This window comes from Streptomyces sp. NBC_01216, assembly GCF_035994945.1.
Taxonomy (GTDB): Bacteria; Actinomycetota; Actinomycetes; order Streptomycetales; family Streptomycetaceae; genus Streptomyces.
The window spans coordinates 1,032,437-1,147,779 of sequence record NZ_CP108677.1; the positions used below are offsets into that span (position 1 = coordinate 1,032,437).

Genomic DNA, 115,343 nt, shown 5'->3' on the forward strand with positions numbered 1-115,343 from the left:
GATCCGGTGGACAGCACGGTCACGGGCGCGGCGTCCGCCGGCCCGCCGCGCCATGCCTCGTACGCGCCGTCCACGGCGGCACGCGGCAGGACCTCGTCCAGGCGGCGCTCCACCTCAGACCGGGCGTCCGGCCAGTTCTCCCCGTGCACCGCGGCCGGGTCTGCGGCGAGCGGGCCGTAGACCTCCAGCCAGCTCAGTTCCTCCCCGCCGTCCAGTGTGACGTTCTCCCGCTGTGTCCGGGCGAGACCGGCCTGGATCTCCGCGTAGCCGGGCGTGCCCGGCTCGGTGAGCCAACGCTGCCAGCGCCGTCCGCCGGGCGCCGAGCCCCAGACGAAGAGTTTGCGTCCGCGCAGCAGGTCGGTCGAGGTCTGGACGAGCCCCGTGCCGCTGTCGTCCAAGGCGGCGATCCAGCGCCGCCGGCCGTCGGGGAGGTCGTAGAAGTGGTCGGCGGGCAGGCCGCTGTGCGGCGGGCGGGTGTGGTCGGTGCCGTCCTCGGCACGCGGGACGGGGACACGGCGCAGGCCGAGCTCGGTGTCCTGGCGCCAGGCCGTGTCGGCGGGCGCGAGGACCCTTCGGTCCTCGGGGACGGCGGTGTTGGACCACCAGTAGACGGGCACGGCCCGTTCGTGCGGATTGCGGACGCGTATGCCGACGTGCAGGAAGTCGGAGTCCTCGGGCAACCACAGGTCGACCTGGAACGGCAGGTCGCGCAGGCGTTCCCACTCCCACAGCCGGAGCATCTCGCCGCCGTCGGGGGCCGGGACGATCGCCGCGTGCAGCGGCGCGCAGGCCAGGGTCGTGTGGCCGGGTGCGCCGATGTTCCACTCGATGCCCCCGGCGAACCAGGCGCCGTTGAGCGCGAAGGCGGCGGGCTGGAACACCGGGTTGCGGTGGACCAGTTCGCGACCGGTGGGCTTGTGGAGCAGGGAGTGGACCCGGCCGCCGAGTCCGGGGAGCACGGTGGCCCGCAGTCGGTCGTTCTCGATCACCAGGGTGTCGAGGCCGGTGGGGACGCGCTCGCGTCCGTATCCGTCACGGATCCGTGTCGGCAGCAGGGTGCGCAGGGGTGCGCCGTCCAGCTGCCGGACCATCTCGCGCGACATGTCCGCGGTGGCGCGTGCGTCGACGTCGTGCGGTGTGGCGAGGGTTCGCAGCGCGGGCAGGGGGTTGTCCGGGCCCAGCGGGGCCGCGGGCAGGGTCAGTACGGCACGTCGTACGGTCGTCATGTCGCCCATGGAACACGGCGGTTGCTCGGCTGACCAGGGGCTCCGGGTGTCCGTCTTCGGTGAAGCCCGCCCCGGGCGGCGTGGTGGGGAGCGCGGCGACGCCGGTCCCCGCGGCGGTCGGCCGGAGACCGGGGACGGCGGGCCGGGGAGGTGCCGATGTCGGTGTGGACGAGACGGCCGGGACCGGGCGGAGTCGGCCGGCTCGATATTCCGGGCGCGGTTCCCCCGGCCCGCCGTAGGCTGGATCCTCGATGCCGCGGGCCGGCCCGCGGCGAGCATGTGAGGACGCGAGTCATGGGGACGCAGCACACCTACCGGGTGATCGTGCGGGGTACGTTCGACGGCCTGTCGGAGGACAGCCGGTCACGGCTGCTCGCCGAGGTGGAGGCGCACGGTCTGTCGGCGATGCGGTTCACGCGGGAGGGGTCCCTGGCGTACGACCGGACGCTCAGGCACTTCTCGTACCGGCTCGTGGTCGTCTCGGACGTGGAGGACGGCGAGGAGATGGCGGCGGCGATCGCGGAGGACCGGGCGGAGGCCGCGCTCCGGGACCTGGGGCACGCCCACGGCCCGCTGAAGTCGACGGTGACGGACATGGACACGATGAAGATCAACCGCAAGCGCTGACCGACGTTCCGGCCGGGAGCACGCCGGCTCCGCGCCGGGAGCTCCGTGCCGGCGGCTTCGGGACGAGGCCCTCGGTGTGCGGGCTATCCCGGGGGCGGCGGGGCCGTGATCGCCCAGCGTTCGTGGTCGCGCCAGGCGCCGTCGATGTGGAGCATCGCCGGTGAGAAGCCCTCCGGTCGGAAGCCCGCCCTGCGGACCAGGGCACGGGAAGCCGTGTTGGCGGGCTGGATGTCGGCCTCCAGGCGATGCAGGCCCAACGGCCCGAAGGCGTACGGGAGGAGCAGGGACAGCGCCTGGGTGAGCAGGCCGCGTCCGGCCGCGTGGGCGAAGACGCCGTAGCCGAGAGCGCCGCTGAGGAAGGCGCCGCGGACGATGTCGTTGATGTTCACGAAGCCGGCGATCCGGCCGTGGGCCGCCCGGTCGCAGACGAGGAATCCGGCCCGTGCGGGGTCCTCGGTGAGGACGCGGGCGTACACCGCGTACGTCGCGTGGTGCTCGGGTGGGAAGAGCCACGGATGGTGCAGCGCACGGCTCTCGCGCGCACGGGCGGTGAACTCCGCGGCGTCCTCCGGGAGAAAGGGCCGCAGTCCGACGCGCGGACCGGCGGTGAGGTACAGGTCAGGGACGTCGGACACGGGTTCAGGATAGCGGGCCACGGCTGACGCTCCCGGCTCAGCGGCGGGCCGAGGTCACCTTCGGCGGGCAGGTCTCGCCCTTCTTCACGACTCCGATGACGGCCGTCGCCCGCCGGTCGAGCACGACGCCGGTCGACGGGTACTGGGTACACACCTGCCAGCTCGGCGGCCACAGCACGCGCCGGTCGCGCCCGCTCACGTCGTGGACGTCGAGGCGGGTGCGGTGGTCGAGGGTGGTGAAGACCCGCCAGAGGCTCCGGCCCAGGAAGTCCGGCATGGCCGGGTCCTCGTCCGCGGCCACCGCCTCTCCGGAGGTGGCCGCCACCGCGGCGAACGCCATCGCCACGCCCGCGCCGAAGCACCACGCCCGCCTCATGCGCGCCGCCGTGCCGCGTGGCCCGGAAACCGGGCGCCCCCGGGGCCGTACGGCCGACCGGACCCGTACGAGGCCCGGTCCCTGCCCGCTGTCCCACCGCGCCTCATGCCCGACCCTCTTTCCCTCGTACGTGGCCCGCCGTCATGGGGCCAGGATGGCGGGCCACGTACGAGGGCGGGGCGGTGAACGGGGCCGTACGGGTGAGAGGGCGGCGTGGGGGCCCTACGGGTGAGGACGGGAACGCGGGCGACTCGAACACCCCCATGACCTCACTTGTCAGACAGGGAAACTGCGCCTGAATGGACTCTACGCGCGTCACCGAGCGAGACTGCGTTCCGGTGACACGGAAACGACGTCGCCTGCGGGAACAGGGCGGCCCCGTCCATCGACGGGCCGACAAGGCGGGCGAGAAGGGGAAGTGGCAGTGGCAGTCACCGGACAGCGACGACGGCCGGTCGTGGTGCTCTACGAGCGGATCGCGGACGCCATCCACGACGGCGTCTATCCGCCGGGCTCCACCCTGCCCTCGGAACCGAGGCTGGCGGCGGAACTCGGCGTGAGCCGGCCCGCACTGCGCGAGGCGCTGCTGCTGCTCCAGGAGGACGGCCTGCTGTCGGTGCGGCGCGGAGTGGGCAGGACCGTCAACGACCATCCCCCGCGGCGCGGCTTCGAGCACATCCAGCCGCTGGAGGAACTGATCGGCGCGGGTACGCCGCTGCGGGTGAGCGCCCTGCTGCGGACGGTCGAGGAGCCGACCGACTTCACCACCCAGCACCTGCTCGCCCCCGCCCGCGCGGAGCTGCGCTTCTGGGAGTCCCTGCTGACCGGGGACGGCGCGGCGGCGGCGCTCAGCCACGAGTGGGCCGCCGACGAGGACGTGCTGGAGGCGGCCCATCCGGAGTTCGCCCGCGCACTGCGCGAGGAGTCCGCCCCGGAGCGCGTCTCGATGCTCGCGGTGCTCGCCGCCGCCTCGCGCGGGGTGCCGCTGGAGGCACACAGCGCCGTGACGGCGACCCTGCTCGGCCAGCGGCGCGGCAAGCAGCTCGGACGCCCCGCGGACACCCCGGCGGTGCTGGTCACGCAGGTGGTGCGGGTCGGACCGACTCCGGTCCTGGCGGCCAAGCACATGCTCCCGACGGGTGCCCCGGCCCTTCCGGTCCTCCAGTCGAACTGATCCGCACACGACGCCCGGGACGTCACGAGGGTGCTCTGTCGCCACCGTCACAGCGCCGGAGGCGCTCCGTGGCGTACACTTCCGCGCCATGCACTTGTCTGACAACCTCCCCAGCGCTACCGCGTCTCCCGCCACCTCCCCTGTCGCCGAGTGGATCAGGCGGGCCCCCAAGGCCGTCCTGCACGATCACCTCGACGGTGGTCTGCGGCCCGCCACCATCGTCGAGCTGGCACGCGCCTGCGGCTACACCGCGCTGCCGACGGAGGACCCGGCCGCGCTCGCGGTGTGGTTCCGGAACGCCGCCGACTCCGGTTCGCTGGAGCGGTACCTGGAGACCTTCGCCCACACCTGCGCCGTGATGCAGACCCGTGCGGCGCTCTTCCGGATCGCGACCGAGTGCGCCGAGGACCTGGCGGCCGACGGGGTCGTCTACGCGGAGATCCGCTATGCCCCCGAGCAGCACCTGGAGGGCGGGCTGAGCCTCGACGAGGTGGTCGAGGCCGTGAACGACGGCTTCCGTGAGGGCGAGCGCCGTACCGACGGGCGGATCACCGTCCGGGCGCTGCTGACGGGTATGCGTCACACCGACCGTTCGCTGGAGATCGCGCGTCTCACGGTGGCCCACCGCGAGAACGGTGTGGCCGGCTTCGACATCGCCGGCGGCGAGATCGGCAACCCGCCGGCCCGCCACCTCCCCGCCTTCCAGTACCTGAAGCGGAACAACTGCCACTTCACCATCCACGCGGGCGAGGCCGTCGGCGCGGAGTCGATCCACGAGGCCGTGCAGGTCTGCGGGGCCGAACGGGTCGGTCACGGGGTGCGCATCACGGACGACATCGCGGAGGACGGGACGCTCGGGCACCTCGCGGCGTACGTGCGCGACAACCGCGTCGCCCTGGAGGTCTGCCCGACCTCCAACCTCCAGACGGGCGCGGCCAAGGACTACGCCTCGCACCCGATCGAGGAGCTGCGCCGGCTCGGGTTCCGGGTCACGCTCAACACGGACAACCGGCTGGTCTCCGGCACGACCATGAGCGAGGAGTTCCAGCACATGGCCGACGCCTTCGGCTACGGGCCCGAGGTGTTCGAGGAGTTCACGGTCGCCGCCCTCGACGCGGCGTTCCTGCCGCTGCCCGAGCGGCGACGCCTGATCGACGAGGTCGTCCGCCCGGGGTACGCGGGCCTCGTCACCGCGTAGCGGGCGGCCTCCGAGGGCGACGCCGTGTGCCCGGCCCGGGGCGGGCGCGCGGGCGTCCGCCGAGTCCGGGACCGCCGGGTCCGGGTGTCACTTGCGCAGCTCCAGGAGCGGGACGTCGGGCCGGTCGATGCCGAAGGTCTGCGCGTAGAGGGAAAGTTCGGCTTCCAGGGCACGGGTCATGGTCCCGGCGAGGCGGAAACCGTGGCCCTCGCCCTCGAAGGCGAGGTAGGCGTGGGGGATGCCCCGCCCGGCCATGCGGGCGAGGAAGCGTTCGCTCTGGGCGGGCGGGCAGATCACGTCGTCGAGGCCCTGGAGCAGCAGGAAGGGGGCCGAGATCCGTTCGACGTGGTGGATCGGCGAGCGATCCCGGTAGCGGGCGGGTACCTCGTCGAGCGGTCCGATCAGGGAGTCGAGGTAGCGGGACTCGAAGTCGTGGGTCTCGTCGGTGGCCCAGCCGAGCAGGTCGAGGATGGGGTAGATGATCGTGCCGCAGGCGTAGAGGTCGGCGGCGACGAGGGAGGCCGCCGTGGTCCAGCCGCCCGCGCTGCCACCGCGGATCGCGAGGCGGGCGGGGTCGGCGGTGCCCTCGGAGGCGAGCGCTCCGGCGACGGCGGCGCAGTCCTCGACGTCGACGACCCCCCACTGCTCCCGGAGCCGTTCACGGTACTCCCGGCCGTATCCGGTCGAACCGCCGTAGTTGACCTCGGCGACGCCGATGCCCCGGGAGGTGAAGTAGGCGATCTCCAGGTCGAGGACGAGCGGGGCGTGGCCGGTCGGGCCGCCGTGTGCCCACACCACGTAGGGGGGCAGTTCGTCGTCGGGGGCGATCCGGTCGGGGTTGTGGGGCGGGTAGACGTGGGCGTGGATCTCGCGGTCGTCCGGGCCGGTGAAGGTGCGGATCTGGGGCTCGGGATAGTAGGCGGGGTCGACGGGGTCGTCGTGTTGCGAGCCGACGACGCGGGTCCGGCCGGTACGGGTGTCCAGTTCGACGATCTCGTAGGCACTGCGGGGGCTGGCCGCGATGCCGACGACGCGCGTGCCGTGCGCGCCCAGGGCCGGTGCCCAGTCGGTCCAGGGGCCGGGCGCGTCCACGAGTTCGCCGCTCTCCGGGTCGAGTATGCCGAGGGTGGTGGCGCCCTTGCCGTGGATGACGGCGACCAGGCCGTCGTCGAGGGGGTGGAACCATTCCTGGCCGATCTTCCACAGGGGGCCGCCGAACTCCTCCGGTCGTGGGCAGAGCGCGACGGACTCGCCGTCGGGGGCGGAGCGGTAGAGGTTCCACCAGCCGCTGCGGTCGCTGACGTGGAGCAGTCGGCCGTCGGCGGTCCAGTCGACCTGGGCGACCGACTCCTCAGGGCCGCCGGCGACGGTCCTGGTGTCGGCGAAGGCGCCGTCGGCGGTGACGTCGGCTAGCCGTACCTCGGTGCCGTCCCAGGGCATCCGCGGGTGGTCCCAGGCGATCCAGGCGACCTGTCGCCCGTCCGGGGAGAGGCGGGGGCCGGTGACGAAGCGGTCGCGGTCGTCGGTGAGTTCCCGTACGGCGGACCGCGCGTCGGCCGCCGAACCGTCCAGGGGGACGGCGGCGAGGACCCGGCGTACGTCGGTGGGCGCGGGGCCGGTGAACTCCTCCAGGACACACCAGACCTCGCCGCGGTCGGGGTGGATGACCGGGTCGGCCCAGCGCAGCCCGCCGCCGGTCGCCGAGACGGGGGTGAGCGGGCGGGGTGCCGCGCCGCCGTCGGGTGCGTGGGCGTACAGCCGCTGGTCGGTCAGGTGACTGAAGACGAGGAGGGGGCCGTCGCCGTCGCGTGGCACGCCGGCCCAGGGCCGGCCGCCGTACTCCATGACGCGGCTGCGGATGTTCCACGGTGCGGGGAGCACCGACTCCTCCGTGCCGTCGGCCCGCCGGCGGACGAGGGCGCGGCGGCCTCCCTCGGTGGGGCGCGGCGCGGTCCACCACACCTCGTCGCCGACGGTGCCGACGTATTCGGGACGGCCGTCGCGGGAGGCGGCGAGGGCGGCGCCGATGGGTGACGGCCAGCTGCCGTATCGGCCGGTGGGTACCATGTCGACTCCCCTTACGCGGACTTGAGATAGTGGTCGAGGACCCGGATGCCGAAGTGGAGGGCGTCGACGGGCACCCGTTCGTCGACTCCGTGGAACATCGCACCGTAGTCCAGGCCGGGGGGCAGCTTGAGCGGGGAGAAGCCGTAGCCGGTGATGCCGAGCCGGGAGAACTGCTTGGCGTCGGTGCCGCCGGACATGCTGAACGGGACGACGTGGCCGTCCGGGTCGAAGTGCTCCACGGCGGCGCGGAGCTTCGCGAAGGTCGGTGAGTCGACGGGGGACTGCAGGGCGACCTCGCGGTGGTGGAAGCGCCAGTCGACGTAGGGGCCGGTGAGACGGTCCAGCGTCTCGGCGAACTCCTCGTCGCAGCCGGGCAGCGTCCGTCCGTCGATGTACGCGACGGCACGGCCGGGGATGACGTTGACCTTGGAACCTGCTTCCAGCATGGTCGGGTTGGCGCTGTTGCGGAGGGTGGGTTCGACGAGGGCGGCGGCCGGGCCGAGGCGTTCGAGGAGGGCGTCCGTGTCGAGGGCGGGCGCGTGTCCGTCGGTCTCGACGCCGTAGACGGCGGCGAGTTCGCCCAGGGCGGCGCGGACGGTCGGGGTGAGCCGGACGGGCCAGCGGTGGGTGCCGATGCGGGCGACGGCGGACGCGAGCCGGGTGACGGCGTTGGCCGTGTTGACCTTGGAACCGTGCCCGGCCCTGCCGTGGGCGGTGAGCTTGATCCAGGCGGTGCCGCGCTCGCCGGCGGCGATCGGGTAGAGCGTCGTGTCCGGGTCGGGGTGGAAGCTGAACGCCCCGGATTCGCCGATGCCTTCCGTGCAGCCTTCGAAGAGCTCGGGGTGGTGGTCGGCGAGGAAGCCGGAGCCGTCCTCGGCGCTGGCCTCCTCGTCGGCGGTGTAGGCGAGGACGATGTCGCGGCGGGGGCGGATGCCCTGGCGGGCCCAGCAGCGGGCGACGGCGAGGACCATCGCGTCCATGTTCTTCATGTCGACGGCGCCGCGTCCCCAGACGGCTCCGTCGTGGATCTCGCCCGAGAAGGGGTGCCGGGTCCAGTCGCCGGGCTCGGCCGGGACCACGTCGAGGTGTCCGTGGACGAGCAGGGCGTCGGCGGACGGGTCGGTGCCCGCGATCCGGGCGACGACGTTGGTGCGGCCGGGTGTGCGTTCCAGGAGGACGGGGTCCAGGCCGGCGGCGGCGAGGCGTTCGGCGACGTACTCGGCCGCGGGTCGCTCGCGGCAGTCGCCGTCGCCTCGGTTGGTGGTGTCGATCCGGATCAGTTCGGAGGTGAAGGTCACCACCTCGTCGAGCGCCGTGGCGTCGACCGTCGCCGCCGTCCCCTCGGTGCGTGTGACCGATTCAGCCATACTGTTCCTCCACCGCGGCCGAGACGATGGTCGTGACCGCTTTGAACGTGCGGATGCTCTCGTACATGGTGGGGGCGGAGTAGGCGACCCGGCGCTCCGCGACGCGCGCCACGCCGGGCACGATCGTGGCGGCGCCCGCCAGGTGCTCGGCGTCGAACTCGAGCTCCATGGTGAACGGGCCGCCCCGGACCGGCTCGTGGCGTACGGCGAGGGCGGTCGCGGCCTTGGCCGCCGCGCGGATCTCGGACGCGGTACGGCTGGGGGTGCGGCAGACGGCCGCGTACCGCGACACATGGTCCTTCACGGCGACCTTGTGGGCCTCGGGTGCGTAGCCGAGCGCGTCCTCGCAGGTCAGGTCGTCGCCGGTGACGAGGATGACGGGCACTCCGTACTCGGCGACGACGTGGGCGTTGAGGTGGCCCTCTCCGGCGCGCTCGCCGTCGAGCCATACGCCGGTGAGGGAGTTGGCGAGATAGGTGTGGGCGAGCACCCCCTCGGCGCCCGCCCCCGTGTGGTAGCCGACGAAGGCGATGCCGTCGACGTCGCCGTGCTGTACGCCCTCGACCATGGAGAGCGCCTTGTGCCGTCCGGTGAGCATCTCGGCCCGCTCGTCGAGCCGTTCCAGGAGGAGGTTGCGCATGGTCCAGTGCGCCTCGTTGACGAGTACCTCGGTGGCGCCGCCGTCGAAGAAGCCGAGCACCGCCGCGTTGACGTCGGAGGTGAACAGGGCGCGGCACCGCTCCCACTGGGGGGTGCCGGGGAGCACGTCGGCGGGCCAGGTGACTCCGGTGGCGCCTTCCATGTCGGCGCTGATGAGGATCTTCACGGCTCTCCCGGTTCTTCGCGCGGCGGGGACACGAAGCACCGGGCGGGGTGGCCGAGCGGGCGCGGCTCCCCCGGGCCGCGGGCGGGGCGCACGGTGACGTGCATGCTCATACACCGTCACGTTACGCGCTGGGGAACGGCCGGGCCAGGACCCTTGGCGGGCCGAAGCCCGGAGGACCGTCGGACCGGAGGAGGTGCGGTGCGGGCACCCGTCGCGGCACGGTCCGCGAGGGGCCGTGCCGCGAGACGTCCGGTGGAGAGGGCCGGTGCAGGGGCCGGTGCAGGGGCCGCCGGTCGCCCGGGGGTGCCTCCGGGGGAGGTCCGGAGCGCCGCCGGGGCGCGGGCGCCCCGGCGTCCGTCAGTCTCCGGCGCCCGGCAGCAGGGAGTTCGCCCAGCGTTCGACCGCCTGGGCCGTCGTGGCGGAGTGTTCCTCGAGCATGGTGAAGTGGTCGCCGGTCACCTCCGCGGCCTCGTGCTGCAGGTGCCAGGAGGCGATCCGTTCCTCGGTCTTCCCGTACGGTGCGGCGGCGTGCACGAGCAGGGTGGGCGCGCTGATCGGCTGCGGTTTCCATTCCCTGAAGAGGCGGGCGTAGGCCCCCATGCCGGTCAGCCGGTGGTCGTCGAGCGACACGAGCCGGCTCTCCCGCTCCAGCATGCCGCGGACCATCACGTCCCGGCCACGCGGGTCGTCCGCGCAGGCCGGGGTGTCGAGGAGGGCGACCCCGGCGGGGACCGTGCCGTGGCGTTCCAGCGCGTCGGCGACCGCGTGGGCGACCCAGCCTCCGGCGGAACGGCCGACGAGGAGCAGCGGAGCTCCCTGCGCCAGGTCGAGTGCCGTCCGTGCGTGCAGTTCGGCCAGGGCGTCGACGGACGCGGGCAGGGGTTCGCCCGGCAGGAATCCGGGGTGCGGGAGGGCCGCCACCCGCCAGGCGTCGCCGAAGCCGGCGGCGAACCGGGCGTAGACGTGAGCACCGGAGATCGCGCTGAAGGCGGGCAGGCAGACGACCGTGGGCCGGGAGCCTCGGGGGCCGAACCGGACCGGGGCGGTGCGGGTCACCGCCTGCGAGGGGTCGGAGAAGGTGCGTCGCATCAGGGCGGCGGACTCGATCATCGCACCTGCCTGGGCGAGTCGTCCGTCCCGGGCCGCCTGCGTGAAGAGCGCGGTGAGCAGTCCGGCGCCCTCCTCGGCGTCCTGCCGGTCCGGGTCGAGCGCGCCGCGCGGGACGGGCCCGGCGGCGGCCTCCTCCAGCCGGGCCCCGACGAAGGCCGTGAGCGCGTCCAGGTCGGGATGGTCGAAGACGAGTGTGCGGGGAAGTCGCAGGCCGAGGGTTCCGCCGAGGCGGTTGCGCAGCTCGATCGCGGTGAGCGAGTCGAAGCCGAGTTCCTGGAAGGAGCGGTCCGCGGTGACCGTCGCGGGTGAGGAGTGGCCGAGGGTCTCCGATGCCTCCGCGCGCAGGAGTTCGCGCAGGGCGTCCGCGCGTGCCGTGCCGGCGAGGCCGGCGAGGCGGCGGAGGGCCGGCGTCCGCGCGGGGTCGTCGGCCGGGGCCGTGGGAGCGGGCGGGGCGGGCGTCGCCGTGTCCGTCAGGGGCGCGGGGCCGGTGGTGGGGGTGTGCGCGGCGGCGGGAGCGCGGTCGGCGGGCAGGCCACGCGTGGCGGGCGGGATGGGCGTGCTCGGCAGGATCGTGGGGCCGGGCGGGTCCTCCAGCCAGTAGTGCTGCCGCTGGAAGGGGTAGGTGGGCAGGTCCGCGAGGGTGGCGCGCCCCTCGGTCAGACGGGTCCAGTCGACCGTCGCGCCGTCGACGTGGAGCCGGGCCAACGCCGTGAGGAAGGAGTCGCCTTCGGGGCGGTCGGAGCGCAGGGCGGCGGCGAAGACCTGCTCGTCGGCCTCGGGGACGATCTTCTGTGTGAGAGCGGTCAGGACCCCGCCGGGCCCCACCTCCAGCCAGCGCACCGCGCCGTGGGCGCGGGCGCGTTCCACCGCCTCCGCGAAGCGCACCGGGCGCCGGACGTGCCGTACCCAGTAGTCGGTGTCCACGACCTCGGGGGGAAGGCCGGCCAGCGCTGGCTCCCGTAGTTCCAGCCCTGCCACGACGTCATGGAAGTCCTCCAGCATGGGGTCCATCAGCGGGGAGTGGAAGGCGTGACTGACCTTCAGCCGGGTGGTCCGCAGCCCCCGTCGGCGCCAGTCGTCCAGGAGGGTCAGTACGGCGTCCCGCTCGCCCGACACCACGACCGACGCCGGGCCGTTCACCGCCGCCAGCGCGACCCGGCCGGCCAGGCCGGACAGCTCGGCGCGGACCTCGGCCTCGGTGAGCTCGACCGCCACCATGGCTCCCCCGGGCGGCAGTTGCTGCATCAGCCGGCCCCGGGCCTCTACCAGGCGGCAGGCGTCCGGGAGGGACAGGACACCGGCGACGTGGGCCGCGGCCACCTCGCCGACGGAGTGCCCCACCACGGCCTGGACGTCGACGCCCAGCGACCGGACGAGGCGGAAGAGCGAGACCTCCACGGCGAACAGCGCCACCTGGGCGTTGCCCGTCCGGTCGAGCCGGCCGTCGTCGGGCCCGGCCGCGAAGACGAGTTCCCGCAACGGTGTGCCGGTCAGTTCGGCGATCTCGTCGAAGGACCGCGCGAAGACGGGATAGGTCGCGTACAGCTCCTTGCCCATCCCGGGCCGTTGGCTGCCCTGCCCGGAGAAGAGCGCCGCGGTGGCACCCGAGGCGGCGACCCCGGTGACCGGGGGCCGGTCCTCGGCGCCGCCGAAGAGCACGGCCCGGTGCCGGAAGACGGCGCGCCGGGCGAGCGAGGCTCCCACGTCGGCGGGGTCGGCCGGGTTCTCCCCCACGTAGGCCCGCAGCGCGCCGACCCGTTCGTCCAGAGCCCGGGGGTCGCGGGCGGACAGCGGCCAGGGGACGAGGGGTGCGGGAGCGGTGGCCGGGCGGGGTGCGGTGTCCTCGTCCGTGGCCTCCTCCAGGATCACATGGGCGTTCGTGCCGCTGATACCGAAGGAGGAGACGGCGGCGCGGCGCGGCCGGTCCGTACGCGGCCAGTCGCGTCGTCGCGTCAGCAGTTCGACGTCCCCGGCGGACCAGTCCACGTGGGGTGACGGCTCCTCGGCGTGGAGCGTCCGGGGCATGACCCCGTGCCGCATCGCCTCCACCATCTTGATCACTCCGCCCACGCCGGCGGCGGCCTGCGTGTGGCCCACGTTCGACTTCATCGAGCCGAGGTAGAGGGGCTGTCCGGGCGTCCGTTCGCGGCCGTAGGTGGCGAGCAGGGCCTGCGCCTCGATGGGGTCGCCGAGTGCGGTCCCGGTCCCGTGCCCCTCCACCACGTCCACGTCCCGGGCGGACAGGCCGGCGTGGGCCAGGGCCTTGCGGATGACCCGCTGCTGCGAGGGGCCGTTGGGCGCCGACAGGCCGTTGGAGGCACCGTCCTGGTTGACCGCGACGCCGCGCAGCAGTGCGAGGACGGGGTGGCCGTGGCGCCGGGCGTCGGAGAGCCGCTCCACGAGGAGCATCCCGGCTCCCTCGGCCCAGCCCGTGCCGTCGGCTCCCGCTCCGAAGGCCCGGCACCGTCCGTCGGGAGAGAGCCCCCGTTGTCGGCTGAAGGAGAGGAAGGCCCGCGGCGTGGCCATGATCGTCACACCGCCGGCCAGTGCGAGCCCGCATTCGCCGGCCCGCAGGGCCTGTGCCGCCGCGTGCAGGGCCACCAGTGACGACGAGCAGGCGGTGTCGACGGTCACCGCCGGCCCCTCGAATCCGAGGGTGTACGAGATGCGTCCGGAGGCCACGCCGCCGGAGAGGCCGGTGACGAGGTAGGGCTCGACGGCTTCGGGGACCTGCTGGGTGGCGTAGTCGTGGTGCACCACGCCCGTGAAGACGCCGGTGTCACTGCCGCGCAGCGCCTCGGGGTCGATCCCGGCCCGTTCGAAGACCTCCCAGGAGGTCTCCAGCAGGAGCCGCTGCTGCGGGTCCATGGCCAGGGCCTCGCGGGGCGACACCCCGAAGAACTCGGGGTCGAAGAGCGCCGCGTCGTGCAGGAACCCGCCCTCGCGGGCGTAACAGGTCCCCGGCCGGTCGGGGTCGGGGTCGTAGATCTCCTCCAGGTCCCAGCCGCGGTTCGTCGGGAAGCCGGACACCGCGTCGCGCTCCTCCCGTACGAGCCGCCACAGGTCCTCGGGGGAGCGCACCCCGCCCGGGTAGCGGCACGCCATGCCGATGATGGCGATCGGTTCGCGGCTCGCCGTCTCGGCCCGCTGCAGCCGCAGACGGGTGTCGTGCAGTTCGGCGGTGACCTTCTTCAGATAGCCGACCAGCTTCTCCTCGGTGCCCGTCACGTCACGGTCCCTTCAGTTCGTTGTCGATGAGGTCGAAGAGCTGGTCGGTGGTGGCCGCCCCGATCAGTTCTCCGAGATCCGCGCCGTCCGTGCTCGCCGGTCGGTCCGCCGGGCCGTCGGCGAGGCGCGCGGTCAGCGCGCGCAGGCGGGCGACGATCCGGTCTCGCGCCGTGCCGTCGAGGGGCTCCGCTTCGAGGCGGTTCTCGAGCCGGTCCAGTTCGCCGAAGACCGTGCGCGGGCCGCCGCCCGCGCCGTCGTCCCCGGCCTGCGGGCCGTCGAGGCCGGGCCGGAGTTCGCCGAGCAGGTGCCGGGCCATGGCGGCGGCCGTCGGATGGTCGAACGCGAGGGAGGCGGGCAGGTCCACGGCGGTCCGCGCGACGAGGCGGTTGCGCAGGTCCACGGCGGACACGGAGTCGAGTCCCAGGTCCTTCATGCTGCGCCGCGGGTCCACGTCCGTGGGGTCCTCGAAGCCGGCGACCTCGGCGATCTCCGTGCGGACGACGTCGAGGAGGGTGTGCGCGCGCCGGTCGTCCGGGAGGGCGGCCAGCTCGGTCCGCAGCCGCCGCCCCGGCGGTGTGTCCGTGCCGGGGCGGGTGCCGTCGCCGGGACCGGCAGCCTCGGTCGTGGCCCGGTCGGCGGCCGGGAGGGCGGGGGTCCCGGTGCCGTCGGGCCGGGGCGCGGGCAGTGAGGCGAGCCAGTAACGCCGGTGTTCGAAGGGGTAGACGGGCAGGTCCACCGGTCGTGCGGGCCGGTCGGCGAAGAACGCCACCCAGTCGACCGGTACGCCGTGGGCATGGGCCCGGGTCACCGCGTCGAGCAGAGTGCGGGCCTCGGGGCGTCCGCGGCGCAACCCGCCGCACAGAAACGGTTCGCCGTCCGCGAGGCAGTCGCGCGCCATGGCGGTCAGCACGGCGTCGGGACCGAGCTCGAGAAGCGAGGCGGTTCCCGTGCCCGGGAGCGCGCGTACGGCGTCGGCGAAGCGCACGGCCTCGCGTGCGTGCCGCACCCAGTAGTCGGGCGAGCACAGCTGGGCCGACTCGGCGACCCGGCCTGTCACATCGGAGACCACCGGGATCAGCGGCGGCCGGAAGGTCACCGTCCGTGCCACGGCACGGAAGTCGTCCAGCATCGGGTCCATGTGACGGGAGTGGAAGGCGTGGCTGACCCGCAGCGGGGTCACCCGGCGCTCCCGGGCCCGGAAGCCGTCGCCGACGGTGTCGACCGCGTCCGCGTCGCCGGAGACCACGACGGCGCGCGGGCCGTTGACGGCGGCGATCTCGACGGTGCCCGGCATGCCTGCCAGGGCCGTGCGGACCTCCTCCTCCGTCGCCTCCAGGGCGGCCATCGCTCCGCCGGCGGGCAACGCCGCCATGAGTCGGCCCCGGGCCGCGACGAGCGACGCCGCGTCCGGAAGGGACAGCACTCCGGCCGCGTGGGCGGCGGTCAGGCCGCCGACGGAATGCCCGAGGACCAGATCGGGCACGACGCCCCAGGACTCGACGAGACGGAACAGCGCCGTCTCCAGGGCGAAGAGCGCGGGCTGGGTGAAGTCGGTACGGTCCAGCAGCGCGGCCTCCGGCGTGTCCTCGGCGGCCCACATCACCGCGCGCAGGGGCCGTGCGAGGTGCGGGTCGAGCGCGGCGCGGGCCGCGTCGAGCGCCTCGGCGAAGACGGGATACGCGGCGTACAGCTCCCTCCCCATGCCGGGCCGCTGGCTCCCCTGGCCGGTGAACGCGAGGGCCAGTCCGCCCTCGACGGCCAGTCCGCCGGGGACGGCTCCGGCCTTCGCGTCGCTGTCGGCGACGACCGTGAGGCGGCGCTCGAGCTCGGCGCGCCCCGCCGCGACGAAGGCGGCGCGGCGGGGGAAGTCGCTCCGCGTGGTGGCCAGCGCGGCGGCGAGGTCGGGGAGCGGGAGGTCCGGGTCCTCGCGCAGGCGGGCGAGGAGGTGCGCGGCCCGGGTCCGCAGCGCGGCCGGTGTCCGGGCCGACAGCACGAAGGGCACCTCGGGCGGTTCGGCCCGGGGCTCCGGGGCGGCGGCTCGCGACGGCGTGGCGCCGGGGGCCGGGTCGGGGGCCTGGAGGGAGGAGGCCGGGAGGGGGACCGGGTCGGGGGCCTGTTCGAGGATGAGGTGGGCGTTGGTACCGCTGACGCCGAACGAGGACACCGCGGCCCGGCGGGGGCTCCCGCTCCGCGGCCAGGGGGTGTGCTCCCGGAGCAGGCGTACGGCGCCCGCGTCCCAGTCCACCGCCGTGGTGGGCCGGTCGGCGTGCAGGGTGCGGGGCAGTTCGCCGCGCCGGATCGCCTCGACCATCTTGATGACCGCGCCGACCCCCGCCGCCGACTGGGCGTGGCCGATGTTGGACTTGAGCGATCCGAGCAGCAGCGGCCGTGCCGGATCGCGTTCCCGGCCGTAGGTGGCCAGGAGCGCGTTGGCCTCGATCGGGTCGCCGAGCACGGTGCCGGTGCCGTGCGCCTCGACGGCGTCCACGTCGGCGGGTGACAGGCCGGCGTCGGCGAGGGCCCGGCGGATGACCTGCTGCTGGGCGGGGCCGCTCGGCGCGGTCAGGCCGTTGCTCGCGCCGTCCTGGTTGACCGCGCCGCCCCGGAGCACGGCGAGCACGGGGTGCCCGTGGCGGCGGGCGTCGGAGAGGCGTTCCAGGACGACCACGCCGACGCCCTCGGACCAGCCGGTGCCGTCGGCGTCCGAGCTGAACGCCTTGCAGCGGCCGTCGGCGGCGAGGCCGTGCTGGCGGCTGAACTCCACGAAGGTGCCCGGGGTCGCCATCACGGCGACCCCGGCGGCCAGCGCCAGCGAGCACTCGCCGCGGCGCAGCGCCTGGGCGGCCAGGTGGAGGGCGACGAGCGAGGAGGAGCAGGCGGTGTCGACGGTGAGCGCCGGTCCGCTGAGGCCGAGGGTGTAGGCGAGGCGTCCGGAGGCGACGCTGCCGGCGGTGCCGGTGCCGAGGAGGCGTTCCAGGTCTTCGGGGAGGGCGCCCGGGTTCTTGGCGTAGTCGTGGAACATCAGCCCGACGTAGACGCCGGTGTCGGTGTGCCGGAGCGTGTGCGGGTCGATGCCGGCGCGTTCGATCGCCTCCCAGCCCACTTCGAGGAGCAGGCGCTGCTGGGGGTCCATGGCGAGCGCTTCGCGGGGGCTGATGCCGAAGAATCCGGCGTCGAAGTCGCCCGGAGCGTCGAGGAAGCCTCCGGAGCCGGTGGCGCTGGTGCCCGGTTCGGTCCCGTCACCGCTGAGCAGCCGGTCCAGGTCCCAGCCGCGGTCGGTGGGGAACGGGCCGATGGCGTCGCGGCCGTCGGCGACGAGTCGCCACAGGTCCTCGGGGGAGGCGACGCCTCCGGGGTAGCGGCAGGCCGTGCCGACCAGGACGACGGGGTCGTCGGCGGCGGGCGCGGCGCAGGTGGCGGCGGTCGCGGGGGCGTCCGCGCGGCCGAACAGGTCCCGGGCGAGCACCTCCGCGACGGCGGCGGGCGTCGGATGGTCGAAGGCGAGGGTGACGGGCAGCCGCAGTCCGGTGCGGGCGGCGAGCCGGTCGCGCAGGGCGACCGCGGTGAGGGAGGTGAGTCCCAGGTGGACGAAGGCGAGCGTGGTGTCGACGAGGGACGGTCCGGCGAGTCCGAGGGTGCGGGCCGCTTCCTCGCGTACCAGGTCGACGAGGGCGCGGGAGCGGGCCCGGCCGGGCAGTCGACCGAGCCCGGACCGCAGTGCCTCCGCCTCGGCGGTGCCGGCGGCGGGTGTGCCGGTGCCGCCGGAGGCGGGCGGGCGCAGCAGGGTGCGCAGCCGGGTGGCGGCCGGGTCGGAGCGCAGGCGCCAGGGGTCGACGCGCAGCGCCAGGACGGGTCCGGGCAGCGTCCGGCCGATGTCGAAGGCGTCGGCGGTCTCTCGGTCGGTGAGCGCCAGCGCGCCGGGCACGACCGGGGTGGCGGTGGCGGACTCGACCGGGGTGGCCGGTCCGGGGACGAGGCCGATGAGGGTCGTGTGCGGCGCGTCGTGCGCGAGCGCGGCGAGGCGGGCTTCGGCGGCGGCCTGTGCCGGAGAGCCGGCGTGCGCGAGCCCCTCGCCGAGCGGGCCGCAGAGGGTGAGGGGTGTCGGGGCCGGGGAGCCGCGGCCGGTCAGGGCCATGAGGTGGGCCGCGGCGCGCGTGGCGTCCGGTCCGGTGAGAGGATGCACGATCGCGGCGAGTGGCGCTCCCGCGGCGGCGGCGGTGAGCAGCGCGGCGGCGCCCGCCTCGGTGTCCGCCCGCGCGGTGTGGACCGTGACCTCGGCGCCCATCCCGGCCAGTTCGCGGGCCAGTTCGCGGGAGGCCGTGGGTCCGGTGCCGGCGAGGGCGATCGAGCGGACACCGTGGCCGGCGACGAGGTGGCCGGCCAGGACGCGGGCCAGCGGGGTGCCCGCACCCGTCACGAGGACCGTCCCCTCCGGGCCGGCCCCGCCCTCGGTTTCCGCACCGGCGGGTCCGGCCTGCGCTCCGGCGGGTCCGGTCCGCACGCCGCCCGCTTCGGCCTCCGCGTCGCCGTCCGTGACTCCCGGCCGGGCGGCTTCCGGCTGATCGCCGGCCGGTCCGGGGGGCTCGACGGCCGTGGTCGTCGCCCGCGTCCGGGAGAGGCGCGGCAGGTGGACGGTGCCCGCGCGGACTGCGCACTCCGTCTCCTCGCCGAGCCCGGTCAGCAGGGTGTCCCAGGCCGCGGCGGGCAGAGCCCCGGACTCCCCTTCCGGGGCCGGTGGTTCGAGGTCGACGAGGAGCGTGCGGCCGGGGCGGCCGGAGGCGTGGGCGCGGAACCAGGCGCGCCGGGCCGCGCCGGACGGGTCGACCGGCTCGCCGGGACGCACCGCCACCGCGCCCCGGGTCAGGACGATGGTCCGGCGGGGCGGCCCGGCCGCGGCGAGGGCCGCGAACCCGGGGAGGCCGTCGGGGTCTTCGGAGCCGTCCCGGTCCTCCGGCGCACCGGGGCCTTCGTGCGCGTCCTTCGCGGGCGCGGGTCCGGCCAGGAGGTATCCGTCGAACGGTCCCGCGGCGCGTGCCGCCGCCGGGTCGGCGCAGTGCTCGGTCTGGCCGCCCGCGCGCCGGACCGCCTCCTCGAAGGCGGGTTCCCGGCCGCCGATCACGGCCCAGCGCCCCGGTTCCCCGCCCGGACCGGGGCGGATGTCCGACGGCTGTCCGTCCGGGTGCGCCGTGGGACGGGTCCCCGAGGTGTCCGCCCCGTCCTCCCACGGCACCCAGTCCGTCTCCCACAGGTGGTCGTGGTGGGTCGTCCCGACGCCGCGCAGGCGGGCCGGGAGCCGCCCCAGCCGTCCTCGGCTGACCTTGCCCGAGCCGGTGAGCGGCAGGGCGGTGGTCTCGTACAGCGCCACGGGGACCTTGAAGTAGCTGAGCCGGTCCCGGCAGGCGGCGAGCGCCGCGGCCGGCGACCAGCCCTCGGGCTCGGCGACGATGTAGGCGACCGGTACCTCGCCCAGGGCCTCGTCCGGACGGCCCGTCACGGCGACGTCCCGGACGCCGGGCACGGTCCGCAGGACCGCCTCGATCTCGCCGGGCTGGATGTTCTCTCCGGCCCGGATGATCAGTTCCTTCACGCGCCCGGTGACGGCGAGCCGCCCCTCGTCGTCGCGGCGGGCCAGGTCGCCGGTGCGGTACCAGCCGTCCCGCAACGCGGCGGCGGTCTCCTCCGGCCTGCCGTGGTAGCCGGCCATGAGGCCGGGGCTGTCGACCAGGACCTCGCCCTCCTCGCCGGGCGGCACGTCCCGGCCGGTGCGCGGATCGACCAGCCGCAGCCGGGCGCCGGGCACCACGGTCCCGACGGTGCCGGGGACCCGTACCTCGTCGGGGCGGCTCATGGTGATGGCGCCGCAGGTCTCGGTGCTGCCGTAGCTGTTCACCAAGGGCGCTCCGAGGACCCTCTCGACGGCCTCGGCGAGCGCCGCGCCGGTGGCCGCACCGGTCACCAGGCAGACTCGGGGACCGGTGACGGGGCGGCCGGACTCCTCGACCGCTTCGAGGAGCCGGAAGTACATCGAGGGGACGCCGAGCAGCATGGTGTACGGCTCGGAGCGCAGCGCCTCCAGGACGTCGCGGGCGCCGAAGCCCGGCAGGATGCGCGCGGTGGCGCCGGTGAGGGTCACGCCGAGGACGCAGAGGATGTGCGCCAGGCTGTGGAAGAGCGGCAGCGGCCACAACAGCCTGTCTTCCGCAGCGAGTCCGAGGACGCCCTGGTAGGAGGAGCGGACCGACCACAGGCAGCCGCGCTGGGTGGAGACGACGCCCTTGGCGCGGCCCGTGGTGCCGGAGGTGTAGAGGATCCAGGCCGGTTCGTCGAGTCCGAGGTCGTCTCGCGGCGCCTGGGCGGGCTCCGTCCCGGCGAGCGCGTCGAAGGCGAGGGTGTCGGGGTCCTCGCCGTGCGCGAGGACGATCGTGAGGTGCGTGCGTCCGGGCCGCAGGCGGGTGACCTGTTCGAGGTGCGCGCCGTCGGTGATGACGAAGCGGGCTCCGCTGTCGTCGAGTTGATGGGCCAGCTCGGCGTCCGAGGACTGCGGGTTGACGGGGACGCCGACGGCGGCGGCCCGGGTGACGCCGAGATAGCTCTCGACGGTCGTCACGGAGTTGCCGAGGAGGATCGCGACCCGGTCGCCGCGCCCGAGTCCGTGGCCGGCGAGGTGGCCGGCGAGCCGCCCCGTACGTGTCTCCAGCCCGCCGTAGGTGACCTGTCGTTCCTCGTCGGCGAACGCGACCTTGTCGGGCCGGTCGAGTGCGTGCTCGCGCAGCACTGCGGAAAGTGGCCGGATGCCTTCGACCTGCGTCACTCGCACGCTCCTGCCTGCTTTGAGTTTCCACCGTCGGCACAGCACCTGGGGGCCGGGCGGCGCCGTTTCCTCCGGCTCGCGCACCCTTCCGGCCGTTCCCGGCGAGCACACCTGGTGTAACGCTAGAAAGGGCGGTACGGCGAATACAACCCCTAGTTCGTTCCCCTGATCCACTGTTTCCGCCCCTAATCCAGCGGGGGTCCGGATTTCCCAAGAACGCGTCCAGAAGCTGTGCAGAAGGCGTTCAGCGCCTGTCCCCGAACCTGGCGGAGTCCAGCCAACGCAGTGCTGCGATGCCCGCTCGGGGCGGGATGTGGCACGTTTCAGATCGGGAAGGTCGCACATGCCGTCCACTCTCACCGGCATACCCACTGAATTCGATGTCATCGTTATCGGCGGTGGGCCGGCCGGTGCCACCACCGCCGGACTTCTCGCCAAGCGGGGACACAAGGTCCTGATTCTCGACCGCGAGCGTTTTCCTCGCTACCACGTCGGCGAGTCGCTCATTCCGGTCGTGATGGCCCCCATGGAGGAAATGGGCCTGACCGAGCGGATGGAGCAGCGCGGTTTCGAGCGCAAGTACGGCGGAACGTTCGTGTGGGGCAGCGAGCAGGCGGCCTGGGACTTCTCCTTCGTGGACGGCGGCGACTATCCGTTCGCCTACCACACCCGGCGCGCCGACCTGGACGCGCTGATCCTGGACCGGGCCCGCGAGCTGGGGGCGTTCGTCGTCGAGGACGCCACCGTGAAGGAGCCGGTGGAGGACGAGGACGGCCGGGTGACCGGTGTCCGCTTCACGGTGCGGGGCGGCAAGGGGAGCTACGAGGCGTCGTCCTCGATGGTGGTGGACGCGTCGGGTCAGGCGCGTGTCCTCACCCGCAAGTACTCGGAGATCCACTGGCACGACAAGCTCCGCAACGTCGCCGTGTGGACGTACTTCGACAACTGCGAACGGCTGCCGGGCGACCAGTTCACCAACATCCTGATCGAGGGCATCGAGAACGGCTGGTTCTGGGGAATCCCGCTCGACAAGGGGACGGTCAGCGTCGGTTTCGTGACGCCGAGCTCGGTCGCCGGCGACAGCGACCAGAACCTGGAGCAGCTCTTCCGTGACGAGGTCGAGAAGACCACGAAGCTGAAGCACATGCTGCGGGACGCACGTCAGTCGGCCGGTTTCCGCAGCGCCCGGGACTGGTCGTACACGAACCAGACCGTCTACGGGAAGGGCTGGGCCGCCGTCGGCGACGCGGCGGCGTTCGTCGACCCGCTCATCTCGACCGGTGTCGCGCTGGCGACGACCGCGGGCAGCATCCTGTCCCGGGTCATCGACAAGGTGCTGCAGCACCCGGAGATCGAGGAGGTGGCGCTCAAGCGCTACGCCACCGCCTATCTGAGCTTCTTCAACGAGGTCCGTTCCTTCGTGGAGCGCTTCTACGACCGCTCACTGAAGAAGGAGGACTACCACAAGCTGGCCCAGTCCATCATCGACCCGGAGGAGAAGAACACCCCGGCGGCCGACTTCGTCACCCTGCTGGGTGGTCTGCGCGGCAAGCACCTCGCGCTGAACATCTCGGTCGACGACCTCGTACCGGAGCCCCCGCTCTCCGCGACCACCAAGGCCTGACCCGTCCGACCGACCGTCCAGTGAAGGAGAATCCGGTGCCAGGCAAGAACTCCGCCTCCGCGGTGGAAGACCGGTACGACGTGGTGATCCTCGGCAGCGGCATGGCCGGGGGAATGCTGGGCGCGGTGCTCGCCCGCAACGGGGTCAGGACCCTCATCCTCGACGCGGGCACCCACCCGCGTTTCGCGGTGGGCGAGTCGACCATCCCGTACACCTCGGGCATGGCCCGTCTCATCGCCAAGCGCTACGACGTGCCCGAGCTCAAGGCGCTGTCGAACTACAAGGGGACCATCGACGAGATCTCCCCCAACTGCGGCCAGAAGCAGAACTTCGGCTTCGTCTACCACCGCGAGGGACTGCCACAGAACCCGCAGGAGATCAACCAGCTGGTCGTCCCGCTCGAACTGCGCACCGAGACGCACCTGTTCCGGCAGGACGTCGACGCGCACCTGTTCCACGTCGCGCTCTCCTACGGCGCGGACGCGCGGCTGGCCACCCGGGTCACCGACATCGACATCGACCCGGACGAGGGCGCGGTGCTGCGCACCGAGCACGGCGAGGAGTTCCGCGCCTCCTACGTGGTCGACGGCAGCGGTTTCCGCTCGCCGCTCGCGGAGAAGTTCGGCCTCCGGGAGACGCCGACGCGGGCCCGGACCCACTCGCGCTGCCTCTTCACGCACATGATCGGGGTGAAGCGCTTCGACGACTCGCCCACGGCGCAGCCGCACGACCAGCCCAGCCCGTGGCACCACGGGACGCTGCACCACGTCTTCGACGGCGGCTGGCTCTGGGTCATCCCGTTCGACAACCACGACGCGGCACGCAACCCGCTGTGCAGCGTGGGGCTCACCCTGGACCCGCGGAAGTACCCGAAGGGCTCGACCCCTCCGGAGCAGGAGTTCGAGGACTTCCTGAAGCGGTTCCCCGAGATCGCCTGGCAGTTCGAGGACGCGAAGGCCGTCCGTCCTTGGGTGTCGACGGGCCGGCTGCAGTACTCGGCCGGGCAGGTCGTCGGTGAGCGCTTCTGTCTGACCTCGCACGCCGCCGGGTTCATCGACGCGTTGTACTCGCGCGGCCTGGCCAACACCCTGGAGCTGGTCAACGCGCTGGGCTGGCGGCTGATCGCCGCCTCCCGCGACGGTGACTGGTCCAGGGAGCGCTTCGCCCATGTGGAGGCCCTGCAGCAGGGGCTGTTCGACTTCCACGACGACCTCGTCTACAGCTCGTTCGTCGGCTTCGGCCACTACGACCTGTGGAACGCGGTCAACCGGACCTGGATGCTGGGCACGATGAGCGGCAACATGATGGTCGAGGACGCCTACTACCGGTACAGCGAGACCGGCGACCCCGACGTCTTCCTGGAGACCGAGCGGTCCGGTCACCCGGGCTCCCCCCTCCCGATCAGCGAGACCTTCGTCCGCATGGGCACGCTGACCCGTGAGCTGTGCGAGTCCGTCGAGCAGGGCACGCTGGCGCCGGAGGTCGCCGCCGAGCGCATCCACGAGTACATCCGCAAGGAAGTGGACTTCATCGCGCACGCGGACAAGTTCGGGCTGCGGGAGAACCGCTGCTTCAACATGACCCGCGAGCGGATGGACGCGGCCGAGGAGTGGTCGCGCACCCAGGCCCCGCCGGAGATCGGCCGGCGCATGCTCAACGCCAGCCGGGGCATGGCGCGCGCCAAGGAGGCCGAGAGCGGCGGTGGCACCGGGGCCGAGGACTACTGAGACCGGACTCCGGCCGTCCGGGACCGGCGACCTCTCTCCCGGCCCTCCCGGCACCGCGTCCGGGAGGGCCGTCGTCCGCCCCCGGCCGTCCGGCCCCGCCCGTACGTGTCACGCCCGACCGACGCAAGTGAGGACCCATGTCGCACCAGCGGTACGAAGCCGATCTGCGCCGCCTGATGGCCGGATTCCCCACCGGTGTCTCGGTCGTGACGGCCACGGCCCCGGACGGCGTCCCCTGGGGGATGACGTGCACGTCCCTGTGCAGCGTCGCCCTGGACCCGCCGACCCTCCTGGTCTGTCTGCGCCGCGACAGCCCCACCCTGGAGGCGGTCCTGGCCGGCGGGACACTCTCCGTGAACCTGCTGCACCAGCACGCCCGTTCCACCGCCGAGCTGTTCGGCTCCGGGGCGGCGGACCGCTTCGATCGGATTCCCTGGGTGGCCGCGACGGACGGCGGCCCGCACCTGGTGGAGGCCGCGCACACGATCGCCGACTGCGTGGTCACCGAAGACCAGGCGGTGGGCGACCACACGATCGTGATGGCCCGCGTGACCCTGGTGACCTCGCTGCGCTCCCCCCTGCCACTGCTGTACGGCATGCGGCGCTACGGGTCATGGGCGGAGGACGCGGAGAACGGGTTCCTCTCCTACGACTTCATCTCGTGACCACCGCGGCCGCCCGCGCCGGAGGGTGAGGACAGCCATGGACGTCTCCGTGATCGCCCCGTACCCGATGCCCGGGGCGGGACACTCCGCCGCGAACCGGGTCGACTGGGTTCCCGACCCCGCCCGCGCGGTGCTGCTCCTGCTGAACATGCAGGGGTACTTCCTGCGGCCGTACACCCGGGGAGAAGCCCCCCTGACCGGCCTGCTCGCCAACACCACGGCGCTGGTCGGGGCGTTCCGCCGGCTGCGGATGCCCGTCATCCACACCGTGCAGCCCGGGACCCAGGCACCCGGGGAGCGCGGCCTGCTCACGGACTTCTGGGGCAAGGGACCCGACGACGTGCTGGAGGACGCGGCGATCGTCCCGGAGGTCGCGCCGGACGCCTCCGGAGTCGTGGTGTCCGCCTGGCGGTACAGCGCCTTCTCGGGGTCCGGTCTGGACCGGGAGCTGCGCGCCACCGGGCGTGACCAGGTGGTCATCTGCGGTGTGTACGCGCATCTGAGCTGCGTCACGACCGCTCTGGACGCCTTCGACCGCAACCTGGAGGTCTTCCTCGCCTCCGACGCGGTCGCCGACTTCGACGCCCGCCGGCACCGGGCGGCACTGGAATGGGCCGCGGGCTGCTGCGCGGCGGTGCGGACCACCACGGAACTGACCGGCGCGCTCGACGCGGCGGCCCGTCCCGGCACCGCCTCAGAGCCTGTCGGCCGAAGGCCACCCGGCAGGCCCTGAGATCAGCCCCCGGGGGCTGATCCCGCTCGACAGCGGCACCCCGCGTGGCTACTATTTATACATGTACAAAAATACTGCACGAGAGGAACGTCCCGTGAGCCCCGGCGGGGTGCTGTGGACGGTCGCGATCGCCCAACTCATGGTCTCGCTGGACGTCTCGGTGGTGAACGTCGCCCTGCCCTCCATGCGGACCGCGCTCGGCTTCGACGAGTCGGGGCTCTCCTGGGTGGTCAACGCGTACACACTCACCTTCGGCGGCCTCCTGCTCCTCGGCGGCCGGGCGGCCGACCGGTTCGGGCGCAGACCACTCCTGTTCGTCGGCCTGGCCCTGTTCGGGGTGACCTCGCTGCTCGGCGGCCTCGCCCAGGGCCCGGGCCAGCTCATCGCCGCCCGCGCCGCCCAGGGTGTGGGCGCCGCGCTGATCGCCCCGGCGGCGCTCGCCGTGCTCACCACGAGCTTCCCGGCCGGCCCCCGGCGCGGGAAGGCGCTCGGTGTGTACAGCGCCGTCACCGCGGGCGGCGCGGCCGTCGGCGTGGTGGTGGGCGGCCTGCTCACGGAGTACATCAACTGGCGCTGGGTCATGCTCGTCAACGTCCCGCTGGCGCTCGTCGGGCTGTGGCTGGCGGGGCGTCACGTCCCGGCCGCAGGGGCGGGCGACACCGCGCGCCGCCTCGACGTCGTCGGCGCCGTGCTGGCCACCCTCGGCACCTCACTGCTGGTCTTCGCCCTGGTCAGGACGGACATCGAGGGCTGGGGATCGACGACGACCATCGGCTCGCTGGCCGTCGCCGCGATCCTGCTCGCCGGCTTCTTCGCCTACGAGGGCACCCGGGCCAAGGAACCCCTGCTGCGGCTCGGTGTCCTGACCAACCGGTCCGTGTCCGGGGCGAACATCTACATGATGATGGTCTCCATCAACATCTTCACCTCGTTCTACTTCGTCTCCCTCTACCTCCAGGAAGTCCTCGGGATGGGCGCGCTGACCGCCGGTCTCGCGTTCCTGCCGTTCTGCCTGGGCCTGGTCGTCGGCTCGTTGTACGCGGTCAGGCTGCTGGCCCGCTTCGAGGCACGCGCCCTGCTGATCGTGGGCGGGGTCGTCGGCGCCCTCGGCATGTTCTGGTTCAGTCAGATCCGGCCCACCGGCAACTTCCTCGTCGACGTCCTGGGGCCGTCGCTGGTGACCAGCTTCGGCATCGGGCCGCTCCTCGTGCCGATCGCCAACGCCGCCACCGCGGGCGTCGCCCCGAACGAGGCCGGCATGGCCTCGGGCCTGCTGAACAGCGCCCGCCAGATCGGCGGAAGCATCGGTCTCGCGGCGATGAGCACGATCGCCCTGGCCGTGACCGACCGCGCGCCCGCCACGGACCCGCCCGGCGCCCGGCTCACCGAGGGATACGGCATGGTCTTCACGGTCAACAGCGGCCTGCTGGTGGTCGCCGTACTGGTGGCGCTGTTCGTACTGCCCCGCCGCGGCCCGAGCTTCGGACCCGCACCGGTCGCCCCGCAGAGCGGCGCACCGGGCCGGCGTCCCGAGGCGGTCGGCGGGGAGGGCTCGCGCCCCTGACGCACGGCACCGCCTCCCTCGCCACCCGGTTCGACCCGACCGGCCGCGCACCTCCCCGGCGCGGCCGGTCGGTCGTGTGCACGCGGCCATGCGCCCGCCGTCCCGCCCGCCGTCCCCGGGGGCCGGGAGAGAACGTCCAGCAGTCCTTCAGACGATCTCCCGCACACTGACACGGTCACGGCGCCCGGCACGCCGAACGCCGCAGCCCGTCGCTGAGGGGCGAACGGGCGCCTGGAGGAGGTGCACACGGATGGTGCTGGTCGAACGTGATCCCCAACTCACTCTGCTTTCCGGCCTGCTGGACCAATGTCTGGGCGGAGCCGGCAGCGTCGTGATCGTCCGCGGCCCGGTGGCCGTCGGCAAGACGGAACTGCTGCACGCCTTCTCCGAGCGGGTCGCGGGCGACCGGGTGCGCTTCCTGGCCGCCGCCGCCTCGCCGGCCGAACGGCACCTGCCGTTCGGGCTGCTCAGCCAACTCCTGCACGGAGCCGACGCCGAGTACGCGCAGCGGGCCGGCCTCGCCCTCTCCGGCACCGGACGGACCGACGGACGGATCAGCCCGCGCACCCTGGAGGAGGTCTCGCGCGTCTTCCTCGACATGAGCGACGCCGAGCCGCTGCTGATCGGTGTCGACGACGTCCACCACGCGGACGCCGAATCCCTCCAGTGCCTGCTCTTCCTCGCCCGCCGGCTGCGTCGCTCCCGCATCATGCTGGTCCTCGGCGACCAGGACAGGACCGGCTCGGACTCCCCCGCCCCACGGACGGAACTGACCCGCCATCCGTACTGCCACCAGATCCGGCTCGAACCGCTCGGCTGCGACGGGGTCGCGGCACTCCTCGCACACGAGTTGGACCCGCACGTCGCGCACAGCCTGGCCGCCCCCGCGTTCGCCGTGACCGGAGGCAACCCGCTGCTGGTGCAGGCGCTGGCCGAGGACTGGCAGGCCGCGGCCCGCACGGCGGGGCCCGCGGCGCCCTCCGGCCTCGTCGTCGGGGACCGCTTCGCCGAACGCGTCGTGAGCTGCCTGCACCGCATCGAACCCGACGCCCTGGCCGTCGCGCGGGCGACGGCCGTACTCGGCGGCACTCCCCCGGCCGGACACGTCGCCGGACTGTCCGGACTCGGCGGAATCGAGGCCCGCGCGCTGGTCGGTCTGCTCGAGGACTCCGGCATCCTCCGGCAGGGCCACTACCGCCACCACACCGCGCGGGCGGCCGTACTCCGGGACCTCGGCGCCCGGGAGCGGGTCGCCCGGCACCGGCGGGCCGCCCACATGCTGCACGCGGAGGGCGGTCGACCCACCGACATCGCCCACCACCTCGTGGCCGCCGGGGAACCCGCCCAACCCTGGGCGGCGGCGGTACTCCGCGAATCCGCCGCCGGCGCCACTGCCGACGGCCGGATCGACTTCGCCCTCGACTGCCTCAAGCTCGCCCACACGATCGCCGACGACGAGCACCAGCGGGCCGTCAGCCGCGCGGTGCTCGCCGACGCCGAATGGCGGATCGAGCCCGCCCGGGTGGTCCGTCACCTCGGCCGGCTCACCGAGGCCGTCGACCGGCGGCTCCTCGCCCACCGCGACGCCCTCGCCACCCTGGAGTACCTGCTCTGGCACGGCCGGCCCGACGAGGCGGCATCGGCGCTCGGCCAACTCTCCGCGACGACCGAGGGACCGGACGCGGCGGACCTGCGCGAGGTACGCGCCTGCCTGGAACTCTGCTACCCGGGCAGGCGGAAGGGAGCCGGGGCCACGCCGCCCGCCACACCGGCGGACGGGCCGCCGTCGCTCGTCGGCACCGTGCTGCGGGCCGTGCGGGGCGACGAAGCCGTGGCCGGCGAGCACCTCTGGCAGGGCCTGCGCCCCGAGGAACCGCTCTCCCGGATCTCCCTGGGACTGCTGGCGCTCTCCCGGCCGGAGCGGCTCACCACGGCGGCGCCGTGGTGCCTGCCGATGCTCGACGACGCCGCCCTCCAGGACGGCCCGGAATGGCCGGGGCTGCCGCGGGCGGCCCGTGCCGAGGCGGCGCTGCTGCGCGGCGACCTGCCGGCCGCGGCCCGGTTCGCCGCCGGCGCACTGGACGAGACCTCACGGCCGAGCTGGGGCGTCCTGGTCGGCGCACCGCTCGCCTGCCTGCTGACCACCGCCGTCCGCACGGGGCGGTACGAGGACGCCGCCGCCCACCTGGCGATGCCGGTGCCGGGCGCACTGCTGGAGACACCGTTCGGGCTGCGGTACCTCCAGGCCCGCGGCCAGTACCAGTTGGCGGTGAACCGGCCCTACGCGGCGCTCAGCGACTTCCAGACCTGCGGTCAGCTCCTGCGGGACTGGGACGACGACGGGCCCCGCGCCCTGCCGTGGCGGATCGACGCCGCGCAGGCCCTGCTGCGCCTGCGCCGCCGGGACGAGGCGCGCGCCTTGCTGGAGGAGCAGCTCGACGCCCTGCCCGCGGACGACGCGCGGGCCCTCGGCCGGACCCTGCGGCATCTGGCCGCCTCGCTGGAGCCGCACGAGCGTCCCGCGCTGCTCACGGACGCAGTGGAGTCGCTGCGGCAGGCCGGCGACCGGGTCGAACTGGCCCACGCGCTGGCCGATCTCGGCAGTGCCTACCACGCGACCGGAGACGCGCGACGCGCCCGGCCCGCGCTCCGGCGCGCCTGGCGGGCGGCGCGCGAGTGCCAGGCCGAGGGCCTGACCCGTTCGCTGCTGCCCGGACTCGCCGGGACGACGGCGGCACAGCCCCCGGGCGCGCTCCTCGGCGGAGACCGCGCGGCCGAGCTCAGCGCGGCGGAGCACCGGGTGGGCAGTCTCGCCGCGCAGGGCAACAGCAACCGGCAGATAGCGCAACGGCTGTGTATCACCGTCAGCACGGTGGAGCAGCATCTGACCCAGGTCTACCGGAAACTCCGGGTGCGGAACCGCACCGATCTGCCGGTCTTCCTGGAGGGCGACGACTTGGCGGACCCCGGGATTCCGCGGGAGGGCCCCTCCCTGTGCCGCTGACCGGCCAGGAGCGGCGGCGGAGCTCCCTTTCCCGCTGTGTCGACGTCGTGGTGCGCCGGACGACTGACAGACGGCGACGTGACGACGAAGTGACGACGACGACCTGATATCCGGGAAATACCGGACGCCCGGACGATTCACGTAGGGGGCGGGAATTCCCTCCCCCTCAGCGGTGAAGGACCACCGTTTCCGCTTCCCGTACGTCCATCCCCTGCGTCGAACCCACTGATTCATCGGCCTTTCCGCAATTCACACCCCTACTCCCCCTAGTGAGGGCGGTGACGGCGTTCACACGGAACAGGGATGACATCGTGTCCCCTCTCCGGACTAGGCTGGCGACACGGCTTCCACGGAACGTCTCGCAAGCCGATTCTCCCGAACTCCCGATGCACCGGCGTGATTCGCCGCCGGCTGTCAGCAATGGGCGGTCAGAATGCTCCTGAGTGAAAATCCGGTCCGGAAGGACGACATACGACACGCCGAGGCACCCTGGGCCAGGACCCGTACCGGTCCGTCGATCCTGGGCGTCGGCACCTCGAACCCGGATTCCTCCTACACGCAGGAGGAGCTCCTCGACCTCTACGACATCCAGGACCGGCGCATCCGTTCGGTGTTCCTCAACTGCGCCATCGACAAACGCTTCCTCAACGTGCCGCCGTACGGCGACGACGGCCGGCCCCGCGGGGAGACCCAGGGCGAACTGCTCGCCAAACACAAGGCGCGGGGCACCGAGATGGGGGCCCGCGCGCTCCAGTCCTGTCTCAAACAGATCGGCGCCGCGGTCAGCGACGTCGGGTACCTCGTCTGTGTGTCGTCGACCGGTCTCCTCACCCCCGGCTTCAGCGCGCTGCTCCTCCGCGAGGTGGGCATCCCCACGGACTGCAGCCGGCTCGACGTCGTCGGGATGGGCTGCAACGCCGGGCTCAACGCCCTGAACGCCACCACCGGCTGGGCCTCGGCCAACCCGGGCCGGATCGCGCTGATGGTGTGCATCGAGGTCTGCTCCGCCGCCTACGTGTTCGACGGCACCATGCGGACGTCGGTCGTCAACAGCCTCTTCGGTGACGGCGCCGCCGCGATCGCCGTCTCGCACGGCACGCAGAGCGTCGAGCGGCCCGGCCCGCAGGTACTGAAGTACGCCAGCTGCATCGTCCCCGACGCGGTCGACGCGATGCGGTACGACTGGGACGACGACCAGGGCAAGTTCAGCTTCTTCCTCGACCGGGACGTGCCCTACGTGGTGGGTGCCCACGCCGAGACGGTGGTCGGGAACCTGCTGAACGGAACAGGTCTGCGGCGCAGTCAGATCGCCCACTGGCTGATCCACTCCGGTGGCAAGAAGGTCATCGACTCGGTGGCGGTCAACCTCGGGCTGACCGGACACGACGTCCGGCACACCACGAGCGTGCTGCGCGACTACGGCAACCTCTCCAGCGGCTCCTTCCTGTTCTCCTACGAGCAGCTGATGCGGGAGGGCGCCACGCGTCCGGGCGACTACGGCGTCCTCATGACGATGGGCCCCGGCTCGACCCTCGAGACCGCGCTCGTCCGCTACTGATCACCCTCCCGACCCAGACGAGTAGGACCAGACATGTCTTCCGCAGAACTCGCGCAGGCTCCCGCCCCGGTCGCCACGCTCGACATCGACAGTTCCCGTCCGCTGTCCGCGCCACTGGTCGCGGAGATCAACACGCTCTGCGACCGGCTGGAGGACTCGGAGGGCGGGACGACCGCCGTGATCCGGCTGCACGGGACGGACACGGCGACGCAATGGCCGGGCGCCGTCGGCATCGACCTGGTGAGCCGCTGGGAGAAGGCCCTGCGGCGGCTGGAGCAGACCCGGTCCGCGAGGATCGTGATCGTCGAGGGCGTGTGCAGCGGTCCGGCGTTCGAAGTCCTGCTCACCGGCGACCTCCGCATCGGCGCCCCGGGAGTACGCATCGACATACCCGCCAACGACGGCGGTGTCTGGGCCGGGATGGCCGTGCACCGGCTCACCAACCAGCTCGGCGGCATGCGCGCCCGGCGGCTCGTGCTGTTCGGCGCCCAGGTGTCGGCACAGCGGGCGCTGGAGCTCGAACTGATCGACGAGACGGCCAAGGACCCGGCGGCCGTGGCGGCCCGTCTGGCGGAGCGGTTCGGCCGGCTCGTCCCGGCGGAGCTGGCGATCCGGCGGCAGCTGGTCCTCGACGCCGGCGTGACCGCCTTCGAGGAGGCCCTGGGCAAGCACCTCGCCGCCTGCGACCGGACGCTGCGCCGGGCCAGGGGCGAGTTCACCCCGTCGCCGCGGTGACCCGTCGTCCCGCACGTCCCGTCCCCCGCGAGCAGAAGGAGTACAGATCGTGACAGTCAGCGCCGTGGGCAGCACGGAGCAGCGGTGGCGTACCCCCGCACCGGTCTTCGGCGGCTCGCTGCTCGCCGATGCCAACATCCTGATGACCTACACCTCCGCAGCGGAGGAACTGCTCGCGGAGTTACCGGTCAAGCCCGACCGCGGTCCTGACGAGCAGCGGCTCGCCGGGGAGCTGCTGCGCGACCAGCGACGGGCGCGTGGTGTCTTCCTGCGCCTGCACGCGGAACGCGTCTACCAGGTGCTGACCGGTGAGCTGCGGGAGCAACGCGGTCTGTCGGAGCTGGTGTTCGCGGCTGCCGAGGCGTTCCCCGGGCTCACCCCGACCGAGGCGCAGATGGCGGCGGAACGCGCGTACGCCCAGGCCGACAAGGACGGGCGCGAGATCGACCAGGGAATCTTCTTCCGGGAGATCCTCCGTTCGCCGGTGGCGGGCCCGCATCTGCTCCAGGCCATGCTGCGGCCGACCCAGCGGGCCCGTTCGCTGCTCGGCGAGTTCGGGCGGACGGGCCTGCTGGAACTGGGCACGGTCCGGCTCGAACGGATCGACGGAGCGGCGCATCTGACGCTGTGCAACGGGCGCTTCCTCAACGCCGAGGACAACCAGCTCGTCGACGACGTGGAGACCGCCGTCGACCTGGCCCTGCTCGACGAGCGGACCAGGGTCGGGGTGCTGCGCGGCGGCCGGATGACCCATCCTCGCTACCAGGGCCGCCGGGTGTTCTGCGCCGGGATCAACCTGGTCGATCTGCACCAGGGCCGGATCTCGTTCGTGGACTTCCTGCTCCGCCGCGAACTCGGCTACATCCACAAGCTGATCCGGGGCGTCCAGGTCGACGACGGCTGGCCCCGCCCGCTGGTGGAGAAGCCGTGGGTGGCCGCGGTGGACACCTTCGCCATCGGCGGTGGCATGCAGCTGCTGTTCGCCGCGGACCATGTCGTGGCCGCCGCCGACGCCTACCTCAGCCTGCCGGCCGCGCAGGAGGGCATCGTGCCGGGGATGGCCAATCTGCGGCTGACCAGCCTCGCCGGCGGGCGGCTGTCCCGCCAGGTCATCCTGTCCGGCCGCAAACTGTGGGCGCACGAGCCGGAGGCACGGCTGGTCTGTGACGAGGTGGTCGACCCCAAGTCGATGGACGCCGCGGTCCGTTCCGCGGCCGAGCGGCTGGCGACCCCGGCGGTGGTGGCGAACCGGCACATGATCAACCTCGCCGAGGAGCCGGAGGACCGGCTCCGTGCCTACGCGGCCGAGTTCGCCTTCGAGCAGGCGATGCGGCTGTACAGCGACGACGTCATCGACAAGGTGGGCCGGTTCAGCGCCGCGACGTCCGGCGACCGACGGACGGAGCCGGGGTCGTGAGACCGATCGAGGCGATGCTGGAGGTGCTGCGCGACGAGGGCGTGACCCGTGTCTTCGGCAACCCCGGCACCACCGAACTCCCCTTCGTGGAGGCCGTCGCCGCGGCCCCCGACCTGCGGTACGTCCTCGGGGTGCAGGAGGCGTCCGTGGTGGCGATGGCCGACGGCTACGCGCGCGCCACGGGCCGCCCCGCCTTCGTCAGCCTGCACGTGGCCGCCGGACTGGCCAACGGCATGGTGGGGCTGCTCAACGCGACGCGCTCGCGCGTCCCCCTGGTGGTGACGGCCGGCCAGCAGGACCGTCGGCACCTGGCGCAGGACCCGATGCTCTCCGGTGACCTGGTGGGGATCGCCCGGGCGGCGGTGAAGCACACCTTCGACGTCCAGCACGCCCACGACCTCCCGGGCATGCTGCGCCGCGCGTTCGCGCTCGCCGCGCAGCCGCCCGCGGGGCCGGTCTTCCTCTCGATCCCGATGGACCTGCTGGAGGAGGAGACGCCGGTCGAGCCGCCCGCGCCGCGCTCCACGCTGCGCGGCCTGGGTCCGGCCGCGGGCTGGCCGGAGGCCGCCGACCGGCTGGCCGCCGCCCGCAGGCCGGCGATCGTCGCCGGTGACGGGGTGGGCCGCGACGGCGCGCTGGCCGAGATGGTGGCGGTCGCGGAGGCGATCGGAGCCACCGTCTACCACCAGCCGATGCACGACCGTGTGGACTTCCCCACGGTGCATCCGCTCTACGCGGGCATGCTCGACGCCCGCTACTCCGCGATCCGCGGCTCGCTCGAGGGCCACGACGTCGTCCTCATCGTCGGCACCCGGGCGTTCATGGCGCACCACTACGAGCCGGGGCTGCCCATCCCGGCGGGTACCGAGGTCGTCCAGCTCGACGACGATCCGGGCGAGCCGGGGCGCAACTTCCCGGTGTCGCTGGGGCTGGTCGGCGGCATCAGGGAGACGCTCGCGGTGCTCGCGGGGCAGCTGGCCGGGAAGGTACCCGAGGCACCGTCGCGCACCGAGCGCGCCGGGCGCGTGCACGCCGCCGGCCGTGCCCTGGTGCGCGAACGGGCGCTGTCCGCCTACGGCGAGGCCCCGCTGGACCCGCTCGCCGCCGTGCACGCCGTCGCCGCGGGACTCCCGGAGGACGCCGTCGTGGTGGAGGAGGCGATCACCAGCGGGGTCCTGCTGCGTACCGTGCTGCCGCTGGAGGCGCCGCGGTCGTACGTGCACACCGTCGGCGGCGGCCTGGGGTCGGGCATCGGCGCCGCCGTCGGCTCCCGGATGGGCGACCCGAGCCGCCCGGTGGTGGCCGTGCTCGGCGACGGATGCACGCTGTTCGGGCTCCAGGGGCTGTGGAGCGCGGCGCACTACCGGGTGCCCGTCACCTTCGTGGTGATGAACAACGGCGAGTACCGCACGCTCAAGGAGACGGTCGTCCGGCGGGAACGGCAGCGCACCGCCGGGGGCCGGCGCGGCTCCGGCGGCCTGGAACTCACACCGCCGCGGCTCGACCTGACGCCCGCCGCGGAGTACCTCGGTCTCACCACCGGCTCGGAGCGCCGCCCGGACGGGCTGGACCTGGCGCCGCCCCAGCTCGATTTCACCCGTGTCGCGGGGTTCTTCGGCATCTCCTCGGTACGGGCGGGTTCGACCGCTCATCTGACCGAGGCCGTGTCCTGGGCCGCCGCTGGTACCGAGCCCGTCCTCATCGACGTGCGAGTCACGGGCCATCGCGACCGTGCCTGATCCGCGCCCGGCGCGGCCGGGAGTCCGACAGGAGGAAACCATGTCCAGCCTTCTCGGGGCTGATCCGCTCGCCGGTCCGCTGTCCGGCGAGGGCCGCCGCGCGGGTGCCGGGGGCACCGGTACGGGCGGCACCGTGGACGTCGTCGAACCGGCGACGGGCAAGACGCTCGCCACCGTCCACCTCGCGGACGCGGCGGACGTCGACCGCGCGGCGGCCGAGGCCGTCCGGGCGCAGCCGGGCTGGGCCGCCACGCCGCCCGCCGACCGCGCGGCGGTACTGCGGCGGGCGGCGGCGTTGCTGGAGGAGCACCGGGCCGAGGTCGCCCGCTGGCTGATCCGCGAGGGAGGCGCCGTACGGGCCAAGGCGGAGTTCGAGATCGCGGACGCGCGGGAGGAACTCCTGCAGGCCGCGGCGCTCCCCACGCGACCGCACGGGCAGGTCCTGCCGTCGGAGCCGGGACGGTCCAGTGTGGCCCGCCGGGTGCCGTTGGGCCTGGTCGGGGTGATCAGTCCGTGGAACGTGCCGCTGCTGCTCGCGCTGCGGTCGGTCGCCCCCGCGCTGGCGCTGGGCAACGCGGTGCTCCTCAAGCCCGATGCGCGCACCGCCGTCTCGGGAGGACTGCTGGTGGCCCGCCTCTTCGAGGAGGCGGGCCTGCCGGAGGGTGTCCTGGGGGTGTCGGCGGGAGATGCCGTCGCCGGCCGGGCGCTGGCCGGGCACCCGGCGGTGGCGATGGTGTCCTTCACCGGTTCGACGGCCGTGGGCCGGGAGGTGGGGGCCGCCGCCGGCCGCACTCTGAAGCGCGTCTCGCTCGAGCTCGGCGGCAACAACGCACTGATCGTCCTCGACGACGCCGATCTGGAATCGGCCGCGCGGGCCGGGGCGTTCTCGTCGTTCTTCCACCAGGGGCAGATCTGTATGGCGGCCGGGCGGCACATCGTCCACGAGGCCGTCGCCGACGCGTACACGCGGCTGCTGACCGAGCGGGCCGAACGGCTGGCGGTGGGTGATCCGTGGACCGACCGGGTCGATCTGGGCCCGATGATCGACGCCGTCCAGCTGGGCCGTACCCACCGGATCGTCACGGACAGCGTCGCGGCCGGCGCCGTGCTGCGCTGCGGCGGCGTTCCCGACGGCCCGTTCTATCCGGCGACGGTCGTCACCGGAGTCACCCGCGAGATGCGGGTGTTCGGCGAGGAGGTCTTCGGCCCGGTGGCGCCGGTGACGGTCGTCCGGGACGAGGAGGAGGCGGTCGCCGTCGCCAACGACACCCCCTACGGCCTGGTGGCCGCGGTGCGGACCGGATCGGTGGAGCGCGGGCTGCGGCTGGCCGACCGTCTGCGGACGGGAATGATCCACGTCAACGACGGCACGATCAACCATCAGGCGGTGGTGCCGTTCGGCGGATTCGGCGCCTCCGGCAACGGCGCCCGGCATGGCGCCCCGTATGCCTGGGACACGTACACCCAATGGCAGTGGGTCACGGCGCGGAGCGGCGTGGCGGAGCGGCCGAGCCCCTGAGAGCCTGTCGGGTGACCTTCGATCAACAGGCGTGCACGGTCTAGCACATGCGATTCCAAGGCTCCGGGATGCTGCTGCAGCGGAGCTACCGGGGCATCCCGGCAACGCCGCCGGCGGCGCGTGCCAGGGCGTGACCACCCGGTCAGAGGCCACCCGTGGGCCGGGCCGGGCGGGACGCACCCGCGGGCCCGGCCCACGCCTCGTACGGTGCGCTTGGCCCTTCGGTCGGGTCGCTCCACGCCCCGTGCCGGCCGGAGTCCCGGTTCACGCCTTCCGGCCGGCCGCCGCCGGCGGCGGAGCCGGACACGGCAGGGCCGGACACGGCCCGCCGGTGATCTCCAGCCCGCCGTCGGGCCGCCGGTACCCGCCGAATCCGGAGCCGAGCGGCGTGCCCGCCCGGCTCCCGGCGGCACGGTCCCCGATGACGTCGAACGGCAGCGTCCGGCCGCTCGCGCACACCTCACCGACCTCTCCGGCACGCAGCGTCCCGCCCAGGACGTCCCGCACGCTCAGCCGCACCCCCGGGGCCGGTGCCAGGACGGTGGCCCCGGCGCCGCCCGCCTCCTCGTCCGACGGGAACACGCTCACACCCCAGGGCAGCACACTGCCGCCCGGAGCGAACTCGGCGCGCAGCCCCGTGCCCGGCAGCACCTCCCGGTGCCGCGCCGCGAGCGCGGGCGGGCACGGAGCCCCCACCAGCAGCACCGCCCGGGGCGGGGAGCCGGGCGGCTCGCCGGCCAGCGCGTCGAGCACGCGTGGGTACCTGCCCGTCTCGCACACGGCCACGCTCCCGGCGAGGCTCGCACGGGTGAGGCCGTCGGGCCGGACGTTCAGTGTGCTGCCGGAGCCGAAGGCCCACCACATCGCGGACAGCGTGGCCGGACCGGAGGGCTGCTCGGTGACGGTGACGGTCTGTCCGGCCGGTCCGGTCCGCGCGGACCTGGCGGCCATCGCCAGATGCCAGGCCCGGTGGTCGACGAGATGTCCCGAACGCCACAGCCCGCTCTCGCCCGAGGTCAGCAGGTAGGCGGGCTCCGTGGGGCCCGACCGGGGCAGTGCCCGGTCCAGGGGCCAGGGGCCGATGCGCTTCCACAGCTCCGGGTCGTCCAGGGCCAGTCGCTGCAGCCGCCCTCCGTGCTCCCAGCGGTCGTGGGTCGTCAGGCTGCACAGCACCGTGTCGGCACCGCTGATCGCGGCGATCGCGGCGGTCTGCCCGGCCGGTACTTCCCCCGGGACGGGCACGCACACCCCGCCGGACTTCAGCACCGCGAGATGGGCCACGAGCGACTGGCGGTGGTCGGCGCAGTGCACGACGACGGGGTCACCGAGCTGGACCCCGGTGCGCAGCAGGGCGGTGGCCAGTCGGGCGGAGAGGAGGTCGGCCTTGCCGTACGAGAGCTGGTGGAGCCCCTCACGCACCACGACGGCCCGCGGGTGGCGTCGGGCGGCACGGCTGAAGAGCCCGTCGAGCGTCCGGCCCGGCTCGGCCGGACGGTCCGTGCGGCGGGGCGCGGGATGGGGGAGGACGGGATGGCGGAGTTCGGCCGAGAGCATCGCTGCGGCTCCTTCTGCTCCTGCTAGGCGGACGGTGTGGCGGACGACCGCCGGGAGGCGCGCCGCTTCGGCGTGTCCGGCACGACCACGGGCTTGGAGAACGTCCGGGTCAGTACGGGGCCGGTCATCGCGGTGGTGACCAGGGCCATGACGACGAGCAGCGCGTACAGGTCGGCGTCGAGGAGTCCGGCCTGGAGGCCGACGCCGAGGATGACCAGCTCGGTCAGGCCGCGGGTGTTCATCAGGGCGGCGAGAGCGGTGGCGGGCCGGGCGGGCAGCCCGGTGGTGCGGGCCGCGAGGTAGGTGCCGCCGAACTTTCCCGCCACCGCGACCAGCAGGACCGCCGCCAGTTCGACAGCCTCGGCCCAGCCGAAGCGGCGGAGGTCGACCTCGAGCCCGGCCACCACGAAGTAGACGGGGAGCAGGACCGAGGTCACGTTCCGGGTGTGCTGCGTCAGGTCGGCGCGTATCCGGTCGCCGCACTCACCGGGCACGATCAGGCCGAAGAGGAAGGCACCGAAGATGTAGTGCATGCCCATGAACTCGGTGGCGGCGCCGGACAGCAGCGCGCCGATGAGGACCTGGGCCGAGAGCCAGGGCGCCGCGGGGCCGTGGCCGTCGCCCCGCGTCATCAGTCGGCGCAGCCAGGGGCGGACGAGCAGGACCAGCAGCAGCACGAGCGGGATCATGAGGGCGACCCGCCACATCCGCCCGTGTCCGCCGCCGACCGCCGCCTGTACGCCGGCGAGCGCGGTCCAGGCGACGATGTCCACCAGGGCGGCCGTGGCCAGGGCGATACCGCCGATCGCGGTCTTCGCCAGTCCCCGGTCGGAGAGGATGCGTGCCAGCACGGGAAAGGCCGTCGCGGAGACGGCCAGGCCGATGAAGACGAGGAACGCGGCCTTCTGGTCGGTGTCATGGTTCCGGAGCAGGAAGTAGCCGAGTCCGGTGCCCAGGACGAAGGGCACGGCCGTGGATCCGAGGCTGACCGCCGCGGCCATCCGGCCCCTGCCGCGCAGGGCCTGGCGTTCGATCTCGAGCCCCACGCCGAACATGAAGAGGGTGACGCCGACGTCGGCCATCGCGCGCAGCAGCGGCCGGACGTCGTGCGGGAAGAGGGTGCCGGAGACCGCGCCGTTCAGCAGGGTCGGCCCGAGGAGGACACCCGCCAGGATCTCGCCCACCACGGGCGGCTGGCCGACCCGGCTCGCGAGGTGACCGAGCCCCTGGGCGAGCAGCAGGATGAGGGCGAGATCGAAGAGAAGTAGGGCCACCTGATGGCTGTTCATACCAGTGCTGCTCCGCTCCCTTGTCGTGGACGGGCGGAACCGGCGGAGGGGCGGCCGGTGGTCACGACCAGTCTTCCGGCGGCGCCTGCAGATGCTCTGAAGGGTGTCTGACGGCCCGGACTCCGCCCGTCCACGACAAGGGAGCGGAGCCGTCCGGTCCGGGCGGATGCCCCCGTACCCCGTGGCGCGTCGACACGGCACGGGGTACGGGGTCGGGGCGGGGGCCGGGCTCCGCCCCCGCCGGACGGCCCGCGCCGGATCGGGAGGACCAGGCGGGACGACGGGGCGCGCGAGCACTCGGAAGGCTCGCGGAGCCTGTCGGGCGGCCTTCGGCCGACAGGCTCTCAGGCGACCGAGGCGGCTCCGGCTCCCTGGAGCAGACGGGCGACGGCGGCGCTGCGGTGGGTCAGCGGCTCGCGCTCGGCGCACTCGGCCGCGTAGAGCCGTATCAGCTCGTGGAAGCGGTAGACCCCACCGCCGGCCTCGACCAGCAGGTGACCGGCGGCCAGCAAGGCCAGGGTGCGGGCCGCTTCGGCCTCGGTGGTGCCGGACAGGTCGGCGGCGGCGGACACCGTGATCGGTCCGTCGCTGAACAGCCCGAGCAGGCGGAACATCCGTGCCGCCTCGGCGGACAGGGCCTGGTAAGACGTCTCGAAGAGGGTGTGGGGACTGGTCGGGTTGTCCCCTCCCCCGGCGAGCCGGTCCAGCCTGCCGTGTTCCACGGCGAAGTGTTCGACCAGGGAGGCGAGCGGCACGTCCGGGTTGGCGGCCACCGTCTCGGCCATGATGCGCAACACCAGCGGCAGTCCGCCGGACAGGCCCACCAGGCGCCGGGCGACGGACTCGTGATGGCGGAGCCGGTCACCGCTCAGGCAGCCGAGCAGCCGCAGGGCGTCCTGGGTGCCGAGCGGGCCGAGCCGCAGCAGGTGGGCGCCGTCGCGGACCGCGAGTCCGCCGAGCCGCTGGCGGCTGGTGCTGAGCACGCAGGAGGACCCGCGGGGGATCAGCGGACGCAACTGGTCGGCGCTGAGCACGTCGTCGAGCATCACGAGCATCCGCTTGCCGTGCAGCAGGCTGCGGTAGAGGGTCGCGCGACTGGCGAGGTCGGCGGGGATGCGGGAGCTCTCCACCCCGAGGCTCCGCAGGACCTGCAGCAGGGCGTCGGAGGCACTCAGGGACCGGCCCTGCATGCTCGTTCCGTGCAGGTCGACGTAGATCTGGCCGTCGGGGAAGTGCTCCGAGAGGCGATGCGCCAGCTCGAGGGCGAAGGCGCTCTTGCCGACGCCGGCCGGGCCGTCGATGACGGCGACCGGGGTGGAGGCGCCGCGCCGTCCCTCGTTGTCGGTGAGCAGCCTTTCCAGGTGGGCGAGTTCACGGGACCGCCCGACGAACCCCCGCGCCAGACTGGGAAGTTGTGCCGGGCGCGGGGTCTCGGGAAGGACCATGCCGGCGGCCGATGTCCCGCCGCCGGGAGGCCAGGACGCGGGGGCGCCGCCGCTGGTGCCGGGGCCGGCCGGTGTCACGGGGCGGCCGGCCAGGATCTGCTGGTGCAGGACCCGGAGTTCGGCGCCCGGATCGATGCCGAGCTCGTGGCGCAGCAGCCGCCGGGTCTCCGCGTACACCTCCAGGGCCTGGGCCTGGCGCCCGCAGCGGTAGAGCGCGTTCATCAGCAGCCAGCGGAGTTTCTCGCGCAGCGGCTCCGCGGCCACCGCGCCGAGCAGTACGGTGACGGCCTCCACGGGCCGGTCCGCCTCCAGCATGTCGGCCGCCCATTCCTCCACCGCCGTCAGGCGCAGGTCCTGGAGCCTGGTGCGCTCCATGGCGGCGAACGGCCCGGGAACGCCGGAGTGTGCCTCACCGTGCCACAGGGACAGCGCGGACTCCGCGAGTTCGAGGGCCTCGGGCAGTCTCCCCTCCGCCCGCGCGCGCCGTGCCTGCGTGTGCCGCAGGGCGAAGAGCGTGGCGTCGACGGCCGCCGGATCGGTCTGGAGCGCGTAGCCGCCGGCCGTCGACACCAGCAGGTCTCCGCTCTCCCTTCTGCTGCGTTCCGGTTCCAGCACCCTGCGCAGTCCGGCCACGTAGGTGTGGACGCCGTTGGAAGCGGTCTGGGGAATGTCACCGCCCCAGACGGCGTCGATGATCTGCTCCACGCTCACGACGTCGTTCGCGCGGCCGGCGAGCAGCGCGAACACGGCTCTCTGCTTGGGTGGTCCGAGGACGACCTCCCGTCCGTGGCGCCAGGCGCGCACCGGGCCCAGCAGTTGTACACACAAGGACTCCCCCGTTGTCGGCATGACCCTGCCGCCTCCTGAGATCGTTGTCGCGGTCACGGGACCGCTCTCCTGCCAGTGGGTTGGGGATCACGGACGGTTTGTCAGGCGACTCGCACGGCGTCGTCACCCCCGGGGCCGCTCTCACGCGCCACCAGCCGGTCCGCGACACATCTCAGCTTCTCCCTGGTCTCCTCCAGCTCGCGCTCGGGTACGGAGTGCTCGACGATGCCGGCGCCCGCTCTCAGCCAGGTCTCGCCGTCGCGGTGGAACACGCTGCGCAGGGCGAGCGCGGCGTCCATCGACCCGTCCCGCGCCACGGTCATCACGGTGCCGGCGTAAAGGCCGCGCTCCGTGGGCTCATGGGCGCAGATACTCTCGTACGCGGCGTGCTTGGGTACGCCGGAGGCGGTGACGGCGGGGAACACGGCGGCGAACGCGTCCCAGGGACCGGCGCCTTCGGGCATCCGGCCGACCACCCTGGAGGCCAGGTGCTGCACCGAGCCCCGCTCCTTGACGACCATGTACTCCTCCACGACGACCGTCTCCGGCTTGCAGGGCCCGGCGAGTTCGTCGACGGCGACCTTCACGGAGATCGCGTGCTCGTGGAGTTCCTTGGGGTCGGCGAGCAGACGTTCCTTCAGGCGCCGGTCCTCCTCGGCGTCGCCGGTCAGCGCGCGGGTGCCGGCCAGGGGCTGGCTGGAGACCCTTCCGTCGGTCCCGACCTCCACCACCGTCTCCGGGCTGAAGCCGAGGGCCCGCAGGCCGCCCATGCGTAACAGATAGGAGCGGGCCGGGGTGTTGGCGCGGCGTCCGACGAGGTAGCTGGCGGGGAAGTCGATGCCCTCGGGGACCGGGACCGCCCGTGAGACGACGGCCTTCTGGAGGTGCCCGGCACGGATCCGGTCGACGACCTGGCCGACGGCCGCGCGGTACTCCTCGGCGCCCACCTCCAGATCGACCGGAACAGGACGAACGAATATGTCAGGTTCAGACTCCAGTTCGACCACGAACTTGCGCACGGCGGAGAGTTCCTCGCCGTCCAGACTCCGCACGTGCGCGGCCGTGCCGGTGAGCCGTATCTCGGTCCGGGGGACGACGAGATGCAGGAGCACGTCGTTGTCGACCGGCCGGCCGGCGACGGCGTAGGCGAGCTCGAAGGCGCTCCAGCCGTATGCCCGCCAGTCGTCCAGGTCGAGACCGTCGAGGAAGGCCCGGACCTGGGCCAGCGGATCACCCTGCCAGGGCCGTTCGGTGGTGACGCCGTGCCGCGTCCAGCGCACCGAGTGCGGTCCCAGGACCACCTCTGCGGCGACCCCGCCGGCCACCGACCAGCCGTCCGGGCCCTCGTACACCACATAGGTGTCGAACAGGCCCGAGGCGGCCAGGCCCGTGGCGACGGTGAGCGGTTCGGCCGCCGTGTTCACGACGTCGGACTGATAGGACTCCATGGCTCTTCCTCCTGCAGCATGACGACCGGCATGGACCACGATGCGCGAGACGACTCGGCCCGGGACGGCGTGCGTCCACGCAGAGAGCGAACGGACACACGACGACGCAGGGCCGGGGAAAACACTGGTCAAGGGCGAAGTGAATCCGAGACGCCCCCGACCCACAGGAAAGGAAACGCCGAGAAGACACTCGACCGCGAATTCTCACCGAAGAATCAGAAGAATGACGACGCCGCACCCGAGGAACGGGCGCAGCGGGAGAAGGCACCTCCCGGAATCCGGGAAACGCGGAAGGCTCCGGGACGGATGGTGCGCGGGACGGCGGTGCGCGGGCAGGCGCCGACCCCGTCAAGACCACCCGTCAGAGGGTGGGACACGGCGTCACCTTGGGATGAAATCCCTGGTGAAGCCCAGCTCGCCGCTACCCGGCGGCCCAAGAGGAAACGATGCGGCCAAGGTGCCACTCCGGGCGGCATCGTCGCCGCACGCGTGATCCGGCATGGCGACGGACATGCGGGATCCCGATCTCGTCGAAACGGCTTGCCATGCGCACTGAAAATGCATCATTACCCCGGTGGGCCGAATCCCCCTTGCCGCTCCAGGCTATTTCCAGAAGCGGCCGAACCGAGGTCGACTGTACCGAACCAGACCAGACCGAATCAACAACTATCCGTTTCACGCTCGTCACTTGACTGCTTTTTGTCAGGTCGCGCTATCGATCTCCACGCACCCCGGACGGGAAAATGAATTACCGTCCGGGGTGTCCGTGTGGGAGGCGGCCCGGCGCCTTTTGCACGGGGGAGATACCGGGCCGCCGTGGCCCTCGTTGCCCGCCCCTGGTACCGGAGCGGGAGAGAACCAGCTCTTCATCGGGTCACGGACCCCGAGGCCCGGTCGCGGGCACCGGGCTCCTGGGAGCCGGACTCCCGCCGGCCGGCGCGCCCGCCGCGCGGGGAGGCCGCGTCCGGGCTCCGGCACCGGAAGGCGCGGGCCACGGACGGACCCGGGACCGCGGCCCGGACCGGCGGGCGGCGTGTGCTGACGGGTGCGGCGGCAACCGCTCCGGTCGCGAGCGCGAAGACCCGAGCGGGAGCCCCGCGGGGCGTGACCGCGCCGGGTCCGGCGGCGCCGGGCGAACGCCCGGTCCGGCACCACTCCGGCCCGGGGCGCGGCGCACCCACCCGCCGGGACGCGCCCCGGGAGCCGGGGAGACGACCACGCGCACGCTCCGCCGATCCGTCACGGGGCGGGCCACCGCCGCCCGCACCATCCACAGGACCGACCCGACCGCGGACCGACACCCCGCCCTCGACGCGCCGCGGCCGGCCGACCGCGCGATCACGACCGCGAGAAGCAGCCCGACCGCACCGGCCGGCGCCGCGAACCGCGCCCACCTCCGGCGCCGGGCCGCCTCTCGCATGGATCCTCCCGATTGTTTTTATACTCGTAAGACGTACGCGTACAATAACTGTAGCCCGAGCACCTGTCGTTGTCACCCCCGGCCCCCAAGTCCCCAGCCCAGCAGGGCGGTACGGCAGCAGCCGGAGCGACGGACCGGACCGTTCCACGACCTCCGACGGGAGAAGCACGATGAAGCCCCGAAACGGCCGCAGAGGCGCGGCGCGGCGACCGACGCCGCTGTCACAGGAGTCCATCGTCACGGCCGCGCTGCGCGTCCTCGACGAGGAGGGTCCCCGGCAGCTGTCCATGCGGCGGCTCGCGAAGGAGCTCTCCATCACGCCGATGGCCCTGTACCACCACGTCCGCGACAAGCACGAGTTGCTGCTCCTGCTGCTCGCCTCCATGTCGCGGGACCAGCCCCGGCCGGTGTTGCCCGACGACCCGCGCGAGCGACTGCTGGCCGCCGCCCGGCTGCTCCACGACGTCCTGGCCCAGTACCCCTTCCTGCGCGAGATCCTCGCCTCGCCCGACCTGCTGGCGGTCTCCGCCCTGTGGGTGATGGAGGCACTGCTCGACGCCGCGGTGGAGTGCGGACTCACCCTGGAACAGGCGGCCCAGGCGCACCAGGCCATCTGGCACTACACGGTCGGTGTCCTGCTGATCCGGACGACCAGGCTCCAGCACCACGCCGAACTGAACCGCCCCACGCAGCGCGAGCGGGCCTTCGCCACCCTGCCGCCCGAGGAGTTCCCCCGCGTGACCTCGCTCGCGGGCCGCTGGGGAGCCCTGACCACCCGGGACACCCATCGCGAGGGCCTGGAGGACATCGTCGAAGGACTGCTCGGTCCCCGTCCGGACCGGTCGGGCGGCCTCGCGTGAGCGCCGCCGGCGCTCCTCTGGTCGGGATCCTCGGAGGGTACGGACGGGTCGGCGGGGTCGCGGCCCGGGTCCTGTCCGCCGAGTGCGGGTACCGCCTGCGCGTGGGCGGACGGTCGGCCGACGCCGCCTGGTCGCTGGCACGGAGGCTCGGCACCGGCGCGGAGGCCGCGGTGGTGGACGCCGCCGACCGCCAGAGTCTGCGGCACTTCACCCGGGGGTGTACCGCCGTCCTCGACTGCTCGGGCACCGCGTTCGCCCTGCGCGGCCGGGTCCGCCGGTCCGTTCTCGCGGCGGGCGTGCACTACGTCGGCATGACGGACGACGGCGGCCCCCACGCCGGGGCCGGTCCCGCCGCGGCCGTCCTGTTCACCGGGCTCGGGGGCACGCTGGCCGGCTGGCTGCCCCGGCTGCTCGCCGACGGTCTCGACACGGCGACCCGCTTCGACGGCTGGTACGCGGGACGCGGCGCCGTCGCCCCGCACGCGGCGGTCTCCGGACTGCTCTCCCGGCGGCGCGCGCTGGACGTCCCCGCGGACACCGGGCCCTCCCGTCTCCCCGGTGGGGACCTCCCCGCGGGCTCCCCCTCCCGTCGCCCGGACGGTCCGCCCGGGACGGCCCGGGAAGAGGAAGCGGACCAGGCGGGACCTCCCGGCGGCGAAGCGCCCCCGGCCGCCCGGGAGTCGCGGCCGCCGTGGCCCCTGCCGGCCCGTCCCGCCGCGGTCCACCGGTTCCTCCCCGAGGAACTGGGCCGCCAGGCATACCTGTTGCGCCTGGAGGAGGCCCGGTGGCACGAGGTGTTCCCGGGGGACGCGACGCCCACCGTGCTCGACCGCCTCGACCGGCGGCCCCCGGGGACGCTCGACACCAGGGCCCTCATGGCCTTCGCCAGGGAACTGTCCCGGGCACGTCGGCTGGATGCGGAGAAGAACTCCCCCTATGAGATGACATATGGCACGCTGGACGGACTCACATCCGACGGTATCGCGGTGCGGCGGAGCGCACTGATGCACTGTACGAACGTGTCCGGCCTGGTCGGGGTCCTCGCCTCGGTCGCCGTACACGAGGCCGCCGGGGGCCGGTTGCCGTCCGGGACCCACCCGGCGGCGGCTACGCTGCCGCCCAGGGGCACCGCGGACTGGATCGTCCGTCACCTCGCACGGGCAACCGTACGGACGACGGAGATCCCCACCGGTGCGACGGGCACGCCGACGTGCTCGCCGATGGCCGCCCGACGTCCCGGGTGAGGGCGCCCGTGCGCGCCCGGAACGCGAGGGCGCCCACCGGCGGACCGCCCTACCGCACCCGGCGGCCCGCCCGGTGCCGGAACCCCGCCCACCCCACCAGCCCGGACCGACAGGAAGACACACGGATGACGCCTCGCACCCGACGCACCGGCAGGATCGGCCGCCCCCCTCGGCTGTCCCAGGAGGCCATCCTCACGGCGGCCCAGCGCATCCTGGACGAGGAAGGCCCGGAACAGCTGTCGATGCGTCGGCTGGCGCAGGAACTGTCCAGCACGGCCATGGCGCTCTACCACCACGTGCGCGACAAGGACGAACTGCTGCTCCTGCTGCTGGAGCGTCACGCCCAGGCGTTCGAGCGGCCCGAGCTGCCCACCGATCCCCGGGACCGCCTGATCGCCGCGAGCCAGGTGCTGCACGACATCCTCGCCGAATGCCCCTGGATCGTGGAGGTCCTGGCTTCCGACGACCTGATGGCCGTCTCCGCCCTGTGGATCGTCGAGAACATGATCGACGCGGCGATCGAGTGCGGGCTCGACCCCGAGGAGGCCGTCTACGCCTACCGGGTCATCTGGTACTACACCGCCGGCGAGCTCACCATCCGGGTCAACCGCGAGCGGCACCACGCCGGCCTGGAACGGCCGCCGCACCGCGACAAGGCGTTCGCCTCGCTGACGCCCGAGGAGTTCCCGCGGCTCGCCTCGCTGGCCGCCCGGTGGGACGAGATCACCACCCGGGACACCCACCGCCAGGGTCTGGTGGCCATCGTCGACGGCCTGCTGTCCCGGACCGGGACCCCGCACCAGGCGGGATGACCGGGGCCGCGCCCGGACCGTGAGGCCCGGACACGGTCGCGGCCCGGACCGCCGCGCACCGCCGGGGCAGAGCGGCGGTCCGGGCCCCCGGGACCGAGGCGGTCAGGCGTCCAGCCGCGCCCGCAGCGCCCGCTTGTCGACCTTGCCGACGCCGGTCAGCGGCAGGCGTTCCAGCACCACCAGCCGGTCCGGCACCTTGTACGCCGCGACGCCCCGTCCGCGGAGCGCCGCCTGCACGTCGCGCAGGGTCGGCGGCCGGCCGGGGTCCCGTGGGACCACGCAGGCGCAGGTCCGCTCCCCCATGTCGGAGTCCGGCAGTCCGATCACGGCGGCGGCGACCACCGGGACGGCCGCGAGCAGGTGTTCCTCCACCTCCTGCGCCGGCACCTTCTCCCCGCCCCGGTTGACCACGTCGTTGATCCTGCCGACGACCTCGAAGTTGCCCTCCGCGGTGCGGCGGACCAGGTCGCCGGTGCGGTAGTAGCCGTCCTCGGTGAACCGGGTGGCGTTGCGTTCCGCCGCGCGGTAGTAGCCGCGCAGGGTGTACGGCCCGCGGGTGAACAGCTCGCCGGTCTCGCCCGGCGCCGCCTCGGCGCCGTCCTCCCGGACCACCCGGACGTCGTCGCCGGGCGACAGCGGTCTGCCCTGGGTGTGGACGACGACGTCCTCGGGGTCGTCCAGACGGGTGTAGTTCAGCAGGCCCTCGGCCATCCCGTACACCTGTTGGAGCGTGCATCCGAGAGACGTGACCGCCTGCCGGGCCGTCTCGGGGTCGAGCCGGGCGCCGCCCACCTGGAGCACCCGCAGCGAGGACAGGTCGTGCTCCGTCCACTCGGCGGCGTCGAGCCAGAGCGGGACCAGCGGCGGCACCAGCGAGGTCAGCGTGACCCGCGTCCGCTCGATCAGCGGGAAGCACACGTCGGCGGTGGGCGCCGGAGCGAGGACCGCGGTGCCGCCGGCGCGCAGGGTGCCGAGGACGCCGGGGCAGCCCAGGGCGAAGTTGTGCTCGGCAGGCAGGGCGGCGAGGTAGACGTCGTCCTCCCCCACCGCGCACAGCCGCGCGCTCTCCCGTAGTTGGTACGCGTAGTCCGCGTGGGTCCGCGGGATCAGCTTCGGCGGTCCCGAGGTGCCGCCGGAGAGGAGGAAGAGCGCCACGTCCTCCGGGTCCGGCGCGAAGGATTCGACCGGGTCGGCGTCGAGGGAGGACAGGGCGGTGTACGGGCCGGGCTCACCGGACACCAGCACGTGCCGGAGGCTGTCCGTCCGGTCGAGCACCTCGCGCGCGACCACCCGGAAGTCGCAGCCGAGCACCTGATCCGGGCAGACGTAGGCGACGGCCTCCGCGGTGGCCACCAGGTGGGTGATCTCCGCCGAACGGTGGGCGGGCAGGGCGTAGACGGGCAGCACTCCGGTCCGGAAACACGCCAGGCTGAGCACCACGAGCGGGCTGTCGTTCGGCAGTTGGACGACGACCCGGTCGCCGGCCGCGAGCCCGGCCCGGAGCAGCCCGGCGGCCATCCGGTCGGCCGCCCGGTCGAGCTCGCCGTGGGTCATCGTCCCGGAGGCCGTCACCAGGGCGGTCGCGGTGTCCCGCCCGGTCGTCGACGCGGTCCAGGTGCCCAGGACGTCCGCGGTCCAGTACCCGCGTTCGCGGTAGGCGCGGACCGCCGGTTCGGGCCATGGAACACAGCCTTCCTGCATGAGGGTTCCCCCTTGGTCTTCCGGTACGGCGTGGTGGGTCGGGCGGCGCGCGGTCGTTCTCACGGGGTGGACGGCCAGGCGGAGGCCGTGTCGGGCAGGGCCGCCCTGACGGCCTTGAGCACCCGGGCGAGCACCTGTTCGCGGTGGGTCTCCAGATAGAAGTGGCCGCCGGTGAAGGCCACCACCTCACAGGCGGCGTCGGTGACCTCGCTCCAGGCGAGGGCCTCCTCCGTGGTGACCTCCGGGTCGTCGCCCGCGTACAGCACGGTCACCGGGACGGTGAGCCGGCCGCCGGGCAGCGGCCGGTACGTCTCGATCAGCCGGTAGTCGCCGCGCAGCGCGGGCAGCAGGGCCTCCAGCAGGGCGGCGTTGTCCAGGACGTCCCGAGCGGTCCCGCCGAGCCGGCGCAGGTCCGCGAGGAGTTCGGCGTCGCCCGCGAGGTGCAGGGCTCCCCCGCGGGTCCGCCGGGGAGCCGGCTGTCCGGAGACGACGAGCGCGGCGGGCGGGCGGCCGGTGACGGCGAGCCGGCGGGCCGTCTCGTAGGCCACCGCGGCGCCCATGCTGTGGCCGAAGAGGACGGTGGTCGCGAGAGCGTCGGCGGTGTGTTCCCGCAGCAGCCCCGCGACGACGTCGTCCACCAGGCTCGTCATGTCCGCGGCCGGGTGTTCTCCGAACCGGTCGCCCCGGCCCGGGTACTGGACGGCGGAGACCTCGACGTCCCAGGGGGCGTCCAGGGCCCAGCCGCGATAGCCGCCGGCGGCCCCTCCGGCGTGCGGGAAGCAGATCAGCCGTGCGCGGGCGTGGGTGCGCCGGGAGAAGGTCCGCGGCGCGGCGGGGGCGGGGTTGCCGGCCGGCGTCACAGCACACCCTCCTCGAAGTCCCCGGGCGCGGACGTGTCCGTGCCGTGGACCCGCGCGGTCCCCGCCTCCGCGACGAGTGCGCTCATCCCGGCGACCGTCGGGGCCCGCAGGACGTCCCGCATGGGCAGTTCGACGCCGAGCCGGCCGCGCAGGGCGCTCACCAGTCGGGTCGCCGTGAGGCTGTCGCCGCCGAGGGCGAAGAACGTGGTGCCGCGCGCGGTCACGGGTGAGCCCAGCACTCGGCCCCACAGTTCCGCGACCGCCTCCTCCACCGGGCCCCGCGGCGGGTCGTCCGCGTTCGCGCCCTGGACCCGGCCGTCGCCGAGGGCTTCTTCGACGCGTCGCCGGTCGACCTTGCCGTTGGCGCTCAGGGGCAGGGCCGCGAGTCCGAGGAGCGAGCCGGGGATCATGTGGGCGGGCAGCCGGTCGGCGAGCCAGGCCCGGATCGCAGCGGGGTCGTGGCCGGGGACGTCGTCCGGACGGCGGGCGGTGATCAGTACGACGCCGTCCGGTTCGTGGCGGGTCCGGGTGACGGAGACGAATCCGGCGGACGCCAGCGCCGCAGTCCAGCCGGCCGCGTCGGCCCGGGAGGGTGTCGCGGCCGGTCCGGGCGGCGCGGTGGGCAGGGCCAGGGCGGAGACCGTCGTCCGCGCGACGAGGAACAGCCGGCCGCCGGGCCGGGCGAGCAGGGCGAGCGTGCGTGCGGCCGCGTCCGGATCGGGCTCCCGACCGAGCGGGTCGGTCGCGACGAGGACGTCGAAGGCGGCGAGCCGGGTCTCGGGGACCGCGAAGGCGTCCTGACGGACGGTCCGTATCCGGTGTCCCGACCCGGCGAGCCGGGTCTCGGCGGCGGCGAGCCGCGCGGGCCGGGCGTCGAGCAGGGTGTAGCCGACCGTGCCGGGCTTGAGCCGTTCGAGGAGTGCGGCGGCGCTCCGGCCGCCGCCGCCCGCCCACTCGGCGAGTTCGGGCGGCCGGCCGGAGTCGGCGTGGACGGTCTCCAGCGCGGCGGCGACGGCGTCCAGGCAGGAGCCGACGCCGTCGAACCGGTGGGCGAGGCCCTCGGGGGACAGGACGGGGTCGTCGGCCAGTGCGTCGATGTCGGCGGCTCCGGAGAGCAGCGGCATGAGGACGGGCATCGCGCCGGCCCAGGCGTCGACGACCGCCTGGAGCGGGGTGCCCGCCACCCGGGCGCGCAGGCCGGCCGCGCGCCCGGGGTCGCGGACGGCTGCCCAGCGGGGGCCGGGGGCGACGGTGCCCGCGGAGCGGACCAGGACGCCGCGCGCGCCGAGGAATCCGAGCCAGGCGTCGAGCAGGGGCCGGCGCGCCTCGGGCACCGGAAGGACGTCGAGTCCGGCCGGCCCGCCGTCCGGGCCGAGCAGGTGCTCCAGGAGCGCGGCGAGCATTGTCTCGGTCAGCTCCGCCTCCTGTTCGCCCGCCTCCCGTCCGTCGTCCCCCGCGGTCCCGGGGCCCCGGTCGCCGACCGGTTCCGGGCCGGGCCGGCCGGTTACGGACACGGTGGCGGGGGCCGGCAGGAAGGCGGCCGCGACCTCCGGGCCACGGTCTCCGACCACGGTGGCGAGGGCCTGGGTCACGGCCGGGTGGGTCTGGAGTACGGCCTCGATCTCGCCGAGCTCGACCCGGAATCCGTTGATCTTGACCTGCTGGTCCATCCGGCCGAGGAACTCCAGGGTGCCGTCCGGCCAGTAGCGGCCCGTGTCTCCGGTGCGGTACCAGCGTCCGTCCGTCCGCCGGGGGAAGCGTTCCCGCGTGAGGTCCGGGTCCCCGCGGTAGCCCTGGGCCACGCCGTCGCCGCCGATCCACAGCTCGCCCGGCACCCAGTCCGGGCAGTCCCGGCCCTGCGCGTCGACGACGCGGAAGCGCTGGTTGGACAGCGGGGTGCCGTACGGGATGGAGCGCCACCGCGCGGGCACGGAGCGGACCTCGTGGACGTTGGACCAGATCGCGGCCTCGGTGGCCCCGCCGAGTGCGATCAGCCGGCACCGGCCGTCCGTCGCGGCGGCCAGGCGCTCGGGAAGGTCGAGGCCGATCCAGTCGCCCGACAGCAGGGCCAGGCGCAGGGTGTCCGGCAGGGGCTCCCGGTCGGTGGCGGTGAGCAGCATGTCCATCAGCGCGGGTACGGAGTTCCACACCGTCACCCGGTGCCGCGCGCACAGGGCGAGCCAGCGGTGGGCGTCGCGCCGGTCGGCCTCGTCGACCAGGACCAGGGCGCCGCCTTCGGCCAGAGGGCCGAACACGTCCCATACCGAGAGGTCGAAGTCCAGGGCTGACACGGCCAGGACGCGGTCGGCGGGGCCCACCGCGAACCGCTCGTCGATGTCCTCCACCGTGTTCACGGCCGCACGGTGGGCGACCTCGACGCCCTTGGGCGTGCCGGTGGAGCCGGAGGTGAAGATGACGTAGGCCGTCTCGTCGGCGGAGAGGTCCACCGGGGCGGCGAGGGGTGCCGCGCGCAGGGCGCGGGCGAGCGGGAGGACGGGCAGGTCCGTGGCGTCGGACCGCGCCGGGTCGGCGCCGTCCAGGACGAGCACGGCGCCGCTGAGCGTGTGGATGCGCCGGCGGCGTTCGACCGGCTGGTCGACCCCGACGGGGACGTACGTGCCGCCCGCCGCGAGCACGCCGAGCACCGCCGCGATCTGGTCGGGCCCCTTGGGGGCGGTGACGACGACCGGTGTGCCGGGCCGCACGCCGTGCGCGACGAGGGCGCCGGCGACCCGCAGGGCGCGGGCGGCGAGTTCGCCGTGGGTGAGGCGGCCGTCCTCCCCCCACAGCAGGGCGGGCGTGTCGGTCCGCCGGGCGGCCCGCTCGAAGAACGCCTGGTGCAGGAGGCGCCCGCTGTGCCGCCGGGTCGTGGAGTTCACCTCGTCGCGGCGCCGGGCCTGCGACGCGGGCAGGGGTATGTGCGGCGGGTCGGTCCAGTCGGCGGTCGCGAGCCCGCGCAGCAGGGCCGTGTACGCGGCGAACATGGTGTCGACGACGCCTTCCGGGAACAGCGCCTCGACGGCGTCCCAGGCGAGCAGCAGTCCGCCCTCGCGGGTGCCGTACACCTGGTGGTCGAGCCAGACCTGCGGCGTCTGCGAGACCATCCAGGTCAGTTCGCCGAAGACGGCGGCGCAGGCGTCCGGCACCAGCGGGGCGTCGAGGTTGCAGGCGAAGACCACCGGGGCGGTGCGCGGGGTGCCGTGGTCGGCGCGGACGAAGTCGCGCAGCACGTCGACCCCGGTGTACGCGGCGTGGCCGACGTCGTCGTGCAGGCGCTGCTGGAGGGTCCGGGCCCGGGTGGCGAAGCCGTCGCCGGGGGCCGGGGCGACCTCCAGGAGAAGCAGGCTGGTGAAGTCGGCGACCAGCCGCTCGATGTCCGGATGGATGTCCTGGTCGCGGTCGAACAGCGGGATGTTCAGCAGGAAGCGCTGCTGTCCGCTCCAGCGGGCGAGGATCTCGGAGAAGGCGGTGGCGAGCAACACGGCCGGGGTGATGCCGTGTTCGGCCGCGCGGCCCCGCAGGTCGTCCCATTCCCGGGGGCTCAGCGTGTGGTTCCGCCGGACGAAGCGCGGCACGCCGATGTCGTCGGGGTCCGCGGCGAGCGGCAGGTCTGGGCCGCCGGGCAGTTCGGGCAGGCGGCGCTGCCAGTACTCCCGTGCCCGTTCACGGCCGGCGGCCCGCCGGGTGGCGGTGTCGGCGAGGTACCGGGGGAAGGTGTAGCGCAGCCCGGCCGTGCTCGTGGGGTCCTCGTAGAGCGCGGCCAGGTCGTCGAGCAGGAGCCGGATGCTGTGGACGTCGGCGACGAGCAGGTCGGCGTTGACGTGGAGGCGGGGGCCGGCGCCGGGGCGGCGGCTGAGCTGGACGTCGAGGACCTCGCCCCGGGAGACGTCGAGGACCCGGTGGGAGAGGCGTTCCCGCAGGCGCAGCAGGGCCTCCTCCGCCGCCGCGGGCGGGAGTCCGGTGTGGTCGTGGACGCTCAGGCCGGGCCAGGCCGGGGTGTCGTGGACGCGCTGGGTGCCGTCGTCGCCGAAGGAGGCGCGCAGCATCGGGTGCCTGCGTAAGAGGGCGCGTACCGCTTCCTCCAGCCGGTCCGCCGACACCTCCCGGGTGTCGATCTCCAGGTAGGCGTGGCAGCCGACGCCGCCGAGCGGGCGGTCGGTGCCCCGGCCGATCCAGTATGCCTGTTGGACGGCCGTCAGCGGGAACGGCGCGCGTGGGTCGGTGGGGTCCGTGCCGGCCGGGGGGTTCCCGGCGGCCGGCACGGCCCGTTCCCGCGGGGTGCCGAGCAGCCCGTACCAGGCGGCCAGCCGGGGGTCCTGGGCCATCTCGGTGAAGTCGACGCCGATGCCGGCGCGGTTCAGCCGGTTGATCAGGCGCATCAACTGGATCGACTGGAGACCCAGTTCGAAGAGGTTCACCTCGTCGTCCGCCGGGCTCAGCTCGGTGCCGAGGAGCGCGGCGACCTCCTCGCGGAGGTCCGCCGGCCGCCATGCGGTGTTCCCCCCGGCACGGACGTCGGACCCGGTCGCCGTGTTCTTGCGTGACATCCCTACCCCTGTGTCGGATGGTGTGTGACGGGAGCGCATCCTCATGCTGCCTTCACACCGCGGCGGGCGCCGCGATGCGCCGGAACTCGGCGTAGCGGCCTCCGTGCCGCAGGAGTTCCTCGTGGGTGCCCTGTTCGACGATCCTGCCGTCCTCCAGGAAGACGATCAGATCGGCTTGTTCGACGGTGCGCAGACGATGGGCGACCATGAGGGTGGTCCTGCCCACCATGAGCCGGTCCAGTCCCTCCTGGACCGCTGCCTCGCTCACCGGGTCGAGGGCCGAGGTCGCCTCGTCGAGGAGCAGGACGGGGGCGTCCTTGAGCAGGGCCCGTGCGATGGAGACCCGCTGGCGTTCACCGCCGGACAGCGCGGTGCCGCCTTCGCCGACCTGGGTGTCCCAGCCGTCGGGCAGCCGGTCCACCACCTCGTCCAGGCAGGCCGCGGCGGCGGCTCCGCGGACTTCCTCCGCGGTGGCGTCGGGGCGGCCGACGCGGACGTTGTCCTCGATGGTGCCCTCGAAGAGGTAGACGTCCTGGAAGACGACGGAGAGGCCGGCCATCAGCCGTTCGGTCTCGATCTGCCGGACGTCCACGCCGCCGAGGCGCACGGAGCCCGCGTCGACGTCGTGGAAGCGCGCCACGATCTGCAGCAGGGTGCTCTTCCCCGCCCCGGAGGAACCGACGACGGCGACCCGCTGCCCCTCCCGAACGTCCAGGGAGAGGTCGTCGAGGACCAGGCGGTCGCCGCGCCGGAAGGACACGGAGTCGAGCGTGACGCCGTGGTGGGTGGGCAGCCGGGGCTTCTCGGCCTGCGGCAGCGGGGGTTCGGTGAGCACGGCGTGGATGCGCTCCAGTTCGCCGCGGGAGGCGCGCATGATGCCGCCGAGGTCGGCGAGGGACAGCAGCGGGTCGACACAGCGGGCCGCCAGGACCATGATCGCGAGCAGTTCGACGGCGCCGAGGTCGCCGCCCAGCGCGAGATGGACGCCGAGGGCGAGCACGGCGGTGAAGACGACCTGGACGGAGAAGGTGAGGCCGAGCATGCCCGGTACCCCGCTGAGTGCGGCCCGCCTGCTGGTGCGCCACTGTGCGTTCAGGGCGTCGTCGAGCAGGGCGAAGCGCTCGCCCGTGCGGCCTCCGGCGCGCAGCACGGGCTGGGCGCGGACGTACTCGACGACACGGCCGGCGGCGGCGTCGCTGCTCTGGGCGCGCTCCGCGTCCTGGCGGGCGGTCGCCCGCGAGGTCCAGCGCTGCACGCCGACGATGAGCGGCGCGGCGACGAGTCCGGCCAGCGCGAGGCGCCAGTCGAAGAAGAACAGCGCCACGACCATGGACAGCGGGATCAGCGTGGCGTTGATCAGCGGGCGCAGCCGGTGCGCCGGTACCGACATGACACCCATGACGCTGCGGCTGGTGAGGCCGGAGACGTCGCCTACCCGGCCGGGGGTGAACCAGCCGAGCGGCAGGGCGGCCAGGTGGTCGCCGAGGCGGTGGTGCAGTCCGCGGGAGAGCTCGCCGCCGGTGCGGAAGCCCGAGGTGTCGCTGAGGTAGCCGAGCACCGAGGTGACGGCCACGGCCACGGCGAAGGCGGCGAGCCAGGGCCAGGCGGCGCCGGTGTCACCGTCGAGGAGGGCGCTCAGCAGGGGGATGAGCAGCGCGTACGACAGTCCTTCGAAGACCGCGCACACCGACATGAGGGCGAGGGTGCGGCGCAGGGGACCGGAGTGCCGCTCTCCCAGGACGCGCAGCAGCAGCCTGATCATCAGTGGTTCTCCTTCTCCTGGCCCGCGCGGGCGTGCTGGGCACGCCACATGGCGGCGAACGTGCCGTTCATCCGCATCAGTTCGTGGTGGTCGCCGCTCTCGACGACGCGTCCGCCCTCCATGACCACGATCCGGTCGGCGCGTACGACGGTCTCCAGCCGGTGGGCGATCACGAGCTGGGTGCGGCCGCGCGCCAGCGTCTCCAGGGCCGCCCGGATCTCGGCCTCCGTCTTGGCGTCGGCGAAGGACATCGCCTCGTCGAGGACGAGCACGGGCGCGTCGATGAGCAGGGCCCGGGCGATGGACAGTCGCTGCGCCTCGCCGCCGGAGAGGCCGATGTCCTCGCCGATCACCGAGTCGTAGCCGCGGGGCATGGACCGGACGCGTTCGTGGATGCCGGCGGCGCGCGCGGCCCGTTCGACGTCGGAGCGGTCGGCGTCCGGGACGGCCAGGGCGATGTTGTCGGCGATGCTCGCGCGCAGCAGCCGGACGTCCTGGAGGACGAAGGAGACGGTGCGGTACAGCCGCGCGCTCGCGATGTCGCGTGCGTCGACGCCGCCGATCAGCACGGCCCCACTGGTCGGGTCGGCGAAGCGGGGGACCAGTTGCGCGAGGGTGGACTTGCCGGCGCCGGACGGTCCGACGAGCGCGGTGACCGTGCCGGGTTCGAGCGTCAGATCGACGCCGTCGAGGACGGGGCGGCCCGCGTCGTAGCGGAATCCGACGCCGCGGAACTCCACGCGGTGACCGGCCGGTTCGGACGGGCGTGTCGGCTCGGGCAGGGGTGGCACATGGAGCATCGCCCGGATCCGTTCGGCGGACGCCTCGGCGGCGCGGACGTTGTCGAGGCCGTGGCCGAGGGCGGCGATGGGAGCGGTGAGTGCGACGGCCAGCAGGGGGAACGGCAGCAGGTCGGCGGGCGGCATGGCGTCCGCCGCGATCAGGACCGTACCGCCGGCGCAGACCAGCAGGAGGACGAACGGCGGGGAGAGCACCAGCGCGGCCAGGGAGGCGAGGCCGGCGGCGCCCGCCACGTAGCGCAGGAAGAAGTCGGCGAAGTCGTCGGCGGCCTTGCGGTAGCGCTGGTGGGCTCGTCCGCCGCCACCGAAGGTCTTGACGACGGAGATACCTTCGACGAACTCCACGGAGGCGGCGCCGATGCGCCCCATGGCCTCGCCCATCCTGCGCCCCTCGTTCTGGCGTTCCTCGGTCATCAGCGCGCGGTGCAGCAGGAGGCCGAGCAGGACCGGGATCAGGGCGACGAGCGTGAGTCGCCAGTCCACCCAGGCCAGGTAGCCGAGCGAGGCGAGCGGCACGACGACGGCGGAGGTGGCTTCCACCGGCGCGTGGGCGATCAGGTGGTGGAGCTGGTCGACGTCGCCCTGCACGACGCCGTTGATCTCGCCGGAGCTGTGGCGCGAGTACCAGCCGAGCGGCACCTTGCCCAGGCGTTGTGCGAGCAGCCGTCGCAGGGTGAGCTGGAGCCTGCCGTCGACCAGGTGCGCGATACCGCCCGAGGCGGCGGCGAGGACGACCCGGACGAGCAGGCCGGCGACGCCGATCCAGACGGCGGTCCAGGCGGCGGCGGGGTCGGCGGGGCCCGGGGCCAGCAGCACCCGGCCGAGTTCCACCACCGCGATCAGCGGCGCGAGTCCGGCGAGCGAGCTGACGATCTGGAGGGCGAGGACGGCGACGATGCCTGCGCGGTAGGGGCGGAGCAACCGCAGGAGCACCTGCCTGGGTGTCGCGTCCGTACCGGGCGGATCGCTCTCGGCACCTCCGTCACCGACCGCCTCCCGGCTTTCGGCACGGCTGTGCAGACCCTCTGCCGTGGCCATGGGGTTCCCCACCTCTCAGGCGCGACCGTCCGGCCCGCGGACGTGGTCGCGCGACCACGGGCGGACGGCAAGATCCGTGAATAACGAGACATAACTTTACACGTATAAGAACCGGTGTCGCAACCGCCTCGGCACACGCCCGCGCGCCCGCTCCGACACCCCTCCCACCACTCCTACCAGGCTTTTCCCCTATGGAGATTCCACCCAGACGATGCCCAGGAGAAGGCTGGAAGGATCGTCGACAACCCCTGCCAGGGGCAGTACACGACAATCCCAACGGGAGCGGGTACGCGTGCGCTTTCTACTTCTGAGCGGGCTCGGGCCCGCCAACATGAATTCGCCCTATCTCGAGGGCTCGCTCTTCGCGGCCGAGCCCCCCGAGCGCGCCAGGGAGATGCTGCGGCGGGCCGGGAGCCCGGACCTCGCGCTCGGCCGGCTCGCCTTCACCCAGTCCGGCACGGAGTACGCGCTGCTGCGGCCCCGCGCGGACACGGCCCCCCACCTGACCACCGTCACCCTGCTGTCCATCCTGGAGAACAGCGGCCACGACTTCGAGCGCGTCGACCTGGAGGACGTCTGGGAGGGCCGCGCGAAGGCCCCGACCGGCGACGTGGACTACGTCCTGCTGTCGACCACGTACATCTGGAACGGCCCGATCCTCGGCGCCGCCGTGGCCTGGGTCCGGCAGAACCTGCCCGGCACCGCGATCGTGACGGGCGGGCAGTTCACCAACCTGAAGTTCATGTCCGCGCTGCGCGACCACTCCGAGATCGTCGCCGTGGTGCGCGGCGACGGCGAGGTCGCGCTGCCCCGGACCCTGGACGCGCTGTCCGGCCGCGGCGACCTGAGCACGGTGCCCAATCTGGTGTGGCGCGACGGAGACGACATCCGCATCAATCCGACGGAATACGTCGACATCGACGAATTCCCCTCGCCACTCGTCATCGGCAAACAGGCGATCGTCCCGTACGAGTCCATGCGGGGCTGTCCCTTCGACTGCAAATTCTGTTCCTTTCCGGCCGCCTCCCCGAAATGGCGTTACAAGTCGGCCGAGAAGATCCGCGACGACTGGATCGCCTACGCGGAACGGAACGCCGCGGACTCCATCTCGGCCATGGACTCGACCTTCACCATTCCGCCGACCCGCCTGCGCCGGCTCCTGGAGATCCTTCCGGGCTCGGGAGTACCCAGGTGGGAGGGGTTCAGCCGGGCCAACACCATCAACTCGGCCGAGCTGGTCGCGGGACTCGAGGCCGCGCACTGCTTCCAGTTGCACATCGGGTTCGAGTCGATGAACGACGCCACGCTCAAACGGATGAGCAAGCGGGTCTCGGTCAAGCAGAACCGCCGCGCGATCGAACTCCTCAGCGAGGGCGGGCTCTCGTACTACGGCCTCTTCATCTGCGGATACCCCGGGGAGAACCCGGAGATGTTCCAGGACACCCAGGACTACCTGCTGCACGAGTACTCCGGGCACTTCTCGCTCTCCAAGTTCTCCATCACCGACGAGACGATGCCGCTGTGGCAGGACCGGGAGGAGCTCCGCATCGTCGCGGACGACCCGACCGACCCCGCCTCCCCCTGGTCGCACATCGGCATGGACAGCGCCGAGGCCGCACGGCTCCAGAAGGAGACCCTGGACAAGGTCCGGCTCACCAACGACAAGGCGGTCCTCAGCCTCTGGCAGCACGACTACCAGCACTGGCTGATGCCCAGGAACGACCACACGACCAACATCGCGGTGGAGAAGTGCCTGGAGCGGATGGCCATGGCACCCGTCGACCACACCGACCTCGACGAGGGAGCCGCCGTCGTCCGGGACAACCTGCGCCGGCTGAACGACCTCGGCGTCGGACTCGCCCCGCCCGGACGTCCCCTGGCGTGCGATCCGGCCTGATGCCCACCGGTTCGACCGGCGCACGGCGACGCGGGCGGACCTCCATCCGCCCGCGTCGCCGTGCGCGGCGTTCCCGCGGCGCTCAGAGCCTGTCGGCCGGGTGTCCTCCGGCCCGGTCAGAGACCACCTGACGGGCTCTCAGAGCACGCCCTCCTCCATCCCTCCGGACGCCGGGCGCCCTCCGACGGCCTCCTTCGCCGGCGCGTCCTCGCAGACGGTGACGACGGTGCCGGGCAGGTACCGCCGCAGCGCGTCCGTGACCGGCCCGGCCCGCAGCACGGACGCCGCCCGGTGGACACCGGCCCCGATCCGGCCGAACGCCACCTCCCGGGCCGCGACCGCGCCGACCACGCCCGTCATCGCCGACCCGTCATCGCCGCGGATCAGCACGGTGCGCCGGACCGGCGCCCGCGCGGACCCCGCCGGTTCCAGGGACTCCAGCACGCCCCACAGCACGTGGTAGGGAGTCCGCCCCAGCGCGTCGAGGGTGCTGGCCCGCACCACCGCTTCGGCCTGGGCGTCCAGGCTCCCCGCCCGGTCGCCGCAGGCCCGGGAGCGGTTCAGCGCGTCGAGCAGGTGACGGCCGTCGAAGGCGTTGTACCAGCGCGCCTCGGCCAGCCCCAGCGCCCGCGCCTGGGCCACCAGCTCGCGGGTCAGATACGGGTGCGCGGTGACCGGGTGCGGGACTCCCGCCACCGTGTGCTCCTCGGCGCCCCGCAGGGCGCCCGGCACCACCCGGCCGTCCCGCCACTGGGCCCGCGGCGTTCCGTAGCCGCGGTCCATGCTCAGCAGGTAGTCCGTCGCGCCGGTCCGGGTGAAGGCACCGAGCGAGACGTACAGGCCGGTGAACCGGGCCGCGCCCGGGACGATCCGGGTGGCACGGCCCGCGGTCCCCGGCCGCCACTCCGTCAGGAGGCGGGGCAGCAGACCCGACAGCCCGGGGGCGATCCCGGCCGACAGCACCGCCGTACGTTCTCCGGCCGGCGCCGCGCCGTCTTCCGAACCGTCCATCACGTCCACATAGCGGGCCCCGGCGCCGGCCGCCGCCCGCCGGGGGCGGCCGGCCAGCAGATAGGCGGGTCCCGCGCAGTTGAGGAGGACGTCGCAGCCGTGGGCGAACCGCGCGAGGGCGCCGTCGTCCAGGGCGTCGACCGCCCGCCCTTCCGCCGAGCCCGGGAGGGCGGCGGCACACCGGGCCGCCGCTCCGGGGTCACGGCCACCGATCCGCAGGCGGAACCCGCTGTCGGCCAGGACGCGGGCGGCGGCCCCGCCGACCGCTCCGTAGCCGCCGAGGACACCGATCAGGGGCGGGGCGCCGGTCACTCTTCCTCCCGCGCGAGCAGCGCCCGCGCCACGGAGCGGGCGTGCGGCGGCTGCATGCAGCTGAAGTGGTCGCCGGGCACGTCCACGATGCGCAGCCGCTCACCGCAGACCCGCTGCCAGTACTCCGTCATGTCGTCGTGCATGCCGGGGAATATCTCCGCCTCGCCGGTCTGGCGCACGAAGGTCGCCGGGACGGCGCAGGGGGTCGGCTCGTGAGAGGCGACGGACACCAGACTGTGCCGGACGATACGGAAGAGCCGTGAGATGCGTTCCTCGGACCGCAGTGCGGCGTCCTCCGCGGGCATGGCGGCGCCGATGGCGCGCAGGCGTTCCTCCTGGGGACGCGCGGCGAGGGCGCGGAACGCCAGCAGGGCCTCGCGCCCCGCCTCGGACAGGGTGTCGGGCGAGCGGCCGGCCAGGCTGCCCGGGGGCACCGTGTTCCCGTGTTCGGCGGTGGCCGCCTCGACGAGTTCGCGTGTCGCCGCCTCGTCCTCGGGATAGCCGAGGGCGACCGGGTCGGCCCGCATGAGCCGCGCGAAGATGTACTCGGCGAGCAGATCGTCCTCCACCAGGTAGGGCACCCGGTAACTGCTGATGACGGTCAGTCCGGTCACCTCCACGCCCGCGGCCGACAGCCGACGCGCGAGTTCGGGGACCAGCAGTCCGCCCATGCAGTACCCCACGAGATGCACCCGCCGGAGCCCCTCGGCGAGGAGTGCCTCGGCATGCCGGTCGGCGAGCTCGTCCACCTGGGTGCGCGGGTCGGCCTTCAGGAACGCGTCGATGTCGTCGACGACGAGCGCGGCCAGCGGCACCTGCTGGGCGAGTTCGCGGATCACGCCCCGGTACGGGATCACGGTGCCGGTGCCGTCGTGCACGAGGATCCGGGGCACCGTGTCCGGCGCGTCGGCCGGCGCGCCGCTGATCGGGACGAACGGGGAGGCGGGGCCGGCGCCGGCCGGGCCGGCCAGGTTCTCCCCCGGTACGGCCAGGTGCGCCGCGAGCGCGGCCACCGTCGGCCGGTTCATCACCAGACGCAGCAGGTCGTCCCAGGCGAGGACGGCGGCCTCGGCGAGCTGCTCGCGCATGGTGGTCACCAGCCGGGCCACCAGCAGCGAGTCGCCTCCGAGGTCGAAGAAGTTGGCGTCGCGGCCGACAGTGGTCACCGGCAGCACGTCCGTCCACAGGGCGGCGAGCCGCTGTTCCATGCCCTCGTGCGGCGCGTCGCCGCCTTCGTCGACCCGGCCGCGCGCGGCGGAGGCCGTCCAGGCGTCCAGCCGGGCACGGTCGATCTTGCCGTTGCCGGTGAGCGGAACCCGGTCCACGATCTGGAGTTCACCCGGGATCATGTAGCCGGGCAGCCGGTCCGCGAGGTGGTCGAGCAGTGCCTCGGGGCTCAGCCGTGCCCGGTCGGACTTGAACCGGGACGCGAAGACGTGCTGGCCGACCCGGTCGAGCGCGGTTCCCTCCTCGGGGAGGCAGACGGCCACCTCGGCGCCGGCGGACTCCAGCATCCTCAGCCACTGCTCGCGGCCGAAGAAGGTCTGGCCGGTGTGCCTGCGCTCGTCCTCGAAGCCGTGCAGCCCGGCGTTGAACTCCATCGACGTCATGACGTGGTAGGCGTCGCGAGTGGCCTCGATGAAGACCAGCCAGCCGCCGGGGGCGAGGAGTTCGCGCAGCCCGGCCAGCACCCGCTCGGCGTGCACGGCGTTGTGGAGCACGTTCGCCAGCAGGATCACGTCGAAGGAGTTCGGGGCGAGGCCCTGGGTCCGGTAGTCCCGGTTGAGGTCGAACAGGCCGTAGCGGACCCAGGGATGGGCGCGGAAGCGTTCCTCGGCCGCGGTGAGGAAGAAGTGGGAGAGATCGGTGAAGAGGTAGTCGACGCCGAGCCCTTCGAGCGCCGGGACCAGCTCGGTACTGGTGCCGCCGACACCCGCGCCGATCTCGAGGAGCCGGAGCGGTCCGGGTCCGGGGTGTTCCCGGGCGATCCGCTGGAGCGAGGCCACCACGGCCGCGTTGTTGTGCCGGCTGATCAGGTTGTCGCGGTAGGCGGCCTCGGCGGTGTCCAGGCGCCCTTCGGGGAAGAGCAGGGTCTTGAGGTCGATCTCGTTGCGCAGCAGCGGTGCGAGGTGCTGTTCGGACACCCGGTGGTAGCGCACGAGTTCGGCACCCCAGCGGATGCGCGGTTCGAGGGCGTCGATCCGGCGCAGCACCTCGTCGTGCCGTTCCCGGGTGTCCTCGCGCAGATCGCGGTAGCGGCCGGTGTCGGGGTCCTGGGTCACCCGCCCCTCGTGCTCCAGCGCGGTGAGCCAGCGCTGTGCCAGGTAGTGGTTCTCGGGGGCCGCCCCGGTGGCCTGGAGGACCTCGTCCAGGGTGTGTTCGGCGGTGGGGGACGGGAAGAGGCCGCAGGACCGGAAGAGGGCGGCCATCGACTGGAGGGCGGACACGTCGAGCAGGTCGACCATCTCGGTGACCTCGGCGTCCTCGATGCCGCGCGCGGTGGCGGCGCCGCCGGCAGCCGCGGTGTCCCGGAGCAGTGCGGGCGGGGCGGGGGGCTCGGCCCGGCCGGACTCGGCGAAGGCGACCAGACGGCGGGCGCCGCCCTCGCCCTGGACCGTGGCCGCGGCCAGCTCCACGGCGGGGTGGCTCTGCAGCGCGGCCTCCACCTCGGCGAGCTCGACCCGGTGCCCGTTGAGCTTGACCTGCCGGTCCAGCCGGCCCAGGAACTCGATGGTGCCGTCGTCGAGACGGCGCCCCATGTCGCCCGTGCGGTAGAGCCGTTCGCCGGTGACGGGGTGGATGACGAAGCGTTCGGCGGTGCGTTCGGCGTCGCCGAGGTAGCCGAGGGCGAGGCCGGCTCCCGCGATGTGGAGCTCGCCGGTGACGTGGGCGGGGCATTCGCGCATCCGTCCGTCCAGGACGTGGAAGCGCTGGTTGGCCAGCGGCTTGCCGTACGGGATGCTGCGCAGGGCCGGGTCGACCTCGGTGACGGGGTGGCAGATCGACCAGATCGCCGCCTCCGTGGCCCCGCCGAGGCTGATGACCTCGAGGCCGGGTATCCGGCGCCGGACGGCGTCGGGCAGCGTGACGGGGAGCCAGTCGCCGGACAGCAGGGCCAGCCGCGGGCGGGGGACGTCGGCCGCGGGCAGGCCGCGGAGGTACTCCTCCAGCATCTGCATCTGCGCGGGTACGGAGTTCCACACCGTGACGGCGTGGTCGGACAGCAGGGCCGCCCAGTGGGCGGGGTCGCCCCGGTGCGCCGGGTCGGGCAGGACGAGGGCGCCGCCGACCGCGAGGGGGCCGAAGACATCGTAGACGGAGAGGTCGAATCCGAGCTGGGCGAGTCCGAGTACCCGGTCGTCGGCGGTCACCCCGAAGCGGGCGTTGACGTCGTCCACGGTGTTGCGGGCGGCGGCGTGGCTGATCATCACGCCCTTGGGCGTGCCGGTGGAGCCCGAGGTGTAGATGACGTACGCCAGGTCCTCGGGTGCCGCGCGGGGGGCGGGTTCCCGGCCGTTGGCGTCCGGGGCCGCGGGGTCCAGGGTGTCGACGGCGACGGCGGGCGGGCCGCCGGGCCGGCCGAGGGCGGGCGCGAGCCACGACTGGGTGAGGACGAGGCGGGCCTCGGCGTCCGCGAGGACGGCGTCCCGGCGCAGGGCGGGCTGGGTGGTGTCCACCGGCAGGTAGGCGCAGCCGGCGAGCAGGACGCCCAGCGCGGCGGCGACCTGCTCCCAGCCCTTGTCCATCACGATGCCCACGCGTTCGCCGGGCCGGCAGCCGGCGTCCGTGACGGCGGCTGCCACCGCGCGCGCGTGGGCGAGGAGTTCGCCGTATCCGAGCGTACGGGTGGGGGTCACGACCGCGGTGCGGTCCGGGGTGCGCGCGGCCTGGGCGACGACCGCGTCGTGCAGGAGTCCCGCCGGGTGGGGGGCCGCCGTGTCGTTGGCGCGCGTCACACGGGCCGTCTGCCCGGCGGGGAGGGCGACGGGGTCGGTGTGCCGCCACGTGGTGGCGCCGTCGACGAGGCGTTCCACGAGGTCCGCGAAGGCGGCGAACATGTCGTCGGCGACGCCGTCGGGGAGGACGCCGTCCCGGACGTCCCAGTGGGCGAGGAGTCCGCCTCCGTCCTCCATGATCTGGCAGTCGATCCACACCTGGGGTGTCTGGGTGATGCCGTGGACCAGTTCGCCGTCCGGCATCAGCGGGGGCGCGGGCTCCGCTCCGACGCCGCTGACGGTGCTGGTGAAGGTGACGGGGAGCAGTGCCTCGGCGCGGCCCCGGCGGCGGGCGATCTCCCGCAGGACCTCCACGCCCGAGCAGAGCCGGTGGTCCATGTCCTCCCAGAGTCTGGCCTGCGTGCCGCGGGTGCGGTCGAGGAGTGTCGCGCCCTCGTCGAGGTCGACGGCGAGCAGGCTGGTGGAGCTGAAGTCGCCGATGACACGGTCGGTGTCGGGGTGCAGGGGGAGGCGGTTCTGCACGGTGAGGCTGAGGGTGAAGCGGGGGCTGCGACTCCAGCGGCCGATGGTCTCGGCGAAGGACTGGAGCAGGACTCCCGAGGCGGTCACGCCGGCCTCGGCGGCACGGCGGCCGAGGGTCCGCCACTGTTCGGGGGTCAGGCGCAGTCCGTGCCGGGTGAAGTGCGGTGGGGCGGCGAGCGAGTCGGTCCGCAGCGGCAGGTCGGGGGCGGGCGGCAGGTCGTCGACGCGGTCCCACCAGTAGGCGCGGTCGCGCTGGTGGCGGGTGCCCTCGCGGGCGCGGGCGGCGGCCAGGACGTAGTCGCGGAAGGTGATCTCCGGCGGCTCGGGCCGCCGGGTGCCGGCGCAGATCTCGTTGAGTTCGGTGAGCAGCAGGCGGATGCTGACGTAGTCGCAGACGAGGAGGTCGACGGCGACGTGCAGGAGTGTGGCACGGTCGGTGCGGGTGACCCGGAGGTCGAACAGCGGCCACTGGTCCGTGGGCCGTACCTGGTGCGACATCTCGGCGCGGGTGGCTTCCAGGGCGCCGGTGCGGGTGTCGGTGTCCGCGTCCCTCAGGTCCTCGCGCCGGACGTGGTAGTGCGGGACCTCGGGGAGTACCCGCTGGTGGCCTTCGGCGGAGACGACGGCCCGCAGCATCGGGTGCCTGCGTATCAGTTCGTTCCATGCCTCCTCGATCCGGTCGGCGCCCCAGTGCGGGAGGGCCAGTTCCAGGTAGCCGTGGCAGGCCACGCCGCCGTAGTCGAACGCCTCGCTTCGGCCCAGCAGGTAGGCGGCCTGGACGTCGGTGAGCGGGAACGGCTCGTGGGCCGCGTCCGGGTCCGCGACGGCGGCGGGGCCGTGCTCGCGGTCGCGCAGCAGGGCGAGTACCGCGTCCCGGTGGGTCTTCAGGGTGTCCAGCCGTTCCGGCGTCATCACCCCCTGGGGAGCGCGGTAGCGCAGCCGGCCGTCCTCCTCGTACATCGTCACACCGAGCGCGCTCAGCTCGGCCACGAACTCCCCAGCATTCACGATCCGTTGCCCTTTCTCGGCGTCCTGTACCCCACAGCGGCCATGAGACGCCTGACAGCCTCACCCATCGCCCCTGGCGAAGTTCTGGATGGCCGCCCGCTGTCCCGGGGACGTCCGTGGCGGGCGGCCGGGGACAGGGGCGGCGCGGGATGCGAGCCTGTGGGGCCGTGGGGGCGGGGCCGGTGAAGGGCCGGCCGGGCGCGGGAAGTGGCTGCCACGACCCGCGCGCCACGCGTCGCCGTCGGTCTCGTCCGCGTCTTGCCGCCCGTCGGACCGACGGGCGGCGGTGACGGTGGAGGGGTCCGACGCCCCTGCCGTCGCGACCTCGGGGGCGCCCGTCAGCGCCCGCGCGGCAGCCTCCGCTGCCCACGCGCGCGCGGGCCGCGGTCACAGGGGAGGCGCGGCAGTCCACCCGAAACGGTGAGCGGTGTGTCCTGGGGGCCTCCGTGCGGGGCGCCCTGGGGGAACGCTCCTTCGGGGGACGCTACTTCTCGACCTCGGCGGCCAGCTTGTCCAGGACGGCGTCGTAGATGCGGCCGAGCCCCTTGGGGGCGAAGGTCCTCTCGAAGAAGCCGCCGATGCCCGAGGCGCCGTCCCAGACGGTGCTCACGACCGCCGTGCAGCGGCCCTCGCCCGCGGGGGTGACGGTCCAGGTGGTGACCATGCTGGAGTTGCGGTCCTTCTCGACCAGTCGCCCGTCGGTGGGCTCGGTGACGTCCAGGAGACAGTCACGGACGCGCTTGCTGGTGGCCTGGAGCTTCCAGTGGACGAGGGTCCCCTCGCCGTCGCCGCCCTCGCGCACCTCGTACTCGCTGAAGTGCTCGGGGAGCAACTTCGCGCGCGTGCCGTCGTAGTCGGCCAGCGCGTCGAACACCTGCTCCGCGTCCGCCGCGATGATCCGCTCCGTCGTGGCCTCGACCTGCGCCATGGCACTTCCTCCAGCACTTGTTGTCTCAGGGGTGTGGCACCAGCCAACCACCTGGGGCCGGACCCCCAAAATCCGAGCCGCGGCGATCAAGGGAACATGCGTTCCATTCTGGATGGGCGGCCGTACGGACGGTCCGCCCGACGGCCTCCGAGCCGGAGGCCGGAAAGCCACCAGGAAGCCACCAGGAGGCGGTCACGCGCCGGGACAATCTGGGTGACGACGCCGTCGGCCCGGCCGGAACGGCCCTGTTCGGCACGGACGCGGTCACCGTCCGCGCCTTCGACACGCCCGAGTTCCGCGGCGTCACCTCCCACGAGGTGCGGGCCCGTTCGATCGTGAGCCGGGTACCGGGGCCTCACACATACCGTTCGAATGGACGGTCAACCCGTACCGGAGCTGTACGCACGCCTGTGTCCACTGTTTCGCCCGCAAGACCCACGGCTATCCGGATCTCGACACCGGTGTCGGCTTCGACTCCCCGAACGTGGTCGAGATCAACACTCCGGAGTCGCTGCGTCGCCGGCTCGCCTCCCGGAGCCGGTACGGCGCGCACATGCGATGGGTAGCGACGTCGACCGCCGCCAGAGGGCCGAGGGGCGCTACCGGCTCATGCCGGGGATCCTGTCGGCGCGGCCCGGCGCGCGCGAATGGTTCATGACCTGGCCGCACCGCCACCACCCGGGGCTGGTGGGCCGCTACGAGCGGATGTACGCCGACGGGGCCTACGCGCCGAGCTGGTACCAGCGCCGGATCACCCGTCAGGTGCACGAGCCGGCGGCCGAGTTCGGGATCGGCCCGGCCCGCCGGGGCGCGTCGCGCGGAATCTCCGCCGCCGGGGAGTCGGCACCGCCGGGCGCGACCCAGCTCACCCTCCTCTGATCGGGTCAACTCTCCCCGGAACCTGTCCCCTCGCGCCGTGGGCGGGGCACGCACGCCCTATGAACCCACGTGCAGGCGTGCTGCTCGCCACTGGGGCACTGGTCGCCGGGACGGTCACCGTCCTGCCCGCGTCCGCGGAGCCACGCCCCGAACCGACCCCCCGCCCCCTCGCCCGCCTCGTCTGGTCCGACTGCCCCACCACGCGGTATCCGAGGCTGGAGTGCGGCTCTCTGGAGGTCCCGCTCGACCACGACGACCCGGCCGGCCGGACCGTCACGCTGGCGCTGAGCCGGGTCGCGCACACCGCGGAGGAATCCCAGGGGCCGCTGCTCGTCAACCCGGGCGGGCCCGGCGGCAGCGGACGCGCGATGGCGGGGTTCGTGGCCGCTTCGCTGCCTCCCGCCGTGGCGGCGCAGTACGACGTGATCGGCTTCGACCCGCGCGGTGTCGGCCGCAGCGAGCCCGCGCTGGACTGCCGGCCGGGCCACTTCACAGCCGTACGGCCCGACTCGGTACCCGTCGGGGCGGAGGGCGAACGCACCGGTGTCGAACGGGCGCGGGCGTTCGCGGAGGCGTGCGGCGCGAAGTACGCCGACCTGCTGCCGTACATCGACACGGTGAGCACCGCCCGCGACATGGACGCGATCCGCGAGGCGGTGGGCGCGAGCCGGCTCAACTACCTCGGGTACTCCTACGGCACCTACCTCGGGGCCGTGTACGCCCGGCTGTACCCGGAGCGGGTGCGCAGGATGGCCCTGGACTCCGTGGTCGATCCGCGCGGCGTCTGGTACAGGGACAATCTGGCGCAGGACCACGCCTTCGACGCCCGGCACAAGGACTTCCTCGCCTGGGTCGCGCGCCACGACGCCGCCTACCGGCTGGGCACCGACCCGGCGGCCGTGGAGGCCGCCTGGTACCGGATGCGCGCCGCGCTGCGGGAGACTCCGGCGGGCGGCGAGGTCGGACCCTCGGAACTCGAGGACACCTTCCTGCCCGGCGGCTACTACGACGGGTACTGGCCCGCCCTCGCCGCGGCCTTCTCCGCCTACGTCCACGACGGGGACGACGCTCCGCTCAGAGCGGCCTACGAGGCCCTCGCCGCGCCCGACGACGCGTCCGACAACGGCTACTCGGTGTACACCAGTGTCCAGTGCAGGGACGCGGCCTGGCCGCGCGACTGGGGTGTCTGGCGCGAGGACAACTGGGCGGCCCACGCGAAGGCGCCCTTCGCCACCTGGAACAACGCCTGGTACAACGCGCCCTGCGCGTTCTGGCCGGTGGACTCGCTGAAGCCGCCGGAGCTCACGAACGACGAGGTGCCGCCGATCCTCATCCTCCAGGCGACGAACGACGCGGCCACGCCCTACCAGGGCGCCGCCGAGCTGCACCGGAGGGTGCGGGGCTCCAGCCTGGTGGTCGAGCAGGGCGGCGGGAACCACGGGGTGACGCTCAGCGGGAACGCCTGTCCGGACGAGCATCTGGCGACGTATCTGGCCACGGGGCGGGTGCCGCGCGGCGACGGGCTGTCGGAGGCGGACGCCGTGTGCGCGAGGCTGCCCGCCCCCGAGCCCGTGCGGCCGACGGCCCGCCACGGCGGCGCGACGGGCGGCGCCGTCCTCCACGACCTGCTGGGTCACCGGCGCTGAGGGTCTCCTCGGCGGCGCCGACGAGGAGGGGTGCCGGCCCCGCCGGGCCGTCCGGCGGGGCCGGCGCGTCGCCGGAGGGCCGTGCCGCGCGGGAGGACGCCCGGTCCGCGCGCCCGGGGCCGCTCAGTGGTCCAGCCGGGCGAGTGCGGTGCGTGCCGCCTCCCCCAGGCGGGGATGGGACAGGGCCGCCTCGAGCGAGAGGCGGGCACGCGGGTCGCCGAGCGCCCCCAGGCCCTCGACGCAGGCGAGGGCGACCCGCCAGTGCGGATCACCGGGCCGCAGCCGGCGTTCCAGGACGGTGATCAGCGCCGGTACCGACTCGGGCGCGCGCAGTTCGGTGAGCAGCCGGACCGGCAGCAGGGCGTAGGCCACCCGGAGTTCGTTGGTGGCCAGAGCGGCGGCGGCCCGTGCGGTGCGCGGGTCGCCGAGCCGTACCAGGGCGTGCGCGGCGCTGACGCACCGCTCGGGGTCGCGGTGGTTGACGAGCAGGACCAGGGTCTCGAAGGCGCGCGGGTCTCGGGCGACACCGAGACGGTAGGCGGCGATCTCCCGGGCCCAGAGCGGCCGGTGCGGCGCGGCGAGCACCTCGGCGAGCCGGTCGTGGTCCTCGGTGAGGAGCAATGCGCGGCATCTCGCGGGGCCCTCGGGTGCGTTCCGGATCTCGTCCCGCAATCGATCGATCATCGAGCGGAATTCTTCGTCGCGGGCGTTCTCGCGGGCGATATCCATGACGGTCAGCGTATCCGCGACCCAGATCACATTTTCCCCACTTCCCGGGACTGGCGCGCTCGTTACTCGCCGGTTAATCTCAGGTGAGCGGGTCAACCCCGCTCACTCACAGCGGCCTGGTGACGCAGCCGCCGTGAGAGTTCGTCGGTTCGGTTCGGCAGTTTTTCGGCGTGACTCCGGGACAGAGTCCGTCGCCCTTTCTCCACGCGGCTCCTTTATCGCGTGCTGCCTCGACCTCGCGCGGTCCGCCCTTTCGGCCTTTCCGCCCGGAATTCCGCATCTTCGCCTTCAGACGTCACTCTTCCCTCCTGGAGTCCCCTGATGGACACCCCTCTCTCCACCATCGCCGTCATCGGCCTCGGCACCATGGGCACCGGTATCGCCGACGTCCTCGCCCGCGCCGGCCGTGAGGTCATCGGCATCGACGTCAGCGACGTCGCCGCCTCCCACGCGGTCGCCGCCCTGGATGCCTCCACCACCCGTGCCGTGGACCGTGGACGGATCACCGAGAAGGAGCGGCAGGACGTCCTCGCGCGCTTCCGCACCTTCTCCGACCTCCAGGCCGCCGCCGACGCCGACCTCGTCATCGAGGTCGTGCCCGAGTCGTACGAGGCCAAGCAGGAGGTCTTCCGGGCCCTGGACTCGATCGTCCGGCCGGACACGATCATCGCCACCGGTACCAACGCGCTCTCGGTCACCCGGCTCGCCGCCGATTCGGCCCACCCCGAACGCGTCCTCGGCCTGCACTTCTTCACCCCGGTCCAGGCCATGAAGCTGGTCGAGGTGGTCTCCTCGGTGCTGACCGCCCCGGGGGCCGTCGACGCCGTCACCGCCCTCGCCCACGACCTCGGCAAGGAGCCGGTCGCGGTCGGCGACCGCCCCGGGTTCGTCGCCGACGGGCTGCTCTTCGGCTACCTCAACCAGGCCGCGGCGATGTACGAGGCCAAGTACGCCTCCCGCGAGGACATCGACGCCGCCATGCGGCTGGGCTGCGGTCTGCCGATGGGGCCGCTGGCGCTGCTCGACCTGATCGGGGTGGACACCGCCCGTACGGTCCTGGAGGCGATGTACAGCGAGTCCCAGGACCGGCTGCACGCCCCCGCCCCGATCCTCAAGCAGCTCAGCGAGGCCGGGCTGACCGGCCGGAAGTCGGGGCGCGGCTTCTACACGTACGACGCGCCGGGCTCCGCCTCCACGGTCCGTGACGCGCTGACGCCGCCGGAGGACTCGGCGGCCGGTGACCGGCCGGCCCGCGAGGTCCGCTCGGTGGGTGTCGCGGGCTCCGGCACGATGGCCTCGGGCATCGCCGAGGTGTTCGCCAAGGCCGGCTACGACGTCGTGCTCGCCGCCCGCTCCCAGGAGAAGGCCGACACGGCGAAGGCGCGGATCGCCACGTCACTGGCACGCTCGGTCGACAAGGGCAGGATGACCGCCGGGGCACGGGACGAGACGCTGGCCCGGATCTCCGCGGCCGGCTCGCTCGACTCCTTCGCCGAGGTGGACCTGGCCGTCGAGGCCGTCGCCGAGGACCTGGAGATCAAGCGGCAGCTGTTCGCGACGCTCGACAAGATCTGCAAGCCGGGCGCGGTGCTCGCCACCACGACGTCCTCACTGCCCGTCGTCGCCTGCGCCCGCGCCACCTCGCGCCCGCAGGACGTCATCGGCATGCACTTCTTCAACCCGGCCCCGGCGATGAAGCTGGTCGAGATCGTCCGTACGGTGCTGACCGCCGACGACGTCCACGCCACGGTCCGCGAGGTCACCACGAAGATCCGCAAGCACCCGGTGGACTGCGGCGACCGGGCCGGGTTCATCGTCAACGCCCTGCTCTTCCCTTACCTGAACAACGCGGTCAAGATGGTCCAGGACCACTACGCGACGCTGGACGACATCGACGCCGCGATGAAGCTGGGCGGCGGCTACCCGATGGGGCCGTTCGAGCTGCTGGACGTCGTCGGCCTCGATGTCTCGCTCGCGATCGAGAAGGTGCTGCACCGCGAGTTCCGCGACCCGGGTCTGGCCCCGGCGCCGCTTCTGGAGCACCTGGTGGCGGCCGGCTGCCTGGGGCGCAAGACGGGGCGCGGCTTCCGCGAATATGCCCGACGCTGAGCCCTCGGCGGGCTGGGGAGGGTTGCTGCGGCCCTCGGGGACGCCGGTGCCGGGTCCCCCGGGCTTCCGTGACGGGTCCGGCACCCCTCCCCCACCTGGGCACACACCCGCGCTGATGCAGTACGTTCAGGACATGTCCAAGGCCGCGAAGTCACCCCGTGCCACGTCCACGCCCGACGCCCAGGAAAGCGCGGCGGGCACCCGCGCGGCGGCCCAGCGCCTCAAGATGCGCCGCGAGCTGGCGACGGCGGCGATGGAACTCTTCGCGACGAAGGGGTACGAGGCGACGACGGTCGACGAGATCGCCGCCGCGGCCGGGGTGGCCCGCCGGACGTTCTTCCGGCACTTCCGCTCCAAGGAAGAGGCGATCTTCCCCGACCACGACGACACCCTGGTGCGGGCGGAGGCTGTGCTGAACGCCGCACCGCCCCACGAGCACCCGCTGGACACGGTCTGCCGGGGCATCAAGGAAGTCATGAAGATGTACGCCGGGTCTCCCTCGGTCTCCGTGGAGCGGTACCGGCTGACGCGTGAGGTTCCGACGCTGCGGGAGCGCGAGATCGCCTCGGTGGCCCGCTACGAACGGCTCTTCACCCGCTATCTGCTGGGCCACTTCGACGAACGCGACCACCACGACGGCAACGACGATCCGCTGCTCGCCGAGGTGGCCGCCTCGGCGGTCGTCACCGCCCACAACCACGTGCTGCGCCGCTGGCTGCGGGCCGGCGGTCAGGGCGACGTGGAGGCGCAGCTGGACCACGCCTTCGCGATCGTCCGCGAGACCTTCGGCACCGGCATAGGCGCCCGGCCGGCCACGGCCGCCGGGCAGGCCGCGCAGAGCGTCGCGCAGACCCCCGCCGACCCGCCCGCCACGGCCTCCGCGGAGGGCGGCGTGATGGTGGCCGTGGCCCGGACGGACGCTCCGCTGGACGAGGTCATGCGCACCATCCGGCAGGCGTTGCGGCAGGGCTGACGGGCCGGTCCGCGAGCCGGCGCCCGGGAGGGACCGGGCAGGCCCCGGCCCTCCCGACGGACGAAGGCCGCCCCCAGGACGGGGGCGGCCTTCGTCCGTTCCTGCGTGCCTCCGGAAAGTCCGCGACGATCGATCATCGCTCATATGTGACGGGCGGATTGCATCTGAGTGAAATTATTGGCACCCAGTGCCTTGTCAGGTGACACGCGGTGCCATACGTTGATGTTGTCCGGGCGGTCGGCGCGCAGAGTTCTCCTCGTGCGCCGGCTGTCCCCACAAGCGATCGTGAATGTGTGCCCGGACGCCTGCGTCACAGGCAACCTCCGCGCCCACCAGGCGCAGCCACCGCACCACCCCGCCGAACCGACGGCACACCTCCACAGCTCCACCCCCACCCTCGACCCCGAGGGGGAACTTCCCACCGGTCCCCCTCAGACGCGCACCGCCGGAGGCACCCCGTGAAGCACATCCTGGACGCGATCCAGTCGCCGGACACCACGTCCGCGGACTTCGCCCACATCAAGCTCCCCGAGTCGTACCGCGCGGTGACCGTGCACAAGGACGAGACCGAGATGTTCCGCGGTCTCGAGAGCCGCGACAAGGACCCCCGCAAGTCCCTCCACCTCGACGAGGTCCCGCTCCCCGAGCTCGGCCCGGGTGAGGCCCTGGTCGCCGTGATGGCCAGCTCGGTCAACTACAACTCGGTCTGGACCTCGATCTTCGAGCCGGTGTCGACCTTCGGCTTCCTGGAGCGCTACGGCCGGCTCTCCGACCTCAGCAAGCGCCACGACCTGCCGTACCACATCATCGGCTCCGACCTCGCGGGCGTCGTACTCCGCACCGGCCCCGGCGTGAACGCGTGGCAGCCCGGCGACGAGGTCGTCGCGCACTGCCTCTCGGTCGAGCTGGAGTCCTCGGACGGCCACAACGACACGATGCTCGACCCCGAGCAGCGCATCTGGGGCTTCGAGACCAACTTCGGCGGCCTGGCGGAGATCGCCCTCGTCAAGTCGAACCAGCTGATGCCGAAGCCCGACCACCTGAGCTGGGAGGAGGCGGCGTCCCCGGGCCTCGTCAACTCCACCGCGTACCGCCAGCTGGTCTCCCGCAACGGCGCCGGCATGAAGCAGGGCGACAACGTCCTGATCTGGGGCGCGAGCGGTGGCCTCGGCTCGTATGCCACCCAGTTCGCCCTGGCCGGCGGCGCCAACCCGATCTGTGTCGTCTCCTCCCCGGAGAAGGCCGACATCTGCCGGGCCATGGGCGCCGAGGCGGTCATCGACCGCAACGCCGACGGCTACAAGTTCTGGAAGGACGAGCACACCCAGGACCCGAAGGAGTGGAAGCGCTTCGGCAAGCGCATCCGCGAGCTCACCGGCGGCGAGGACGTCGACATCGTCTTCGAGCACCCGGGCCGCGAGACCTTCGGCGCCTCCGTGTACGTCACGCGCAAGGGCGGCACGATCGTCACCTGCGCCTCGACCTCCGGCTACAACCACGAGTACGACAACCGCTACCTGTGGATGTCGCTGAAGCGGATCATCGGCTCGCACTTCGCCAACTACCGCGAGGCGTGGGAGGCCAACCGCCTGATCGCCAAGGGCAAGATCCACCCGACCCTCTCCAAGGTGTACTCCCTGGAGGAGACCGGGCAGGCCGCCTACGACGTGCACCGCAACCTGCACCAGGGCAAGGTCGGCGTCCTCGCGCTCGCCCCGTCCGAGGGTCTGGGCGTGCGGAACCCGGAGATGCGCGAGAAGCACATCGACGCCATCAACCGCTTCCGGAACATCTGAGAGGCGGCACCCCCGTCATGACAGAGCGCCAGCCCACCCAGAAGGACCGGCCGTGGCTCATGCGGACGTACGCCGGTCATTCGACCGCCGAGGCGTCCAACGAGCTGTACCGGCGCAATCTCGCCAAGGGGCAGACCGGCCTCTCGGTCGCGTTCGACCTGCCGACCCAGACCGGCTACGACCCCGACCACATCCTCGCCCGCGGCGAGGTCGGCCGGGTCGGCGTTCCGGTCTCGCACCTCGGTGACATGCGCCGGCTGTTCCAGGACATCCCCCTGGAGCAGATGAACACCTCGATGACCATCAACGCCACCGCGATGTGGCTGCTGGCGCTCTACCAGGTGGTCGCCGAGGAGCAGGGTGCGGACGTCACCAGGCTCCAGGGCACCACCCAGAACGACATCGTGAAGGAGTACCTGTCGCGCGGGACGCACGTCTTCCCGCCCGGCCCGTCGCTCCGGCTGACGACGGACATGATCACCTACACGGTGAACAGCATCCCGAAGTGGAACCCGATCAACATCTGCAGCTACCACCTGCAGGAGGCGGGGGCCACTCCGGTCCAGGAGATCTCCTACGCGATGTCCACGGCCATCGCGGTGCTCGACGCGGTCCGCGAATCCGGACAGGTGCCCGCGGACCGCTTCGGCGACGTCGTCGCCCGCATCTCCTTCTTCGTCAACGCGGGCGTCCGCTTCGTCGAGGAGATGTGCAAGATGCGGGCGTTCGGCCGCATCTGGGACACGATCACCCGGGAGCGGTACGGCATCGAGAACGCCAAGCAGCGCCGCTTCCGCTACGGCGTCCAGGTCAACTCGCTCGGTCTCACCGAGGCCCAGCCGGAGAACAACGTCCAGCGCATCGTCCTGGAGATGCTGGCCGTCACCCTCTCCAAGGACGCCCGCGCGCGCGCCGTCCAGCTGCCCGCGTGGAACGAGGCCCTGGGCCTTCCCCGTCCCTGGGACCAGCAGTGGTCCCTGCGCATCCAGCAGGTCCTGGCGCACGAGTCGGACCTGCTGGAGTACGAGGACATCTTCGCCGGTTCGCACGTCATCGAGGCCAAGGTCGACTCGCTCGTCAAGGAGTGCCTGGCCGAGATCGAGCGGATCCAGGAGATGGGCGGGGCCATGGCGGCCGTCGAGTCCGGCTACCTCAAGTCGCAGCTCGTCTCCTCGCACGCCGAGCGGCGCGCCAGGATCGAGGCCGGCGAGGAGAAGATCGTCGGCGTGAACGTCTTCCAGTCGACCGAGGAGAACCCGCTCACCGCGGACCTCGACACGGCGATCATGACGGTCGACCCGGCCAACGAGGCCCGTGTCGTCGCGGCGCTCCACGAGTGGCGCGACAACCGCGACGAGAGCCGCGCCCAGGACTCCCTGGCCGCGCTGAAGGCCACCGCCGCCGGGGAGGGCAACCTGTTCGCCGCCACCCTGGAGTGCGCGCGGGCCGGGGTGACGACCGGCGAGTGGTCCTGGGCCCTGCGGGACGTCTTCGGCGAGTTCCGCGCGCCGACGGGTGTCTCCTCGGCCCCGGTCGCGGTGACGGCCGAGGAGGGCACTCCGCTGGCCCTCGTCCGGGAGAAGGTGGCGCGCACGGCGGACGAGCTCGGCACCGGCCGGCTGCGCCTGCTGGTCGGCAAGCCGGGCCTGGACGGACACTCCAACGGCGCCGAGCAGATCGCGGTGCGCGCGCGTGACGCCGGCTTCGAGGTGGTGTACCAGGGAATCCGGCTGACCCCGGAGCAGATCGTGAACGCCGCCCTCGCCGAGGACGTGCACTGCGTGGGCCTGTCGATCCTCTCGGGCTCGCACGCCGAGCTGGTCCCGGACGTCCTGGAGCGTCTGCGCGAGGCGGGCGCCGCCACCTCCGCCGCCGGGCCCGGCGGTCCGGGCGACACGCCCATCCCGGTCATCGTCGGCGGCATCATCCCCAGCGCCGACGCAGTAGACCTGAAGCGCGCGGGTGTGGCCGCCGTCTTCACACCGAAGGACTTCGGTATCACGGAGATCATCGGCCGTATCGTCGACGAGATCCGGAAAGCGAACAAGCTCGACCCCCTGGAGGTCCCCGCATGACCAGCCCCGTGAACCGTCTGCGTCCGCGCCGCTCCTGCCTCGCGGTGCCCGGCTCCAACCCGCGTTTCCTGGAGAAGGCCCAGGGGCTCGCCGCGGACCAGGTCTTCCTGGACCTGGAGGACGCCTGCGCCCCGCTGGCGAAGCCCGACGCGCGCCACACCATCGTGAAGTTCCTCAACGAGGGCGACTGGACCGGCAAGACCAGGGTGGTTCGCGTCAACGACTGGACGACCCACTGGACGTACCGCGACGTCGTCACCGTCGTCGAGGGGGCGGGCCAGAACCTGGACTGCATCATGCTGCCGAAGGTCCAGGACGCCCAGCAGATCGTGGCGCTCGACCTGCTGCTGACGCAGATCGAGAAGACCATGGGCTTCGAGGTCGGCAAGATCGGCATCGAGGCACAGATCGAGAACGCCCAGGGCCTCACCCAGGTGAACGCGATCGCGACCGCCTCGCAGCGGGTCGAGACGATCATCTTCGGCCCGGCCGACTTCATGGCCTCCATCAACATGAAGTCGCTCGTCGTCGGCGAGCAGCCGCCCGGCTACGACGCGGACGCGTACCACTACATCCTGATGAGCATCCTGATGGCCGCCCGGGCCAACAACCTCCAGGCGATCGACGGACCCTACCTGCAGATCCGCAACCCCGAGGGCTACCGGGCCGTCGCCCAGCGCGCCGCCGCCCTCGGCTTCGACGGCAAGTGGGTCCTCCACCCGGACCAGGTCGCCGCGGCGAACGAGATCTTCTCGCCCTCGCAGGAGGACTTCGACCACGCCGAGCTGATCCTGGACGCGTACGACTACTACACCTCCGAGGCCGGCGGGAAGAAGGGCTCGGCCATGCTCGGCGACGAGATGATCGACGAGGCATCCCGCAAGATGGCCCTGGTCATCTCCGGAAAGGGTCGCGCCGCCGGTATGCAGCGCACCACCACGTTCGAGATCCCCTCCAGCTGACAAGGACTGAGCGCGCATGCAGTTCGGCCGTACCTACGAAGAGTTCGAAGTCGGTGCCGTCTACAAGCACTGGCCCGGAAAGACGGTCACCGAGTACGACGACCATCTCTTCTGTCTGCTGACGATGAACCACCACCCGCTTCACATGGACGTGAACTACGCGGAGAACACGACGGACTTCGGGAAGAACGTCGTCGTCGGCAACTACATCTACTCGCTGCTGCTCGGCATGTCCGTACCGGACGTCTCGGGCAAGGCGATCGCCAACCTGGAGATCGAGTCGCTGCGCCATGTGGCGCCGACCTTCCACGGCGACACCCTCTACGGCGAGACCACGGTCCTCGACAAGACACCCTCGAAGTCGAAGAACGACCGCGGCATCGTCTACGTCGAGACCAAGGGCTACAAGCAGGACGGCACCCTCGTCTGCGTCTTCCGCCGCAAGGTGATGGTGCCCACCGAGACGTACATCAAGGAGCGCGGCGGCGAGCAGCCCGGCCGCCCCGAGCTGATCGAGCCCTCCAAGAAGCCGGAGAAGTAGTCATGGCGCGACTCGCCCAGACCCACGGTCTGACCGATGTGCAGCAGGAGATCCTCTCCACCGTCCGGGATTTCGTCGACAAGGAGATCATCCCGGTCGCGACGGAACTGGAGCACCGCGACGAGTACCCCCAGGAGATCGTCGACGGGCTGAAGGAGCTCGGCGTCTTCGGTCTGATGATCCCCGAGGAGTACGGGGGCCTGGGTGAGTCGCTGCTCACCTACGCGCTGTGCGTGGAGGAGATCGCCCGCGGCTGGATGTCGGTCTCCGGCATCATCAACACCCACTTCATCGTCGCGTACATGCTCAAGCAGCACGGCACCCAGGAGCAGAAGGACTACTTCCTGCCCCGGATGGCGGCCGGCGAGACGCGGGGCGCGTTCTCGATGTCGGAGCCGGCCCTGGGCTCCGACGTGTCCGCGATCACGTCGAAGGCGGTCCGGGACGGCGACGAGTACGTCCTCAACGGCCAGAAGATGTGGCTGACGAACGGCGGCACGTCGACGCTGGTCGCGGTTCTCGTCAGAAGTGACGAAGGACACCCGGAGGGCACGGCCCCCCACAAGTCGATGACGACCTTCCTGGTCGAGAAGGAGCCCGGCTTCGGTGAGGTCCGGCCCGGTCTCACCATTCCCGGGAAGATCGACAAGATGGGCTACAAGGGGGTCGACACCACCGAGCTCATCATGGACGGACTGCGCATTCCGGCCAATCGGATCCTCGGTGGCACCACCGGCCGAGGGTTTTACCAAATGATGGACGGCGTGGAGGTCGGCCGCGTCAACGTGGCCGCGCGTGGCTGCGGCGTCGCGCAGCGTGCCTTCGAACTGGGTGTCTCATATGCCCAGCAACGTCACACTTTCGGCAAGCCGATCGCCCAGCACCAGGCGATTCAGTTCAAGCTCGCCGAGATGGCTACCAAGGTCGAGGCCGCTCATGCGATGATGGTCAACGCAGCACGCAAAAAGGACTCCGGAGAACGAAACGACCTCGAAGCAGGGATGGCGAAGTACCTCGCCTCCGAATACTGCAAGGAAGTCGTGGAGGACGCCTTCCGCATCCACGGCGGGTACGGGTTCTCGAAGGAGTACGAGATCGAGCGTCTCTACCGAGAGGCTCCGATGCTGCTCATCGGTGAAGGTACCGCCGAGATCCAGAAAATGATCATTGGGCGCCGACTGCTCGAGGAGTACCGATTCCAGGGTTGATTGTCGGTTCTGGGGCGGTTTGGCCGCGAAGAAGATCACACCCTGTCATCTTCTTCCGGCCTCCGACTCGGCTTCTGGCTTGCCCAGTTGCGGCCCGCAACCGATAGCATCGCCCGAAAGCCGCCGTCCCCCGTTGCCCGCGCGGCATCATCCGCTACGAAGGTCATCCATGCCCCACAGCCAAACCTCTGCACCTCGCGACAGCCTCTCCGGCGTACGCCTCGCGCGCGGAGCATCGCCGTGGCTTCTGCCGACCGTCGCCACCGCGGCGCTCAGCCTCGCCCGGGCCCGCAGGTCCGGACGCTGGGCGGCCGTCGCCGTGCCCACCACCGCGCTCGCGGCGGGCATGCTGTGGTTCTTCCGCGACCCCGAGCGCGAGATCGCGCAGGGCCGGGTCATCTCACCCGCCGACGGCGTGGTGCAGAGCATCATGCCGTGGAAGGACGGACGCACCCGCGTCGCCATCTTCATGAGCCCGCTGAACGTGCACGTCAACCGCGCGCCGCTGGCCGGAACGGTGACGTCCGTGGAGCACGTGCCCGGCGGGTTCGTCCCGGCGTTCAACAAGGAGAGCGAGAACAACGAACGCGTTGTCTGGCACTTCGACACCGAGCTCGGTGACATCGAGATGGTGCAGATCGCGGGTGCCGTCGCACGCCGCATCGTGCCGTACATCCCCCAGGGGACGAAGGTCGAGCAGGGCGAGCGCATCGGTCTGATCCGTTTCGGGTCGCGCGTTGACATCTACCTTCCGGAAGGTGTCGACGTCGCTGTCGAGGTCGGTCAGACCACGACTGCGGGGGTGACTCGAATTGACCGTGATTGATCCCGACACCCGGGCCGGCGACTGGGTCGCCGACGCGGAGACGGACGGTGCCGACGAGGCCGAGGAGATGCCGCTGTCGCTGAGGCTGTCCATAGCGGACGCCCTCACGCTCGGTAACGCCACATGTGGCTTCATGGCGGTGTACTTCACCACCACCGGCATCCTCATCCCGCACCTCACCGGCAGCAACGAGACCGGCATGGCGCGCAACAGCGCCGCCACCGCCGTGATCCTCATGCTCTGCGCGGCGATCTTCGACCTGTTCGACGGACTCGTGGCCCGCAAGCTGCGCAGCTCGCCGATGGGCGCGGAGCTCGACAACCTCTCGGACCTGATCAGCTTCGGTCTGGCCCCGGCCTACTTCGTGCTCGTGTACGGCATGGTCGCGGACGACGCCCAGCAGAAGGTCTCGGCGGTGGCCGCGATCGTGGTGCTCCTCGCCGTGGTGCTGCGCCTCGCCAGATTCTCCTGCGTGACGATGAAGGACGGCATGTTCCAGGGCATGCCGAGCCCCTTCGGCGCGCTGACGGTCGTCTCGATCGTGCTTCTGGAACTGCCGTTCATCCCCACGCTCCTCGCGATCATCGGAGTGGCCTGGCTGATGGTGAGCCGGGTCGAGTACCCCAAGCCGCGGGGCGTCCTCGCGGTGGCGATGCTCGCCTGGATCGTCGGCGCCATGGGCATGCTGGCGGCGTGGGCCTTCGACGCGCCGGGCGGCGCGTTCCTGCTCCAGACCGGCTGCGCGCTCCAGGTGGTGATGGGCGCCGTGATCCCCCTCTTCGCGACGGCCCGTCGGGTCAACACCTTCCGCGGCAACCGCCGCGAGGCGCGGGCGGCCCAGCTGCCCTAGGGCGTGTCGCGGAAGTAGCTCCGTCCGCCCGGAGGGCGGGGCGGCGGGCGAGACCTCGAGGGGTCCGGGTGCGGCAACGCACCCGGGCCCCTCGTCTTTCGCCCGCGCCCGCCCTCGCCGGCCGGCGGTCCTCACGCCGGCGGCGGCTCCTGCGTCCCGGACCGCCCCAGCCGCTTGTAGTACAGCGTGGTGGGGCGCAGGGTGCCCGACGGATCGGCGGCGAAGTCGGGGATGACGCCGGCGGCCGTCCAGCCCGCACTCCGGTACAGGTGCTCGGCGGGGCTGTCGCTCTGGGTGTCGAGCACCAGCAGGGTCATGCCCTGGACCGCCGCGTGTCGCTCCGCCGCCGCGAGCAGCCGTCCACCCAGACCCTGCCCACGCGCGGAGCGGTGGACGATCAGCCGGGCGACCTCGCCCCGGTGGCGTCCGTTCGGTTTGTCCCCGTGGATCAGCGTGACAGCGCCGAGGACCGCCTCGTCGGGGCCCTGCGCCGTCCAGACCGTCCGCGCGCCCCGCTCCGCCTCCTCGGCCGCCTCCCGCCACCAGTCGGCCGCCTCGTCCCGGCGCAGCGGCGCGAGGAACCCCAGGGAGGCTCCCCCCTCTACGGCGTCGACGAGCAGTCCGGCGAGTCCCTCGGAGGCGTGCGCGCGGATGCGCGCGGCGTCGATCCGCTCGATGCGCGTCGGCCCGTCCAGCGGGGTCGCCCCCGGTCCGCGCAACGTCTTCTCCAGACAGAGCAGGCCGGGGCGGTCGTCCCAGGACGGCACCGTCTCGAAACCGAGGCCGCGGTACAGCGCGATGGCCCGCCCCCGCCAGAGCCAGACCGAGAGCCGGACCGTGAGCGTCCCGTCCTCGGCGGCACGGCGCAGGGCCCCGTCCATCAGCGCCGCCGCCACGCCCGTGCGACGGGCCGCCGTCTTAACCCAGAGCCGCTTGACCTCCCGGGCTCCGTCCGAGCCCGGCGCGGTCAGCACGACCATGCCGACGGCGCTGTCGGTACCGTCGACGGCCAGCAGCACGGTGGCGGAGGCGAAGGAGGCCGCCGGGTCGAGCACCTCGGCCCGGTAGGCCGCCGGCAGTGCGGCGGGGGAGCCGACGGGGACCCCTTTCTCCGCTTCCGTGCGCAGGTGGTAGGCGGTGAGCAGGGCGGGAATCCTGGGATCGTCGAGCGGGACGGGCCGGACGGCGAAGAGCGCGTTCATGCCCTGATCCTCACATCGGAGTGTTGCGTCCGGATGTCGCGGCGGTCCGCGACCAGGCCCCCACGCGTGTCCCGGCGGCCCCGCCGCTCCGGTCGGCGGCCCCCTCCCCCCTCCCTCTCCCCCGGGCGCACGGCGGGACCCCGGGCCCGCCTCCCGGCGCACGGGTCACGCGCACCGGGAGGCGGGCCCGGGGTCCACCAGGACGGCGGCGGTCACCCCACCGGGTAGCTCCGCGCCGCGTCCGAGACGAAGGGCTCCCGGACCGTGCGCATGCCGCCGGGGAGGCTCTTGTCGGGCTGGATGATCACGGACTCGCGGGAGGACGGCGCCTTGGGGTCACCGAAGTCGTGCGTCATGCCGAAGCCCGCGTCGTAGGCGTCCAGGGTGAGCAGGGCCTTGTCGATTCCCGCGCGCGTGAGGTCCTTCGCGTCGCACGCCTTCCGCAGCGCTTCGCCGAACACACTCGCCGCGGTCCAGCCGGCGACGATGCCGTTGTCGAGGCTGTCGCTCGGATAGGCGGCGCGGTAGTCGGTGACGAGCCGCTTCGCAACCGGTGTGTCCGCTCCGATCGGAAGGCTCGGGGAGGCGAACCAGTACATCTGCTCCAGGGCCGGTCCGGCCTGGGTGCCGAGCAGCTGCGGGGCGAAGGCCGAGTTGTTCCCGATGACCGGCACCCGCAGGCCGGTCGCGGCGGCGACACCGACGAGGGAGGCGGCCTGCCGCGGCCCCGCGCTGAGCACGATCCCCTTGACGCCCGCCTGCTTCAGCGCCGCGACCTGTGCGGACATGTCGTTGTCGGTCGGTTTGATCTTCTGCTCCACGACCGTGAGGCCCGCCTTCTCGGCGGCGTACCGGGAACCCTTGAGCGCGTTCTCGCCGTAGTCGCCCTCGAAGTAGACGTGGCCGAGCTTGTCGCCGGACGTGAGGCCCTTCTCCCCGACCAGGAAGTCGACGGCGTTGATCGTCTCCACGTCGTAGGTGGACCCCAGGACGCGGATGTACGGCGAGCCGAGCAGCGAGGCCGACCACGCCTGCGGCAGGACGAGCCCCTGGTCCTGGCCGTCGACGCGCGGCTTGACGGCGGCGACGAACGGGGAGCCGATGAACTGGGGGTATCCGGCCACCTTCGGTTCGAGCTCGGTGTAGGCGGCCAGGGCCTTCTGCGGGTCGTAGCCGTGGTCCCGGACGGTCAGCTCCAGCTGCCGCCCGCAGATGCCGCCGGCCGCGTTGACCTGCTTCACGTAGAGCTGCTGCGCCTGGGTGACGCTCTTGCCGAGGGTGGCGTACACCCCGGTCATGTCGGTCAGGGCGCCGAGCGTGATGGTGGTGTCGGTGACGCCCTTGCCGGCCTTCACCCCGCCCGCTCCGGGACCCGAGTCGTCGTTGTTCCCGGCCTTGGCGCTGCAGCCGGCGGCCGTCAGCGCGACCAGGGCGGCGAGTGCGGCGGCCAGGCCCCGCACGGCCGGTCGTCGTTGGTTCATCTTTCCTCCGCTGAGGGTTCCTTGGGGTGGGTGGGCTGTCCGGGACGGGTGGGCGGCCCGGAACGGCCGGGGGGCGCGGGTCGTCGGAAGGCGAGCCGGGCCAGACCGCCGGGCAGGAAGAGCACCACCGCGACGACGGCGGCGCCGTAGAGATAGCGCGCGGCCTCCCCTGGGGCGATGCCGCCCGTTCCGGGGGCGGAGACCAGGGGAAGCGACTCGCTGTACCGGTTGAGGAACTGCGGCAGCAGGGAGACGAAGACGCCGCCCGCCACCGCTCCGGCGACCGAGCCGAGACCGCCGATGACGATCATGGCCAGGTATTCGAGGGAGAGCATCATGCCGAAGTACTCCGGCACGGTGCGCTGGAAGACCAGCGCGAGGAGGACGCCGGCCAGCCCCGCGTACATGGACGACAGGACGAAGACGGCGGCGCGGTAGCGGGCCACGGGGATACCCATGACGCCCGCGGCGATCCGGTGGTCCCGGATGGCGTTCATGGCCCGGCCCGGACGGCCGCGCAGGACACCGCGGGCGAAGAGCGCGCCCGCGAGGAGGAGCAGCAGGCCGAGGTACCAGAGCTTCTCCGCGCTGCCGAACGGCACCTGGGCGAGGAGTAGTTCGCTGTCGTCGAAGGTGACCCCGAAGAGGGACAGAGGCGGCACGGCCCGGCCGTTGTAGCCGCCGGTGAGGTCGTGGGCGTTGAACAGCACGTGCTGGCCGATGAAGATCAGCGCGAGGGTGGCGATGCCCAGGTACGCGCCCTGCAGCCTGCCCGCGATGGGGCTGAAGACACCGCCCGCCAGACCCGCGAGCGCGACGGCCAGGAGGGCGGCGAGCCAGCCCGGCAGGCCGGACCCGGCGAGCCCGTCGGCGCCGTCGCCGGCGAACGCGCAGTAGCCGTAGGCGCCGACGGCGAGGAAGAAGGCATGGCCCATGGAGAGCTGGCCGGTGGCGCCCGTCAGCAGGTTGATTCCGAGGGCTCCGATGGCGGCGGCCATCGCGAAGAGCCCGGCCTGGAGCCAGAAGCGCTCCAGATAGAAGGGCAGGGCGGCGAGGACGAGCCCGGCGGCGGCCCAGGCGTACACCCGGGGCCGGGCCATGGCGGCGACCGTGCGGCGGGGCAGGGCGTCAGACACGGGCCGGCTCCTTCGTGCCGAAGAGGCCGGCCGGGCGGATCAGCAGCACCGCGACCATCAGCAGGTAGGGTGCGACATCCCCGATACCGCGGCCGAGGAAGGTCAGGTCGCCCTGGTAGCCGGTGGCGAGGGATTCGGTGACGCCGACGAGGAGTCCACCGACGAGGGCGCCGGTGGTGGAGTCGAGACCGCCGAGGATCGCGGCGGGGAACGCCTTCAGCGCGGCGAGCGAGGTGGTGCGCTCCAGGCCGGGGGTCGGGAAGACGGTGAGGAAGAGAGCGGCGACGGCGGCGAGCCCGCCGGCGACCGCCCAGGCGCCGAGCGAGACGCGGCCCAGCCGGATGCCCATGAGGGCGGCGGTCTCCTGGTTCTCGGCGGCGGCGCGCATCGCGACGCCCCAGGAGGTGTGCCGGAAGGCCAGCAGGAAGGCGGTGATGAGCAGTCCCGCGGCGAGGAGGGCGGCGATCCGGGTCTGTGCGACGGTGACCGGCCCGATGCGGACGACGGCGTCTCCCCAGGGGTCGCCGAGGGCGAGGATGTCCGTGCCGATGCGACGGGTCAGCTCCGTGGCGAGCAGGATGTCGACGCCGATGGTGACGATGGCGAGCACACTGTGGTCCGAGCCCCGGTAGCGGCGCATGACGAGGAACTCGACGGCGGCACCGACCAGGGCGGCCCCGGCGATGCCGACGAGCAGCGCGGGCCAGAAGCCGATCGTGTCGTGGAGGACCGCGGTGAGGTAGCCGCCCGCGAGGAGCAGGGAGGCGTGGGCGAAGTTGACGACCTCGGTGGCGCGGAAGATCACCACGAAGCCGAGGGCGATGAGGGCGTAGACGGATCCCAGCGAGACGCCGCCCAGGAGGAGTTCGGCAAAGGTGGTCACTCGGCGTTCTCCTCTCCGAGGTAGGCGCGGACGACCGCCGGGTCGTTCTGGACGTCGGCGGGGGCGCCGTCGGCGATGCGACGGCCGAAGTCGAGGACGGTGACGGTGTCGGCGAGGCGCATCACCATGCCCATGTCGTGCTCGACGAGGACGATGGAGATCCCGAGGCTGTCGCGGACCCCGGCGATCACGGCGGCGGTGCGGCGGCGCTCGTCGGCGGTCATGCCGGCGACGGGTTCGTCCAGGAGGAGCAGGCGGGGCTCCATACACAGGGCACGGGCGAGTTCGGCCAGCTTCCGCTGTCCGTACGGGAGGGAGCCGGCGGGGCGTCCGAGCTGCCCCTCCAGTCCGACGAACGCGGCGATCTCGCGGACCCGGGCGCGATGGCGGGCCTCCTCGCGGGCGGCGGAGGGCAGGCGGAGCCCGGCGGCGAGGAACCCGGTGCGGGTGAGCCGGTGCCGGCCGAGCATCAGGCTGTCCTCGACGGTGGCGCGGGGCGGCAGGGCGAGGTTCTGGAAGATCCGGGCCACGCCGAGCGAGGCGATCCGGTGCGGTGGCAGGGTGGTGAGTTCGTGCGTGCCGAAGCGGACGGAGCCGGAGGTGGCGCGGTAGACGCCGGACAGGACGTTGAAGCAGGTGGACTTGCCGGCGCCGTTGGGGCCGATGACGGCGTGGACGGTGCCCGGCCGGACGGTGAACCCTACGGTGTCCAGGGCGGTCAGTCCGGCGAAGCGCACGGTCAGGTCCTCCACGTGCAGGGCGGGCACGGAGCCGGGCGCGCCGGGATCCGGGGGCTCGGGCCGCGTCGCGCGCCGGGGGGTGGGGAGCGGGTTCATCGGGCGTCCTCCCAGCGGGCGAGCACGGGGTGCGCCGTCGGCACGTCGGCCGCGTCGGCGGCGTCCTCGTCGACCACGCCGAGGTAGCGGCGGCGCACCTCGTCGGAGGCGGCGAGTTCCCTGGCCGGGCCCGACAGGGTGACCTCGCCGACCTCCAGGACGTAGGCGCGGGAGGCGAGGCGCAGCGCGAGCGCCGCGTTCTGTTCGACCAACAGCACGGCGGTGCCCTGGGCGTTGATCTCGCGGATGGTGTCGGCGATCCGGGCCGCCATGAGCGGCGCGAGGCCGAGCGACGGCTCGTCGAGGAGCAGCAGTCTCGGCGAGGCCATCAAGGCGCGGCCGACGGCGAGCATCTGCTGTTCGCCGCCGGAGAGCAGTCCGGCCTTCTGCCCGGCCCGGTCGGCGAGGACGGGGAAGAGTTCGTGGACCCGTCGCAGCGCGGACGCCTTGGCGGCGCGGTCGCCGCGCGCTCCGAAGGTTCCCGCGCGCAGGTTGTCCTCGACCGTCAGCCGGGAGAAGACCTGGCGGCCTTCGGGGACCTGGCAGACCCCGGCGGCGACGACCCGGTCGGGGGCCAGTGTGCCGAGGGGCCGCCCGCCGAAGGTGACGGTGCCGGCGGTGACGGCGCCGCCGTGGAACGACAGTGTGCGCGAGATCGCCCGCAGCAGGGTCGACTTGCCGGCTCCGTTTCCGCCGAGGACGGTGACGACGCCGCCCTCCGGTACGTCGAGCGTCACCGCGCGCAGTGCGCGGACCGGTCCGTACCCCGCCGACAGGTCCGTCACCTCGAGTGCGCGTGCGGTACCTCCCATGGCTCCCCTTCCGTGGCCCGAGCGGAACGGGGCATGCCGGGTCCCCGGGCCTGCCCCGGGTCCGCTCCGGATTCCGTGACCTGTTCAGTGGCGCTCACCCCAGCACCGCCGCCGCTCCCCGTCCACGCCCGGCGTCCGACACGCTGCCGGTGACCAGCGGGCACGGCGGTGCGTTGTGCACGCGCACAACAGTGCGTGTCAGGGGCCTGCGGTGAGGGGCGCCGAGGTGGCATCCTCCGGGCATGGGACGGCGCAGACCACGGACCGGTGAGGACTGGGAGCTGCTCGCGCGGGCGTGCACGACGCTGCTGGAGCGACTGCCCGAGCTGGTGGACGAGCATCTGAGGGAACTGCACGAGTTCGAGCCCGCCTACGGCCGGATCGTGCCGTACGACCAGCACTGGCAGGAGGCGCACGCGGCGATGCGGATCGGGATCGAGATGATCTCGGCGCCCCGGAACTCGCCGCGCCGGGACCTGGAGCACGCGGAGGAGACGGGTAGGCGGCGGGCCGAGCAGGGTCTGCCGGTGGAGCTGATGGTGCACGCCTACCGGCATGCCGGGCATCTGGTGTGGGAGGCCCTGATCGAGGGTGCGACGGCGGCTCCGGCGCAGCTGGCGACGCTGATGCAGTCGGCGACGATCGTGTGGTCGGCGGTGGACGCGCAGGCGGACACGGCGTCGGAGGCGTACCGGGCGACGGAACGGGAGCTGCGACGGCGTACCGACGAGCAGCTCCAGGCGCTCCTCGACGCCCTGCTGCAGGGGCAGCGCTCGCCGGAGGTGGTCGCCCGTGCGTCGGCGGGTCTGGACCTGCCGGAACAGGGACGGTACGCGGTGGTGGTGCTCCGGTGCGACCGGCGGGAGGCGTCGGAGGCGTTCCACCGGCGGGTCCAGGGTTCGGGGGCCCGTTTCCTGTGGCGGATGGGGGCGGACTGCGAGGTCGGGGTGGTGTCGCTGGCGGAGGGCACGGGGCTGGACGCGCTGGCGGAGCTGCTGGAGGGCCGCTGCCCGGGGCCGGGCGGGATCAGTCCGGTGGTCGTCGGTCTGGCGGAGCTGGGGCGTGCGCGGCGGCTGGCCGAGCTGGCGCTGCGGACCTGCCCGCCGGATTCCCGGCAGATCGTCCGGCTGGACCGCAGGATGGCGGGCGCGCTGGTGGTCGGCCAGCCGGAGCTGGCGGGGCTGCTGGTCACGGACGTGCTCGGGGGTCTGCTGGAGCTTGATCCGCCGGACCGGGCGATCCTGCTGGAGACGCTGGACGTCTGGCTCGACTGTGAGGGTTCGGCGGGGCGGGCGGCGGGACGGCTGTACTGCCACCGCAACACGGTCTTCAACCGGCTGCGGCGGCTGGAGCAGTTGACCTCGCGCTCGCTGTCACGCCCGCGTGACCTGACGGAGATGACGCTGGCCCTGGACGCCTTCCGGCTGACGCTCGCGGGGTGAGGGTGCCGGGCTCGCCCGGCGCTGTGTCGGGAGGCCGCGTCGACGCGGCCTCCCGACACAGCGGAACGGCCGTCAGACCAGGAAGTCCCGCGCGATGTTCTCCGCGACCCGCTCCAGGAGTGGGCCGGCCTCGGCGATGCAGGTGGCGGTGTCCGGCTCCAGCTCGGTGAGCGGGTAGGCGCGGCGGATACCCGCCGCGCCGAGGGCCTGGGGGGCGAGTGCCAGCCGTCCGCAGACCGCGACGACCTCCTTGCCCGCCGCGCGGGCCGCCGCCGCGACGCCCGCCGGCGCCTTGCCGTGGAGGGTCTGCTCGTCGAGGGACCCCTCACCGGTGATGACCAGGGTGGCGCGGTCCAGTGCCGGGGCGAATCCGAGGACGTCGAGCATCAGCTCGATGCCGGGCCGGAAGCTCGCGTCGAGGCCGACGAGCGCGCCGTAGCCGATGCCGCCGGCGCCGCCCGCGCCGGGGGCGACCGCGCACGAGGCCGCCCTGGGCCCGATGGACTTCTCCAGGACCGTGACGAAGTGCGAGAGCGCCGCGTCCAGGGTCTCGACGTCCTGGGGGGACGCGCCCTTCTGCGGGCCGTAGACCGCCGGCGCGCCCTTGGGGCCGGTGAGCGGATTGTCGACGTCACTGGCCAGGACCAGGTCGACCGAGGCGAAGCGGGGGTCGAGCCCCGACAGGTCGGCCGTGGCCAGGTCCCTCAGCGGGCCGCCGCCGGGGGCGACCGGCACGCCGTCCGCGTCCAGGAACTCGGCGCCGAGTGCGGCCAGCATGCCGGCGCCGCCATCGGTGGTCGCGCTGCCGCCGACGCCGAAGACGAGGGTGGTGGCCCCGGCGTCCAGCGCGGCCCGCAGCAGTTCGCCGGAGCCGTAGGTGCTCGCCGTCAGCGGCGCGAAGACACCGGCGGGCAGCAGTTGGAGGCCGGACGCCTCAGCCATCTCCACGACGGCGGTCGTGCCGCGCAGCGCGTACGCCGCCGTCACCGGTTCGCCGAGCGGGCCGGTGACCCGTACCTCACGGCGTTCGAAACCGGCCGCGACCGCGGCGGCGACCGTACCGTCGCCGCCGTCCGCGACGGGCAGTGTCTCCACGTCGAGCTCCGGGAGGACCCGCCGCAGCCCCGCGGTGACCCGTTCCGCGACCTGTACGGCCGTGAGCGAGCCTTTGAACTTGTCAGCCGCGACGAGTACCCGTGCGACCTCGGTTACTGCTCCGTCCGTCACCCTGCATCCCTTGCTTTCGAACAGGCAGTCGCGCCACGGCCGACCCTATCCGGACAGGAAGACGGCGTGCCACCCCCCGATAAAGCCATATTCCGCAGCATAGTGGGGCCACATGAGCACGGAACCGATCGATCAAACCCCACGAGAGCAGCCTTCCCCCGATCTCCAGATCATCGGGATCGGGGTGGCCGCCGTGGTCGCCGTCGTCGCCTGGGCGGCACTGGGCGAGGACTCCTTCGACCGAGCCTCGTCCACGGCACTGGACTGGGTCCTGAACAACTTCGCCTGGCTGTTCGTGGTCGCGGCGGATCTCTTCCTGGTGCTGTGCCTGGTCATCGCGACCAGCCGCTTCGGGCGTGTCCGTCTCGGCCCCGACGACTCGGAGCCCGAGTTCACCAACCTGGCGTGGATCGCGATGATGTTCAGCGGCGGCATGGGGATCGGCCTGATGTTCTACGGAGTGGGCGAGCCGCTCCAGCACTACATCGACCCGCCCCCGGCGAGCGGTGCGCCGCCGCAGTCCGGCGCGGCGGCGCGGGCGGCCATGGAGTACTCCTTCTTCCACTGGACGCTGACACCCTGGGCCATCTACGGCGTCGCGGGCCTCGCGCTGGCGTACGCGGGCTTCCGCAAGGGGCGGGGCAACCGCCTCAGCTCCGCCTTCGTCCCTCTGATCGGTGAGCGCCGGGCCGCCTCCTGGCCGGGCCGGGTGATCGACCTGCTCGCCGTGTTCGCCACCGTCTTCGGCACGGCGACCAGCCTGGGCCTGGGGGCGCTCCAGGTCGCCGAGGGGCTCAGCCTGACGGCCGGAATCGAGGACTCGACCGGCACCGAGCTGGTCATCATCGCGTCGCTGTCGGCGGCCTTCGTGCTCTCGGCGTTCTCCGGGCTGCACAAGGGCGTGAAGTGGCTGTCCACGGTGAACATCCTGCTGGCGGCCTGTCTGATGGTCTTCGTGTTCCTGCTGGGCCCGACCGTGTACATCCTGGACACCATCCCCGCCTCGATCGGCGGGTACCTGCACCAGCTGCTGCCGATGGCGAGCCGGACCGGCGCGTTCACGGACCGGGAGTGGCTGGGCGCGTGGACGATCTTCTACTGGGCGTGGTGGCTGTCCTGGGCGCCCTTCGTCGGAACGTTCATCGCCCGGATCTCGCGCGGCCGCACGATCCGGGAGTTCCTGATCGGGGTGCTGCTGGTGCCGTCCGGCGCGACGGTCGTCTGGTTCTGTGTGATGGGCGGCACGGCGATCCGGCTGGACTCGACCGGCGAGGCCGACCTGGCGACGGCCGTGCAGGACGGGCCGGAGGCGTCCCTGTTCGCCATGCTGGACGCGCTGCCGCTGGGCACCGTCACCTCGTACGTCGCGATGCTGCTGGTGATGACGTACTTCGTGACGAGCGCGGACTCGGCGTCGCTGGTGATGGGCTCGCTGACCAGCCGTGGGGCGCTGCATCCGCCGACCTGGCTGGTGGTGACCTGGGGCGTGCTGATGGCGTCCGTCGCGGCCGTGCTGCTGGTGGTGGGCGGGCTGAGCTCGCTGCAGACGGCGACGATCCTGGTGGCGCTGCCGTTCGTGGTGGTGATGCTTCTGCTGTGCTGGGCGCTCCTCAAGGAGCTGCGCGAGGACCCGGGCGCGGGGCCGGCCCGTCACCACGCGCTGCACGGCCTGGGGGACGCGGTACGGGCCGCCGTCGGCGAGGCGGTGACCGACCAGGGCGCCACCCGTCATCACCGGCTGCACCGCGCGGCGAAGGCGCGGACGCTGCCGGACACGACGGGCGGGAAGGACCGGCCGGAGGACGAGGAGTGAGAACGCGCCGACCGGCTCCGGTGCCGCGGGCACGGCGCCAGGCCGGGGACCACCCGGCTACGCTGACGCCATGACGACGACCGACTACGCCACGTACATCGCGAGTCTGCCCCGTGTCCTGGCCGCGGCCGCCACGCTGTTCCGGGACACCTCGGGCCGGGTCCTCGTCGTCGAACCGAACTACCGGGAGGGCTGGACTCTGCCCGGCGGCACGATCGAGTCCGACACGGGCGAGACACCCCGGCAGGGAGCCCGCCGGGAGACCGTGGAGGAGATCGGACTTGACCTCGCGCCCGGCCGTCTCCTCGCGGTCGACTGGGTGGAGGGCACCTCCCGTCCTCCGATGGTGGCCTACGTCTACGACGGCGGGGTGCTGTCCGAGGAGCGGCTCGGCACGATCCGGCTCCAGGAGGAGGAGCTGCTGTCCTGGAAGCTGATCGGGCACGACGAGGTCACCGCCCACCTCCCGGGAAGCCTGGGCCTGCGGGTCCTCGCCGCCCTGGACGCCCTGGCCGACGGCGGGGGCCCGGTCGAGCTGGAGAACGGCCGGGCGGCACACTGAGCCTTTTCCATCTTCAGTCTGAGTCGTTCCGGGTTCGGTAGGGACTCGATCATTTGAGAGGATCGAGTCATGGCACGTTCTTCCCAGTACCCGCTTGAGCTGCGCCGTCGTGCGGTGCGGAGGGTCGCCGAGGTGCGGCCGGATTACGACACCGAGTGGGCCGCGATGAAAGCGGTCGCCCAGAAGCTGGGCATCGGCACGACCGAGACGCTCCGCAAGTGGGTGAGGCAGGACCAGGTCGACTCCGGAGTGCGTCCTGGCGTGACCACCGAGGAATCGGCCGAGCTGAAGCGACTGAAAAAGGAGAACGCCGAGCTCAAGCGGGCGAACGAGATCCTGAAGGCGGCGGCGTCTTTCTTCGCGGCCGAGCTCGACCGGCCACACACACGCTCGTAGCGTTCATCGACGAGCACAAGGGCCGCTTCGGCGGCGTCGAGCCGATCTGCCGCGTGCTGACGATGCACGACTGCAAGATCGCCCCCTCCACCTACTACGCCCACCACCAACGCCAGGCCGCACAGTCCGCCAGGACCGTGCGGGACAGCGAGCTGAAAGAGCTGATCCAACACGTCTACGACACCAACTACCGCGTCTACGGGGCGAGGAAGATCTGGCGGGAGCTGAACCGTCAGGGCGTCACGGTGGCCCGCTGCACCGTCGAGCGCCTGATGCGGGCACTCGGCATCGCAGGAGCGGTCCGCGGCAGACGTGTGATCACCACGCTTCCCGGTGGCCAGGCCGACCGGGCCCCCGACCTTGCGGACCGGGACTTCGTCGCCGGCACCCCGAACCGCTGCTGGGTCGCGGACTTCACCCACGTGAAGACCTGGGCCGGCGTCGTCTACGTCGCCTTCGTCGTGGACACCTTCTCCCGCCGCATCGTCGGCTGGTCCGCAGCCACCGTGAAGGAGACGGTCTTCGTGCTGGACGCCCTGGAGATGGCGATCTGGCAGCGCGACCGCGACCAACACCCCGTTCAGCCCGGCGAGTTGATCCATCACTCGGACGCCGGGTCGCAGTACACGAGTTTCCGGCTCGCCGAGCACCTGGACGCGGCCGGCATCGCGGTCTCGATCGGCTCGGTCGGCGACGCGTATGACTGTCAGTCTTTTCGCACCGGATCCCGCAAGGATCGGGTAGTCCCGGCTGAGGCGGTCTGACTCTTGTGAAGCTTCCCCTTGATCGTGGACACCTGGAGACTGGGACCCGAGGTTCCAGAGGAAGTAGCACCAGGTGGGAAGTAAGTCCACGAAGCGGTACTCGGAGGAGTTCAAGCGGGACGCGATCGCGCTCGTGCGGTCGTCGGGCCGGACGGTGACCGAGGTCGCCCGGGAGCTCGGGATCAGCTCGGAGTCCCTGCGGGGCTGAGCGAAGAAGGCCCGCGCCGCCCAGGAGGCCGGATCGGGGCCGGCCGGGCGGGCCGGGCAGAGTGCCGCCGACCGGGACGCCAGGGCGTGCGCAAGTTCCCGGAATCCCCCAACTGACGTGAGGCTGCTGCGGGTTGGGGTGGATGACAGAGCGGACACGGGATCCGTGATCATTCAGGTGTCTAAGCCAAGTGATCAAGAAGGTTCCCGTGTCCGCTGTCTCATCTTCCCCGATCCCCTCCGTGTTGGCCAAGCTGGGTCCCCTCAACCCGGATGATGCAGCTGACCTGCGTGTCTTCCTGGAAACGGTGCCCGATCCGCGCTCGCGGCGGGGCCGCTGGTACTCGCTGACCTCGATCCTGCTGATCTGCGCGGCAGCCGCGCTCTCGGGAGCGAAGACCATCGACGAACTCGCCGAGTGGGGAGCCCGCGCCGACGCCGGGCTGCTCACCGGACTCGGGGTGCGCCGTCATCTCCTGAACTGGCGGCACGCGCCGTCCCGCTCAGCGATCGGGAGGGTCCTCGATCGCCTCGACGCCGACGCGCTCGACGCGGCCGTCAGTGCCTGGCTCGCACGCCGCCACGCGGACACGGCGGCTCCGGCCGGGCGGCGGGTGATCGCTGTGGACGGCAAGGCACTGCGCGGCTCCGCCCGCCTGGACCAGCCCCGCCGGCACCTGCTGTCCGCCGTCACCCACGGCCTCGCGGTCACCCTGGCCCAGGCCGAGGTCGGGTCCAAGACCAACGAGACCCGGCACTTCCAGTCCTTGCTCGCGCCCCTCGACCTGGACGGGGACGTGCTCACCTTCGACGCGCTGCACTCGGTGAAGGCCAACGTCACTTGGCTGGTGGAGACGAAGAACGCGCACTACGTTGCCGTGATCAAACCCAACCAGCCCACCGCCTGGACGCAGTTGGACGGCCTCGCCTGGAACGCCGTGAAGGTCCAGCACACCGCCTCGAACAAGGGGCACGGCCGCCGTGAGTCCCGCTCGATCAAGACCCTGGCCATCGCCGACAACCTCGGCGGAATCGCCTTCCCCTACGCGAAGCTCGCCATCCGCGTCCACCGCCGCCGCAAAGCCACCGGCATGAAGGAGACCCGCGAGACCGTCTACGCGGTCACCAGCCTCGACGCCCACGAGACGAAACCCGCAGACCTCTCCTCCCACCTGCGCGGACACTGGACCGTGGAGGCCCAGCACCACATCCGCGACCGAACCTTCGCCGAAGACGCCTCCACCGTCCACTCCGGCAACGCACCCCGCGCCATGGCCACCTTCCGCAACCTCGCTGTCGGCGCCCTCAAAACCCTCGGAGCGACCAATATCGCCAAGACCACCCGCGCCATCCGCGACCAACCAGAACGAGCCCTCCTCATCCTGGGCATCACCCCCAAGCACGACCTCAACGGAACTTGATCAAGCCCTGCTCCGCACCACCTGCCAGTGCTGCACCCAAGGGCTGGACATCGAACGGAAGCAGTGCTGTGCGGTCGGCGAGTGCTGCCAGAAGCAGCTGTCCGCTTCGACCGTGGCCTACGTGCACTCGGTGCTCAAGTCGGCACTGGAACACGCCGTCCGCGAAGACGAGCTGCCGCGCAACGTCGCCCGCAACGTCAAGACCACCACGCACCAGCCCAGGCGCTTCCGTCCGCTCACAGCGGCAGAGGCCCGTCAGTTCCTCGACGCGGCCCGCGCCGATCGGCTCCACGCGCTGTACGAACTCGCCCTCCGCACCGGACTCCGCAAAGGCGAACTCCTGGGCCTCCACTGGGACGACCTCGACCTCAGCACCGGAACGGCCAGCATCCGCCGCTCACTCCAGCGCACCCGCACCGGCGGCATCACCCATCTCCCCACCAAGACCCGGGCGTCCGAACGCCGCATCGCACTCCCGACCGAATGCCTCCACTCCCTCAAGGAGCACAAACAGCAGCAGGACAAGGAGCGCGGGACAGCAGGGCCAGCCTGGCAGGACAGCGGCCTCGTCTTCACCACCCCTACCGGCCGGCCTCTCGACCCGGCCAACCTCACCCGCCACTTCCGCAGCTTCCTCAACCGAGCCGGACTCCGCCGCATCCGCTTCCACGACCTCCGCCACTCGACCGCCACCCTGCTCCTGGAACAAGGCGTCGACCTCGCCGTCATCAAGGAACTCCTCGGCCACGCCCACATCGGCGTCACCGCCGGCGTCTACGCCCACGTCCGACTCCGCCTCCAACGCCAAGCCATCGACACCCTCAGCAACGCGCTCAGCCCCGCCGGCAACGACCCCGACAACCCACCCGCCACAGCCGTCGTCCGCTGACGTTGCCGTCACCGTTGCCGTCAAACGACCCGAGGGTCCCCTCCACGCAGAAGCGCGGAGGGGACCCTCGCATTTGCCGGGCTATCGAATTCTCCATGATCAGATGACGTGAAGACGTCACGACTCACGCCTTCATGACCCTTCATTCAGTCGATTCAGATAGCCACCTTGAAGGTATCACCAAAGGCCTTCCTGGATGGATTCATCCTCATGCGCAGCTCGTCTAGCCCTCTGTGGCCCTTGCTTTTGACCTTCGGCGCCTGGAGCGGAGAGGGGAGCCTTTGCCGCACTTTCTCTGTCAAGCACTGCTTTCAGCCTTCGGAGCATTGCAAGCCATTCAGTGCCTTCCTCCTCCACGCTCCAGTCGTCCCGCAAGTCATTGCTTGTGACGAGTAGGCGAGAAATCGCTTCGAGCGCCAGGGGTACCAGCTCTTTCGGAATCTGCGGAATCTCACCATTCGGCCCCCACGTCGCAGATTGAAATTCATCGCCACCCTCAACCCCTCGGACTGTCAACGCAGCGGCAGCGATTGCCAGCTCCGCTCTTCCGCCATCGATATGCGGGCTGCCGTCGCCCGCCACCGAGGCAAGGGCAGCTCGGATCGCCTGAATCCGCCTAGACAGCGGAGTGGCATCCAAATCGCCAGCAAAGTCCGCGGCGCCATCGTTATCGAATGGCCCGTATCCCCATTTCCCCATATCGCCCTACTCGAACGGGAGCTCAGGCTGAGTCGCCTGGCGCTTGTTGTAGAGGTTTCGACCAAACCCCTCAATGCCACTACTGAGCTTAAAGCCCATTTTTTCGAACTGAACCTTCATGATGTGCTCTCGGATTCTGAGAGCGTTGTCATCTCCGCACACATGGATGCAAATGACAGGCCCATCCTTGTCTCGCCTGCCCAAGTCTGCGTGCCTGTTCAGTCGAACGTTAAAGTTGTTGGTCTTGCCGATATAAACGTGACCAGGCTTCGACTTGTCGTCGAATATGTAGACGCCTTGATTCTTGTTGCAATTGTGGACCAGGACCGGCGTGGCCCCCGCCAGCACATAGTACGTGTGCTCGCCGGGCGGGCGTCACCTGCATTTTCGCTGGTCAGCGAATTCCGGCCTGTCCGTGGGTATGCATGGAAGTGCCGTGCTGTGCGCCTCTGTTGCCGTCGGCGTTGCCGTCAGACGGCTACGCACATGAGGGCGGTGGAGTGGGCTTTGGCCGGTGTCCTGCCCGGGTTGGGGTCGGGCATGGTCAGGGGGCCGTACGCTGGCCCGGCAACTCGGGCAGGCTTTGGACCTGCCCGGAATTTGAACGAGTGGCCCCCTGGCCATGCCCGACGCGGGCCCCGGCCCGGGGAGGTGGGTAAAGCCCACGGAGCCGACCGGCCCCACCCCCGGGCCTACGCCCCGGCCAACCCCCCGCCGTCGCTTCACCGTCGGCCTGGCGCTCGCCGTGCTGGCGCGTCCGGCTTTCTCCGCGCTTCCGTTCGTCCGCTGTGCTGTCTTTGCGCGGCCTGGTCGCTGGCCGGCCCGCGGTGGCGGAGCCGAGAGCGGGCCGGGTGGGCGGCCGTGCCGCGCGCGACCCGCGTCAGCGGGTCGCCTTGAAGACGTAGAGAAAGTTTGGACGCATCCCGCTTCGGGGTACGCCGTGGTCGGTTGCCGAGCGTCCGGCTGGCTGCTGACCTGGGGCGATGGTCTGCGGGTTGTGGGTCCTGTTCAGGCTGGCGGTGGTGGTTCTACTCGGCTCGGGTGACCTTGGCGTGGTCGGTGAAGACGCGTCTGAAGAGGTCGTGGCCGGTGCGTCCGGTGTGGCGGAGTGCCCAGTCCTGTGCGGCTTCTTGCCCGTCGTGGGGGCCGGATTCGGCTCCGCATCCAGCGGTGACGCAGAACGCCTCGTAGGTGATGCCGCCTTCGGGTGCGTGACGAATGGTGTGGGGGATGTGCCGGTAGACGGTGCGGGGGCTCACTGGTGGCCCTCCGGGTGGCGTCGCATGTGGACGTTGCAGTCGCTGACGGTGGTCATGTCTCCGACCACGCGGGCCCGGTCGCGTACGTTGGCCAGCTCCGCGCACCCCGCACAGCCCTCGACGGGTACCGGCTCCAGCTTTAGGCGCAAGGGGAGTTCGACCGGCTGGGTGGAGTACCTGGTCGGCTCCGTCACTGCACATCGCCACCTCTCGAACGTCACATGGCCGACCTCTTGACAGGTCGGTGCTCTAGTTCAGTATTCGAGTGGCCGAAGCACTCCCGCTACGGTTCGCAGTGCACTAGTGTGCCCTCACTGACATCACGTCAACTCAACGGAGGGGCACGCCTTATGCCCAGTCCCAAGACGTTCACGAAGATCGCGGATCACTTCCGGGAGCGAATCCTGTCGGGAGAGCTTGAGCCGGGCGCCAAGCTGCCGACGAACCGGGAGATCGCCGGCCAGTGGCAGGCTGCGGCCGCCACGGTCTCCCGCGCCTTGCAGGCTCTCCAGGTGGAGAACTTCATCCGCACCACCCCCAGGGGTACCTACGTCGCCGATGACCCGCGTTGGACGCTGTCGGCGCGGGACCGGCTGGCCCGGGTCCAGCGGGTGAAGTCGTTCCTGGCCGAGGGCGAGACGAGCCGGGTGACGGCCGCCGAGCTGATCATCCCACCGCTGTACGTGGCGGAGATCTTCGACCTGGAGGCCGGGGACCAAGTGGTGCGGCGCGAGTGGCTGGCCGGGCGGGGCAAGACCCGGACCGTGTTCGCCGTGACCTGGTACCCGGCCCCGTTCGCCGCCCTCGTGCCGGACCTGCTGAACACCGCCCCGGGCCGCAATCACGGACTGTCCGCCCGAGTACTGGAAGCCACCGGGCGCACGATCACCCACGCCCGCGACGACATGCACGCCCGCTCCGCCGACGCCCGCGAGGCGAGCGCCTTGGGCCTGCCGGTCGGCTCCCCGATCCTGGCCGGTGCCCACCGCTGGTCGGACGCGGAAGGGATCATCGAGTACGGGGAGTGGTGTCTGCCGCCCCGGTTCACCATCGGCTACGAGTACCAGCCCTGACCGATCCACGCGAAGCGTCCCCGAATGCCAGCCTGCGGCCTTCGGGGACGCCGTCGTTCACGTATCTGCCTCAGTTAGCGCCGCGGCCTTCGAGGCGTTCGACACGCTCCTCAAGCTCCTCGATCCGCTCCAGGGCTCGTTCCAGCTTGTAGGCCAGATCAGCCACTCCGGCCACCGCCGGGAACTCCTTCTGCTGGGCAGTCGGCCCTTCGTCCGGCTCGTCCACCGGCTGCACCGCTACCGGTACCTCCGTACCGAACTCGCCTCCCACGACGACATACGCCATCGACCCGTTGCGCTGGTGGGCCTTCTTCATCCTGCCCTCCAGGGTGAGGAAGGTGAGGGCCTGGTCGGCGGATTCCGGGTCGCCGCCGATCGTGTCGACCACGTCGTCCACGGTGACCGTGGCGCCCCTGGCGAGTGAGCCATCTCTGATCTTGTGGACCAGGCGGCCATGAGTGAGCTGGGTGGCGAAGCCGTGGTCGTCCCAGTCGCGTACGTAGACCTCGTCGCCGGGCAGTTCGCCGGGGTAGCGCAGGAGGAAATTGCCGGCCAGCAGGGCGATGGCGTTGGTGACCACGTTGAGCGGCACCGCGTAGTGCTCCGCCAGGACCTCGCGCGCGGGCAGCCTGGCCCCGGGTGCCAGGCCGCCGGAGTAGATCTGCTGGGTGAGATCGCCTGCGACCTTCTCGAAGGCGTCCTCGAAGTCGGCCGAGCGCGTGACGAATGTGCCGCGCCCCTGGCGGGCGATGACCCAGCCCTCGTTCCTGAGCAGCCGGATCGCCTTCTGCACGGTCAGGCTCGATGCCTTGTAGGTCTGCATGAGCTGGCTCTGGGTCGGCAGGAGCTGGCCGGGCCGTAGTTCGCCGTCCCGGATCTGCTGCCGCAGGTCGTCCGCGATGCGTTCGAACGTCAAGCGCGCTTCGTCAGCAGCAGCCATGCCCATCCCCGGTCCGAGTCCGATTCCATCCGCCGCGGGCCGCCCCGCTGCCTGTCGTGTTTCACCAGCTCAGCGGCCTCACGGGGTCAGCGTAGCCGCCGTATGGATGGACCACCGCACGAACGGATGGAACTCAATGGGAATGGACTTTGGATGGAATGAAGATAGGGTTGCGGCACGCGATCACCCACACGGGTGACTCGCACCCCTCTACCTGGAGGTTTGCCGTGAAGACCATGCCCATCGACCAGACCCCGGCCCTGGTGATCCTGGCCTCCGAGTCCCGCCAGCGGTTCAAGGACCGCGACGGCCAGCAGCCCGCGATCGACCGGGCCACCGGCGCCCACCTGCACCTGGTGGACGTGATGTTCGCCTTCAACGGCCGCGCCGAAGTGATCACCGTGAACGTCCCCGAGCCGGGTCTCGGCAAGGGCCTGAAGGTCGGCATGCCCGTCGTCTTCACCGGCCTGGTCGCCACGGCCTGGGAGAACGAGATCAACGGCAAGGACCGGCACGGCATCTCCCTGCGCGCCGACGCCGTCACCGCCAAGGCAGGCGCCTGATGATCGGCAACCCCCTCGGGCTCGCGTTCCTCGCCGTGGTCGGCCTCGGCCTGCTCGGACTGCTGGGCTGGGCCTCGTTCTGCTTCGCCCGCTGGTACCGGGCCGACGCCGAGACCCGGATCAGCCTGCGGCAGGCGCGGCGGCTGCGGTGGGGCTGGAAGCGGCTCGCCCCGATGCTCGGCCTGGCAGTCAAGGACGCCACTCCCACCGTGCTCCAGCAGTTCGGGCCGCAGGAGCAACAGCCGCAGGTGCTGGTGCCGCGTTTGCGCACCCGTGCCGACGCCTTCGGCGTCACCGTCACCGCCGATGCCCTGCCGCAGGTCGGGCTGAGCGCCTGGCAGGACGCCAGCGAGGGCCTGTGCGACGCCTGGGGAATGCGCCGCATCCGGATCAGCCAGCCCAAGCCCGGAGTGATCGTCGCGCGTGGGTTCCGGCGTGAGCCGCTGGAGGCGGTGATCCGCTCACCGCTGCTCGGTCCTGATGGCTCCCCGGTGTGCCGACCGGGTCAGTTCGTCTCCACCGATGACGTGCTGCTCGGCTGGGACGAGGACGGCACCCCTATCGTGCTCAACCTCGCATACTCCGCGCACGCCCTGGTCGCCGGCCTCACCCGCTCCGGCAAGTCGATCACCGTCAACACCCTGCTCGCCTACGCCTCGCTCATGCGGGATGTGCGTCTGATCGTGATCGACCCCAACCTCGGAGCTGTCGCGCCCTGGTGGCGTACCGCCTACAAGGTCTCCGACGCCATCCACCCCGAGGAGCCGACCGAGATCCTGCGCTGGGTACGCGAGGAGATGCAGCGCCGTGAGCGGCTGTTCTGGTCCGGTCGCACTGACCGCATCACCGACTTCAGCCCCGAGCTGCCGCTGCTGCTCGTGGTGATCGACGAGGTCGCGAACTACACCCGGCACCCGGACCGCAAGGCCCGCGAACGCTTCGAGGCCGAGCTGCTCGCCATCGCCAGCCAGGGCGCCAAGTTCGGCATCCGGCTGTGGCTGCTCACCCAGAAACCCTCCGCCGACGTGCTCACCACCGCCGTGCGCACCAACCTGTCCGCCCGGATCTGCCACCGCGTCGACACCGTCGAGGACTTCCTGCACCTCTTCCCCGACGGCCGGGAACTGGACATCACCGCCGCCGACCGCACCATGCCCCAGGGCGTGTCCATCGCCTCCGTCGGCGACATGCGCACCCCCGTCCGGCTGCGCTCGGTCTACCTGCCCACCGAAGCCTGCTGGCAGATCAACGACCTCATGTGCGCCGAAGGGTTCAAGGTCCGCGACCTGCCCGACCACATCGACCTGGACAAGGCCGCGTGACCGCCGCCTCCTGGTCCTGCTTCGCAGTGATCCCCGGCAAGGGCGTGTAGTCGCCAAACCCTCGCCCCTGCCGGGGCCTCCCTCCCATCCCTCCACGGCACACGCGTGTGCCGCAGCGCAGAGAGGTCCCGCCAGCATGCCACCGCACGACCCCACCACCACAATCCCCCGCCCCGAACCCGCCACGGCCGCGCTGCCCACATTCACCGGGTACCGGAACCTGCTCGGCCTGGTACGGCAACTGTCCTCCCTTGGTGGCTGCGCCCAGCCGATCCGGCTCGAAGGCCACCGCACCGAGATCGACGCCCTCACCGGCGAGATCCTGCGCGAAGTGAAGTCCGAGGAACTGCCCGCCGGGCATCTCCTGGTCCGCTGCGGCAACCGCCGCACCACCCGCTGCCCCTCCTGCGCAGAGCTCTACCGCCAGGACACGTACCACCTCATCGCCGCCGGCCTGCGCGGCGGCAAGAACATCCCCGAACAGGTCGCCACCCATCCCCGTGTCTTCGCCACCCTCACCGCACCGTCATACGGACCCGTGCACGGGCGACGCGTGGGCGGCTCCGCCCGCTGCCGTTGCGGACGCACCCACACCAAGGGCGACCCGCTCCTCGGCACCGCGCTCGACCCCGAACGCTACGACTACACCGGCGCCGTGCTGTGGAACGCCCATGCCCCGTCCCTGTGGGCCCGCTTCATGCTCCACCTGCGTCGCACCATCGCCGCCGCAGCTGGTGTCCCTCAGCGGCTGCTCTCCAAGGTCGTCCGGGTCTCGTACGCCAAGGTCGCCGAGTACCAGCAGCGCGGACTGATTCACTTCCACGCCGTGATCCGCCTCGACGGCCCCGCAGGCCCGTACACCCCGCCGCCCGCCTGGGCCACACCCGACCTGCTGGCCGATGCCATTCGGATCTCGGCCACCCGCGCCCACATCGACGGGCCGAAGATCAACGGCCGCTCCCGCGCCTTCGTCTTCGGCGAGCAGATCGACACCAGGATCATCCGGTCCACCGCCTTCCAGGGCGGGACCACGATCACCGAGGGCAAGGTCGCCGGATACGTCGCCAAGTACGCCACCAAGGGCACCGAAGCCGCGACCGGCACCCTCGACCACCGGCTGAAGAGGATCACCGACCTCTGGTTCGAGTCCGTGCCCGAGCACGCCGCCCGCATGATCCGCACCGCCTGGACCCTCGGCGCCCGCGACGACCTCAAGCACCTGAACCTGCGCAAGTGGGCCCACATGCTCGGCTTCCGCGGCCACTTCTCCACCAAGACCCGCGCCTACTCCACCACCCTCGGCACCCTCCGCGACGCCCGAGCCGCCTGGCACCGCCGCCACACCCCTCCGCCCTCCCCGACCACCCTCGTCCTCGCCCACTGGGCCTACGACGGCACCGGCCTCACCCCCGACCTCGAACGCCTCGCCACCCTCATCAACGGCGGCCCGACACGAGCAGAGGCGGTGACAGCCGATGCGTGACGACGAACTCCTCACCGTCCCCGAGGCCATGGCCCGCCTCAAGATCGGCCGCTCCGCCCTCTACGACCTCCTGCGCACCCGCCGCCTGGCCTCGCTGACCATCGGCCGTGCCCGCCGCATCCCCGCCCACGCCCTCGCTGACTACGTCCAGCGCCACCTGGAAGAGGCCGCCCGATGACCGCCCCCAAGCGCAAGAAGGCCCGCGCCAATGGCGAAGGCACGATCTACCAGCGCCAGGACGGCCGCTGGGAAGCCGCCGGCTACGTCCTCGCCGCCGACGGCACCCGCAAACGCGTCCGCGTCTACGGCACCACCCGCAAGCACGCGGCCGACAAGCTCGCCGAGAAGATCGCCGACAGCAACCGCGGGCTGCCGGTCGCCACTGCCGACAGCACGCTCGGCGACTACCTGACGTACTGGCTCAGCAGTGTCGCCGTTCACCGGCTCCGCGAGAACACTCACACCCGCTATGCCGCCTGCGTCCGCCTCCACCTCATCCCCGGCCTTGGCACCAAGAAAGTCGCGCGGCTCACCGCCAAGGACGTCCGCACCTTCCTCGACCGGCTCCGCACCACCTGCCAGTGCTGCACCCAGGGGCTGGACACCGAACGGCAGAAGTGCTGTGCGGTCGGCGAGTGCTGCCAGAAACGGCTGTCCACTCTGACCGTGACCTACGTGCACTCGGTGCTCAAGTCGGCACTGGAACACGCCGTTCGCGAGGACGAGCTGCCCCGCAACATCGCCCGCAACGTCAAGACCACCACGCACCAGCCCAGGCGCTTCCGGCCCCTCACAGCGGTCGAGGCCCGCCAGTTCCTCGACGCGGCCCGCGCCGACCGGCTCCACGCGCTGTACGAACTCGCCCTCCGCACCGGCCTCCGCAAAGGCGAACTCCTCGGCCTCCACTGGGAAGACCTCGACCTCACCACCGGAACGGCCAGCATCCGGCGCTCACTACAGCGCACCCGCACCGGCGGCCTCACCCACCTGCCCACCAAGACCCGGGCGTCCGAGCGCCGCATCGCCCTCCCCACGGAATGCCTCCACTCCCTCAAGGAGCACCAGGAACGACAGGACGAGGAACACGAAGCGGCAGGACCAGCCTGGCAAGACAGCGGCCTCGTCTTCACTACGCCCACCGGACGGCCTCTCGACCCGGCCAACCTCACCCGCCGCTTCCGCAGCTTCCTCGACCGGGCCGGACTCCGCCGCATCCGCTTCCACGACCTCCGCCACTCGACCGCCACCCTGCTCCTGGAGCAGGGAGTCGACCTCGTCGTGATCAAGGAACTCCTCGGCCACGCCCTCGGCCCCACCGACGACGACCCCGACGATCCGCCCGCCGCAGCCGTCGTCCGCTGACGTTGCCGTCGGCGTTGCCGTCAAGACGCCAAGAGGCCGCCATCGGGATTAGCCAATGGCGGCCTCTTGGCTTGCCGCATGCTTCCTACCCAAGGAATCTCTATTAATCCAGATCCAAGGGCCGTCACCCGGAGAGGGCTAGCGCATCAGGAACGAAATTCGCGAGACCACGAATTCTCCGTAGGAAAATTCGTGACCCAGCTCTACGAATCTCGCATACAAATCATGGTCGATCTCACAAGAATACTCCATGAGGAATCTCAGGAGGACTCTAAAGGCGAGTTCTGGGCAGATATCCGAGGTGCACACCCTCAGCGCCGATACGGCGCCCGGGATACTCACCATTGGATTGTTTGCGATCGCCTCATCCAGAGCAGGCTCAAGCTCGTCGATTTCCGCGACAACCCTGCCCGCGAAGGCGCCGTACGCACTTTCACTGACTTCGAGGTTTGCGTGTACGCCGGCTTGAGTGAGGCCCCTTTCGCAGATATCTGCAACTTCCCGGAACCAACCCAATCCACTGACCGAATCGCCGTTGAGGCGATGATAGGAGCCAGTTGCACATTCCCAGAGGGTGGCAACAGTGTCAGCGTCACCGCTGGCTGCCAGCCTGAGTGCATCCTCGGCGAGCGCTAGCACGAACGGATCTGACGTTTGGGCGACGTAGCTCATGACCACATCGCGCGCGCTCCCCGATAGCCTCCAGTCTTGATGGAACATAGAGGCTAGATGCGTGATACCGAAGTCATCCTCGGTAAATCTGATCCCCACAGAGAACACCTATCTCGGGTATGCGGTCGACACGTAATATCCCCCCGGGTGCCCAGCCGCACGCTGAAGGATTATCGTGTACGCGTTACTTGTGGGGGTAATACTTCCGCTCGCGTCAGCCCTCACCCCAATTGGGTTATTGGCGCCGAATCTCCCCTTGATTTCAAGCGGCCCTACGCCACCACCTCGAAGCCAGTTACCGATGCGCTTCTGATTTGACGCGATACCGTAGTCGACGACTTGCTGGGCAGTCTGGAGATCAGTAAAGCGAGACTTCACTCCCGAGGTTTGCGCCATCTGAATGAGTCGCTGATCACTTACATTCACATGCTCGTCGAGAACGTGCGCAGCAGGGAATCGAGCGTCATCAGCAGTCAGATTGTTGCAGTTGTGCACCAGGACCGGAGTGGCCCCCGCCAGCACATAGTACGTGTGGATGTTGTTGATCGTGAGGTCGTGGGTGCGTTGACGTTTGTTGTAGTGGTTGACCTGCTCGATGGTGGCGGTGTCGCCGGTCGGGGTGTGCAGGGTCATGCCGGGTTTGAGGTTGCCGGCGTCGGTCCATGTGTGTGTCGACGGCACCCAGAAGGGGTGGGTTGTCGTGGAGTTGAGTGTGGAGGTATTGCCAGTGTTGTTCTCGATGGTGAGGTTGACGAAGTGTTTGTCGCCTTCGGTGACGATGGTGCCGACGACTTCACGCGTCGTGGTCTGACCGGTTTCTGGGTCGGTGACCGCTACCTTGTCGCCGAGTTCGACTTCCTCGATGTTTTTTGTGGTTCCGTCGTCCAGGAGGACTTTGGTTCCTGGCAGGAAGCTGTGCGGGGTCGGGCAGGTCCCCTTACCTGCTAGGGATTTTACCTTCGCTCGGGCGGCGGCAAGTGCATCCTTGGCCTTGCCCAGCTTTTCTGAGTATTTGAAGAAGTCCTTGATTCCGTCGATCAGTTTTTCGACATGACCGGCGACTGTTTTGATGAGGTTGGCAGCTTTGGCCCATCTCAGGCCGTATTTGGCGAGGAGTTTTCCTGCCAGGCCGCCTGCGAAGCTTCCTGCAACGTTGAGTGCGGTTTCGCCGCATGCGCCGATGTCGCCACTGGAGAAGCAGTCCAGGGCCGCGTCGATCCCCAGTTCCTGCTTGATGATGTTGACGAGGGCCTGGACGGCCTTCTTGATCTTTTTCTTCGAGTTATTGAGGTTGGTGGTCGCTTTCTTTTCGTCGTCTTTGGCCTTGTCGACCGCGACTGATTCTACGGGGGCACAGAACATGCCACAGGAGGGGGAGCCGCAGTAGCTTCCGCCGTCCGCGACTCCGAGTGCGCAGGGTGCCAGGCCAGTGGGGTCTGACAGTGTGACGGGGCTGTTGTTGGCGTACGCGTAGCCGTTGATCTGCTGGGGTTGGGTGTAGTCGATCAGCGAGTCGACGGATATGAATTTTCCGAGCCCGGGGTCGTATTCGCGTGCCCCGATGTGGGTGAGTCCGGTCTGCAGGTCGAGTGCGCCTCCGACGAAGCCCTTCTCGCCCGGGAACGTGCCCGTGGTCTGGCCGCGGGAGACGCCGTAGGGGTCGAAGCGGCGCTGGGAGACCGCGCCCGTTGCCGGGTTGATCGCAAGGCTGCTGGTGCCTTGGTGGTCGGACCCGAGGAAGGAGAGGGTGCTGTTGTTTTCGCGGACCGCGATCGTCTGTCCGGCGAAGGTGTAATAACGGGTCGCCTCGACCGTGGCGCCCTGAGCCTTGGGGAGCTTCAGCTCCATGCCGGGCAGGTAGATGGTGGTGGCGGTGGCGTCACGGCGTACGACGCGTTCGCCGGAGGCGTCGTACAGGTACGTCGTCTCCTTGCCGTCGGATTCTGTGGTCTTCGCCAGATGGCCTTCGGCGTTCCAGTCGAGTGTCTGGGTGCTACCGCTGATGGTGCGGGTGCGGGTGTTTCCGTTGTTGTCGTAGGTGTAAAGGGACTGGCGATCGCCGGTGGGGGTGTTCTCGACCAGCTTGGTGACGGCGTGCGGGCCGGCGTTCTGGCCGTAGGTGTACGTCCGCGTGGTGTTCTTGGCCACGTCGAGACCGGTGTCGTGGACGATGTCCTGGGTGCGGTTGCCGATCGCGTCTGTGGTGTAGGACTTCCAGTACGCGGCGGGGCCACCCAGGGGGCCGGTGCCTGGGGCCGGGCCGCAGGCTGCGGGAGAGGTGCCGTTCTCGACGCCACCGACTGTTCCGAAGCCGGTGGCATCGGCCGGTGTGGCCGCGGGAGTCCATGCCTCGGACAGTCGCTGCATGGAGTTGTAGGCGAAGCACTGGACGTCTGGTGAGGATCCCGCGAGGTCGGAGATCGACAGGACGTTGCCGGCCTGGTCGTAGGAGTACTGAGCCTCCTTTGCCGGGGCGTTCACCCCTTCGATGTCGATCCGCGAGCTCGTCAGCCGATCGGTCCCCTTCTCGTACTGGAAAGCCTGCTGGACCTTCTGTCCGCCACCGGCGGACAACTTGAGCCCCTTGAGCAAGCTCGTCTCGGTGTAGAGCGTTTCTGTGACGTTGATGGATGAGGTGCCCGTCATGGCAACGGGGCGTTGCAGTTCGTCGTAGGTGTAGGCGAACGTCTCGGTGGGGAGACCGCCTGCTGCCGGCATGCCGCTGCTGGCGACGGTTCCGTCCGAGCTGTAGCCGGTCGTGAAGGAGTAGGTGCCCTTCAGCAGTCCTTCGGACGCCGGCACGATGTAGTCGACCCGCATCGGCCGGTACAGAGCGTCACGTGACTGGACGACGCTGCCGAAGTACGAGGTGGGGCCGGTCCAGCGGATCGAGGCGTATGCCTCGCCCAGGGCGCCCGCGCGGTCGTATCGCGTCTCGGTCAGCTTCGTACCGGTGCCTGCGTCGCCGGCCCAGGTGATGGTGGGGCGACCCAGTGCGTCATAGCTGGTGGAGGTCTTTTCCTCGCTGGCGTTCAGACTCCAGGTGGGACGGTCCATGCCGTCGTAGTGGGATTCCGTCACACCCGCGTCAGGGTCGTTGCTCTTGGTCTTGCGACCGAGTTGGTCGTACTCGTAGCTCCAGACGTTGTCCTTGGCGTCGGTGACCGTCTTGAGCTGGCCGCGGGGCGTGTAGGTGTACTTCGTGGAGTCGTACTGAACGCCCGGACCCTCCGGGGCGGACGTGGCGGTGCGGTGGTGCCGAATCTCACTCACGCGCCCTTGGGCGTCGGTGATCGTCGTAGTCGGGACACCACCGACCGGTGGGTCGACCCTCTTGCGCTCGCCCTCGTAGGTGATGGCGGTGCGCCACTGCTCCCTGCCGCCGGTGAGGGCGATCTCGGCGGTGGTGCGGCCCAGGCCGTCGTACTCGAATCTGGTCTGGGCGCCGACCTGACCGCCGGCCACGATCAGCAGCTCATCCGAAGCGACGCCCGCTGCGTTGTAAGTGGCGTTGGTCCTTCTCGGCTTGCCCGTGCCGTCGTAGAAGACGTCACCGACCATCCGGGTGCCTGCTGGGCCTTGCGTCTGGAGCTGCCGCGGGCGCAGGAGGCTGTCGTAGTGCTGATACTCCGCGCCGTAGGCGCCGTCCTTTTGAATCTTCTCGGTCTTGACGACGGTGGTCTTGTCGCGACGGACGTTGTACGAGTATTTGATACTCGGCGTCATCGTCTTCGTCCGGTCCGCCAGCCACACTGAGGTGAGCCTGCCGAGGCCGTCGTAGGCGAGGTCGGTGCGCTTGCCGTTCGGGTCGGTCTGCCCCGAAGAGACTCCCCAGGCCGGCGCGTAGTCGGTCGTCGTAATGTGGCCCAGAAGGTTGGTGTGCTTGGTCTGGGAGATCAGGCCGTTGACATCCGTGTAGGCGATGATCGTGGCGACCTGTTCGGCCAACGGCTTCTGCAGCTGTTCTGCGTTCTTCTGCAGGGTGGGACGACCGTAGGCGTCGTACTCGGTGGTGCCGGTCACCTGGTAAGTGGCCGTCGTCCCGTCATGGCCCGCCAGCCGCTCGGTCTTGACTGCGTTGCCATACCCGTCATAGGTGGTGCGCTCGTCCGCGAGAACCTGGGTCTTGCGATCGGGGGACGCGGCACACCTCACCGTCACGGCCTCGCTGCGCGCGGGCAGTTCGTAGAGGTTCTTCGCGGGAGTGTCCGCGTACCACAGTTGAGTGCAGGTGTCGTCGTCAGCCCGCGACACGTCACCCTGATCGTCGGTCTTGACCAGTCGGCCGCCCGGCACGGTGGTGTCGTATGTCGAGGTCGACTTGGTCTCCTGCCATGTGCCGTCATGCAGAAGGCTATAGCCCCGTGAGGCACCGGGCTTGACCAGGGTGGCGTGCGAGGTACCCCAGGTCCTGGTCTGCGTGGCCGTTTCATGCTTCCACGGCTCACTGATCGACTTGGAGACTACCTTCCCGCTCGTGGCGTGGTCGTAGGTCTTCGACTCGATCTGGAAGCCGGTGAACTCCTTGGACCCGGTGTACTCGACGCCAGTGGAGTCCTTGACCTTCTCACTACGCGTGCCGCCGCCCGGAACCGTGTCACCGTCCAGGCCCTGCAGGTACGTGTACTCGATGCGTGTGGCAGTCGTCTGGCCGCTTCCGCCGGTTACGACGACCTTGCCGTAACCCTGCCACTGGCCCCAGGTCAGATACTTCGGGTCGGTGATGCCGTCGGGCTCGGCATGCCGCCAGCCGGCAGCACCCTGGTAGTCGTAGTGCGTGACCAGATCCTCGCCGCCACCGGTGCGGTCAGTCTCGACGATGTCCTGGACGACATACTTGTGGAACCAGTCCGTCTTCGGGGTGATGCTGCCCGGAGGAGACCAGACGACGGGGAAGCAGCGCTTCGTGGAGGTGCCCGGTGCCGGCAGGACCGTGGCCGTGCATTCCTGCGGAGCATAGGTGATGTTGAGTTGCGCCCCGGTCTCGCTGACCACGGTGTCCAGACGCAGCCGCTTGAACGGGTCGGTGTTGTCGACATCGCTGTCGACGCGGTTCATCAGGTGGCTGCCGGCCAGCTCGAGCGAGGGCATCTTGTCGCTGCCGCCGGCCTTGCCCTCGTGATCGATCTTTGCCAGCCAGAGGGTCTTCGTGTCGTCGCCGTTGTCGGTGAACAGGTGGGTGAACGTCCAGGCGTCGACGTCGGCGTATTCTCCCGCGACAGAGCTCTTGCTCATCTGGGTCGTGATGCCGACCAGTCTCTTGGTCGTCCAGAACGTCTGCGTGCTCTGGCTTGCCGTGCACTTGGTGTTCGCCGCGCAGTTGCGGTCGACCGGAGTGTCGGGCCAGTACGCGGCATTGCCCGTCGTGAACTTCGACGCAGCGCAGTCGAAGGCAGTCACCGGCAGGCAACGCTCAGCAGTGGTGAAGGTGACGCGCGCCGGAGCCTTGGTGCTGTAGACGGTGTTGTCGCGCTGACCGTAGTCGATTCGCTTGAGGTAGCCGCCGCGGTGGTACGCCGTGCCGTTGACGTCCGTCTTGCCGTTGAGCGCGTAGTAGTTGGTTTCCGCGCCGTAGAAGTACGACATGGCGTTGCCGCGGATGTCCTTGACATAGTCAAGATTCCACCGCCATGCCTGCTTGCAGTGTGCGCTGGCGAAGGTGGCGTTGTAGCAAGGCTCGCCGGAGTCGTCGCCGAAGACCGGCGCCGTCCACGCCGAGGACGTCTCTTCCTTGCCCGTGGTCCATCCGGGAAGACGGTTCAGGCCGAAGTAGTACTCGGTACCGTCGGTCGTCGTGATCTTCCAATGCTCACCGTCGTTGTCACCGTTTCCGGTCACGTAGTTGGCGTTGGTGAGCTGCTCGATCTTCGCCCCGGACTCCGACTCGAAGTGCCACTTCCCACTCGTGTCGTCCTTGATGAGCGAGCTGGCTGCGCCATTGAGCATCACTGTCGCGTTGTCGAACGCCCAGCACTGCTCACCGGAGCTGCTGTGCCCGTCCTCAGAGCACGGCTTGTACGAGCGTTCGACATAGCCGGGCTCGTAACTGAAGCCCTCACCGACCCAGGATCCCTGGTTGTTGGTCGCTGAGGTGCGGCCATCGGCGGACTGTGCCGAGTAGCCGAGACCGACCGTCGGGGTGAGTCCGCCAGGGGTGGGCACGGTGCGCATCGGATAGTTCCACGAGAACGCACCCGAGGAGTTCGACACCGACCAGTTCGCCGAAGGTGACAGCGAGGTCGCCTTGTAGTCGCCCTTCGATGACGAGTCACCGGCGGCCAATGCGTACACCATGGCACCACTGCTCATGGGCGCCGCAGCCACCTCCGCAGTGACTGTACGCGTGACAGGATCGTTCGTGGACTCGACGGGCTTGCCCACAGCCTTGCAGCCGGGGGCGGGCGACTCAGTCGCTGCACACGCGGGGAGTTCGATCACGCGCAAGCGGGAGCCGTAGGCCCCACCGGCGCCTTCGGCGAACTTGGAGTAGTCCAACGAGAGCCGCACGGGTGCTGCCGTGACGGAGGCATCATCACGCACCACGGTGAGCAGAGCCGCACCACCCCAGCGGGCGGCCTTCTTCTCGCCCAGTGAAGTGACCTTCACCTTCGAGGGCGAGGACGATCCCGTACGCCCCTTCCCGATGACGGGTGATACGGCGATCGGAAGTCCCCCGACGTCCGCCTTCTCAGGAGGACCCGGGACGCCGGCCGACCTTGCGCGCATCGGAGGGCTCGTTGGGATCGCGAGCTCGGCACTGCCGACCTTGGGCCACGTTGCACGGCTAAGAGTGGGGGCGGCGAACTTGCGCGCGTCGTCGACGCGGCGAGGCTTGGCCTTGGCCGCGTCTTTCCCCTTGATGGGATCGGGATTGTCAGAAAAACCCGGAAGCCCGGCTGCTTCAGGCTGGACGGGCACCGCTTGCGCGACGCTGGCCGAGAGGGCCAGCGACAGCGCGAGAAGGGTGCCTGTGACCACTCGCCTGGGCATACGGGCGGCCAGGAGACGGCCGCGAATGGGCATGAAGAAACTCCACGGAGTCGGTGGATCTGGGAAATCTCGTGACAAGCTCAACAAGGGACGTTCGGGGAGCCGGCGAGAGCGACGGCTCCCCGAACGCAGGTGCCCTGCTAGATAGTGGTGTTGGGGTTCAGACTGGCAATCAGATTGATCCCGACCTGGTCAAGCGCACCCGCATAGACACGGACCTCGTCGACGGCTCCCGCGAGATACTCGGCTTCAGCGCCCTTCACGGTGCGGCCGACCTGCAGGCCACCGGTCGAGGGCCAGGGCGACTTGTCGAGGCGAACGTCATCGCGCGAGCTTTCACCGTCGATGTACAGGCTCACTCGTCGCGTCACGGCGTCGTATACCACTGCGATGTGATTGCCCGAATTGTCGACAGTCGGTGGGGGACCGGAGTAGTTGACAACGGTCTGCTGCGCCCCCAAGGTGTCGGAGGCCCGCAGAACCAGCTGCCAGCGCTGGGTGCCGGCGTCGTACCGGACGACCAGGCGGTCGGTGTTCTGCCCCGGGAGGGACAGGACTGCCTGAGACTTTTGGGCATCGAGGGTGCTGAGCCTGACCCGCGCGCTGACCGTGTAACTGACGTCCCCGGCTACGACTGGCTGAGCTGTACCGGCCCAGTCATCCACGCCGTCGAACAGCATGTAGCTCTGGCCGGACATGGCCGGAAGACTAGGTTCGGGATCGAGGATGGGATCGGGCAGAGTATACGGAGTCGGACCGTCCAGGTGTAGGGCTTCGCCACCACTGTGCTGGTTGGGTACGCCGTCGCCCTCCACAGTCTCAAAGTCCCAGTACGCCTTACGCGCAGGCATGTAGTCCTGAAAACGCTTGATCTCATCTGTGGTGACGACGCGCGTGTAGGCGCGGACGTCGGCGATGGCCCCTTGGAAGTTTGCACCATAGACGCCGTCGGTTTTCGACCGGCCAATCTGGAAGTCTCCACCCTGCTGATTACTGGTGGGCCGTGCAGCGGTGACGGCTGGCTGCTCGTCGACCAAGATCGAGATCTTTGGTCCACCGCTTGCGTTCGCGTCGTAGATGCCGGTCAGGTGCACCCAGTTGCCCGGGACGGGGGTCCCGACGGCCTGGACGCGCCAAGACGTC

General features: G+C 71.8%; 75 protein-coding genes and 4 pseudogenes (2 of these 79 running past the window's edge). 43 read left to right on the forward strand and 36 right to left on the reverse strand.

Annotation, left to right across the window (positions count from 1 at the left end):
• On the reverse strand, window positions 1-1,235 hold the 5' portion of the coding sequence (locus tag OG393_RS04525) for a DUF5107 domain-containing protein (RefSeq protein WP_327373263.1). Its footprint begins 715 nt before the window's first position; only the first 1,235 of its 1,950 coding nucleotides appear in the window; it begins with the start codon at window positions 1,233-1,235; its stop codon lies beyond the left edge, outside the window.
• Between the two features lie 285 nt (window positions 1,236-1,520).
• Between OG393_RS04525 and OG393_RS04530 the strand changes: the two genes are divergently transcribed.
• Window positions 1,521-1,853 carry a DUF6204 family protein gene (locus OG393_RS04530; RefSeq protein WP_327373264.1) on the forward strand — a complete coding sequence of 111 codons (333 nt, stop codon included), beginning with the start codon at window positions 1,521-1,523 and terminating at the stop codon, window positions 1,851-1,853.
• An 83-nt stretch (window positions 1,854-1,936) separates the two neighbouring features.
• On the opposite strand, the gene OG393_RS04535 is transcribed toward OG393_RS04530, so the two are convergent.
• Window positions 1,937-2,488, reverse strand: coding sequence for a GNAT family N-acetyltransferase (locus OG393_RS04535; RefSeq protein ID WP_327373265.1), 552 nt, complete (start codon window positions 2,486-2,488; stop codon window positions 1,937-1,939).
• Between the two features lie 37 nt (window positions 2,489-2,525).
• Complete coding sequence (locus OG393_RS04540; RefSeq protein WP_327373267.1) at window positions 2,526-2,864, reverse strand: hypothetical protein; 339 nt, start codon at window positions 2,862-2,864, stop codon at window positions 2,526-2,528.
• A 424-nt stretch (window positions 2,865-3,288) separates the two neighbouring features.
• Between OG393_RS04540 and OG393_RS04545 the strand changes: the two genes are divergently transcribed.
• Both OG393_RS04545 and OG393_RS04550 read left to right on the forward strand, forming a co-directional pair.
• Window positions 3,289-4,038: a GntR family transcriptional regulator gene (locus OG393_RS04545; RefSeq protein ID WP_327378309.1), complete on the forward strand. Its 750-nt coding sequence runs from the start codon at window positions 3,289-3,291 to the stop codon at window positions 4,036-4,038.
• Between the two features lie 88 nt (window positions 4,039-4,126).
• Window positions 4,127-5,236, forward strand: a complete 1,110-nt coding sequence (locus OG393_RS04550; protein ID WP_327373268.1) for an adenosine deaminase — start codon at window positions 4,127-4,129, stop codon at window positions 5,234-5,236.
• Between the two features lie 87 nt (window positions 5,237-5,323).
• Here the strand turns inward: OG393_RS04550 and OG393_RS04555 are convergent, their stop codons facing one another.
• The 5 genes and pseudogenes from OG393_RS04555 to OG393_RS04575 all read right to left on the reverse strand — a co-directional run bounded on the left by OG393_RS04555 (window position 5,324) and on the right by OG393_RS04575 (window position 20,645).
• Window positions 5,324-7,303 (reverse strand): S9 family peptidase, encoded by a 1,980-nt coding sequence (locus tag OG393_RS04555; RefSeq protein ID WP_327373269.1) that lies wholly within the window; start codon window positions 7,301-7,303, stop codon window positions 5,324-5,326.
• An 11-nt stretch (window positions 7,304-7,314) separates the two neighbouring features.
• A complete protein-coding gene (locus OG393_RS04560; protein WP_327373270.1) occupies window positions 7,315-8,670 on the reverse strand; it encodes a M20/M25/M40 family metallo-hydrolase in 1,356 nt (451 codons plus the stop codon).
• Window positions 8,663-9,496 (reverse strand): M55 family metallopeptidase, encoded by an 834-nt coding sequence (locus OG393_RS04565; protein ID WP_327373271.1) that lies wholly within the window; start codon window positions 9,494-9,496, stop codon window positions 8,663-8,665. The genes OG393_RS04560 and OG393_RS04565 overlap by 8 nt, the downstream gene beginning before the upstream one ends.
• A 357-nt stretch (window positions 9,497-9,853) precedes the next feature.
• A pseudogene (locus OG393_RS04570) lies at window positions 9,854-13,819 on the reverse strand (type I polyketide synthase); the annotation flags it as partial.
• A 16-nt stretch (window positions 13,820-13,835) separates the two neighbouring features.
• Window positions 13,836-20,645, reverse strand: a complete 6,810-nt coding sequence (locus OG393_RS04575) for a polyketide synthase (RefSeq protein WP_327373273.1) — start codon at window positions 20,643-20,645, stop codon at window positions 13,836-13,838.
• 343 nt (window positions 20,646-20,988) lie between these two features.
• Between OG393_RS04575 and OG393_RS04580 the strand changes: the two genes are divergently transcribed.
• The 11 genes from OG393_RS04580 to OG393_RS04630 all read left to right on the forward strand — a co-directional run bounded on the left by OG393_RS04580 (window position 20,989) and on the right by OG393_RS04630 (window position 36,930).
• Window positions 20,989-22,269 carry an NAD(P)/FAD-dependent oxidoreductase gene (locus tag OG393_RS04580; RefSeq protein ID WP_327373275.1) on the forward strand — a complete coding sequence of 427 codons (1,281 nt, stop codon included), beginning with the start codon at window positions 20,989-20,991 and terminating at the stop codon, window positions 22,267-22,269.
• Window positions 22,270-22,304: 35 nt separating this feature from the next.
• Window positions 22,305-23,996: an NAD(P)/FAD-dependent oxidoreductase gene (locus tag OG393_RS04585; protein ID WP_327373276.1), complete on the forward strand. Its 1,692-nt coding sequence runs from the start codon at window positions 22,305-22,307 to the stop codon at window positions 23,994-23,996.
• Window positions 23,997-24,133: 137 nt separating this feature from the next.
• Window positions 24,134-24,661 carry a flavin reductase family protein gene (locus OG393_RS04590; RefSeq protein ID WP_327373277.1) on the forward strand — a complete coding sequence of 176 codons (528 nt, stop codon included), beginning with the start codon at window positions 24,134-24,136 and terminating at the stop codon, window positions 24,659-24,661.
• 37 nt (window positions 24,662-24,698) lie between these two features.
• Window positions 24,699-25,394 (forward strand): isochorismatase family protein, encoded by a 696-nt coding sequence (locus OG393_RS04595; protein ID WP_327373278.1) that lies wholly within the window; start codon window positions 24,699-24,701, stop codon window positions 25,392-25,394.
• A gap of 94 nt (window positions 25,395-25,488) precedes the next feature.
• Window positions 25,489-26,958, forward strand: coding sequence for an MFS transporter (locus OG393_RS04600; RefSeq protein ID WP_327373280.1), 1,470 nt, complete (start codon window positions 25,489-25,491; stop codon window positions 26,956-26,958).
• A gap of 250 nt (window positions 26,959-27,208) precedes the next feature.
• Window positions 27,209-29,962 (forward strand): AAA family ATPase, encoded by a 2,754-nt coding sequence (locus tag OG393_RS04605; RefSeq protein WP_327373281.1) that lies wholly within the window; start codon window positions 27,209-27,211, stop codon window positions 29,960-29,962.
• Window positions 29,963-30,395: 433 nt separating this feature from the next.
• On the forward strand, window positions 30,396-31,520 hold the full coding sequence (gene dpgA, locus OG393_RS04610) for a 3,5-dihydroxyphenylacetyl-CoA synthase DpgA (RefSeq protein WP_327373282.1): 1,125 nt from the start codon (window positions 30,396-30,398) through the stop codon (window positions 31,518-31,520).
• A gap of 33 nt (window positions 31,521-31,553) precedes the next feature.
• Entirely contained in the window at window positions 31,554-32,255 is a 702-nt protein-coding gene (gene dpgB, locus OG393_RS04615) for an enoyl-CoA-hydratase DpgB (RefSeq protein WP_327373283.1), read from the forward strand.
• A gap of 49 nt (window positions 32,256-32,304) precedes the next feature.
• Window positions 32,305-33,672 (forward strand): (3,5-dihydroxyphenyl)acetyl-CoA 1,2-dioxygenase DpgC, encoded by a 1,368-nt coding sequence (gene dpgC / locus OG393_RS04620; protein ID WP_327373284.1) that lies wholly within the window; start codon window positions 32,305-32,307, stop codon window positions 33,670-33,672.
• A complete protein-coding gene (locus OG393_RS04625) occupies window positions 33,669-35,411 on the forward strand; it encodes a thiamine pyrophosphate-binding protein (protein WP_327373285.1) in 1,743 nt (580 codons plus the stop codon). Before dpgC ends, OG393_RS04625 begins: the two co-directional genes overlap by 4 nt.
• Window positions 35,412-35,451: 40 nt before the next feature.
• Window positions 35,452-36,930 (forward strand): aldehyde dehydrogenase family protein, encoded by a 1,479-nt coding sequence (locus OG393_RS04630; RefSeq protein WP_327373286.1) that lies wholly within the window; start codon window positions 35,452-35,454, stop codon window positions 36,928-36,930.
• Window positions 36,931-37,194: 264 nt separating this feature from the next.
• Here OG393_RS04630 and OG393_RS04635 read toward each other — a convergent pair whose 3' ends face one another.
• The 4 genes from OG393_RS04635 to OG393_RS04650 all read right to left on the reverse strand — a co-directional run bounded on the left by OG393_RS04635 (window position 37,195) and on the right by OG393_RS04650 (window position 43,494).
• On the reverse strand, window positions 37,195-38,484 hold the full coding sequence (locus OG393_RS04635; protein WP_327373287.1) for an AMP-binding protein: 1,290 nt from the start codon (window positions 38,482-38,484) through the stop codon (window positions 37,195-37,197).
• A 23-nt stretch (window positions 38,485-38,507) separates the two neighbouring features.
• On the reverse strand, window positions 38,508-39,773 hold the full coding sequence (locus tag OG393_RS04640) for a cation:proton antiporter (RefSeq protein WP_327373288.1): 1,266 nt from the start codon (window positions 39,771-39,773) through the stop codon (window positions 38,508-38,510).
• Between the two features lie 344 nt (window positions 39,774-40,117).
• Complete coding sequence (locus OG393_RS04645) at window positions 40,118-42,067, reverse strand: AfsR/SARP family transcriptional regulator (RefSeq protein WP_327373289.1); 1,950 nt, start codon at window positions 42,065-42,067, stop codon at window positions 40,118-40,120.
• A gap of 80 nt (window positions 42,068-42,147) precedes the next feature.
• Complete coding sequence (locus tag OG393_RS04650) at window positions 42,148-43,494, reverse strand: salicylate synthase (RefSeq protein WP_327373290.1); 1,347 nt, start codon at window positions 43,492-43,494, stop codon at window positions 42,148-42,150.
• 1,590 nt (window positions 43,495-45,084) lie between these two features.
• On the opposite strand from OG393_RS04650, the gene OG393_RS04655 reads away from it, so the two are divergent.
• The 3 genes from OG393_RS04655 to OG393_RS04665 all read left to right on the forward strand — a co-directional run bounded on the left by OG393_RS04655 (window position 45,085) and on the right by OG393_RS04665 (window position 47,830).
• A complete protein-coding gene (locus tag OG393_RS04655; RefSeq protein WP_327373291.1) occupies window positions 45,085-45,774 on the forward strand; it encodes a TetR/AcrR family transcriptional regulator in 690 nt (229 codons plus the stop codon).
• Window positions 45,771-47,018, forward strand: a complete 1,248-nt coding sequence (locus OG393_RS04660) for a saccharopine dehydrogenase NADP-binding domain-containing protein (RefSeq protein ID WP_327373292.1) — start codon at window positions 45,771-45,773, stop codon at window positions 47,016-47,018. Before OG393_RS04655 ends, OG393_RS04660 begins: the two co-directional genes overlap by 4 nt.
• A gap of 125 nt (window positions 47,019-47,143) precedes the next feature.
• Window positions 47,144-47,830, forward strand: coding sequence for a TetR/AcrR family transcriptional regulator (locus OG393_RS04665; RefSeq protein WP_327373294.1), 687 nt, complete (start codon window positions 47,144-47,146; stop codon window positions 47,828-47,830).
• Between the two features lie 102 nt (window positions 47,831-47,932).
• Here OG393_RS04665 and OG393_RS04670 read toward each other — a convergent pair whose 3' ends face one another.
• Genes OG393_RS04670 through OG393_RS04690 form a run of 5 tightly spaced genes read right to left on the reverse strand, consistent with a single transcriptional unit; the run spans window position 47,933 to window position 58,538 of the window.
• Entirely contained in the window at window positions 47,933-49,531 is a 1,599-nt protein-coding gene (locus tag OG393_RS04670; protein WP_327373295.1) for a (2,3-dihydroxybenzoyl)adenylate synthase, read from the reverse strand.
• A gap of 59 nt (window positions 49,532-49,590) precedes the next feature.
• Complete coding sequence (locus tag OG393_RS04675; protein ID WP_327373296.1) at window positions 49,591-50,391, reverse strand: thioesterase II family protein; 801 nt, start codon at window positions 50,389-50,391, stop codon at window positions 49,591-49,593.
• Window positions 50,388-54,938: a non-ribosomal peptide synthetase gene (locus tag OG393_RS04680; protein ID WP_327373297.1), complete on the reverse strand. Its 4,551-nt coding sequence runs from the start codon at window positions 54,936-54,938 to the stop codon at window positions 50,388-50,390. The genes OG393_RS04675 and OG393_RS04680 overlap by 4 nt, the downstream gene beginning before the upstream one ends.
• A 52-nt stretch (window positions 54,939-54,990) precedes the next feature.
• On the reverse strand, window positions 54,991-56,700 hold the full coding sequence (locus OG393_RS04685; protein WP_327373298.1) for an ABC transporter ATP-binding protein: 1,710 nt from the start codon (window positions 56,698-56,700) through the stop codon (window positions 54,991-54,993).
• Window positions 56,700-58,538 (reverse strand): ABC transporter ATP-binding protein, encoded by a 1,839-nt coding sequence (locus OG393_RS04690; RefSeq protein ID WP_327373299.1) that lies wholly within the window; start codon window positions 58,536-58,538, stop codon window positions 56,700-56,702. The genes OG393_RS04685 and OG393_RS04690 overlap by 1 nt, the downstream gene beginning before the upstream one ends.
• Window positions 58,539-58,830: 292 nt before the next feature.
• On the opposite strand from OG393_RS04690, the gene OG393_RS04695 reads away from it, so the two are divergent.
• Window positions 58,831-60,435, forward strand: a complete 1,605-nt coding sequence (locus tag OG393_RS04695) for a B12-binding domain-containing radical SAM protein (protein WP_327373300.1) — start codon at window positions 58,831-58,833, stop codon at window positions 60,433-60,435.
• A gap of 138 nt (window positions 60,436-60,573) precedes the next feature.
• On the opposite strand, the gene OG393_RS04700 is transcribed toward OG393_RS04695, so the two are convergent.
• The 3 genes from OG393_RS04700 to OG393_RS04710 all read right to left on the reverse strand — a co-directional run bounded on the left by OG393_RS04700 (window position 60,574) and on the right by OG393_RS04710 (window position 68,172).
• A complete protein-coding gene (locus tag OG393_RS04700; protein WP_327373301.1) occupies window positions 60,574-61,758 on the reverse strand; it encodes a saccharopine dehydrogenase NADP-binding domain-containing protein in 1,185 nt (394 codons plus the stop codon).
• A complete protein-coding gene (locus OG393_RS04705; protein ID WP_327373302.1) occupies window positions 61,755-67,244 on the reverse strand; it encodes a non-ribosomal peptide synthetase in 5,490 nt (1,829 codons plus the stop codon). The genes OG393_RS04700 and OG393_RS04705 overlap by 4 nt, the downstream gene beginning before the upstream one ends.
• A 484-nt stretch (window positions 67,245-67,728) precedes the next feature.
• The gene (locus OG393_RS04710; protein ID WP_327373303.1) at window positions 67,729-68,172 is read right to left on the reverse strand and encodes an SRPBCC family protein; all 444 of its coding nucleotides are present in this window, start codon (window positions 68,170-68,172) and stop codon (window positions 67,729-67,731) included.
• A 209-nt stretch (window positions 68,173-68,381) separates the two neighbouring features.
• Here OG393_RS04710 and OG393_RS04715 point away from each other — a divergent pair.
• Window positions 68,382-69,051 (forward strand): annotated as a pseudogene (locus OG393_RS04715) (hypothetical protein).
• A 59-nt stretch (window positions 69,052-69,110) separates the two neighbouring features.
• Entirely contained in the window at window positions 69,111-70,697 is a 1,587-nt protein-coding gene (locus OG393_RS04720; protein WP_327373305.1) for an alpha/beta hydrolase, read from the forward strand.
• A 123-nt stretch (window positions 70,698-70,820) separates the two neighbouring features.
• On the opposite strand, the gene OG393_RS04725 is transcribed toward OG393_RS04720, so the two are convergent.
• Window positions 70,821-71,426 carry a HEAT repeat domain-containing protein gene (locus OG393_RS04725; protein WP_327373306.1) on the reverse strand — a complete coding sequence of 202 codons (606 nt, stop codon included), beginning with the start codon at window positions 71,424-71,426 and terminating at the stop codon, window positions 70,821-70,823.
• Between the two features lie 321 nt (window positions 71,427-71,747).
• Here OG393_RS04725 and OG393_RS04730 point away from each other — a divergent pair, with 321 nt between their 5' ends.
• The 9 genes from OG393_RS04730 (at window position 71,748) to pssA (ending at window position 82,766) form a co-directional block, all read left to right on the forward strand.
• Entirely contained in the window at window positions 71,748-73,535 is a 1,788-nt protein-coding gene (locus tag OG393_RS04730; RefSeq protein ID WP_327373308.1) for a 3-hydroxyacyl-CoA dehydrogenase family protein, read from the forward strand.
• Window positions 73,536-73,650: 115 nt separating this feature from the next.
• Window positions 73,651-74,508, forward strand: a complete 858-nt coding sequence (locus OG393_RS04735; protein WP_327373309.1) for a TetR family transcriptional regulator — start codon at window positions 73,651-73,653, stop codon at window positions 74,506-74,508.
• A 458-nt stretch (window positions 74,509-74,966) separates the two neighbouring features.
• Window positions 74,967-76,304, forward strand: a complete 1,338-nt coding sequence (gene ccrA / locus OG393_RS04740) for a crotonyl-CoA carboxylase/reductase (protein WP_327373310.1) — start codon at window positions 74,967-74,969, stop codon at window positions 76,302-76,304.
• A 17-nt stretch (window positions 76,305-76,321) separates the two neighbouring features.
• Window positions 76,322-78,379, forward strand: coding sequence for a protein meaA (locus OG393_RS04745; RefSeq protein WP_327373311.1), 2,058 nt, complete (start codon window positions 76,322-76,324; stop codon window positions 78,377-78,379).
• Window positions 78,376-79,341 (forward strand): HpcH/HpaI aldolase/citrate lyase family protein, encoded by a 966-nt coding sequence (locus OG393_RS04750; RefSeq protein WP_327373312.1) that lies wholly within the window; start codon window positions 78,376-78,378, stop codon window positions 79,339-79,341. Before OG393_RS04745 ends, OG393_RS04750 begins: the two co-directional genes overlap by 4 nt.
• A gap of 16 nt (window positions 79,342-79,357) precedes the next feature.
• Window positions 79,358-79,882 carry a MaoC family dehydratase gene (locus OG393_RS04755; protein WP_327373313.1) on the forward strand — a complete coding sequence of 175 codons (525 nt, stop codon included), beginning with the start codon at window positions 79,358-79,360 and terminating at the stop codon, window positions 79,880-79,882.
• A 2-nt stretch (window positions 79,883-79,884) separates the two neighbouring features.
• A complete protein-coding gene (locus OG393_RS04760) occupies window positions 79,885-81,090 on the forward strand; it encodes an acyl-CoA dehydrogenase family protein (protein WP_327373314.1) in 1,206 nt (401 codons plus the stop codon).
• Between the two features lie 169 nt (window positions 81,091-81,259).
• Window positions 81,260-81,916 carry a phosphatidylserine decarboxylase gene (locus OG393_RS04765; RefSeq protein WP_327373316.1) on the forward strand — a complete coding sequence of 219 codons (657 nt, stop codon included), beginning with the start codon at window positions 81,260-81,262 and terminating at the stop codon, window positions 81,914-81,916.
• Window positions 81,909-82,766 carry a CDP-diacylglycerol--serine O-phosphatidyltransferase gene (gene pssA / locus OG393_RS04770; RefSeq protein WP_327378310.1) on the forward strand — a complete coding sequence of 286 codons (858 nt, stop codon included), beginning with the start codon at window positions 81,909-81,911 and terminating at the stop codon, window positions 82,764-82,766. The genes OG393_RS04765 and pssA overlap by 8 nt, the downstream gene beginning before the upstream one ends.
• Before the next feature lie 131 nt (window positions 82,767-82,897).
• Here the strand turns inward: pssA and OG393_RS04775 are convergent, their stop codons facing one another.
• The 6 genes from OG393_RS04775 to OG393_RS04800 form a co-directional block, all read right to left on the reverse strand.
• Window positions 82,898-83,968: a GNAT family N-acetyltransferase gene (locus OG393_RS04775; protein ID WP_327373317.1), complete on the reverse strand. Its 1,071-nt coding sequence runs from the start codon at window positions 83,966-83,968 to the stop codon at window positions 82,898-82,900.
• Window positions 83,969-84,180: 212 nt separating this feature from the next.
• Window positions 84,181-85,449 (reverse strand): ABC transporter substrate-binding protein, encoded by a 1,269-nt coding sequence (locus OG393_RS04780; RefSeq protein WP_327373318.1) that lies wholly within the window; start codon window positions 85,447-85,449, stop codon window positions 84,181-84,183.
• Window positions 85,446-86,549 carry a branched-chain amino acid ABC transporter permease gene (locus OG393_RS04785; RefSeq protein ID WP_327378311.1) on the reverse strand — a complete coding sequence of 368 codons (1,104 nt, stop codon included), beginning with the start codon at window positions 86,547-86,549 and terminating at the stop codon, window positions 85,446-85,448. Before OG393_RS04785 ends, OG393_RS04780 begins: the two co-directional genes overlap by 4 nt.
• A gap of 28 nt (window positions 86,550-86,577) precedes the next feature.
• A complete protein-coding gene (locus OG393_RS04790) occupies window positions 86,578-87,468 on the reverse strand; it encodes a branched-chain amino acid ABC transporter permease (RefSeq protein ID WP_327373319.1) in 891 nt (296 codons plus the stop codon).
• Window positions 87,465-88,304: an ABC transporter ATP-binding protein gene (locus tag OG393_RS04795; protein WP_327373320.1), complete on the reverse strand. Its 840-nt coding sequence runs from the start codon at window positions 88,302-88,304 to the stop codon at window positions 87,465-87,467. The genes OG393_RS04790 and OG393_RS04795 overlap by 4 nt, the downstream gene beginning before the upstream one ends.
• On the reverse strand, window positions 88,301-89,116 hold the full coding sequence (locus OG393_RS04800) for an ABC transporter ATP-binding protein (RefSeq protein WP_327373321.1): 816 nt from the start codon (window positions 89,114-89,116) through the stop codon (window positions 88,301-88,303). Before OG393_RS04800 ends, OG393_RS04795 begins: the two co-directional genes overlap by 4 nt.
• A gap of 242 nt (window positions 89,117-89,358) precedes the next feature.
• Between OG393_RS04800 and OG393_RS04805 the strand changes: the two genes are divergently transcribed.
• Window positions 89,359-90,558 carry a PucR family transcriptional regulator gene (locus tag OG393_RS04805; protein ID WP_327373323.1) on the forward strand — a complete coding sequence of 400 codons (1,200 nt, stop codon included), beginning with the start codon at window positions 89,359-89,361 and terminating at the stop codon, window positions 90,556-90,558.
• A gap of 72 nt (window positions 90,559-90,630) precedes the next feature.
• Here OG393_RS04805 and OG393_RS04810 read toward each other — a convergent pair whose 3' ends face one another.
• Window positions 90,631-91,785: a glycerate kinase gene (locus OG393_RS04810; RefSeq protein WP_327373324.1), complete on the reverse strand. Its 1,155-nt coding sequence runs from the start codon at window positions 91,783-91,785 to the stop codon at window positions 90,631-90,633.
• A gap of 112 nt (window positions 91,786-91,897) precedes the next feature.
• On the opposite strand from OG393_RS04810, the gene OG393_RS04815 reads away from it, so the two are divergent.
• The 7 genes and pseudogenes from OG393_RS04815 to OG393_RS04845 form a co-directional block, all read left to right on the forward strand.
• Window positions 91,898-93,598, forward strand: coding sequence for a BCCT family transporter (locus OG393_RS04815; protein WP_327373326.1), 1,701 nt, complete (start codon window positions 91,898-91,900; stop codon window positions 93,596-93,598).
• Window positions 93,599-93,668: 70 nt separating this feature from the next.
• Window positions 93,669-94,160, forward strand: a complete 492-nt coding sequence (locus tag OG393_RS04820) for an NUDIX hydrolase (RefSeq protein ID WP_327373329.1) — start codon at window positions 93,669-93,671, stop codon at window positions 94,158-94,160.
• A 69-nt stretch (window positions 94,161-94,229) separates the two neighbouring features.
• Window positions 94,230-94,564: pseudogene (locus OG393_RS04825) on the forward strand (transposase); the annotation flags it as partial.
• Complete coding sequence (locus OG393_RS04830) at window positions 94,562-95,320, forward strand: IS3 family transposase (RefSeq protein ID WP_327378312.1); 759 nt, start codon at window positions 94,562-94,564, stop codon at window positions 95,318-95,320. The pseudogene OG393_RS04825 and the gene OG393_RS04830, both read left to right, overlap by 3 nt.
• A gap of 73 nt (window positions 95,321-95,393) precedes the next feature.
• Complete coding sequence (locus OG393_RS04835) at window positions 95,394-95,528, forward strand: transposase (RefSeq protein ID WP_327373331.1); 135 nt, start codon at window positions 95,394-95,396, stop codon at window positions 95,526-95,528.
• Between the two features lie 208 nt (window positions 95,529-95,736).
• The gene (locus OG393_RS04840) at window positions 95,737-96,948 is read left to right on the forward strand and encodes an ISAs1 family transposase (RefSeq protein WP_327373332.1); all 1,212 of its coding nucleotides are present in this window, start codon (window positions 95,737-95,739) and stop codon (window positions 96,946-96,948) included.
• A 10-nt stretch (window positions 96,949-96,958) separates the two neighbouring features.
• A pseudogene (locus tag OG393_RS04845) lies at window positions 96,959-97,837 on the forward strand (tyrosine-type recombinase/integrase); the annotation flags it as partial.
• A 177-nt stretch (window positions 97,838-98,014) separates the two neighbouring features.
• Here OG393_RS04845 and OG393_RS35410 read toward each other — a convergent pair.
• From OG393_RS35410 to OG393_RS04855, 4 genes are all read right to left on the reverse strand, one after another.
• Entirely contained in the window at window positions 98,015-98,536 is a 522-nt protein-coding gene (locus tag OG393_RS35410; protein WP_442817260.1) for a DUF4259 domain-containing protein, read from the reverse strand.
• Between the two features lie 6 nt (window positions 98,537-98,542).
• Complete coding sequence (locus tag OG393_RS35415) at window positions 98,543-98,884, reverse strand: GIY-YIG nuclease family protein (RefSeq protein ID WP_442817261.1); 342 nt, start codon at window positions 98,882-98,884, stop codon at window positions 98,543-98,545.
• 680 nt (window positions 98,885-99,564) lie between these two features.
• A complete protein-coding gene (locus tag OG393_RS04850; RefSeq protein WP_327373333.1) occupies window positions 99,565-99,795 on the reverse strand; it encodes a DUF7848 domain-containing protein in 231 nt (76 codons plus the stop codon).
• Window positions 99,792-99,989: a hypothetical protein gene (locus OG393_RS04855; RefSeq protein ID WP_327373335.1), complete on the reverse strand. Its 198-nt coding sequence runs from the start codon at window positions 99,987-99,989 to the stop codon at window positions 99,792-99,794. The genes OG393_RS04850 and OG393_RS04855 overlap by 4 nt, the downstream gene beginning before the upstream one ends.
• Window positions 99,990-100,145: 156 nt before the next feature.
• Between OG393_RS04855 and OG393_RS04860 the strand changes: the two genes are divergently transcribed.
• The gene (locus OG393_RS04860; protein ID WP_327373336.1) at window positions 100,146-100,868 is read left to right on the forward strand and encodes a GntR family transcriptional regulator; all 723 of its coding nucleotides are present in this window, start codon (window positions 100,146-100,148) and stop codon (window positions 100,866-100,868) included.
• Between the two features lie 70 nt (window positions 100,869-100,938).
• Here OG393_RS04860 and OG393_RS04865 read toward each other — a convergent pair whose 3' ends face one another.
• Window positions 100,939-101,784 carry a GntR family transcriptional regulator gene (locus tag OG393_RS04865; RefSeq protein ID WP_327373337.1) on the reverse strand — a complete coding sequence of 282 codons (846 nt, stop codon included), beginning with the start codon at window positions 101,782-101,784 and terminating at the stop codon, window positions 100,939-100,941.
• A 260-nt stretch (window positions 101,785-102,044) separates the two neighbouring features.
• Here OG393_RS04865 and OG393_RS04870 point away from each other — a divergent pair, with 260 nt between their 5' ends.
• The 5 genes from OG393_RS04870 (at window position 102,045) to OG393_RS04890 (ending at window position 106,538) form a co-directional block, all read left to right on the forward strand.
• Entirely contained in the window at window positions 102,045-102,371 is a 327-nt protein-coding gene (locus tag OG393_RS04870; RefSeq protein WP_282697211.1) for an SCO3933 family regulatory protein, read from the forward strand.
• Window positions 102,371-103,693, forward strand: a complete 1,323-nt coding sequence (locus OG393_RS04875; RefSeq protein ID WP_327373338.1) for an FtsK/SpoIIIE domain-containing protein — start codon at window positions 102,371-102,373, stop codon at window positions 103,691-103,693. Before OG393_RS04870 ends, OG393_RS04875 begins: the two co-directional genes overlap by 1 nt.
• Before the next feature lie 136 nt (window positions 103,694-103,829).
• Window positions 103,830-105,176 (forward strand): replication initiator, encoded by a 1,347-nt coding sequence (locus OG393_RS04880; RefSeq protein ID WP_327373339.1) that lies wholly within the window; start codon window positions 103,830-103,832, stop codon window positions 105,174-105,176.
• Window positions 105,169-105,354: a helix-turn-helix domain-containing protein gene (locus OG393_RS04885; RefSeq protein WP_125543060.1), complete on the forward strand. Its 186-nt coding sequence runs from the start codon at window positions 105,169-105,171 to the stop codon at window positions 105,352-105,354. The genes OG393_RS04880 and OG393_RS04885 overlap by 8 nt, the downstream gene beginning before the upstream one ends.
• On the forward strand, window positions 105,351-106,538 hold the full coding sequence (locus OG393_RS04890; protein WP_327373341.1) for a tyrosine-type recombinase/integrase: 1,188 nt from the start codon (window positions 105,351-105,353) through the stop codon (window positions 106,536-106,538). The genes OG393_RS04885 and OG393_RS04890 overlap by 4 nt, the downstream gene beginning before the upstream one ends.
• A gap of 138 nt (window positions 106,539-106,676) precedes the next feature.
• Here the strand turns inward: OG393_RS04890 and OG393_RS04895 are convergent, their stop codons facing one another.
• The 3 genes from OG393_RS04895 to OG393_RS04905 form a co-directional block, all read right to left on the reverse strand.
• Window positions 106,677-107,318, reverse strand: coding sequence for a hypothetical protein (locus OG393_RS04895; RefSeq protein WP_327373342.1), 642 nt, complete (start codon window positions 107,316-107,318; stop codon window positions 106,677-106,679).
• On the reverse strand, window positions 107,319-114,188 hold the full coding sequence (locus OG393_RS04900) for a polymorphic toxin-type HINT domain-containing protein (RefSeq protein WP_327373343.1): 6,870 nt from the start codon (window positions 114,186-114,188) through the stop codon (window positions 107,319-107,321).
• 152 nt (window positions 114,189-114,340) lie between these two features.
• A protein-coding gene (locus OG393_RS04905) for a LamG-like jellyroll fold domain-containing protein (RefSeq protein ID WP_327373344.1) crosses the window boundary here: on the reverse strand, window positions 114,341-115,343 show its final stretch. The gene runs 3,194 nt beyond the window's last position; only the last 1,003 of its 4,197 coding nucleotides appear in the window; its start codon lies off the right edge, out of view; its stop codon occupies window positions 114,341-114,343.

Excerpts from the sequence above, each read along its gene's own strand:
- OG393_RS04880 (WP_327373339.1), top strand. The coding sequence starts at position 103,830 with ATGCCACCGCACGACCCCACCACCACAATCCCCCGCCCCGAACCCGCC.
- OG393_RS04780 (WP_327373318.1), bottom strand. The coding sequence starts at position 85,449 with ATGAACCAACGACGACCGGCCGTGCGGGGCCTGGCCGCCGCACTCGCC.
- OG393_RS04725 (WP_327373306.1), bottom strand. The coding sequence starts at position 71,426 with ATGGATATCGCCCGCGAGAACGCCCGCGACGAAGAATTCCGCTCGATG.
- OG393_RS04685 (WP_327373298.1), bottom strand. The coding sequence starts at position 56,700 with ATGATCAGGCTGCTGCTGCGCGTCCTGGGAGAGCGGCACTCCGGTCCC.
- OG393_RS04750 (WP_327373312.1), top strand. The coding sequence starts at position 78,376 with ATGACCAGCCCCGTGAACCGTCTGCGTCCGCGCCGCTCCTGCCTCGCG.
- OG393_RS04870 (WP_282697211.1), top strand. The coding sequence starts at position 102,045 with ATGCCCATCGACCAGACCCCGGCCCTGGTGATCCTGGCCTCCGAGTCC.
- OG393_RS04745 (WP_327373311.1), top strand. The coding sequence starts at position 76,322 with ATGACAGAGCGCCAGCCCACCCAGAAGGACCGGCCGTGGCTCATGCGG.
- OG393_RS04590 (WP_327373277.1), top strand. The coding sequence starts at position 24,134 with ATGTCGCACCAGCGGTACGAAGCCGATCTGCGCCGCCTGATGGCCGGA.
- OG393_RS04650 (WP_327373290.1), bottom strand. The coding sequence starts at position 43,494 with ATGGAGTCCTATCAGTCCGACGTCGTGAACACGGCGGCCGAACCGCTC.
- OG393_RS04550 (WP_327373268.1), top strand. The coding sequence starts at position 4,127 with ATGCACTTGTCTGACAACCTCCCCAGCGCTACCGCGTCTCCCGCCACC.
- OG393_RS04680 (WP_327373297.1), bottom strand. The coding sequence starts at position 54,938 with ATGTCACGCAAGAACACGGCGACCGGGTCCGACGTCCGTGCCGGGGGG.
- OG393_RS35410 (WP_442817260.1), bottom strand. The coding sequence starts at position 98,536 with ATGGGGAAATGGGGATACGGGCCATTCGATAACGATGGCGCCGCGGAC.
- OG393_RS04665 (WP_327373294.1), top strand. The coding sequence starts at position 47,144 with ATGACGCCTCGCACCCGACGCACCGGCAGGATCGGCCGCCCCCCTCGG.
- OG393_RS04690 (WP_327373299.1), bottom strand. The coding sequence starts at position 58,538 with ATGGCCACGGCAGAGGGTCTGCACAGCCGTGCCGAAAGCCGGGAGGCG.
- dpgB (WP_327373283.1), top strand. The coding sequence starts at position 31,554 with ATGTCTTCCGCAGAACTCGCGCAGGCTCCCGCCCCGGTCGCCACGCTC.
- OG393_RS04800 (WP_327373321.1), bottom strand. The coding sequence starts at position 89,116 with ATGGGAGGTACCGCACGCGCACTCGAGGTGACGGACCTGTCGGCGGGG.
- OG393_RS04710 (WP_327373303.1), bottom strand. The coding sequence starts at position 68,172 with ATGGCGCAGGTCGAGGCCACGACGGAGCGGATCATCGCGGCGGACGCG.
- OG393_RS04785 (WP_327378311.1), bottom strand. The coding sequence starts at position 86,549 with ATGGCCCGGCCCCGGGTGTACGCCTGGGCCGCCGCCGGGCTCGTCCTC.
- OG393_RS04735 (WP_327373309.1), top strand. The coding sequence starts at position 73,651 with ATGCAGTACGTTCAGGACATGTCCAAGGCCGCGAAGTCACCCCGTGCC.
- OG393_RS04755 (WP_327373313.1), top strand. The coding sequence starts at position 79,358 with ATGCAGTTCGGCCGTACCTACGAAGAGTTCGAAGTCGGTGCCGTCTAC.
- OG393_RS04645 (WP_327373289.1), bottom strand. The coding sequence starts at position 42,067 with ATGCCGACAACGGGGGAGTCCTTGTGTGTACAACTGCTGGGCCCGGTG.
- OG393_RS04775 (WP_327373317.1), bottom strand. The coding sequence starts at position 83,968 with ATGAACGCGCTCTTCGCCGTCCGGCCCGTCCCGCTCGACGATCCCAGG.
- OG393_RS04760 (WP_327373314.1), top strand. The coding sequence starts at position 79,885 with ATGGCGCGACTCGCCCAGACCCACGGTCTGACCGATGTGCAGCAGGAG.
- OG393_RS04860 (WP_327373336.1), top strand. The coding sequence starts at position 100,146 with ATGCCCAGTCCCAAGACGTTCACGAAGATCGCGGATCACTTCCGGGAG.
- OG393_RS04890 (WP_327373341.1), top strand. The coding sequence starts at position 105,351 with ATGACCGCCCCCAAGCGCAAGAAGGCCCGCGCCAATGGCGAAGGCACG.
- OG393_RS04815 (WP_327373326.1), top strand. The coding sequence starts at position 91,898 with ATGAGCACGGAACCGATCGATCAAACCCCACGAGAGCAGCCTTCCCCC.
- OG393_RS04530 (WP_327373264.1), top strand. The coding sequence starts at position 1,521 with ATGGGGACGCAGCACACCTACCGGGTGATCGTGCGGGGTACGTTCGAC.
- OG393_RS04655 (WP_327373291.1), top strand. The coding sequence starts at position 45,085 with ATGAAGCCCCGAAACGGCCGCAGAGGCGCGGCGCGGCGACCGACGCCG.
- OG393_RS04820 (WP_327373329.1), top strand. The coding sequence starts at position 93,669 with ATGACGACGACCGACTACGCCACGTACATCGCGAGTCTGCCCCGTGTC.
- OG393_RS04640 (WP_327373288.1), bottom strand. The coding sequence starts at position 39,773 with ATGAACAGCCATCAGGTGGCCCTACTTCTCTTCGATCTCGCCCTCATC.
- OG393_RS04720 (WP_327373305.1), top strand. The coding sequence starts at position 69,111 with ATGAACCCACGTGCAGGCGTGCTGCTCGCCACTGGGGCACTGGTCGCC.
- OG393_RS04875 (WP_327373338.1), top strand. The coding sequence starts at position 102,371 with ATGATCGGCAACCCCCTCGGGCTCGCGTTCCTCGCCGTGGTCGGCCTC.
- OG393_RS04580 (WP_327373275.1), top strand. The coding sequence starts at position 20,989 with ATGCCGTCCACTCTCACCGGCATACCCACTGAATTCGATGTCATCGTT.
- OG393_RS04885 (WP_125543060.1), top strand. The coding sequence starts at position 105,169 with ATGCGTGACGACGAACTCCTCACCGTCCCCGAGGCCATGGCCCGCCTC.
- OG393_RS04555 (WP_327373269.1), bottom strand. The coding sequence starts at position 7,303 with ATGGTACCCACCGGCCGATACGGCAGCTGGCCGTCACCCATCGGCGCC.
- OG393_RS04805 (WP_327373323.1), top strand. The coding sequence starts at position 89,359 with ATGGGACGGCGCAGACCACGGACCGGTGAGGACTGGGAGCTGCTCGCG.
- OG393_RS04630 (WP_327373286.1), top strand. The coding sequence starts at position 35,452 with ATGTCCAGCCTTCTCGGGGCTGATCCGCTCGCCGGTCCGCTGTCCGGC.
- OG393_RS04635 (WP_327373287.1), bottom strand. The coding sequence starts at position 38,484 with ATGCTCTCGGCCGAACTCCGCCATCCCGTCCTCCCCCATCCCGCGCCC.
- OG393_RS04605 (WP_327373281.1), top strand. The coding sequence starts at position 27,209 with ATGGTGCTGGTCGAACGTGATCCCCAACTCACTCTGCTTTCCGGCCTG.
- OG393_RS04560 (WP_327373270.1), bottom strand. The coding sequence starts at position 8,670 with ATGGCTGAATCGGTCACACGCACCGAGGGGACGGCGGCGACGGTCGAC.
- OG393_RS04540 (WP_327373267.1), bottom strand. The coding sequence starts at position 2,864 with ATGAGGCGGGCGTGGTGCTTCGGCGCGGGCGTGGCGATGGCGTTCGCC.
- OG393_RS04730 (WP_327373308.1), top strand. The coding sequence starts at position 71,748 with ATGGACACCCCTCTCTCCACCATCGCCGTCATCGGCCTCGGCACCATG.
- OG393_RS04765 (WP_327373316.1), top strand. The coding sequence starts at position 81,260 with ATGCCCCACAGCCAAACCTCTGCACCTCGCGACAGCCTCTCCGGCGTA.
- OG393_RS04670 (WP_327373295.1), bottom strand. The coding sequence starts at position 49,531 with ATGCAGGAAGGCTGTGTTCCATGGCCCGAACCGGCGGTCCGCGCCTAC.
- OG393_RS04795 (WP_327373320.1), bottom strand. The coding sequence starts at position 88,304 with ATGAACCCGCTCCCCACCCCCCGGCGCGCGACGCGGCCCGAGCCCCCG.
- OG393_RS04595 (WP_327373278.1), top strand. The coding sequence starts at position 24,699 with ATGGACGTCTCCGTGATCGCCCCGTACCCGATGCCCGGGGCGGGACAC.
- dpgA (WP_327373282.1), top strand. The coding sequence starts at position 30,396 with ATGCTCCTGAGTGAAAATCCGGTCCGGAAGGACGACATACGACACGCC.